A 115,343-nucleotide genomic window follows, 5' to 3' on the forward strand; every position below is an offset into this window, starting at 1 on the left:
GGTTTGATACCAAGTATCAAACCGCCCTACACATATTTGGTTTGTCGAAACAATGTTCAGTTTTCAAAGGTCTACCAGCCATCTGCTCTCGCAGACAACTCAATTATCATATCATTTAATCAATATGATGTCAACAAGAAATTTGATTTAACAACGTTTCTCGTTGATGTGTTGTCGAAACGCGACAACTTAATTAATATAACATTTTGTCATCATCGCTGTCAACAACTAATTTCAATCTTTCGAATTGGTCTAGTTGGTGAATCGCCGTGACAACGTATATAACTATACCAACCACAGCCCACCACGTCAACTAAAATCAGCGAAAAATGTAAACTATTTTCAAAGACGAATGGCAACTATGAAAACAAGAAAAAACGGCCGAGTTAACCGGTCGTTTGGCCAGGGCACGCCTGGAGATAGTTCGTTTCACAACTCACTTCATTTTCAACGCTGGGACCACGCCGACTAAAAAGACGGCTGCAACCACACCATTGACCACCGCACAAATCAAAAACAGTAGTGAAAACGATGTAAATTGCGCAATGACCATCCCGCCGATCACTGGGCCCAACGCTTTCCCTAATGAGGAAAAGGCATTGACCAATCCCTGATAGCGGCCCTCATTTCCTACCGTATACAAATTGATCAGGGCCGGGACTCCCGGAACGTAGACCGCCTCCCCTACCGTAAGCAAGGTCATCGCGGCAAATAAGACGCCCACACCAGAAGCACTAGTTAATAGAAGAAACGAGCCACCAATTGCCACCAAGCCGCCTAGAATTTGCCAAGGTAACACCTTGCTACGACTGACTTTAGCCATCAACGCTTGGACGACAATTAGGAGGATCCCGTTGTACACCCATAGGTAACTGTATAACTTGATGCCCAGCCCCTCATTTTGAATGTAAACCGACACGTTACTCATCCATTGGGCATAGGTGATCCACATGAAAGCCAGGCTCAATAGAATAATAATCAAGCTGACCCGTGAGAGCTTTCCCCGAACATCTGGCACGGCCGTCGCGGACGAACTCGCCGCTCGTGCCGTTTGTCCAGCCGACTGCCGTTCGAAACTGCCAGCACGCCACCCCCACAGAATGGCCGCCAGAACATAGCAGCTCAGTAGCAACGCAAAGATCGGTTTCAGACTATTATGGTAGAGAACACCAATACTAGCCGTTCCCACAACCAACCCGACGTTAATGAATATGTATAGTAGATTAAATAAGCGACCGTCCAAATGACTCAGCTGGGCGGTCATCGCCGTGATCAGTGTCAGCATGCCCCCGGTCAGCAGGCCGAAGACAATCAGGACTAGCGGATAGGCAATGATGCCATTCCAAAAGAAACCAACGACCGCATCACCAATCAATCCGAGTAGCATGCCGACCCCCACGGCCCGAGCGGAGTAATGATCCGTCAGCACGCCGCCGAGATACCCCCCTAACACGTTACACCCGGAGTATGCCGCCAGGATGATCCCGCTTTGCACCAGATTTAAATGCAGGTCGCCATGGAGGTAGATCGTCGTGAGTGGCCACATGACACTATAGGCGGTATTCACCAAAAACCCTAATAGAAGTAACGGCCACATTTTTCGCATCAATTTTAACATGACTCTATATACTGCCCCCTCTTATCTGACTAGTTGTGCTAAGTCTATCATGTTTCCCCGGGGCCTCGAAAGGGTGGATGGGAAATCTATCTGCCCATTTTAGCCGAAATTAGTAAAATCGAAATCGCCGCCATTTTGTAAGCGTCTTCATTCAATCAATCCCCCTTTATGGCTTGCTAATTACGCCAAAATCAACTAAATTTAAGGGAGGTCTGGATTCATTGAACTTTTGAATCAATACTTAATAGGAGGACACAACATGGGTAACAGCAAGAACAATAATGCCACGCCGACCGATCTGAATGATCAAATGCAGGTTCGTCGGGACAAAATGAACAATCTACAAGAACAGGGCATCGCGCCTTTCGGTCACCGCTTCGACAGAACTGACGACAGTAAGTCGCTCAAGGAAAAATACGACAAGTACGACAAAGAAGAGTTGATGGAAGACAAACATTACGTTGCTGTTGCGGGTCGGATTACCGGTAAGCGTGGTAGCGGCAAGGCCGGCTTCATCGATTTACTCGATAGAACTGGTGTCGTCCAAGGCTACGCGCGTCAAGACGAACTGGGCGAAGACAAGTACGCCCTTTACAAGACGCTCGACTTAGGGGACTTCATTGGTGCCAAGGGTTACGTCATCAAGACGAACACCGGTGCCTTGACCCTGCGTTTCACTGACTTCGAATTCTTATCTAAGGCTTTACGGCCATTACCAGACAAGTACCATGGTCTGACGAACCCTGAAACTATCTATCGTCAACGGTACCTGGACTTGATTGCCAACCAAGATAGCTTTGACCGTTTCATCAAGGTGACGCAGATCAAGAAGGCTATCCGCGAATACTTGGACAGCGAAGGCTACTTGGAAGTTGATACCCCTGTCTTACAGACGGAGGCCGGTGGGGCCGAAGCACGGCCATTTGTCACCCACTCCAACGCCTTTGACATTCCGTTATACCTGCGGATCGCCACGGAACTTTACCTGAAGCGCCTGATCGTCGGCGGGATGGAAAAGGTCTACGAATTGGGCAAGGACTTCCGGAACGAAGGGACCGACTTACGGCACAACCCTGAATTCAACATGGTCGAAGTCTATACCGCTTACGCTGACTACACGGACGTGATGGACTTAACTGAAAACATCTTCCGTTTCGTAGCCAACAAGGTTAACGGTTCTGGCCAAGTTTCCTACCAAGGCAAGACCATCGACCTGGATTCCGAATTCAAACGGGTCCACATGGTTGACGCCGTTAAGGATGCTACTGGCATCGACTTCTGGCAACCAATGTCTGACGACGACGCTAAGAAATTAGCTGCAGAAAACGGCATTCACTGCGAACCTTACTGGAAGGTCGGCCACATCATCAACGCCTTCTTCGAAGAAAAGGTTCAAGATAACCTGGTTAACCCAACGTTTATCTACGGCCACCCCGTTGAAATTTCACCATTAGCAAAGAAGAACCCGAAGGACCCTCGTTTCACCGACCGGTTCGAACTTTACATCGATGGTAACGAATACGGTAACGCCTTTACTGAATTAAACGACCCAATCGACCAAAAGCAACGTTTCGAAAGCCAAGACGCAGAACGCGCCGCTGGTAACGAAGAAGCTCACGGGATCGACAATGATTACATTGAGGCCATGGAATATGGGATGCCGCCTACTGGTGGTCTGGGTATCGGGATCGACCGGATGACGATGTTGCTGACCGATGCAGCTTCCATCCGCGACGTGATGCTGTTCCCAACCATGCGGCCCAACGATTAATCACGAAAAGGGGCAATTGAATGAGAGCAAACCAGCTGATTGCGTTGCTGCAGGAGCATAACCTGTTCCTGAGCACCACGCTAAATTCAGACGACGTCGACTTTGCATCGTTAGCGTACGATTCTCGCAAGGTCAGCGCCAACGGCCTCTTCGTCTGCAAGGGCTTCAATTTCTCAGTCGACTACTTACAGTCGGCCATCAGCAACGGGGCCATTGCCTACTTGGCTGAAAAGGACTACGGCGTTGACGTGCCGGTCATCTTAGTGACTGACGTGCGTAAGGCGTTGTCCTTAGCTGCCCAATTGTACTTTGGCTTCCCGCAAAACGACTTATTTGTGATTGGCTACACCGGCACGAAGGGCAAGACGACGTCGACGTACCTGACGACGAACATTCTGAGTCGCACCTACCCGCAGCAAGTGGCGATGTTCTCGACCATTAATCACATCATCGGCCCCAAGCCGGAGGACCAATACCGCGCCCATTTGACGACGGCAGAATCCTTTGACCTCTTCCATGAAATGCGCCAGGCGGTCAACAACGGCCAAAAGGTGCTGGTCATGGAAGTGGCTTCGCAGGCTTACCTGCTGGACCGGGTGTACGGCTTGACGTTTGACGTTGGAATCTTCCTCAACATCTCGCCCGACCACATTGGGGTCAATGAACACCCGAACTTCGCCAACTACCTCTTCTGCAAAATGCAGTTGATGCTCAACTCACGGGCTTGTATCGTGGACGCGGACATGGACCATTTTGAAGACGTCTACGCGGCGGCGAAGGTTTCAACGGCACCGGAAAACATCTTCACTTACGGTTTCAATCAGGATGCAGCAACGCTCTCGATCACCAGCAGTGAAGCGACGTTGACGGATAGCCAATTTGGCTTGACGGTCCATTCGGAAGATGACCGGTTAGCTGAACTGGCAACGTCCTACAGCGTTTCCGTGCCCGGCGACTTCAACCAGAGCAATGCGACGGCGGCCATTCTGGCTAGTCGCTTGGCTGGCGCGTCCGTGGCGGACATGCAGGCCGGGCTGGCAAACACCAGCATTCCCGGTCGGATGGAATCGATGACCACTAAGCATCATGGGACGATCTACATCGATTACGCTCACGACTGGGGCAGCATGAACGCCCTGTTGAGCTTCCTCCACACCCAATTTCCGGATCACCACATTACGGCGGTGCTCGGTAGCACTGGGGATAAAGGGGAAGACCGGCGTGAAGGCTTCGCCAAGGCGTTGAACGATTACGCTGATACGGCATTCCTGACGACGGACGATCCGGGTCACGAAGACCCGATCGCCATCGCAAAGGAAATTGACAGTCACATTGACCACGACAAGGTCAGCGTGACCATCATTCCCCGGCGTGAGGATGCCATCCAACACGCCATTGCCAGTGCCACCAACGACGATTTGGTCGTTCTGGCCGGCAAGGGTGAAGATGCTTATCAAAAAATCAACGGGGTCGACACCCCCTACCCGTCCGATCCAGTCGTGGCCCAAGAGGTCATCGACGGTTTGGCGGATGAAAATTAAAATTAGTGCTTAAAAAGCGTTACGTGTGGGAGTTGATCCCGTACGTAACGCTTTTTTAGTGTAATTTTGGCTGAACTCAATAATCATGTTAAAACAAATACGCTAGTGTCAGTTGCCAGATATGACACGCCGACTTATAGTGTGGACTCCCAATGATAAACTCAGCTCGTTTACCATTGGAAAGTTCAATCGAAGCCGGAGGAGGCCAGGGATGCAGCCAGCCGTGGTAATCCTGTTAGCTGGCCGTTGGCTAGCTAACAGGATGGGCGACTTTGAAGACACGTGTTTTTCGTGGCTTCAAAGCGAGTCGGAGGACCGCCCCTCAGTCCGGAGCGTCCCCACAGCAGGCGGAATCCCTGGCAGCCGTAGTGCGACCAGCTCAGGCCACGTTATTTTTAACGCCGACGCCGTTTCCGCCGCTTCTTTTGGCTGTATTTGATCTGCTTGATGTGTTTCTTGTGTGTCAACTGACGGTCGGCCGTGAAGAGTTCGCGGCTTTCCGTTGGGTGGGCGCGTAGATAGTCTTGCGTGAAGGCGTCGACGGCATCGTGGTCGTCAGCATCGACATTGGCCCGTTGCATGGCCGTGGTCAGGTCTTCAAAGAAGTTCTCCAGCTTAGGGTCATACATGGTCACCAACGCGGTGTGATGTGACCCGACCCAGTCTTGTAGTTCGGTCGCGTGCGTCAACTTGCTTTGAGCAGCCAAGTAGTCGAACAAGGTGGTCAGCGCGAACGGAACCAGATTGAAGAGAGCCGGTACGCGGTCTGCCTCATCCAGCAAATGGGTGAAGGGCCCAAACATGATTTCATTTAATGTTTTAACGTCCCAATCACTCGGTTGGAGATGCTTGCCGGTAATCATCAGTTCGGCCGTCGTGTGGACGATCGTGATGAAGTGCTGGAGATCAGTTTGACTGAGATTGGCCACATCCGGCTGCGCCACCATGGCTTCCACCCAGTCCTCGACGAGTGCGACAACGCCTTCGTAGGCCTGTTGTTCGCCGGCCGCGTCGCCATGCTTTTCGACCAATTCTGGCCGCGCTGCCTTTAATGCGGCTTCTAAATCGGCAAGGTTAGCCAACTTTTGGGCCTTAAAATAGGCCGCCAAAACGGGAACGACCGCCACAAAGTACAGGTGTGGTTGGTCGACCATGGTTGGCAAGGCCGCCAGAGTGCCGGCGACTTGCTGCGGCGTCCAGCTCCCCTTTGCTAATTTGACCGTTTCACGGACGCGTTGCACATCGTCAAGGATGGCCGCCGCATATTTTTGTTGATTAGCTGACAACCGGGCCAACCGCTGCGGCGTTAAAAATTCCGCCGGGGTCATTGGTTCAGCCGTTGAATCTGTTCGTTCCATAACTCGATTCCCCTATTCTTTAACCTATCCTCCATTATAATAGAAGATTCGCAGAATGGAAAATCTGGTTTGGAAATACCGGCGATAACTCTTCCGACCAAAAAGGAACCCACCATTTTTTAATGATGCGTTCCCTTCGACTTACTGGCCGCCAGATATGGACTGGAACTGTGCGAAATCTCCGACGGTCAGAGTGCAACCCATTCAGCGCTACCAGTCTTTCAATTTCTAGCTCCCAGCACCACTAGTCGTTACCGACTTCAATGCCGCTTGCTTCGCCTCATCATCCAGCTCACTCGACTGGTTGATCATCGCTTCGACGCTACCCGCCTGTGCGAGTTGCTTCTTATACCGCCAGGTCACAAAGGTAAATCCGGCAATAATCGTCATGATCGGATTGATGTAGGTATAGAATGCCATTGGAATGTACTGCAAGGCGTCGACATTTAACGTTCCCGAGAAGAAGATTCCGCTGACTCCCCAGGGAACTAAGGCGTTAATATCGGCCCCACCGGTCGCCAAGGTTCGCGACAAGTATTTTCGATCTAATCCCAATCGATCGTAAGATGACTTGAACGTTGTCCCCGGTAAAATGATCGAGAGGTATTGTTCCCCGACCATCAGGTTGACCCCCATCCCACTGAGTTCGGTGAAGAGAATCAATTTGCCCGGCTTGTTCACGTACGGCTTGATGCTGTCGATCAACGTGTGGACCACGCCAAATTTGATCAACAAGCCGCCCAACGCTAGGGCCACGATAATCAACGAGACCGATCCCAGCATGTTATTGATGCCCCCGCCGCTCATTAACTCGTTTACGGTGGTCGAAGGCGTCTTGGCAATATTGCCCATCATCAAGAGATTGCTGATCTTGGTCACCCCGTAGGACGGATCACGGACAATGACTAGCAGTAATGCCGTGATGGAGCCCAACAGAAGCGACGGAATCGCTGGTACCTGGCGCCAAGCCAACAACAGTAACACCAGAATCGGCAATAGCGACCAGCCCGAAACCGCAAAGGACTGCTCCAGGCTGCTTGAGATCGATTGAATCTGGCTCAAGTTAGCCGTTTTGGCCGTGCTTCCCATGACAAAATACAAGCCTAGCGCAATGATTGCCGAGGGCACAATTGTTCCTGCCATGGTTAAGAGGTGCCGGTAAAGATTAACCTTGGTTAACCCCGTCGTCAAATTGGACGTATCCGATAACGGTGATAAGTTGTTTCCCAACAGTGCGCCGGAAACGATGGCCCCACCCGTTAACGCATCGGAAAACCCCAGAATGTGGCCGATGCCCATAAAGGCGATGCCCATCGTGGACACCGTGGTAAATGAACTGCCCACCGTGATGCCGACCAAGCCACAGATAATGAAGACCGTCGGCAGGAAGAATTTCACGGAGAGAATCTTGAAGCCAATGACCATGATTGTGGCGATGGTTCCGGACGCTAACCAACTGGAAACCAATAAGCCAATCATCAGAAATATTAATATAGGAATAATGCCGGGTTTAATCCCTTCAGTAATCCCATCGAATATCTGCTCCCAAGAAACCTTGCGAAAATGGCCGTAAAACATGAGCAACGTAAACACAAACAAAATTGGAATCTGGGGCGACATCTTCATCCCAATTATCATGGTCCCCAGAATAAGAAACATGATCACCATAATAATTAAGGACTCTATGAGTGAGAAATGATTGTCCGTTTTCTTTTTTTCTTCCATAATAGAACACCCCTTTAAGCCAAAAAGGGCTTACCAACAAGTAAGCCCTTTTCACCGAGTCAAAGATTTTATTTGTCGAGTGCTAAATCTGTGTTTACCTGGTCGATCCATTCGGCGTTCTTATTCTTATCAATAATCAGCGGAATGACGAAGAGGACAGCGGTAATGATGACCACGAAGATTGCCTGCATGGTATTACTTGCAACCAAGGTTGCGGCGATGATGACCACGATACCAAAGAGTAACAGGAAGGCCACGAAGTAAGCCATCGCATTCCCCGTTTTCCCTAAGCGGTATGGGCGTTCGATGTCCGGTTGCGTTTGCCGTAAGCGAATGATCGCAATCGCAATCAAGATGTAGACGATTGCGTAGATCACCGTGGTGGCGTTGGTCAGCGTTAAGAAGACCCCGTTCACATTCTTCATGAAGCCGTAAAGTAAGGCGAAGAGTGAGATGCAGATGCTTTGCGTTAAGACCACGTTGCGGGATACCCCGAACTTGTTGGTCTTGTGGTAGCCAAAGCTAGCAGGTAATTGGCCAGCCCGTGCAACTTGCGTCATGGTCTTCGAAGGACCGGTAACCCAAGCGGACAGCTGAATCAGCACACCGATAACGACCATGAAACTAAAGATGTTGGCAATAATTGAAGGCCAACCTAAGATTTGGCACCACAGAACGATTGGTTGAGTGATGTTTGACAATTGAATTTTGCCATTTGGCACCACGTTAGCGACCAGGATGGAATTCATGATGTTCATCAGAACTAATCCGATCAAGGCAACAAAGATTCCCCGCGTGTAGGTCTTCTTGGCGTCATGCAGCCGTGGAATGAAGACAGAGGACATTTCCAACCCAGTGTAAACGAAGGAAATGGCGGCGAAGTATTGTAACGATTGCAGGTTGTCTAGACTTGGCATTAATTTGCCCCAAGTGAAGGTCCCCAGGTAACCGTTCGGGTTGATCCCGGTCTTGACCATGGCGGCAACCCCCATGATCAACATGATGACGATTGGAATGTAAACACCGAGCCAAACCCCGATGTTTCCCCCAACTTTTGCCATATCGAACCGCAAGTTCAGGACGGTAATGATCCAGTAAAAGCCTAAGATATTAGCGAGAATGAACCAGTGGTTATTCCCTAAAGCGACGTTCCCAAAGACGTTCCCCCACAGCGGACCAATCGTTGAGGCCACCATGACCATTCCTGGGAAGATTTGTACCCAGAGTAGCCAGGCGGTCACAAATCCCCATTTTTCCCCTAATGCTGACTTGACCCATAACTGCGGCCCACCTTCAGCTTGCATCATGGTTCCCAATTCACCGGAAATCAGGGCAACTGGTAAAGCGAAGAAGACGACGGCAAAGACCATGTAGGTGATTTGCGTCCAACCAGTTGCGGCAACTGAAGGAATCGAACGTACTGTGGCACACAGGGCCATCGTCATCCCAATAAATGTGCCGAGACTAAGTTTTTTAGCCTGATTATCCATGTTCGCGCTTCCCTTCAAGTAGAAATAAGATACTTATAATAGCAGTAGGCCATTACCCCGAATGACCTACGGTGAAACGATATCAGTATGTGTTAAGCGTTTTGATTCTGTTTTGCGGTTTCGTAGACCTTTTCAAGATCAGCTTGAATGGCCTTCTTGATTTCAGGTGCGAAGTAATCGAAGTTTTCTTTCCGGTTCATGTAAGGCGTCATAACTGAGGCCCGGATGATCGTTACCTTTTCGGCGCGGCGCCATTCTGCTTCGCTAAAGCCTAAGCTTTCAACGAATTGCAGTGGACTGTCACCGTAGTCAGGAATGGCAAAGTCGGTATGAGAGACAATGTATTCCTTGCCGTAAAGGGAGCCCTTAACATACGAAGCTTGTTCGTAGAAGGCATGGTTCAACTGGTTCATTTCAACCAAGTTATCGTTACCGTCTTCCTTCAGCACGTAATCAACCATGTTGAAGTCAGGGGAAACCAGTGGGTGAACGGAAATCTTCTTGCCTGCAACTTCAAACTTCAAGTCCTTCAGGAAGTCGTAGTAACGGTGAGCACCTTCAATGGAGGCTCCTTCAAGTTTCCCGTAGCCAGTCACGTTCAGTGGTAAGGTGTGGTGGGCAGCCCAAACGGAAGCGGCGGTAGCACCGGCCTTGGAACCTTCGAGAATGTAAGCCCCCAGCAAGGCAGGAATGTCAGCACCCTTTTCGAAGACGTAGGTCGCGAAGTAAGAAATCGTGTCACGCATCCGAATGTCTTGGATAACGATCCCACCAGCAGAGTAAGGCACATAGCCCATCTTGTGAGGGTCGATGGTGATTGATTCTGCTTCATCAAAGGCCTTATACGCTGAGTAAACTTCTGGTTTGATCAATTCTTTATCTTCAGTGAAGACGTGGTTTTCGGCGTGAACCCGTTGTAAGTCCTTGTATGGAATGAACTTGTCATTTTCATCAAGGAACAGTGCCCGAGCGTAGCCACCGTAAGCGGCGTCGACGTGGAGGTAGAAGTAGATACCTTCTTCTTTGTACAGTTTCTTCCGCAGTTCAACCATCTTGTCGATACCATCAACGGCACCTTCTTCGGTTGAGCCAGCTACCCCAACGACCCCAAGAATTGGTGTCTTTTCAGCAGCAAATTTACGGATGATGTCTTCCAAAGCGTCGATGTCCATCCGGTAGTTACTGTCGATTGGCACAGGAACCACTTGGTCAAGGCCAATCCCGATAATGTCGGCGGCCTTCATCCAGGAGTAGTGCTTGGTTTGTGGGACTAACCATTTGCCCAAGCGTTGCAGGTTCTTCCCGCTACGAGCGGAACGCTTCTTCACTTCGTCGATCTCGGTCCCGGCATTTTCAAGCAGGTCCATGATGTCCTTGGTTGGCATGTTCAGTAATTCCCAGTCTGACTTGCCGGCTACCAATTCGGGATTAACTTCTTGCATCGCGAATGGTAATGACTTGATGTTCCGGGCGTACCAGAGACCTTCCAAGTTTGCCAATGAGCCGTCGGCAACGATGTGGCCCCAACCGTAGTCATAACCCATCATGCGGGCAAATTCTTGACCAACTTCTTCTTCCATTTGAGAAGTTGCTGGTGAAGATTCGTAGGCAACGTTGTTTCCGTTCCATAACATAGCGTAGTTGTAAGCCAACAGCGCTGGCATTAAGGTTTCGGAGTTCATGTGGCCCCAGTAGCGACCGGCTGAATGCCAAGGAACTGATTCCGTCCGGATCCGTTCTGACAATTGGTTCAGCACCGTCTTCATGTGGTTGACCGTCTTTTCAAACTCTGGTGATGATTGATCATCGGGCCCAATCATGTTGGGATCTGATGGTATGTAATTTTTCCGCCAGCCTAAATGTTCATCGACCAACTTGTTCAGCATATCCTTGTATAACTGACCGTTTTCCGCCTTATCCCCGATAAACAAAGCGTTCAAGTCTAAATCCTTAAGTGAGTTCGTATTCTTTTCCATGTCACTTACCTCCTACAGGTTTATTTATCCTTGCTCACCCAAGAGAATACGCTTTCATTTGTACCCTGTAAAGGGTCTTTTGTTAAAATTAGAACAAGCAGATGGCCGTTTATCGGTTTATGAGCACCTGCACAGAATAAAAAGCGGGTCCGATATGCACTATCGGACCCGCTAACGGGTATCACATTAGAAAAAATTAATTTTAGTCTAATTTTCTACTTTGGCGAGGAAGTAGTTCTTCTTCCCCCGGCGGATAACCATGAACTTACCGGAGAAGTTGTCTTTAGGATCGAGTTCGGCATCAGTATCCGTCACACGTTCACCGTTAACGGTGATGGCGCCGTTCTCAATGTCTTCGCGTGCCTGCCGCCGTGAGGGTTCGATGGCCGTCGTGTCGGTCAGCAACGTGACAATGTTTTCTGGCTTGGCGCTGATTGAGACGTTCGGTACCTTTTCAAAGGCTTCTTGAACTTCTGCCAGGGTCAGCTTTTGAATGTCACCGGAGAACAGAATTTCGGAAATGTTTTGAGCGGACTCCAAAGCCTCTTCGCCGTGAACAAACCGGGTCACTTCTTCGGCCAACCGCCGTTGCGCTAGCCGCTTGGCGGGTTCGTTCTCAACGCTGTCCTCTAAGCCGTTGATTTCGTCTTGGCTCAAGAACGTAAAGAACTTGAGGTAGCGAATCACGTCACGATCATCCTGGTTTAACCAGAATTGGTAGAACTCGTAAGGCGAGGTCTTTTCGGGATCGAGCCAGATGGCGCCACCGGCCGTCTTCCCAAACTTGGTCCCGTCGGCCTTAAGCATCAGCGGAATGGTCAGCCCATAAACTTCTTCATCGGAACCCTTGATCTTGTGAATCAAATCAATCCCGGCGGTAATGTTGCCCCATTGGTCGGCCCCACCAATTTGCAGTTGAATGTTGTGCTCGTTGTGGAGCGTCAAGAAGTCAACGGATTGGAGGATTTGGTACGTAAATTCCGTAAAGGAAATCCCCGTATCCAGTCGACTAGCGACGATATCCTTAGCCAACATCGAGTTGATGTTCACTAATTTCCCGTAATCTCTCAAGAAATCTAAGAGGGAAATCTTGGATAACCAATCGTAGTTGTTGACCATGGTCACGTTGGAATCCCCACCGAACAGGCGATGCATCTGCCGCGATAACGCCTGCACGTTGTGTTGAACCTTATCCATGGTTTGAAGTTGCCGTTCGGTCTTCCGCCCACTGGGGTCACCGATACTCCCCGTGGCGCCACCGATCAGGATGTATGGATGATGACCAGCTAGTTCAAAGCGTTTCATCATCATAAATGGAATCAAATGCCCGATATGCATACTATCCCCGGTCGGGTCGACCCCACAGTACAACGAAATTTTCTTTTCCGTTGTTAACTTTTTCAAGCCTTCAGCATCCGTCTGCTGGTTGATCGCACCACGCCAAGTTAACTCATCAATAATATTCATTAGCTTGTTCCCCTTTCACTGTACCCAATTTTTTTGACAGGTCGTTCGTGATGAAAATGAATTCGACCTAAACAACCAAAAGATAGCTAACCATGAAAGCGTTGTCAAGTGAAGGGGAGCGGATAAGTCGCCTTATTCAGCGAATTCTGGTGTGGTGAAATAACTTCATCTCATTAGAGGTCCCGAATATTAGGGTCCCTGCGGATACTTGCAAATTGTTTTGCTTCGATCTCGGTTTCACCCGTCACGACTTCCATTCCTTTTCGGGTAACGACTAACTGCTTCCCAAATTTACGAATGGTCCCTACTGGAAAACGTTCGGGACTCTTCCGGTAAACTTGGCGAACATAATCATCCGCCTTCATCCAGCGCTTGGCTGCTTCCATTGACGACATAATGTCGCGATCCCTTAAATCAATCATACTAATTCCTCCAACTAAATCTTTAATATTGACTAGTATATTCTATAATAATGTCCTATGTAAATTCTAATTAACTATTACAAAAAACGCCATATGGGGTAATTTCCATATGACGCCGCTTTGAAGCTATATAATTATAACCACTATCTTTCGCGGAAGTCACTATCCCCACCCCCTCTAATTACGGTTACTAGTTGGACGGCTAAGTGCCACACACCAATAACGATTGCGAGCAGGGACCCCACAATTATTAATAACGGCGTGAGCCCCATACTGGACCACTGGAACATCACTAAAGTTATAATTAATGGTGTAGTAATTAATAACGTAACGGCGAGACTAATCCATTTTACGCGAGTTGGATGCTCTTCCGTTTCATCAAGTGTTGCATCGTGCGTGTTTTGCATATTCATTCCTCCTGACTTATTTTTCCGCATAATTATTCTTTTCCTAATGCGTTAATTTTTCTAATTCACCAATTCGATGACCACAGTTCGTACACTCTAACGTCGCTTCTCCTGAAACCTTCTTAAACACAATATCCCCACACTCTGGGCAATGTAACCGGTCATCCATTAATCCTGCATTCGTATTCTTCATCATCAAATACCTCCGAAAAATTTTATTAGCATCAAAAAAGGCGTCTCTTCTATATCAAAATAGAAGGGACGCCTTAGCGCGGTACCACCCAGCTTCAGAGACTTTCAGCCTCTACACTTTAATCCCTGATAACGTAGGGATACCCCGAAGAAACAACTTCCGTATTTCGTTAAACCTACCCTGCATGGCTTGCACCGACCGCCAATTCTCTGAGCTCCCAGATAGATCACTACTTCGTTTGAAAGATTTCTTATTCGTTTTTTGATGTTGGCTACACTTTAGCATGAATAAAAATGAATTGCAACCCTTAAGATAAATATTTTTATAATTAATCGCAGAATGACAAGTATTAATTAGTAAGCTGAACGGTGTAAATACTAATAACAGCAATAGCGAGACTATTTTCTCATAATTTACCCGGTACCAGGCGAAAAGTTTTAAGAAAATTCAAATCTGCTGGCAATTGCAGGTCAATTTCAAGACAAATCCCGCAAAGTCGGTTATATTAGAGATTCGGACATTATCGGAAAAGGAGAAACTAATAGCATGGCAGAAGAAGTTGTAATTGTTAGCGCGGTCCGGACCCCTATCGGCAAATTTGGCAAGAATTTCCGGTCCGTTTCCGCCGTTCAACTGGGGACCCTCGCTGCGAAGGCCGCCATTGAGCGAAGTGGCCTCGTCCCCGCCATGATTCAACAAACCATCTTTGGCACGGTGCTACAAGCCGGTCAGGGCCAAAACGTTGCTCGCCAAATCGAGCTCAACGCCGGTATCCCCGTCACAAGTACTGCAATGACCGTCAATCAGGTCTGTGGTTCCAGCTTAAAAGCCATTCGCCTCGGTCAAAGCGCTATCCTATTAGGTGACGCTGATGCTGTCTTGGTCGGTGGTACGGAAAGCATGAGTCAGGCTCCCTATTTGAGCCCACAGTCACGTTTTGGCCATAAGTTTGGTGATATGACGCTGGTCGATAGTCTGGCCAAGGACGGCTTGGTAGACGCGTTTAACGACATCCCCATGGGCATCACCGCCGAAAACGTCGCGACGAAATACCACGTTAGCCGTGAGGAACAAGACGCTTTTGCTCTTCGCTCACAACAAAACGCCACGCAGGCCCAGTTGGAACACCGATTTGACGCGGAAATCGTCCCGGTTCCGGTTGGTGACCAGCTGATCACGACAGATGAAGCCGTCCGGACAACAACCTCAGCCGAACAATTGGCAGCGCTCAAGCCCTCATTTAAGCCTGATGGTACGGTCACGGCTGGAAATGCTGCCGGCCTCAACGATGGTGCCGCGGCTATGATCCTCATGCGCAAATCGACGGCTATTGCTGCCAACATCCCATATCTAGCAACGCTTACGGGCTACCAAGAGGCGGGCATTGACCCCGCTATCATGGGCTACGCGCCCGTCTACGCCATTCAAAAGATGCTTGACCGCACGCAGACAACCCTTGCGGACATTGATCGCTTTGAAATTAATGAAGCCTTTGCCGCCCAATCTGTTGCAATTACCCGCGACCTAAAAATACCGACACAGAAATTGAACGTTAACGGCGGTGGTATTGCCCTTGGTCATCCGCTGGGGGCCTCCGGAACGCGGATCGTGGTAACGTTACTGCACGAACTAATGCGCAGTGGTGGTCATCGCGGCCTCGCCACAATGTGCATCGGTGGTGGCATGGGCATTGCGCTCATGCTTGAACGCGATTAGTCCGCAACTACCGGGTCATCTGGTATAATGGCGATAACTAATCTGTGCAAAAGGAAGCGTACGCCATGCTAATGCAAGACTTCGACGTTAAAATCAAACTGATCATTCTAGTCGTTGTTGGCTTTATTGCCTTGGCCAGCACCCTTGGCTATCTGTTTCACCGCGACCACCACTACAGCCGTTACTTTACGGGCGTACTGGTCGTCATGGCCGTCCAGTTATTTATTCTGACTTCGCTATTGTTAATTCATCAGTAAGGGAAAAGCGATTGACTCGTTATGGGCCAATCGCTTTTTAATTTGCACTAGTTATCTAAGTTTTGAATCGGTTGTGTAGGTACCGCGACCAAATCTCCGGTGGCCAATAGATACAGATATTGAGCAATAATCGGTTGCCCCGTCATCTGTTTTAAGGCTGTTGCGTAGAGATTAACCTGACCGCCGTATCGCTCCAGCAGTTTCGCTTCACTCTTGGCAACATCGCGTGGATTCACGTGATCGGTCTTATAGTCGAATAATATCACACCTGCTGGCGTCAGCAGGTACCCATCGACAATCCCATGGACGAGAACTTGCGATGCCATTTCCTTAAAGTCTCGGAACAGGCTCCGGGCTGGCATCAAAAGCGAGAATGGCACTTCGCGATGAAGTTGGTCCGGCGCTGCCAAGATTTTCTGCCCTAAGTCGCTCGCAAAGAACCGTAAGATCAAATCCGGTTGGATGCGTTGCGCAACCTCAGCTGATAAAACTTGGTCTGTAACCAGCTGGTCAATAAGCATCTGCACACTGGTTTCTGTTGGTGCCGACGTAACGTCTAACTGCTGTAAAACCAAGTGGGTGGCGCTCCCGATTTCTGTTGGCAGGGGTTCGCGCACCGTTTGGAGAAATTCTGGCCGCGCAAAGTCATGCGTAACAAAACGTCGGCCAGCCTGGCCCCGTTCAGTTGGTTGGTATTCCCCAATCGTTGCGTTGTCTGGGTCTTCAAATAATCGCTTGGCTTCGGATACAGACTGGTAAGCGGTCGTTTCCGTTGCTGCTTGGTGGGGGTATTGAAAGTCCATAATGGCCTTGATTTGCTCACCAGAAACCGCCTTATCATCTGCCTTTTCTGCTATCTGACTCGTCTCTTGCAACCAATCAGCTGCCGCCTCACCAACGGACTGCATCGGTTCAATGTCTGCCGCTGTTGCAAAGGAAACCTTGAACTGGGCCGGATCACCAGCTAAACCGGAAAAGGCACTAGTTTCCGTGCGTAACTCCGAGTCAAAATGTGAATCACGAATCAAACACATCCCAATCCAATCCAAATAGTTAGCTAGCGTGTTCTTTTCTCGCAAAGTGGCATTCAGCACCAGTTCAGGACTTTGATAAGCCTGTTCCCAAGCGCTGAGCGCCTCTTCTTGATTCTTATGTGACCCCACGATATAGAGGCGCGACTCGGCACGCGTCAAAGCCACATATAGTTTACGCATTTCCTCAGCTAAGCTGGCCCGTGAAATAGCTTGCGCCGTCACCAGCTTCTGTAGGCTTGGCGCCTTAATCCGGCTTTCAGTATCCAAGTAGTCAATGCCGATGCCGGTTTTTCCACTCATAACGTAATTTCCTTGCTGATCCTGTCGGTTAAATTGGCGTGAGGCATCCATGATGAAGACGACCGGGAATTCCAGTCCCTTGCTCCCATGAATGGTCATCACGGATACCGCATTTTCGGCTGTTTGAACTGGCGCGCCGGCCAAATCGGCATCGCGCTGCTGTAAGCGCTCGACGAAACGAACAAATTGGAAGAGCCCTTTAAAGCTACTCTTTTCATAGCTTTGTGCCCGTTCATAGAGCGCATGTAAATTTGCTTGTCGTTGTTCGCCGGCTGGCATTCCCCCGACATAATCCAGGAACCCCGTCTCTTGATAAATATGCCAGATCAGCGTAACCAGTTCATTTTGCTGCGCGATATCTCGAAACATCTGCAGTTGTTCTAAGAAATGACTGATTTTTTCATAGACGCGCTGCTGCATGGCACTACTGGTCCCAACTGCGAAGGTTTGCTGGAAATGTAAGAGGGCTTGGTAATAATCCCCCGTTTTCTGATTGATTCGCAACAGCGCCAACTCATTTTCGTTCAGACCCACAATGGGGGACCGCAGGACAGCTGCCAGTGGAATATCTTGATAGGGGTTATCAATGATCCGTAGTAGCGCCATCATAATCTGGATCTCGGTTGTTTTAAAATAGTTCTGCGCATCGTTGACGACCACGGGAATCCCCATGCGCCGCAGCTCATCAGTAATAATTAGATTATTTGTTCGCGTCGGCGTCAACAACGTGATGTCCCGATAATCCATGGGCCGCGTCAGCTTCTTTTCTCGGTCATAAATGGGCGTCTTAGCTGCAATCAATTCCTGAATCTTTTTCCCGGTCATCAGGACCTCGCCTTGATGCTTGTCATCCACTTGGAAGGTCTCGTCCATTGGTTCCCCATCTCGGGATTCCTCAGTGCCCTCTGTCAAATAGACCAAGAGTTCCGCCGTACTTTCGACATTCTCTGGGTAATAGGTTGCTCCAAATTTTAGCTGTGCGGCCCCCGTATAGGCAATCTCACCTAATTCACGATCCATTAGCTGCTTAAAAATGAGATTGGTAAAATCATCGACATTTTTCATCGATCGGAAATTTTCGGCTAAGGTGATGAGCTGACCAGCACTTTCATCGGCCGCATAATGGTCCGTCTTTCCCATAAACAGTGTGGGATCTGCCTGGCGGAACCGGTAGATCGATTGCTTCACATCCCCCACCATAAAAAGATTTCCTTGCGGGGCAGGTTCAGCGATCGCCGTTAAAATGGCCTCTTGTAAGCCGTTTGTATCCTGATACTCGTCGATCATAATTTCAGCGTACTGATCGCGCAGTTGCGCCGCAACATGGCGTGATTGATCTGTATCACTGGTTAAAATTTTCAGTGCCGCATGCTCAATATCTGCAAAGTCCAACACATGGCGTCGTTGCTTTTCGGCACGATAGGCTTTTCTAAATGCCGTGACAACCCTTGCCAATTCGCCAACCAGTTCTCCTGATTTTGCAATCGTAGTCATGGCTTGTTCCTCACTCTGAATCAGGTAAGTCTTCTTCAAGACGTCTAACTGCTTACGTGCTGGGTCATAGTAAGTCGTCTTGAGCTCATTGTAGACCGGAAAATCTTCGTTCGTCTTACGAATGCTTGGCATACGGCCCCACGTAAAGTCTTGAACGGCAGCTCGTAAATCATTCCAGCTCCCATTAGCAACTAAGTCTAAAACCGTCTTAAGACTAGCCAAAACGTTTTGCAGATGCGCTGCTTGCTTCTCTAAGTTATTTTGAGTTGCTAACTGTTCCGCGCTAGTTAAGTCCGCTTGAATCTGCTGCAATTGTGCCGTGAATAGTGGCGCCAATTTTTGCCGATAAAACGTTGTTTGCGTCAGCCGGTCACTATCTAACTGATACGGTTGCGGCAAGGCTGCCAACCATGCGGCCGGGTCAGGCGTTGCGTTGGCAAAAGTATAGGTTTGTTGAACTAGATCAGCCAGCCCATCATCGCTACGATCGCCCGAAAAATTTTCCGTCAATCGTGCAAATAAACCACTGTCATCATCGGCATAGAGCTGTTCACGCAAATCCGACCAAACCTCATCTCGAAGCAAACCATTCTCAGTCTCATCGGCTAGCAAGCGAAACACGGGGTCAAGGTCAATCACGTAATAGTAATGCTGTAAAATGCGGAGACAAAACGCATCGAGTGTACTGATATCAGCCACGGGAAGTTGATTCAATTGGCGTAAATAAAACGCTTGTTGGTCACTATTCCCTTGATTAGCCGCTAATTCTTGACGCAAGGCGGTTTGAATCCGGTCGCGCATTTCGGCAGCCGCCGCTTTGGTAAAGGTCACGATTAAAATTTCATCGATTCCCATTCCCGACTTCAAGTGCTCAATTACCCGCTGGACCAGCACCCGCGTCTTCCCAGATCCCGCTGACGCAGAAACTAATAGGTTATTCCCAGTCTGGTGAATTGCCTGGTCTTGGCTAGGTGTAAAACTAAATTTTGCGCTCATCGGCTGCCTCCTTTTCCTGTTCGGCCTTGATTCGGGCCATGACATCGTCTTTCTTTAAAGCCGGGAGTTCCCGGTAATTATTTTCCTTTAGCAACGGATCAAACTGCATGATCGACTTGTATGGTGAAAATTGTAACGCCGTCCGATTTTGCTCCCTAAATGGTGCTAAATCAACATGCCCGTCGAAAATTTGCGTCGCTGCTCGCTTAATCAAGCGTTCCGTATGTTCGAGTAGCAAATCCAGTTCTGCCGGCTTGACCAGCATCTTACTGTAAGACGTAATCGTTCCTTTGACAGTCCGTCGTAACCCCCGGAATAACAGTGAGCTGCCGCTATAATTATCCGTGGCAAACAGGGAATCTAAATTGGTCAACAAATCCGGATCATCTAGTAATAACCCCTGATACTGTTCCGCTTTAAGCAAGGCCTCTAACGGGTCATCGCCTAGAACATCTGCTGCCTTTAGAATTGGATTTTGCAAATGAAGGTAGACGGCCCCCGCCAATTCGGCATTGACCGGCGTCTCATTGGCCAGTAATTCTGGCAAATTCTTCTTAACCGCGTCCAAATACGTCAGCATCTGCATCGCCTGACCATAATAGGCATCTTGATAACTAAACTTGTGCTCCGAACTCTTATAATCAACGATTCCCAGGTAGGTTTTATCCTGAAGCTGCATTGCATCTAACCGGTCGATTCGGCCACGAACGGTCACCTTTCGTTTCTTTTCCAGATCGAAGGATAAGGCTTCTAAACCACGTTCATCCCCCAGTCCAAACTGTACCTCGGTCCGCTTAGGCCGCAATTTCGTCCGTTTACTCTGCTCACGTAACGTCTTAGCCATCTGCCGCATCGTCTTGATCAATTGCTGGCGAATGTAGACCATTCGATTTGAACTTTCTAAGATGGCAAACTGCGGATTAGCTGTGGTATCCAAGACCTTTGCAATCACTTCGTCTGTCATCTCTCGTAACTGTTGGTCATCCAAATCTGCTAGGTTTAGCTTTTGATCGTTAACGATCTTCATGAGACCATCCATCGTCGCATGGAAGAATTCCCCAGTACTAGCCGGTGAGAGCTCGAAAACGTCACGTTCCTGCAGCTTCAAGCCGTATTTGAGGAAATAGGCATAGGGATTGGCGTAGTATTCCTCTAATTTAGAAATAGAAGTACTGATCTTATTGCCATACAGTTGCGTCACAATATCTGGTGTCAACTGCTCTGGCACATTGCGATAACTCAGACTACCCAGTAGTTTTGTCGTCAGTTCACCATAGTTGATGTCCGCTCTTAATAAACGCAGAACGTAAAGCCAAGCCGGTGATAATGGCTGTTCGCGAATCTGGCTATCATGACTGGCCTGTACCAGGTGGCGCAGCGTTGTCCGCCGGGTCCCCACAAAGGGTAAAATATCCGTTTGTTGAGCATCTGGCGCAGCTTCGGCTAACGTGACGGGTAACTTAAAGTAGTCGCGAATCCGGGCAACGTACGGCGAAATCTGCAAGCCACCGTCACCATCACTCGTTGCCGGATAGCTAAAGATCAACTGATCGCTTCCACTTAGAAATGCTAGATAGTTCAAATAAGGTTCACCAGCAAGCTGTGTCGCCGCATCATCACGCAAGTAACTGTTGGCATCGGTCGCCTGTAATTGTTCGCTTAAATCCTGACGATCGTTATCCGCGAGTAATGTTGTCGGCACCTGATCATCAGGCATACTGTCGGCTGTAGCGCCCATTAAGAACGTTATCTTCCGGTTATTCGCCTGCACGATTCCACTTTCAGAAATCATAACTTGATCAAGTGTTGATGGAATTTGGCTAAACTTTGCGCCAGCAAACCCTGCCTGTAGCAACGATTGAAAATCAGTCTGATTAAACGGCTGGTCGCCTAAAATACTATGGCACTCATCGAGCATCTGACAGAAGGTTGCCCAAGTCTGTTCAGGTTGCCCCGCACGAAATAAGTCCCCGGCCGCAATAGCTTGGTCCCGCCAGGCCATCAAGCGTTGACTCACACCGTGATTTTCTAGAAACTGATACAGCGTAGCCGCCGCCTCAGTATACGTTTTAGCCGCCTTCAATCTGGTAAAGAACGGTGGCAATGTGTCCTTCACAAAATGACGAATAACGTTGATCTGTGCGGTCACTTGTTCGTCATGTGTCGTCTGAACACTATCGTCCCCCGTTGAAAAACGAGTGTACAGCCAATCCTTATCCTGCGTCCAGCGATACTGACCTTCATAGCCATTCTTCAAGACTAGATTTTCGGTTAGTGCTAACGCTCGCCGATAAACGTTTAGATCCAATGGCTCCCCATCATCCCCCACCGGCAAAAGTAATTCAGACTTCAACACCCGAAAAACATCGGCATATCGATAATTCTTTCGCTGCACATCAAACAACGCATTGAGTAATTCGACAAAGGGATGATCGGCCATCTGCACATCAGCATCATCAAAATAAGGAATCTCCTGCGCCTTAAAAATGGGATCAATCACTGTCTGATAAGCATCTAAATGGCGTGCTAAAACTAAGAAATCCTGGTAACGGTACTGGCCACTTGCCACGAGCTGTCGAATTTGGGTCGCCACATGAGAAACTTCCACATAGCGGTTAGCGGCTTGAACGATTTTGACATTCTCCAACACCGCTACGGCGGGCTTGGGTTGAGGAGACAAGGTGTTCGTCTCCTGCCAGAAATGGTCGAGTGCTAGTAAATCCGGTGAAACGCGACGAGTTGCCGCCTGCTGATCAATCAAGACAGGAACATTATCTGCCCGCGCTTCAACGTAAAGTTGATGGTACAACTTAGCTGACTGGAAAAAGAGGGTCGTCGTATCTGGTAACTCCTGCGGATAGCCCTTATCTAAGTTCAGCGCCACTTCAACACTAGCCGAACGCTGAATCAGAACCGCAACTAGCTTACGTTCCTGAGCACTCAACTGTGAAAATCCTTCCAGATAAAAATGGGCGTGGCTTAACTCAACCTTAGTTGCCAAATAGTCGGCTAACTGATTCAGTAAATCGGTATTTTCAACGTATTTCCCCAGCATTTGGGTCTCAAATGCTTCATACAAAATCATCAGATCATGCAGCTTAGCTTGTAAATCGGCATTGGTCGTCGTCAGGTTATCTACGGCGGTCAGGAGGTCGGCAGCCGTGACCTGCCCCACTTTCAATTCGGCTAACTGTGTCGTCAATTGCGTGATAAATCCAGGCCGATCGACCTCACCACGAAAAATCGTCAGCTCATCCGCATGGCTTTGAATGATTTGATAGATCAACATATTCAAGCCAGCCGTTGAAATGCGGGGTAGCTGATAAACGGGTTCGTTTTTCATGAAGAACCAGGCTAATCGCGTAAAAGAAAAGACCTGAACTTGTGTCTGTGCGAATAGTGGTTGCTCTGGTGCTAACCGTTCCTTCAATGCTGTCAGTACATCCACTTCGGTCTCGAATTTAATATGGTTGGGAACCAAATAGTAATATTGATCCGTGGGTATTGCCGTAACTTGTTCTGCCATCGCTGTCACCATAGGCGTTCTGTGGTCCATTCCCGCACTACCCAAAACAAATTGTAAACTCATCAGCCGACCTCCTATTTTTCCTAAAATTCGCTATGTAAGCAGCATTTCAATTTCGGATTACTGCCGTCTAAGGTAATTATATTCTAGCATACTCAATGCCAAAAGCGAACAAATGTTTGCCATAAATTTTCTCATATTTAATAACATTATTCGCATATTTCCTACAAAGCGTGCTACACTTAAAATTAAAATATGGTGAGAAAGTGGGCAGGCTTTTATGAAAGATACTGAACAGGTTCAAATTCTACAGGAACTAGTCGAAATCAACTCTGTTAATGGTAATGAAGCGGCTGTAGCTACTTATATTCAAAAACTTTTTGCCAATCACGGCATCACATCTAAAATCATCCCTTATACGGATGGTCGTAGTAACATTGTCGCTGAAATCGGTGATGCCACCAGCGATAAAGTTCTGGCATTGGCCGGTCATCTGGACACTGTGGCAACGGGCGATGTCGCTGACTGGCAATTCGATCCCTTTTCCGCGCACGTTGAAAATAATCGGCTATACGGTCGTGGCGCTGCCGATATGAAGAGTGGTTTGGCCGGTATGGTCATCACCTTTATTAACTTAGCCGATCAAAAAGTTAAGCTTAACGGGCGACTGCGTTTCATTGGAACGGTTGGTGAAGAAAATGGCGCCATGGGCTCACGTTTGCTCACTGAACAAGGGATTGCTGACGACCTGGATGGGATCATCATCGGCGAGCCGACCGGTGGTAATCTCGTTTACGCACACAACGGGTCTCTGAACTATCATGTTTATTCGCAGGGTCGCGGTGCCCATAGTTCGATGCCTGAAAAAGGAATCAATGCCATCACGAATCTAATCAAATACGTCACAGCCGAAGCAACCGAGTTTGCGGACGCGCCCGTTAGCCCTGAACTTGGGCCCCTGGTCCACAGCGTAACCGTTTTCAACGGTGGGGAACAGGTCAACAGTATTCCTGCCAAGGCTGAACTCCAAGGTAACATCCGGCCAATTCCTGAATTCGATAACGAAGCCGTCATCAAACGACTGAACGAAACGGTCGACAAGCTTAATCAAGAAGCCGATGTTAACCTGACACTGCACGTCGACTACAGTTTTAAACCCGTCATTAGTGCCACTGACTCCGGTTTGGTCAAATTAACCAAGCAAATCGCTGACGATGAATTCGGTCATCCCGTTGAATTGCAAGTCATCCACGGTGCAACCGATGCTTCCGAATACACCAAGTCGGCCAATCAATTTCCAGTGGTCGTCTATGGTGCTGGGGAATGGAACGACGCACATTCACTCAATGAATCCGTTGACCTCGACCTGTTCGCTCACGTTCAACACGTTTATGAACGCTTGACGAAAGAATTCTTAGCCTAAATGTAGTGTCATCAAAAATGAGATCAAAAACTCCGAAGCAGGAATTTTTGACCTCATTTTAGTTTGCAACTCAATCTTTATTTCAAACTATGATCGTTGCCTCACCGTGAATTTTAATTTTGATGTCGTCGCCAATCAATCAAACCTAGCACTGCCGCTAAACCGGCTAATAGTATCCCCCAAACAGTAGTAAACGATGTGGCTTCATCCGTTTGCGGCAAAGTTACTACCGTTGTCGCCGGTGACTTACCATTGACAGGCGACTTTAATTTTTGACCATCTGTAGTAGCCCAAGCCGCCTGACCCTTAGCTATTTTAGCCGCTGATTGCTTAGTCATTTCACGGGCCACTACCTTGGGTTGCTTGGCTACTAACACTGGTTGCTTCAGTTTGTTGTTGTCAGCGACCGGAGTTTTCTGCCCGTCACCGCTATTACCTGGTTTCTCTGGTGACACTGGCGTAACTGGAGTCACTGGTTCGACGGGATTCACTGGCGCGACTGTTTTTTGATAAACGAAAGTTCTCTCCACAGTTGTTCCACTAAAAGTTCCTGTGAGTATCTTTTCGCCCTGAACTGTATATCCAGAAATTGTTGGTGCTGTTAATGTATATGCGGTTCCTGTGGTCCCTACCTGCTGTGTATCCGGTAAGATTGAATGCCCATCAGCATCCACGTAATGGCTAATGACCAACCCATTTTTCGACGGTGACGTCTCTAATTGATGATAGACAAACGTCACTTCCTGCGTGGTCCCATTAAATTTTCCAGTCGCATTTATCGGCTGTGCCGTGAGCATGTAGCCCGCGATACTTGGCGCCGTTAAATGATAGTCCATGCCAGTCGCTTGACTTTGCAATGTATCTTCCATTAAGTATTTACCTGACTCATCAACATAATGGGCAATGACTAACCCATGATCTGCCGTTGTATTTTTCAGCTGATGATAAATGAGCGTGATGTCCGTACCAGCCGTTATATACTGACCCGTTACATCAGGTGTAGCTTTAACTAGGACATAGCCAATCTGCCGAGTTGGTACCTGATACGTCGTCCCAACTGTGCCTACCATCGTCCGCTCATCAGCAATTTTAACACCGGCTTCATTCAAATAATGAATATTCACTTGGCCCAGATGATTAGGATTCGTTTGACCAAATTGATGATAAACAAATGTCGCTTCAGTTGGCGTAAGCACATATTTTCCCGTAACGTTTGTTGGTGTCCCAACTAAAATTGCGTCAGGAATCGATGGTGCCACTAACGTATAGTCCGTGCCCACTTCACCAAATTGATCACCATTCGGCGCAATCTGCTGCCCGCTCTCATTGACGTAATGAACAATCACATGGCCGGTCGCTGACGAAATTACTAAGGTGCCTGGCATTAACTTAACGTCATAATTTTCATTCACTGCTGTCTCGCTCAAAACGGGGGTAACGGTATAAGACCCCACTTCGGTTTGCGACATGGCGTCTAGCTTATACGCCAACTTTTCCGAGTTCACTTCTCCCGTAACCGTCGCCGTAGCTTGGTGCGCTTGGCCATCATACACCGCTTGCTGATTATTAACGGTAATAGTTGCTGGTGCCTTCGTAATTGTGTAAGTCCCATCCTCAACGTTAATATCAGCAAGGGTCGGATTAGCAGCGGCTAACTTTGCCTGGCCAGCTGCGCTCAACGTCACACCATAGGTTCCGGCATTGCGTAAGCCTGTGGTGGTCCGTGAAGTCGGTTGAACGGGAGCCCACATCAAATCTCCGGCTTGCCACCCATTTGCTGGCGCCACTACTTTGCCGTAAACATTAATTTTATAATTAGCTAGGTCTGCTGCCGAAAGCGCCTGCCCATCGTAGACTTTCGTTCCGTCTCCCGTGATCGCCACGGCGTTATTTTCTTGCCAGACATAAGTCTCAGCGGGCCCAACAACGCTGCCATCTGCGGACTCTGATCGCTTGTACATCCCTCTAAGCTGGACATACGAGTAGGAAGCCCCATTAGGTGAATCCACCGTTCCCGTGCCAACAGCTTGCCACTTGCCTGTATACAGCTTAGGGTCGAACCCTTTCATGCTAGAAATTTCAGGCAAAAAGGCATCATCGTCTATTGCACCATAGTAAGTTCCCATCAACGCAGATTGCGGTCCCATAGTAAAGGACCGTAAGTTCGTTCCACCCAAATAATCTATAAAGTACATCTGACCATTCTCATTCATATGAAATCCCGACAAATCTAAGGATGTCAATGCCGCATCCCCTGCAACTAAACGCATCATATGAAAGAATACTTTGCCGTTCGTCTGCCAACAACTAAAGTCTAATTTCTTTACGGAGGACATCCCCGCAAACATATCATCCATGATCAGGACCTGAGAAACATCCCAATGGCTAATGTCCAAGGCGGTCAATGAAGAATCTCCTGAAAAAGTTGCCTCCATGTCACTTACATCGCTGGTGTTCCAGCGGCTGACATCAAGAGTCTCTAACGCTGAGCAGTTGGCAAATGTATGACGAATAGCGTGCACATGGCGAACATCCCAATGACTGACATCCAAAAATTTCAGTTTATTTTGGCCCGCAAACATATACGCAATATCACCACCAAAAGGGCTGTTACCAACATTACTCGTGTTCCAGTGGCTGACATCTAGCGCTTGTAATGATCCAACATCCGTCTTTTCAGTCGTTGAGTTAATAATCGTTTGATTAAACATATAACTCATATTTTTGACCTGACTCGTATCCCAGTGAGAAACATCCAACGTGGTCAGCGACTTGGCCAAATTAAACATATTCTGCATGTCGTCCACTTGACTGGTATTCCATTTGGAAACATCCACTGTAACTAAGCTTTTAGCCGATTCAAACATTCCAAACATATCGGTTACTTTGCTCGTATCCCAGTTCCCAGTATCAACTTCGACCAAGCTATCATCGTCCCCAAACAGCCGCATAAAGTTTGTCGCCTGACTGACATCAAATCGATCTGCGTGCTCAACGTTCACTAAATTATGCAGGCCATAAAATAGATACGAAGAGTTCTTACTAGCCACAACTTTATCATCAAACGAGATGTTCTTGATCTTATCCGCATAAGTCATCCATGGCGTCCGATTTCCATTCGATAGAGTATCTGTAAACGTTCCCGCACCAAAATGTAGGACGCCTGCTTCATCAATATTCCATGCGCTGGTCCCAAAGATACCAGCCATATCCGATGGCGTGGCGGCTGCCGGAATAGCTGAACGACTCAAAGAGACTTGGCACGACTGCATTAGCTGTGCCGAATTTGTGACCTTTCCCCCAGAAACTTGTGGTTTTAGAGCTGAATTTGGCTGCTTCGGTTCAACTGGAGTAAGTGACTCATTAGTCACCTCTGCTGGTGCTTTTTTCGAATCTGCTTTCTCCGTCTCTGTCTTTGTAGGTTCTACAGACACGCCATTTTCTCCTGAAGCCTTTTCCGAAACTACCTTCGGCTCCTGATTTACTGATGGCGTCTCTTGTGCTACTGAATCAGGCCCCTTTTGAGTTTTAGTCGCTGTTGTTTCACTAAGATTATTCTGGTTTCTGGCTTCCGACGATGTGTTTTCGGGCGCGGATATCTGCTGTTCTGAAGTTACAGATTCTTTATTCTGTGCCGACTCATTTGTTGCTGCTGTAGACGTTTCGGCCGGTGCCGTGATGTTTGGTGTTGATGACTTTATTTCAGGGCTTACATCCGCGTGCGCCTTTATCGTTAATCCCAAGCTCCCTAAGCTTAAGCTGGCTAAAGTAACCCCCATGTATACCCAATGACAACCGGATTTATTACCTACCATTCGTTTCATGATACTCCTCCTCAAGAATTCAAAAAGCAAGTTATGTAAGTCATATACGATTTTTAGTATACACGGATTTTTCTCTTATGGTTATAGCCTTCGACGATTAATTGAAAGAACTTTTCTACTCACAAATTTCAACTGCATCAGAGTAAAAATAGCACATAAAAAGACTGGCGTATTTTACCCCAGCCTTTGCATTACTTTATCAATTTTTCGATATTCAGCGCATTCAAACTACTTTCCAGCCGTCCGATAATCACCAGCACCGAAGTATTGTAACCCCGGCAACGCCTGGTAATTCAACAACTGACTGACCGTAACTAATTTATAGCCCTTAGCCTTCAATCGCTTAATAATTGTTGGCACGGCCGCGACTGACTGTGCGTGGATGTCATGCATCAGCACAATGTCGCCGCCATGCGTATCTTTCATAACCTCACTAATATCTTTAGTCGTATTCAAGTAAGACCAATCACGTGAATCCACTGACCAACGAATGATTGGCTGTTCGATTGCGCGGCCCTCGGCTGCCGTGATATTCCCGTACGGCGGGCGTACATACTGTGGCAACGTCCCGGTTGCTTGGAAGATAGCCCGGTTCGTTCGCGTAATCTGGCTGACCGTCTGTGCCGTACCAATTGTGTTAAAGTCCGGATGATTCCATGAATGGTTGCCTAACTCATTTCCACCAGCCAACACGGCTCGAGAAATTTTTGGATAGCGACTGACACTCTGACCAACCTCAAAGAACGTTGCGTGGACTTTGTACTTTTTCAGTGTCTTCAGTAACTTCGGCGTCAATGTCGGATCCGGCCCATCATCGAACGTCAACGCCACCATCTTATTCGTCTTTACACTAGTTGTTCGATTAGCCTTAGGCAAGTAACGATTTAATATCTTTCCTTGCAGCTGTGTGTATGGAATCGTAATCTGCTTGACCTTGAAGCTGTTTGCCAATAAATTCATCCGCAGCCCGGTAGCTGTCAAGGTCGCCTTTTTCGTCATGTGCTTAGGTAATTTTACCTTGTAGACCGCCGCAACCTTGCTGCTCTTCGACTTGGTCTGCTTTAAGATTTGCTCACGCGCAGCCTGCCGAATAGCAGCCAATCGATTCGTATTCTTATTGGTCAATTGCCCAAATGTGACCGTTTTATTGGTCGCCTTAGCTTGCGCGGACACACCACCAACCATTAGGATTCCCATCATAACAGCTAAACCAATTAATAACAGATGTTTCTTTTTCATAAAAGTCCCTCCTCAAAAAACTCCCCTAACGATTATCCTTAGTTTATCAGTATCTCTGAGCTAACGGTTGCCAAACGGCCCATGCTACTATAATTATTTAAATTTAATGGCTGATTCTAGCTACCCCGAGTTGACCTAAACGACGTATTCCTGAATTTTACCCCCTTGCATTTTCTAAGGCCTTCCCGTAAGCTGTCCTTAATCGCAAAAAGCAAACAAGTGTTCTTACCCCATGTAAAAAAAGATGCTTACCGCAGCAAGCACCTAATCAGTTCCATCATCTGGCGGATTAACTGCCTGCTGATTTTCCTTTAAAACTTCATTTGTATAATGTTCGAGATCCTTCAAGACTTCGGCATCATCGTTCTGCTGCTGTGCTGCCATGTTCTCTGCAACGGCCCAACGTGCCAATGTATCCGTGATTGGGACGATATCTTGAATGATTTCCATCTCTGAATCTGTTTCATGCTGCTCTTGGATTGCCCGAAAACTTTCAATGTCCGTAATTAAACGTAAAACTTTTCCAGATTCCTTTTCAGTTGATTGGAAAATAACGAAGTGGGCGCGTTGATTGGCTTCACCCATCCGCTCCCGGATTGCTTGTAGTTGTTGATCGTCTATTTCTAATGCCAATGCCTTCACCTCACTGCGTCTATTCTAACAAACAATTCCCTCAGCTACGCAACATTTCGTCAGGTTTTGCGAAAGATTTAGCAAACAGCTAGTGATTGGTAATCTGCACCACCATTTTTCAGTAAATCGACTGCTACTTGGGCCACGGTTGCTTGCGAAACAGTTCCGGCTGGCACGGGCTCCCCCTCTTTAATAATCTGGGGATCTTGAGCTACTTCTGTCGTTAGCGTCACCGGCCGTAAAATGGTATATGGAAACTCGGCCTCATCGACTAATTTAGCCGCATATCGTTGTTGATTCAAATACTCTTTAACGTCAGTAATTCCCGGATAGACGAGTTCTCCAGTAACTTCATGGTCTACCCCCGCCGTACTCAACATCACAAAACGAGTCAGCCTTAACTGATTATGGTACTGTGCATCAAATAATGCTTCAAAATCAAGATCAACATCCATCCCTTCCAGTGCAGAGAAAATAATCGGTGCATCCTGTAGGGCATCCACGTATGTCGCCTCCTTGGTCAGGTCACCGCTAAACTCTACAACGGAACTTGCCAAAGCAGCAGGTAAGTCATCCGTAGCCTCGTGTAAAACACGGACAGTGCCTGCCTGTTGGTCGACAAGTTGCTGGGCCACTAGTTGTCCTAGTGATGTCGCTCCCAAGATTAAATAGGTTGTCATGATCTTCGCTCCTTTTTCTTTGCTTCCCAGTTTACCAGAAACCACGACTGACCGGTACTTTCTGGACAAACTCGTTTGGGATTAACATTAAATTCGGTATAATAAATGTGTATTTGAATTCGGTTTCATATAATTAGGAGGGTACTCAATGTCACATGAAATGGTAACAATTGGCAAGACGGACGTGCAGACTACACCACTCGGTCTTGGAACCAACGCTGTCGGCGGTTATAACCTCTTCCCTAATTTAAAGGATGAGGATGGCTTAAATCTAGTCAAATCAGGGCTCAATCATGGCATTCAATTGCTAGATACCGCCTTTGTTTACGGTCTCGGCCACTCTGAAGAGTTAGTTGGTCAAGCCATGCATGACTTCAATCGCCATAGCTTTACGCTCGCTACTAAAGGTGCACAAGACTTCTCAACTGGTGAACAGGTGATTTCCAACGACCCTGATTTTTTGACACAACAGGTTGAAGCCAGCCTGAAACGATTAAATACCGATTATCTTGACATTTACTACATTCATTTTCCAGACAAACAAACGCCAAAAGCAGAAGCCGTTGGCGCCCTTCAACGCTTGCGCGAACAGGGTAAGATCCGGGCAATTGGTCTGTCCAACTTTAGCTTGGATCAAGTCAAGGAAGCCAACGCAGATGGCTATGTCGACGTTGTAGAAGACGAATTCAGCCTCCTACACCGAGACCACGAAACCGACCTAATGCCTTACTTGAAAGATCATCAGATTAGCTTTGTACCGTACTTCCCATTGGCTTCTGGCTTATTAACTGGTAAGTATGACCAGACCGTCTCCTTCCCAGCCGATGATATCCGTAGTCAAATCAGTGACTTCCAAGAACCACGCTATAGCCTTGCCTTAAAGGCAATCGACCAGGTTCGGCCAATTGCCACAGCTCATCAAGCAACTGTCGCTCAAACTATTCTGGCTTGGTACATGCAAAACCCATTAGTCAGCGTTGTCATTCCTGGTGCTAAACGTGCCAGTCAAGTTGAAGCCAATTCCCAATCCCTGGAGGTCACACTGAGTTCTGCTGAATATCAGACCATCGACAATGCCTTTGCCGGCTTTAAAACTAGTTCTAATGGTAAGTCGCTTGCTGATCCCGACTAAGTTCCGTTCATTTTCAAATCAGCTTAAAGCTCGAGCATGGCCCGAGCTTTTTTGCACCAAAAAACGCCCACCGTTAAGCGGACGTTCAACTAGAACTGCTAACCATCTGTAGTCATTCTAGAAAGTTATTTTCTATTCTGCAGCATCTTCTTGTGCCTGTGCCTGCCGTTCAGCAAGTTCTTCGGTCACAATTGGTTCGTGACGTTCCCACTTACGGTAAACGACCATAATAATCAAACTAATCGCGTAAATAATAACTGGAATCCAGATAAACGTAAAACTAATGGAACTCATGCTGGCAGCCGATTGCGTTGCCTTGGCTGCTGAGAAGCCAAACGCCGCCATGATCTTTGCGGCAATGAAGGAACCGAAACCGGATCCCATCTGAATACAGAAGGAAGCTCCCATCGCCGTTAGTAACCCGTTGGCTCGAACACCACTCTTCCACTCACCAAAGTCGACCGTATCTCCGACCATGGCGAAGAACATGGTACAAGCGGATCCGGAACCAATACAAGCCAGGATCCAACCGATTAAAGCAGAGGTGACGTTGCCACCAGCTAAGCCCATCCAAATTTGACCGACCATTGTCATCGCCAGCATGAAGACCGTTGTGCCCCATTTATGCATAAACTTAACGAAGAATGGTACCGAAGCCATCCCGATGATTTGAATGATCGAGAACCCATTGAAGAATGAAATTAGGCCCTTATCATCTAAATTATACTGGAAATAATAAGGTAAGGCCGCGTTTCTAGCGGAATAGGCCGTCCAGTAAATCAGGTTCGCCGCCACAATTAAAATCCATGGCCAGTTTCCCTTGGTTGCCTTTAGACTTTCCTTGATCGTAACGATCTCATCATTTTCAATGTTCTTCTCCCGCATATCCAAGAACCCAATCATCAGGAGAATAAAACCAATCACGGCATAAATTCCGACGGCAATCGACCAGCCACGTTGCTCGTTCCCGTGACCTACGGCGCTTGCCAAGGGCATGATGAACGTCACGGCAAAGAAATTCCCAACGTTCCCTAAAACCAGCCGGATCGAGTTGGCGGACATCCGGTCATCCGAGTTAGAGGTTAGATTCGGCAGTACTGACGTAATTGGCGTCGACATGGCCGTGTAAGCTAATTCGGCCAAAATATACATCCCACCAGAATAGACAATTTTAGCTGTCCCACTGATATCTGGCGTCGTAAACAGCAACCAAATGAAGATTGTAAATGGCAATGCCATCCATAAGAACCATGGCCGACTCTTCCCATATTTACTGTGCGTGTGGTCAACCAAGACCCCCATCACAGGAGCCCCAATGGCATCGATAAACCGTCCCAACAGTAGTAGCGAACCCGCTGTACCCACGCCTAAACCAAAGACGTTGGTGAAGAAGTACAGCATATATGACCCGACGATACAGTAAAGTAAGTTACCAGCCATATCCGTAAAACCATACGTAATCTTACGGTGGAATGGTAGCCGGTCATTTTTAAGTAGGGCTTGGGCCGCCGCGACATTATGATCCGATTGTCCCGCGTTCGAACTCATCACTTAACTCCTCGCTTTCTATTTTGTCCGTTGCTTACCATCACGCGATAAGCTAGCGTAAATTAATAGTAATAAAACGGCGACACCGGTGATTGTCCACAGATTGTTTTCGATATGCTGGTCCGCAACTTGCCATGCAATATAAATTAGAATCAATTGTAAGCCCCAAGAGATCAGGGACTGACCCGCAAACATCTTAGAAAGTATTTTCACGATCATCGCCTCCTACATAATTACTTGGTAATTGCTGTGAATGCCGGTGCTAAATCGGCTTGGGCCGTCTGTCGAACGAATACTGGCAGCTGGTCTAGCGGTGTTTTAACCGTAATCCGTTGGCCACCCGTATAGGATTCATTCGTATAAACGTTGACCCAGGTCGTTCCCGCTGGCAAGTAGACATCCCGTTGCTTGGACCCTTCAAATAAGACTGGAGCAACCAAGATATCTGAGCCAAACATGTACTGATTTTCAACATCCCAAGCAGCCTTATCTGCACTGAAATCATAGAATAGTGGGCGAATAACCGGCGTGCCTTTCTCATGAGCAGCCTTCATTTGAACCCGAATATAGTCTTTGAGATTTTCACGTAGGTTCAGGTATTTCCGCATGATACCGTAGACTTTGTCCCCATAGGCCCAAGGTTCAGTGGCGCCACCAGAAGGCATCTTGCCGCCGCCAACATCACTCAAGGGTTCAGTATGTGGTTCTCTGTCACCGTGCATCCGCATAACAGGACAGAACGTGGCAAACTCAAACCACCGGGTAACTAGCTCACGGAAACTCTCATTATCATCTACGCCACCATGGAAGCCACCGATATCCGTAGTCCACCATGGAATCCCAGCAATTGCCATGTTCAGCCCAATTGCTAGTTGGTTCCGCAAAGATTGGAAACTAGAATCAATGTCACCAGACCAGACGAGGGCCCCGTACTTTTGGCTACCAGCCCAAGCACACCGAACCAGGTTAATCACTTGCTTGTTACCTTCCTCTGTTTGTCCATCGTAAATTGCTTTGGAGTAGGCCACGGGGTAGGTATTACCGATTTGGAGATTGGTTCCATTGTGGTAACGATAGTTGTCGAAATCGTAGACCGTGTATTCAGGTTCGGCTTCGTCCAGCCAGAACAGGTCGACCCCTTTATCGGCATAGTTCTTCTTCAATAGCTGCCACAGATATGTCTGTGCATCAGGATTCGTGAAATCAACAAACCCATTATTTCCTAAGAAATCCATCGTAATTGGTACGCCGCGTTCGGTCTGAACCAAGTAGCCCTGTTCTTTCATTTCTTGATAGTGTGAACTCGTCTGATCAACCGTTGGCCATACGGAAACCATGAGCTTGATTCCCATTTCATGTAGCTCTTTAATCATTTTTTCTGGATCTGGCCAGTAGGTCTTATCAAATGTATATTCGCCGGATTTTGGCCAATGGAAGTAGTCAATAACAATGACACTAATTGGCAAGTTGCGGTCCTTAAACTCATGGGCAGCCGCTAATAACTCTTCTTGTGTCCGGTAACGCAGTTTGCATTGCCAATACCCCATCGCATAGTCGGGCATCATGGGCACTTTCCCCGTAACAGCCGCGTATTGTTCCTCGATGGCACTTGGCGTATCGCCACAGGTTATCCAGTAGTCCATTTCCTTGGTCGATAGGGCATGCCATTCCGTCAAATTCTTAGCGAAACTAACATCACCAATCGCCGGGTTATTCCACAACATACCGTAGCCTTTACTTGAAAGGACAAATGGCACACTAGCCTGCGAATTCCGATGAGCCAATTCCAACTTAGCATTCTTCAGATTCAAGAAATCTTGTTGGTACTGCCCCATTCCAAATAACTTTTCATCAGCGACCGCATCAAAGCGGACCTTCAACTCGAAATCACCGCCCGGAATGGCTTTAAACTCTCTGGAATCAATATTCAAGGCGCTGTTAAAATGGTTGACCTTTTCATCATTTTCGCCCGCGGACATATCATCGATTCGATTCCGTTGATAGCCCTTTAAGAGCAACTCGCCCTTTTGGTTATAGAAATTAAGGTTCTTGAAGGCATCAATTTTCGCCGTCAATTTTCCATTAGTGATCTGTCCCGTATGGTGACCTTCATCGACCGTCACCACGGCGTTGCCTGTGGCTACTTTTTCTGTGAGGGCATTATTTCTACCGGTATATTCGGCGTACTTGCTACTACGAACCCGGAGACTGTTTTCGCCCCAAGCCTGAACCTCGAGTAGTTCACTCGCGTTACGTAAGTATAGGCGGTTATTATCTTCATAAATCATCGTCATAACTCCTTTCAAGTGGTTTCCATCAATCAGAACATTTTGTATACCATTGAAAACAAATCAATTAGCACGCTATGTAACCGGTAAGCGTTTACAATTACGATGATAGTGCTTTACTGCTGATTCAAAAACTAATAAAATGACAACAAGGGTATACAAATCAAAACTGGAGGTGCACTTAAAGATGAATAAGGTGTACAAATTTTCATTAGTGGAACCCGTTCACTTTTTTAAGGCCGGTCAGTACTTCGCTGAGGCGGGGTGGCGGCATAAAAACATCATCAATGATGGCGATTATGAGCTCTTTATCATGCTTAAGGGCGCAGCTTATATTCAGATTGGTCATACCCAATACACGCTAAATGACCACGATTGTCTCCTAATTCCACCGCACATCCGGCATATCGGCTTTCAAGGCTCACCCGCTGACACGGTCTATTACTGGATGCACTTTTTTCCCAGCAGCCCCGTCACGACCAGCTACGTGACCGATGAAATTCATCATCCTACTAACCCGGCGGCCGTGAATTTGCCCCAACAGTTCAACGTCAAAAACTTTGGTCGGCTAACTCTACTAATTCGGCAAATGTTAGATAGCGATAACGACGAGACTGCCGCGCCACTCGCAACCAACTTCTTTATCTCAAGCATTCTGATTGAGCTCTCTCACCAATTCATGACGGCAATCAACCAAGAGCAGGGCTACACGTCACGGTTCGAAATGATCAAGAACTGGATTCGTATCCACAGTCACGAAAAATTAACAGTCGAACGGGTGGCCACCGAATTCAAGATGACCCCGGTCTATTTGACGAAGCTCTTTCGCGAGTACGAAAAAATGACCACGATTCACTTCATAAATTTAACGAAAATCAAGCAGGCCGAGGAACTCCTATTAACAACGGACTTATCGGTCAAAGAGATTGCCTACGAACTTAGCTTTGAAAACGAAAAATACTTTTTACGCGTCTTCAAACAAGTTTCTTCACTGACACCAACCACGTACCGTGATGCCTATGCCAAAACTTATTTGAACAATGTCGAAGTCGATCCCACAATTCCCCTCCCCGAGGATCGGGATAACCAGCAACCGCCTGTGGACTAAACCGAATAAACACGTTATGTCGCACTAGCTTTTTAAAGTCGAGAATTATCTCGGCTTTTTTATTAACGACGAAAGCGATTACTTTCGCGTAATCTTCCCGGTTTAGCCATTTATTAGTAAATCGCGAACTTTATTTTTATAATTTTATTTGTATTTCGTGATTGAATTCATTTTTCAAACATGTTAAGCTCTATAAGTATTGTTTTAACGAATAAACACGAACTATGTCGGTAAATGTTCGTGTTTTAATAAATAATGGTTGAGGAGCGCACACAATGCAAAAAATTGCGAACTATTTTCATTTTGAAGAACTAGGAACGACCTATAAAACGGAGATTTTAGCCGGGCTGACCACGTTCGTCTCCATGGCATACATTCTGTTCGTGAACCCCCAAGTATTGGGTGCTTCTGGCATTAGCCAGGGAGCCGTCTTCACCGCTACAGCATTTGCATCGGCCTTCGGTTGTTTCCTAATGGGTATCCTGGCCAACTACCCCATCGCCATCTCTGCGAGTCTCGGAATCAACGCCTTCTTCGCCTATTCCGTCGTTATCGGCATGAAGGTTCCTTGGCAGACCGCACTGGCCGGTGTCTTTGTCGCTTCGATTCTCTTCATGATTTTAACGGCTTTCAAGCTACGGGAAATGGTCGTTGATGCGATTCCACGAGATCTCAAAATGGCGATCAGCGCCGGGATTGGTTTGTTTATTGCCTTTATTGGTCTGAGTCAAGGTGGCTTAGTCACCGCCGACAAATCTACCATCGTTAGCCTAGGATCCTTGCAGGTTGGGAGCACGTGGCTGACCATCTTTGGCCTACTTGTGACCATTATCCTAATGAGTGCCCGGATTCCCGGGGCCATCTTTATCGGGATGGTCGCCAACTCTATTTTGGGCTTGATCACCGGTTTGATTCCAATGCCCGCACATATCATCTCAGCCGTTCCTAGTATTAGTTCAACGTTTATGGTTGGTTTAACCCATGTTGGTGACATCAACACCCTACAATTGGCAGTCGTCGTTTTAACCTTCCTATTGGTCACCTTCTTTGATACGACCGGTACCTTGGTTGGGTTGGCCGAACAAGCCGGTTTGGTCAAAAACAACAAGCTGCCACGAATCGGTAAAGCCTTAATGGCCGACTCCAGCACAATGGTCGTAGGTTCCTTACTTGGGACCTCACCAATGGGTGCCTTCGTTGAATCCTCAGCTGGTATCGCCGTGGGTGGTCGGACTGGCTTTACCGCCATTGTGACCGGTATCTTGTTTATCTTTGGCGCTTTCTTCTCCCCATTGCTCGCCGTTGTGACCAACCAAGTCACTGCACCCGCACTGATCATCGTGGGTGTCTTGATGGCCCAATCTCTCAAGAACATTCACTGGGAAAAATTCGAAGTCGCCGCACCAGCCTTCTTGATTGTCGTTGGCATGCCCCTGACCTACAGTATTTCCGATGGGATTGCTTTAGGCTTCATCACCTACCCGCTGACCATGTTGGCTGCCAAACGTGGCAAGGAAGTTGGGCCGATGATGTACGGTTTAGCCGTCGTCTTCATCCTCTTCCTGTGGATCTTGAATGCCGCTTAATCTTTTAAACAAAAAAACTCCTCACCACATCGTTATTGATGGCGTGAGGAGTTTTTTTATTATCCATGCGATGATAGCGCCAACCAAACACCTTAGTCAGCAACCATGCCACCGCGGTAATCTCCTTCCTTTATAACCCGGGTTAATTCATCTCCCATCGTTCTTTGCGAGGATATCAGACATCCCAAAAGGAGCAGCGAACCGTTATCTCAACGACTCGCTGCTCCTTTTTTAATTTCAATTCAACTTAACCCGGGTTATAACCAGGTTCCTAAGGCAAACAACAGTGGATAAGCAATGAAGAATAGTGATGCACTCTTCACCGTTGTCATAAACGTCTTTTGTTTGTCCTGAACCGCGAAGAACGGCCGCATACCCCGCCACATGATTGGCAACAAGATTACTGACAATGCCGTCCATGACGGCGCTATGCCCAGAACCACATTAACCAGTGGCCAGCAACTCCCAATCATCAGGAACGCTTGAATCAATTTGACCGACCCAGCTTGGCCCAAGTAATACGCCAGCGTATAGCGGTGATTAGCAATGTCTTCCTCGCGGTCAGCCGTATCATTGGCCATCTGTAACGTGAAGAAAATCAGCGTTAGCGGCAAACACAACAAGAAGGTCGTCCCAACGATTTCCCATGTTAGCGGCCGCTGACCGTAAATCGACACGTAGACGCAGGTCAACTGAATCAGAAAAGCAATCGCTAAGGCCACAATTGCTGCCGAGAACGGCGTTGCGTTAATTGGCCGTGGCCCAGCCGTATAGAAGATACCGATCGCATAACCGATTGCGCCAAAGACTGCCACTGGCCAGCCCGTCCGTAAGACTAAAATAATGCCCGGAATGGCAGCTAATGCGTACAACCCCCACGCTAAACCAGCCACCCCACCGACTGGCAAGGATAGTCGGCCAACCGGATTCGTTTGCAAGGCGTACCCTTCACGGTCGTGGGCGTGCTGGTAATCATAGTAGTTATCCGCCACATTGACCGCCAAATCAAAAATAAAGACGACCAATAAACACAGTCCCACATTCAACCAGTTCACCGTACCCGCATAGTACTGGGCGATGGCGGCGCCCAAGACAAACCACATCACGTTCAGCGGCGCCGTATAGATTTCCGTCAATTCATAAAAGACCGGCCATGTCAGCCAACGTTGTTGTTCCATCATGATCTCTCCCCAAAATTGTTTTGTGCAGGTCTAGTGTAGCAAACTTCCCCATAACGAATGGCTTTAACGACCTTGAAATTTTCTCATTCTTACGTAACCGAATTGGTTCTAGATGTAATCATTTTAGCGCTTTATTTGTCCTACTCTACTGCTATCATAGAATTATTCAGCAAGTGCCACGAATCAGCAACACCTATTCTTTCAAAGGAGTCCGCTCAACATGCGAAAAAATGATAATCGTTTCCGAGAACAACTCAAAAGTTCCTTCGAGTCAACGCAGCTATTTTTCGCTGTCTGCGTAATTGTCTCCTTTATCGTCAAGGGGAGTATAGATCTTTTCACCACGGGACACTACTTTTTTCTCAACTATCTCTGGTTTACCCTTAGCGGCTGTGCCCTCTACTTTATTGGTGACGTTATTTTGATGGGCGGCTACAACCATTTCAAACAGAAAAATCGACACAATAAAGGGCTGTGACCACCGTCGCAACCCTTTTTGCTTGCCTTCAAATAAATCAATGCTTTCGCCAGCGTGCCAAGCCTGCACTTCCCAGCAGGCCAAGCACACCAAAACCAGTTAACCAGCTTCCCACTAGGAGTCCCGGGGTCTGATACGTCAGTTGGATTCGATGCTTTCCGGTCACTAATTTAGCGCCTACAAAGCCATCGTTTACCACTTGCGTCTTAACCGCTCGGCCATCGACCTTTAGCCGCCACCCCGTTGAATACGGAATAGACGTGGTCAACACGCTCGGTTGTGTCGTCGTCAACGTCCCCGTCACCCGATTATCGCTCACGCGTGCTCGTTGCAGGCCGCGACTTTGGACCGCATGAACCTGCCGATCGTAGGCTTTATTAAATGGCATCGCAATCAGTTTGGCCGACTTAAAACTAATTTGGTGCGTCGCGTTAAACGTCACACTGACCGTATCGCGTTCCTGTGCCGAATAACCCAGGTTCAGCAGCGCACTCGACTTCGGTTCGTAATCAGACAAGTTATCGACTCCAAATTGGGAGAACGTCTTGGTCTGGTTACGCGTCTTGACCGTCAGCCAGTAATCGCCCAAATCCGGGTTCAGCACCGCCGACCGCCACGTGTTCAGCTTCGTCAGTGACGACAGCGGCGTGCCCCCCAGCACACTATTATTGGCCTGCGCCGTCTGTTTATCCTGTGTTGTCAGTCGCTGAGCCTTAATGCCATCAAGTTTCAAATACAATTCCGTTCCCTGCGCCTGTCGTGGCCGTTTCAGCGTCAATGTATAGCTAATGGGATTGCCCAATGCATCGCTCGTCAGCTGACGTAACCCCTGCTGATTGGCCCGCGTCGTCTGCTTCACGATTCGTTGGTTCGTCGCGAGCACCCGTTGTAATGCGGCCTTATTGCGGTCTAACGCCACCATTGGGCCATACTGCCGAACATCTTGGTCACTGATCAGACCATTCTTATCGACCGTCAGCTTAGGCGCCTTGACCGTACTGCCGTAATTTTCCACTTGCTTCTGCGACAGCCCCTTTTGTTGCCCGGTCACTACCTGTTGCAGCCGATACTGGATGACTTTATTGGTGCTGTCGACCACCGGAATCGTATCGGCCGTTACCGTGTAAGGCACCGTGCGTTTCGGCGACTGGTAGCTCGCCCGCTTAACATCAGTTGGTGTCGTGGTGACGGCCATTTGAGTCAGGCTCCGCTCGCGGTCAACGGCACCCAACTGCCGCCAAGTTGCCCGCGACATCGCCGTTGGTTGCGTATAGACCAACGGAAAGTTCAGCGTCGTCGTCAACACCTGCGTCCCCGTGCCATTGGACAACCCGTAGACTGGTTCTTCCGGATACACCCGTTTCCCGGCACGATAACCATACGGTAGGGCCGCGTGATTAGTGACCTGATCTTCACGCGCAAAAATTGTTTTAACTCCCAACAGATTGTCCATTGCGGTGCGGTTGTCAGCTTGACCTAGCGGCGCATTCATCGCTACCTGTGCGTTTTGCAGGTCCCGATTAAACTGGCCCACGTAACCATTTTGCACCGAAAAGTAAGACATGATGCCGTTCAAGCCGTGACTCATGGTCATGTTGTTGCCGACCGTTCGCAGGAGGTTAAAATTGTAGGCCGTATTGACTCGTGAAAAGGTCGCCTGGTGTTGGACCGCCGTTTGCGCGCCGTCAAAGTAGTCTTGAATGTAGCGTGTCGCGTCACCTTGGCGCAGCTGATCGGTGGCTTGCGACCCCATATTCGGATCGTAATATCCCCACGCGTTGTTAACCAGGTTGGCGCCCACGACCACACTAAGAAGCGTTAACGTCGTACGGACCGTCCACTGGGCGCTACCGAGAATCACCACCGTCGTTGCTAAGAACACGCCGTACGTGACCAAATCACGCTCCGGATTGCTGAAAATAAACCCATTGCAGGCGTAAACGACCAACAAGAGGCCAATGGCACTACCCGCTAACCAGTAGCGGTCGCGCTTAGTTAACCCTTTTAAATGGTCACCCAATACCATCGTGGCCAGGCCAAATGGCACCGCTGCCAGCAACAACCACCGGTTAGATGGCGTCGACAACACGTTGAAAAACGCCGCGACCGCCGGGAACAACAACCCAACTGCCATCAGCATTAGTGTCGCTGCCAACGGCCGATTTTCCCGCCAATGTCGTAGCACGTAAACGCAACCGAAGAACGTGACGCCGCTCATGCCAAAGACGGCCCAGTAAGTGGGTTCGCTCCCGGTCGTCAGCACGGCATTCGCTAATTTTAAATAATAGCTGCCCGGATACAACCACAGGCCATTGGCGAAAATGGTGCCGACCCGCGTTGACTTCAACATCATCAGTAACGATGGCAGCAGTAGGACACCGGATACCAAGATACCGCTGACCGCCGCCAGCAGGAATCGGCGTAGCGCAACGGGCCATTTAATCGCCAATCGACCTTGTTGCTGCAGGCTCCAGAACCGAATCGCCGCGTAAATCAGACTGCCTAATCCTAATATGTAAGCAAAGTAAAAGTTACTCAGAATCGCCAGACCGGTCACCCAGCCCAGCAGTTGCCACCCGTGGCCGCGCAAGATTCGGTCAATTCCTACTAATAATAAGGGAAACCAAATCATCGGTAGCAAGAAGAACGGGTGATGCACGCCAATCATCAGCGAATAGCCGGTAAAAGCGTACGTCACGGCGCCCAGTAGCTGGCTTCCCGGACGAAAAGCATAGCGGTGCGCCAACGCCAAAAACGCCAGTCCCGTCGCGTACAGCCGCAGAACGATAAAGACGCCATACCCAGTCTCCATCATCCGGACTGGGAACAGCGCGAGGACGTAGGCAAACGGGTCCCCCAACACGTAGTAGGCAAGTGTGGTCAACTTGTCGGCCCCCAAGCCAAATGTCCACGACCAGCCCGTGACCCCAGCCAGACCGGACTTAGCCAGTAACCGATGCAGCTCCAACATCACCGGATAGTGTTGCGTGACCCCATCCATATTCCAAATCAGCGTTCGATTCGCCAGGCCAAACACGCCAAAGCTCAACGCTGCGATCACCGCAAAGGCTAGGGTATATAACATCCATAACGGCCAGCGGCGGTGTGCGATTTCCATGATTATTTCCCCCATTAGTGACGCGCAATTGGTCTTGAGACCATCTGTTACTCAATTTACCGGGCGACAAGGGTTGTGTCAATGATTCTAGCCAGACTATACGTAAAAATAATGTTCCACGTGAAACATAGTTGTTTTTGTGGACATTAAAAGCGAGGGTCGTCGTGATTGGCGACCCTCGCTTCGTTTACTTTTTATGGGCAACGTTGCTGAAACGTGTTATCCAGGGCAGCCTGCTCCGCTTAACCCCACTAGGCTACGAATCCAAGCCCAGGATTCCTAACCTAGTGACGTTAATGCTCGCTGGCTAACCGCCCTGGTTAACACTCTTTTCTCTAAAATGCGCCTCCACCCGATCCGCCACCAAAACCGCCAGAACTGCCGCCGGAGAATCCACCGGAACTACCAGAACTGGAACTGGCTGCCGTGGACGTTTGAATGGCGCTGGAGATGCTGTCATTAAGTGCGCTGCCAATCGATCCACTAAAGTCGGTTGAATAGAAAATTGGGTAGAAGACCACAAAACTATCGTTCAATGCATCCGCACTGAAGTCGACCGCCAGCTTATTGGCGACCTTTTGGGCCAGACCAAACGCCGCGGCGTAAGGCAGGATCTGTTCCCAAAGAATCAGGTCCCCTACTTCGGCCGTGTTGAAGTGACCGATATCCTTGAGCATTCGCCGGAAACCACCGACTTCATTGACTTGAATCAGGCCAGCTTCGTTGTTGCGGTCGGCATGTTGGTAAAATCGTACCGTGTAGACCCACAACGCAACCATTGCCAGTAGACCCACGATGGTCGTGGCTACGCTCACTGTCCGATTCAACGTCCACCCGACCCCAATCGCAATACTGGTCAGTGCCGTCAGTCCCACGGTTCCGAGCATCGTTCGTTGCCGCAATTTTACATTATCCGCATCCTGATACGGTTCAGCTAGTTCATCGACCTGCCCCTGCCACGTATGGAACCATTTGCTCAATCGGCCCTTCTTGTCCCGCTTCCCGTACTTCTTCAGGTCAAGCAGGGTAAAGCTATCATCCTTGGCGACCTTCATAAAGCATTTTTGGAGGAAGTAGTTGGAAACGGTCGGCACGAGCTTGGTCAACTTCAACGTCTGATGACGCCCGTCCTTGACCGGTTCCATCGCAATTTCATGATTACTGACGGCCAGGAGGATTTCACCAGACAGGGCATCGGTATTGGGCGATTTAAAATCGACCAGCGATTCCGCCAATGCCGGTGGCACGCTGGGCACATCAAAGAAGTGATTGGCCGGGATAGGATGCGGGTAACGATTGGCTGGATGCCGCCACAGCCACCACCAGAAACCTAAGCCCAAGATAACAATAACGCCGACAAACGCGAGGAAGCCGCCATAAGCTCGCTGTTTCTTCTGTTTCCGCTCAGCATTGGCCTGTTCCGCTAGATTAGCCTCTTGCTTTTGGACAGCCGCCTTACGTTTTTCATCTTTGACGTTTGGATTTGCCGCCGTCACACTGGTTGGAAATAACAGGTGACTTTCAACAAACGATCCGGACGGGTTCTCAGCGAGAGTCATCGTCACGCGGCCCTGCGTCTTATCGACTTTTGTATAGCCGGACAAAGAGCCGTGGGTCCATGCCTGAAGCTGCTTCACCTGTGTTGCCGGCAATTGGATGACCACCTTGACGTTCTCCAAATCAACGTCCCAGTTAGACCCAATCACCCGCCAATTTAATTCGGCCGTGTCCCGATAATTGGTGATGACCCCTTGTAAATGGTAGTGGTAAACGACCTTCAGCTTGTCCCCATCACTTGCACCGTGATAGAGCTTTACCTTCGCATTCTGCCCGGCATAATTGACTTGATACGTATTGTCCGTGTGGGCAGTCGACTGCCGTGCCGTGGTCAATTTTCCGCCGTTAAAGGCCGTTGCCACGCTGGTCAATTTGCCACCCTTGATGCCGCGCAGGTCCTGATTGTTATAAACGCCATGATAGTCATCGTCAAACCTGTAAGTCATGGTCTGCGTGACGTTGGCATCCCCATTCTTTAGCACTGTGACGTGCACCTGATACGGATCGATCGTATAGTCCGCAGCGGCCACTACGGGCTGGCTAAGCGCGACGGTCATCATCAGCGTCAGTAGGCTTAGAAGACCTAATAACATCCCTCTATGCTTCATTCCGAATCCCCTACTTCCCCGTAATTTACATTCAGTGTATCACAGCGCGAAGCCCGGCCCAAGATGAAGTTGACGGCGCTAACTGACTAATGATGGGGTGAAACGATTGTCGAAGCTTTCGATTGCTTTTGCCTGGTGGCTTCTCTAGTATAGAGACTACCCCCAGAAAGTGTCGCCAGACAACCGATTCATTTTTTCACTCAAACCCGTGTGCCAACCAAAAATTTGACCAAACCAAAAGGACCCCCATCTCTGGAGGTCCTCACACATACATACTAGTCTGCCGTTAGCGTCGGTGCAGCTGACCGACCGGAGATTTCCGGCCTCAATCCGGCCACGCTGCTGGGCCAATCACCTTTAGCGCCACCATCATACACCCGGCGGTGGGGTGTGCCAATCATTTTGCACACGATAGTTAAACGCTAGCTAATCGACAATTTCACTACTTAATCTGGTAATTCTTGGTAGTCGAAGTGGTCAAACGTTGCAACTTGTTCGTAACCGGCGTAGTCGACCGCTGCAAGGCCAACGAAGGCGCCAGTGAAGAAGCCACCGGATGTTTGAAGAACGTAGTCATCGGACAAGATGGCTGCATCCAGTTCTACTGGGACAGTTTCCCAAGTCTTGCCATCAAAGGAGTACTGGTAAGTGTAAGATTCCTTACGTGCCTTAACCTTGAACCAAACGTATTCCGTACCTTCTGGAATCTGAATGGCGTTATCCTTTAAGAATGACGTGTAGTTATTGTTATCGTTTTGAGCAACTTCAATCACACGGCCCTTCTTTTCATCGTTGGTGATGAAGATCCAGGAATAGTGCTTGTCGTTGTAGAAGTTAGCCAGTCCAGCCATTTGTTGGTAACTGAATGGATCGAACTTAACTTTAGTTTCAGCATCAAAGTTGAATGCTTGCCAACGCCGTGCGACAAAGGAAACGTCGAACGTGCTGGATAAGGATTGTTGACCCACTAACTTCAACTCGCCGTTGCCAACTGTCCCCAATTTCTTGGTAAATGGTTGCCGTAACGTGTTCCAGTTCATGTCGAGTTCTGGCTTGTCGAATTCGTCATGTTGTGAGTGATCCTTAGGTGCGTCAGTCAAAATGGCGTCCTTTGGTGCTTCAACTTCAACTTGGCCACCATGACCGCCAACAACCCGTGGCCAGCCTTCGTCATCCCATTCAACCTTCTGAATGGAAGTTTCACGGCCAAGGGTGCTCCAGCCGCGAGGGTCGTGGCTAGATTCGTTAGCATGATTCCATGGACGAGAAACAAGTGAGGCGTAGTACCATTCGCCACCTGGCGTGTCAGTCAAAGCACCATGACCTTGCTTTTGTAAGTAGAAGTCTGGCGTGTCTAAGTTGGTGATGAATGGGCCGTCTGGTTCGCTTTCGAATGACAATTCGTCGAGCGTCTTGGAACGGGCAACGACTTCTTGGTGGGTAAAGACAGTCCCACCTTCAGCGGCGAACAGGTAATAGTACCCGTTGATTTGATACAGATGTGGACCTTCAACCAATTTAACATCATCACCGTTGTAAATGTTCCGTGCGGTTTCTGGCTTCAGTTTCATAGTGTCCGTATCGAATTCAGTCAACGTAATCCCATCGAATGGGTGGTGGTATTCACGGTGATCCCAGGTCTGTTGAACCAGGTACTTACGACCGTTCTTGTCATGGAACAGGGAAGCATCGAAGCCGACCCCGTTAACCTTGATTGGGTCAGTCCATGGGCCGTGGATATCGGTAGCCGTCGTCAAGTAGTTCGTCATGTCCTTAAATGGACCGTCGGTAATCTTAACATCGGTGTAGATCAACCAGAATTTGCCGTCAGCATAGCTCAGGTCTGGTGCCCAAATCCCACCAGAAGCAGGGTTACCCTTCATATCTAAGAGCGTGGTCGTTGACAGTGGTGATGGCAAGAGGTTCCAGTGAACCATATCCTTTGATTCGTGAAGCCGAACGCCAGGGAACCATTCAAACGTTGAATTGGCGATGTAGTACGTGTCGCCCACCCGAATCATGCTAGGATCAGCGTTAAAACCAGGTAAAACTGGATTTTGAATCTTCATGAGAGAATCTTCCTTTCGTGTGTGTTCAACAAATTTTTTTAACCGTGATTAGTCTTGTGCTGCACGACGATCTGCTTCGAGTTCTTCGTTCATCTTCTTAACATCTTCGTCAGTTAAGGTGTAACGACTCATAACCCACATCGCAACTAAGGCCATGATGATAGGTAACCAGATCATTGACCACTGGATACCACTTAAGGCAGCAGCGCTTTGCGTCGTCTTAGTCCCATCAAACTTGAAGAAGGCGTTGATGTAACCAGGGATAATCCCACCAAGAGCCAACCCAATCTTGAAGAACAGACCCATGATGGCGTTGATGATCCCGGCAACCCGCTTCTTGGACTTGTATTCGCCGTAAGAAACAACTTCTGGAACCAATGACCACATGTAACCAGTAGCAGCAGTAATCCCCCATTGTTGTAAGAAACGACCAGTGTAACCAAGGGCAGTGCTGTCTTTAAAGGCAGGCATGGACCATGCCCAGATAACTAAGGTCCCAATAATGAAGAGCGTTAAGAAAGCATAGAAGAATTGACGTTTCCCAATCTTTTTACGGATGATAGGCCATAAGAAGACCAAGAAGATCCCAGGAATTGACCCAATCAAGTTGATTGAAGCCATCCATTCGGAGTGACCAATGTTGTATTGCATGTAGAATGGCCATACAGTGTTCCCGAAGAACATGAAGGTAAAGCCAATCAGGAAGAAGAAACCAAGAACTTGTAATGGCTTGTTTTGCTTAAATTCAATCCACAAGTCAGAGTACTTAACGGAATCGGATTCCTTTTGCGTAGGCAAAACCCGTTCCTTAATCCCAAAGTAAGTGCACATTAACATGATGAATCCAATAATCATGTAGATGGCCATAACCAAGAAGTAAGCTTTTCCGGCCTTAGGAGACGTGTAATCCCCTAAGTTCATGTGGATACCGAAGAAACCAATGTCCTTAGATTGTGGATTTGGTGAAGCCATTTGAACAAATAATGGCAAGAAGGTGTAAACCAGTAAGTTACCAATGTTAGCTTCCGTCATCCGGACCGTCGTTAACGTTGAAATTTCATCGTTATCCCGTGTTAAGGAAGCATTCAAAGCCCCATAAGGAATATTAACGAATGAGTAGATCAATGCGGTAGCTAAGTAAGCGATAAAGGCGTAGAAGACATTGCCTCGAACAGCATCAATTGGCAAGAAGAGTAATGCGGCCATGATTGTCAGTGGAATCCCACCATAAATCAAGTAAGGCCGGTATTTACCAGACTTGAACCCGTGCTTATCGACGAAGGCACCAACCCATGGATCCCAGAAAACGTTGACCCAACGGACGATTAAGAAGATTGTGGCACCAACCGCTGCGGAAATACCATAAACGGTGGTTAAGTAGAATAAGAGCATGGAGCCAACTGTACCAAAGATTAAGTTTTGCGCTAAATCTCCGGCACCATAACTAATACGCTCACGCCAGGAAAGCTTCGCAAATTCATCATTTGCTGTGTTTGCTTTCGGGGCAGCCTCTGTATTTTCGGCCATATGTGAGAACCCCTTTCGAATGAAAAATTTATGTGGAAGTTCTAAAACGAGAAGTGATTGCGACGTGCTGATCAAGCAACGTCCGTTTTGTTAAGTTAGCTAACTACACCCCGAATTGTAATCGCTTTCAGAAAGCTTGGCTATCTTCTTTCATGACTGTTTTTAGTTAATTTCTGACCTAGAAGGTGAAGAGATGCACCGCCAAATCAACGTTTATAAGGCGAAATTATCCTTTTCTAACCAAAAATAGTCAAAATGTTTGTTAATTCGCCACTAAGCTTGACGGCAAAATTTGTGCATCCTACTGTTGACAGTCATTCCGGCTTTCAGTCATCTTTGAACTACTCTCACAATTTAAACCCAACTTCAGGGTGGGTAAAATATTATAAACGCGCTCGAAATGCGACTTTTTGTGAATAAAAAAGCATGGCAGTCTACTCACTACCATGTCAAATTGACACTATTCAAAATAACCACTCTCTTTGAGCGTCCGTACACGACGTTTTTGCTTCATTTGTCGTTGATAACGACTCGGCGTGATACCCGCCCACTTTTTAAACTGTTTTGTAAAGTTCGATGTGCTGCTAGCCCCCATCAAATATGAAATATCCTCAATCGAATATTCTGGGGAACCCAAAAGGCGCTTTGCCTTATTGTATTTTTGACTTTCAATGTAGTGTAACGGCGTCACGCCATAGACCTTTTTAAACGTTCGGTGACCATAACCACTACTAATTCCAACCTTTTGACAGATATCCTCAAATGAAAATAACGGAATCTCTTTCTGTTCAACGTTCTTCTTGATCAACGTTGCAATCAGTCGACTAGTCTTAGCTTCGCTTTCACTATACTTAGTCCCTTTTTGTTGCGCATAGCTCGAAAGATTCTCAGTTAACGCCAGTAGAAAGTCCAAAAAAGCCCGCTGAATTTTCAAGCTAGCTTGTTCCTTGGTCAATTCATTATCTGCACTACAAGCCACAATTTCTTCTGCCGCTTTGACTGCCGCCTGTGCAATCGGTTCTTCGGCAGGAATCACAGCATTCACCACGTTACCTAACAGTTCCGACTTCAACTCCAGGCTCTCAATGTTAAAGTGAAAACAGATGTACGTCATCGTTTCTTCATCACTGGAGTTCTTATTCGTATGCAACGTTCCCGGTGAAATAATCATTGCGTCCCCGGCCCCATAGTCATACGTGCCAACGCCTTTTATTTCGGTCGTTTGCCGGCCATCGACCAGACACATCAGCTCAAAGGCTTGATGCTTTTGCTCGAAGAACTGCCAGCCCCCCGGAACGGTCCGACGGTGCCCACCAAATAAGTACAGGCTTGAATCTACGACCGGTATCGGAACAAATGGTTTCATAGTACAAGACCTCCCCGAATTAGAATTCGATACAACACCCACTTTAAAATGAAAACGGTTTACTACTCCGTTGGCCTTATTATAACGGTGTTAGTTGCCTATCGCAACCAACTTGCACTTTTTTTCGTCACAATCACGAGATATCGCTAAAAAAAGCCCTCTGCACACTCGCACAGAAGGCCCTACCCGTTACAATATCGGTGATAACAAACGTGATGCTGTTTGCTTGAATTTCAAATAAGTCGATTGCTTTTTAAACTTCTCTGGCGTGATCAATTCGCTGTGCCGCATGTCAGCTTCGTAGATTTCCTCGAGCTGTGTGGCAATCTCTGAATCGTAAATGAATGCGTTGATTTCGAAGTTAAGTTTGAAGCTCCGGTAATCCATGTTGGCCGAACCCACGGAGGCAATCTTACCATCCACGACCATCGTCTTGGCATGGATGAAACCATTATGATAGAAGTAAATCTTAACCCCATCGTCCGCCAACTGCCGCGCATAGTACTGCGTCGCCCGGTAAACGAAAGCGTGATCCGGCTTGTCTGGAATCATGATTCGCACGTCGATTCCCGCCATGGCTGCGATCCGCAGGGAGTCCAAAACACTATCGTCTGGAATCAGATAGGGGGTCTGAATCCACAAACGCTTTTCGGCGGTCTGAATCAGACGCATGTATCCCATCTTAATCTGCTGTAGGTCAGAATCCGGCCCACTCGACACAATCTGCAGGCTGGTTTCCCCTTTAACCTTGGTCAACGGGAAGTAGCGATGCTCGATCTGGTCATCCTTAAATGGATGATCACGATCGGTGGCATTCCAGTCCAGCATGAACCGGGCCTGCAACGAAAAGACCCCGGACCCCACGATCCGTAAATGGGTGTCACGCCAGTAACCGAATTTTTCCTTACGGCCCAGGTATTGATCCCCGATGTTAAAGCCACCAACGTAGCCAATCTGACCGTCAATCGTCACAATCTTTCTGTGATCACGGAAGTTCAGTCGAAAGTCAATGATCGCCGAACGCGTCCCCAGGAAGGGTTCCACGTGGCCGCCGACATCCATCAACGGTTTGAAGAACTTTTTCCACGTTCCCATGGATCCCCATGGATCATAGATGACTCGCACTTCGACACCCGTTCGCGCCTTTTTTACCAGCAGATCCAAGATGTCATTTCCTATCTGGTCGTTATAAAAGGTGTAGAATTCAATATGAATACTGGAGTGAGCCCGTTCAATGTCTTCCATCATTAAGTGAAACAGGTCATGACCGTCCGTAATAATCCGGACCCGGTTTTTCCGGGCGAGGAAAGCGTGGTCCGTTTCCATAAACATATTGACCATGTTGATGACCGAGTGACTGATCTGATCGGCTGGCATGATCTGCGTCCCAATCTCTTCGCGTTGCTGCGATAAGCGCTCATCGAGTTGAACCGCGACTTGACGTTGCAAACGAAACATCCGGCCCTTCGGCAACTTTCGGCCGATGAAGGCGTAGGCAATAAACCCAACGATTGGTAAGAGTACCAGCACCAGCATCCACGCCCACGTCGCCGCGATATCGCGTTTCTCCCGGAAAACCGTCACGAAGGCTAATGCCGAGTTGACCACCACAATGATTTCTAGGATGAGCATGTAATTCACATTCACGTGTAAACCCTCCTCTATTCTCTGTGATTTCATGATACGCTAAATCATTCAAATGTCTTTACTTTTCTTTAAACTTTTCGTCAGAAATAGTAATTTTTCGATAGGAGGTCCATGCTATGCATCCGGATTTTATCTCATTGATTGGCGGCCTACATGGGACTAGTCCCATTCGCGTCTTCCACTGGATTTTTCGCGACAGCCCCGCGGTCGGCATCATCATCTTAGCCGGCGTCGTGCTCTACGCCATCTACCGTTACATGAACCGGCGTTAGCTCTTCCCGGCCACGTACGCTGAATCTCGCTTGCTTGACCGTTACAAAATTAGTAAAAAAATCCGAACCATCAGTCATTTGCGATGGTCCGGATTTTAATTCACCCTAAAAACTAGCCGCTGGGTTACCCAGTTGACTGGCTCCGGTGCTGTAATTGATCTTAATACCAGCTTGAATATTAAAAATATAGACGTTATAGGAAATGCCAGCACTCCCGACCGACTTGGCCTGCATATGAACGCCCCGGGCAACGAGCTCGTTGCCACGAAAGACTGGCTGAACTTGGTAACGCACGTAATCGCTTGGATGGCTCTTCAAATAACTGGCCACCGGATTCTCATAGGCGGTCATGCCTGGATCGTTTAACGACCGCGTCCCGGTCATCAAGTTCTTTAGATTGTTATTTTGGCCTGTCAACTGGTAGCCAATCAAATGGCTCCGATTGTACAGGTAGCCCCGCTTGCCATTGACCGTGTAGGGCTTGTTTTTCCAGCCAGTCGGGTTGACGTATAACGGTTCCCGTTTAGCCGTTGGCATCGTGCTCTTGCTCAACAAGGCATTGGCGGTCGTGACCCGGTTTAAACTGTCCAAATTGGCGTAGGTTGCCCAGGCTCCCCGTTTGGTCGACAATTCGGCCGTCGTAAAGGTTGGCTTGTTGTGGTTAACAGCAACAATCTGGGTCCCCGTATATTTTTGTTCGGCCAAAGCCTTGGTCGCGACCGACTGTTTCGGCGCGGACGTCGTATTAGATGACGACTCGCTTCCAGCCACCTGACCGACCAAACTCGAAGCGGTCTCCGTGACCTTTTTGGCGGTGGGATTTCCCTGACTGCTCAACCCGCCAATAATTCCGACTACTAATAGAAGTAACGCCCCATAAATAGAAATCTGGTTCCGTCCACGACGGCGACGACGCTTGTTCATAAAATCCCTCTCCCTCAAAAATCTCTCTCGTCATAGTCTACCAGAAAAACATACGTTCGTCTCTACTTTTGCGTTATTAATTACAATATTTTATTATTAATAATTAATAATCAATATTGTTGTTACCGGAACTTAACGCTTTTTTAACCCACCAACCCCCTTTTCGGCCCCGCAACCATGCTATACTACAGTTAGAGGAAGCAGGCGGTTTGTGTGTTGACCACAAAACTGTTATCATTTTTGATGAGGTGATTTAGACATGAAGAAATCCCGTATCGTTGCCGTCGCTCTGAGCCTACTGGCAGTCTTTGCCATCGGTTTAGCCGGCTGCAGTAAGAGTAGCAAGTCGGGGAGTAACCAACAAGCTAGTTTTAAAAACAAGACCACGAAGAAGGCCGATGTGAAGTCCACATTGACCAAGTCCACGCAGCTTTGGTACGTGGCTGGTGCCGTTAATTCTAAGAGTAATTCTGGACTGGAAGCCTACCGTTTCAATTCCGACGGTAAGGTCACCGTCTATAACGTCGACAAGTTCTACAAATCCTACAGTGCTGCTGACAAGGCCAACGCCCTTAACAAGGTCGGCACGCTGAACACGACATTTAAGACCAAAGGTGACAACACCATCATCAACTTCAAGGGGAAGTTATCCGACATCCCAATGACGCAGAAGTTCACCGTCAAGGACACCCTGACCGGTAAGAACAATGCCTCGAAATTGAAGGTCGCTGGCTACCACATTGCTCGCGACGTCGATCAAGACGTTACCAAGGCCGTGCTGGTCAAAGTTGCCAACTAAAAACACAACGGAAAGCGGTGCCTGCGGGTGCCGTTTTTCTATTGGAGGTAAACTATGCAAAAATTCATCCCCTGGCTGCTGGGAATCCTAATCGTTGGCGGCGTGCTGGTCTATCAACAGCTCCGCCATCTCAGTGGTTTCGTGATGTTAGAGACGATTGTCCTGGGGGTCGCCGCCATTTTAGCCATCCTCCACATCGTCAGCTTCTTTCATCATAAATAAGAAGCGAGTGAACCAGCTGACAGCGCTACCACTTTGGGTTATGATAGGGCCAAAGGAGCGTGATTGATGATGTGTACACATAAGTTCATGCTGGATGACGAACCCGAAGTATTCAAGGAACAACGCGAAAAATTTACCAACCTAGTCGGTGACAACCCCTGGTTGTTGCCAGCCCTCGTCTCACTTGAAATAATCCCCGCAACGGTTATGATTCATGGCTTTTGGAAGAATCGTCAGTTAAAGAAACAACTCCAAATTGAACGGGAACGAACGAAACAGCTCGTGCTGGAACATCCACTTCCCGGCCGTCGAAATGGCAAGCCCACGTTACTAGCTGGCCCGCACCATCACGGTATTCATCATTAAACAGCTAACATTTAGAGGACTGCGACACACTTGCCGCGGTCCCCTTTTTATTTCTATCCACAAAAAAACCGTCCCTGGTTAGAGGACGGTCGGACCACTTACTTGGTTAGGGCAAATGGCTTTCATTTTACTTGGTTAATAAAATGAAGAAAGGTTGGTTAATAGGTTTTTGGTATACGGCTATCCTAACTGGTAAATGTGAAGAAATTGTGAAGAATATTCATGTGATAATGATGCGACTGATTAGAATTAGCTAATCGGTTGGTCAAAAAGCGTATTTTCAAGGTCCATTAGGGGGTTGGATTACTTTTTTCTAATCATTTACAGTATATATATCGTAATTTCACAATTAGGTTTGGCTTCAGAAAACGTTTGCTATTGTATTTCTAATCATATGCATAAATCTTATCGTATGCGTTCGCTACCTCTTTTCCTCAATAAATCCAACTATTTCTCAAAAAAAGAAGCGATCCTTTGCGACCGCTTCCCGCATTCAATTTAAATCGTTAACAAATCCAATGGTGACTGTAAAATATAAGTCGGCTGTTCCGCCTTAACCGCCACCGGATCAGCGGCGCCCCACATGGCTGCGGCCGTTGCCACACCGGCATTCTTCCCCATTTGCATATCGTAAATGGCATCACCGATCATCACACTGTCTGCAGCTACCAAATCAAACCGGTCTAGCAGGTTCAAGATGCCGTCCGGTGCCGGCTTGTAGTGGGCCACCGAGTCCGAGCCACTGATGGCCTCAAACGTGTCGCCCAGCCCAATCTGCTCCAGATTCCGTTGCAATGGCACCGAATGCTTGCTGGAGACCACAAAGATATGGTCACTCTTGGCTTTCAGTTCGGTCAGTGCCTCGCCCATCCCGGCGAAGAGCGTAATTCCGTTCGTTTCGGCTAAATGGTACTGTTCACGGAAGACCGTATACAAGTCCTGTAACTCAGCCTCGCTCATTGGTCGATCGGCCATCTTAGCAAAGGAAACTTCAATTGGGACGCCCATGTAGCTCACCACGGCCGCTCGTGATGGTACGGTCAAGCCCTGGAGTTTATACGCCGCTTGGGTCGACGCAACCGCCACATTACGGGTGTCAGCTAAGGTACTATCAAAATCGAACAAGAAATTACGCATTAAATCACCTCATTAGGATTAGTCACCTTTATCTTCCCCATTTTACGCGCCTGCACCCCCATCTGACCAGCATCTTTTGAAAGGTCAGCCAATCCAGCACGTCCGTTTAGTGGTTCTCTTCTCCAACTAATCAGCCTTTTTGAAACGACCAGCAACTTATAGTATGTTGAAACTGAAGTGGGGTGTTTCACGTGAAACAATGGGGAGATAAGTACACGGCGGAGCTTGGTGCACAAGCGACGGGAAAAACGCACCAGCACCTGTGTTGGATAATGCTAGGCGTCCTCGTCGTTAGTATCCTGCTAATGGCCCTCAACCAATCCGGACTAGCTTCAGTTTGTATGGCTTGGACTTCTTTTTCTTAGCCGACTACTGGACCGTCAGTCTGGCCCACCGCCACCTATTTTTCATCTGGAGCATCCTGTTAGGGGCTCTGGCAGCGGCCGTGGTCAGTGTGCTCGGCCTCTTTATCCTGAGCGTTATCTTCCATCAATAAACACACAAAGGACCTGCGACATCACCTGCTGCAGGTCCTTTTTCAACTCAATTAAGCTAATGAATCCCAAGCTGGTAATGCTTGTGGCGTCGTGTTCAACAGCGCTTGCTGGTCCGCTGTCAGGAATTCCTTGCGAACGACGACTTCGTAGACAAAATCATTCATCCAGTCGTCGGTCATCACAAAGTAGCCCTTCTCGCCATTCTTTTCGCCCCAACTGTTTTCAACTTTCCAGCGGGTAGGGTCGCCCTTGACCAAGTCGACCCCGGTCAACGTCATGGCGTGAGAGACCTCGGCTTCACCGGTGGCCAGACGTTGGGCCTTCGTCAAGCTCAGGTCGACACCAAACAGGTCGGCCGTCTTGAACAGGTTGCTGTCGAGGAAGCCCCGTTCGCGACTCATCTGTTGCAAGACATCATTGCCAAACCAAACGGCATCCCCGGCCTGTAATTGCGCAATGGCAGCCGTTTTCAGCACGTCCATCGGTTCGTTCAAGAAGGTAATGTGCTTGCCGCCGACAATGTTGTCCTGACTTGGCAAACTGTATAACTTATCAAATGGCTTTTCGGGTGAATTACTCAACACGACGTAATCATCGAGGTCGACATCAAAGTACTTATCGAAGAAGCCCTTTGGTGTCAGGCCGGCATCTAAATGATAGCCCTTGTCGTCGTCCTTATATTCCAGGTCAAACGTGGTTGGCGGCTCGCCAAATGAGTAGGCCGCCATCCGGTAAACTTCCTTCATATCCGCCGCGCGTTCGGCCGCAATATCGGCATCACTGGCACCATCGGCGACCAATTGCCGCAGAGCCAAGGCGTCCTTGCGTAGCTTCAGGTTCAATGCGGCACCAAAGCCAGTCGTGTCATTGGTGTTAAAAGATTCTGGCATCGCACTCACTGGAACGACCCCGTACTTTTGAATCAACGCCGCACCCATGGCCCATTGACCACCGTCGCCATCGGGATAGCTCAAGTAGGCGGAAACTTCCCGGTCGTCTAACGGCTTCGTTGCCGTTGCTAAAACGCGTTCATAGAAAATATTGGCACGTTCGACCTTATCCCAGAAGAACAAATAACTCTGAGAAAGTTCGAAATCCTTCACGTTGTATTTCGCTGCGAATTGGTGCCGCACAACGTTTAACGTGGAGAAGAGCCAGCAACGACCAGAATGTTTCTGGTTGGAGACCTTACCCGTATCGAGTTCAACGGAGAAGGTCCGGTTCAAACGAACCGCCGCCTGTGGGTCTTCAGCAGCGTTGAGGACCCCGTTTTTAATCACGGCCCGGGCGACAACGTCGTGGGCGGGTTGTTTTTGTAAATCAGCACGTAAATCCGCGGTCTCAGCGGCGGTTAATTCATGTTCAGTCTTGGTTTCTGGCATAAAATGACTCCTCTCTCCTGGATTTCCATGAGAAGACTCATGAAAATCTCATAATCAAAGTTGAATTCATTTTAGCGCTTTTAAAGGGGAATGGCAATTTATTTTAAAGAGTGTGACTAAAGGCGGTTAGCTGGCGAGCATTAACGTGGCTAAGTGAATGACCCCGAACTTGGGTCATTTGCTTAGCTGGGTTAAGCGGAACCAGCTGCCTTTAGTCACACGTTTCAACCAACAGAAAAAAGGCCTCACCTCAACACCCCGCTTACGACTCCGGTGCCAAGCCTTTCTCAAGAAACGCGATCATCATCGGTCCCGCCGACTCGATCTCTTCATTCGCCAAAATACCACGGGCCAACTGACTCAGCATGGTCCCAATCATGAACTGGGCAATGCGGTCATCCGGCCAATCGATCAGTTCACCGCTAACCTTCAGTCGATCCAAGACGGGATATAAATTCTTAGATAGTAACGGCGCCACCTGGGGGACCAATTGCTCGCGCACGTCACTTCTGACCAATAATTCCGTCAACAGGACCTGCAACACATGCCGATTTTCCTGAGCGAAACGCAACCGATCCTGAATGACCGCCGCAATCAAGTCATGACGCGTAATATAGTCGCGCTTCACGATATTAGTCGCAAAGTCCTCAATCAGATTCGGGAGAACTTCCGACACAAACGGGGCCAAGACCGCCGCCAACAGTTCATCCTTGGTCTTATAGCGCCGATACACGGTGCCCTCGGCAACTTCGGCCCGCGCGGCGATCTGCTTGGTCGTGGTGTTCGAGAATCCCTGTTCGGCAAATAGTGCTAGGCTGGCCGCGAGCACCCGCTGTTGCTTCGGCGGGACATCCCCCCGCGTCGCCATCACGTTCTGAAAAGCATCTTGAATCGTCATTTCTTTTGTCACGTTAAGCCCTCCGTTACCGTCTTCTTGGCTATCAGCCATTTTCTTTTATTAACTGTCACACTGCAGCGAATCGTCAACCCTTGTCGCTTCCAACCCACCCGTTTTGGTGAGTAATCACTCACTAAATAGTCTAACATAAAACGGGCTAACTATGCAGTTAACCCGTCACGCTTTACTGATTAATTTAATTTTGGCGATTCATTTTCCACGGCCCGTAATGCCAGCTGGCGGACCAACGCCATCAACTCATCGTGCTGTTCTGCCGGCACATCTGCCAACAGATTATCCGCTACTTCCTGCCGCAATTTCACAATTTTTGGATAGAGTTCCTCGCCCCGCTTGGTCAAGGACAACTCATAGACCCGCTTATCGGCCTTGGACTGCCGCTTGCGGACGTATCCCAAGTTAACCAACTGATTAATGGCCCGCGTCACGTTACTCGGGTTGAGATAGGTTAAGTTAATTAACTTATCCTGAGTCAACCGCGGCCGTTCGTGAATCCGTAAAATGTAATAATACATGCTGGCGTTGAGCCGGTACGGTTGGAGGCGCCGGTCGAGAGCAATTCGCGTATAACGGTTCGCAATGGAGAGCCATTTTAAAATATCTGGATCATTACTACTGGTGACCATAAGCCGCCTCCTTCCTAAATTTACGTGCGCAAGCATATACTATTTTTCACTAAAAGTCAAGGTAACCGCCAGCCACACAGCGGCGACAAAAAAGGTAGCCAGCGTCCGCTGAACTACCTTCACTTTACACATTATTTACGCTTAATAAGCCATATTATTGATGTTGGCGCGCCGCGTCTTCGATGACGTCCAGAATGGCACCTTCACAACCCCGACGATTTTATCCTTGTCGACAAAGCCCCAGTAACGGCTATCGTTGGACACGCTCCGGTGGTCACCCAACACGAAGTACTTGCCCTTGGGCACGACCGTAACCTTACCATTCCCCCAACCGTTACTCTTTTCCAAGCTAGCCAGCGTCCAATTACCAGTCCCGGACGTCCGTTCGCTCTGGCTAATGAAGCTCTGCTTGACTTTCTTATTGTTCACATAGATATAACCATTCTTACTAGCAACCGTATCACCCGGCAATCCGATGACCCGCTTAACATAGTTGGTGTTGGTCTTGGCAGCGGGATCTTCACCATGGGCATCGAACACGATAACACTGAGATGCTTGACCTTAGACTGCTTGAACGCCACAACTTTTTCGTCATTTTGCAGGTTCGGTTCCATCGATGGTCCGTCGACCCGCACCCGGGTAAAGACGAAGGCCTTAATGGCAAAAGCGATGGCCAACCCAATGACGATGGGGATGACCCAACTCATGACTTCCTTTAGTACTTTCATAATGAGCGAGACTCCTTATTTTTCAGAGATAAAATAATTTACACTTATCATACACCCCGAGCGGACGGCGGAAAACACTTTCTGCTTGGGGTCGCTTACAATCTTACCATTTACCGGCCCAAAGTCCCACGATTTCCTAGAATTTAATGATACTGAAACTTTTTTGACAAACTCACTGCCGCAACCGCCCGAATCCTAGCTTGCAAATTCGCCGGTTTGCGGCAATAATGGAGAAATACCTCTACACGCTGACTAAATAGACGTCAAATGGTCGCACCGTTTTCTAGCCCATATCTGCTAGACGATAAGGCGATGGACCACCCAACACACACTGTACATATAACTCTAGAAAGGGGCTAACTTATGAATCCTACTCTCACCAAGCGCCGGCTAGCCTGGCTGACGCTACTCTTGGGGACGGTAAGTGCGACGGGACCGCTCGCTATCGACCTGTACCTGCCCGCACTCCCCCAAATGAAAACGCAATTTGCGACCACCGCCTCACTGATGCAACTGAGCATCACGGCCTGTCTGATCGGCCTGGCGTTGGGGCAACTGATTGCCGGTCCACTATCGGACCAATACGGACGACGGAAACCTTTAATTATTGGTTTTATTCTCTTTGGCCTCGTTTCCTTAGCCATGGCCTTCATTCACTCCGTCGCCCTCCTCATTATCCTACGTTTTGTTCAGGGCTTGGCGGGCGCCACTGGCCAGGTTCTGGCCCGCGCCGTGGCCCGCGACCTCTTTTCCGGCGAACGGCTGACTCACTTCTACGCGCTGCTCAACACGGTCAATGGGGTCTTCCCAATCATCGCACCGATCATTGGGGGCTTCATGATCCGCTACGTTGACTGGCAGGCCATCTTCATCCTGCTGGCCGTGATCGGCATCGTCATCGCTGCTGCGGTCGCCGTGGGCTTACACGAGTCCCTACCGATCGACCAACGGCAAACAGGGGGCTTCAGCGCCTCGTTAGTCGCCATGGGCAAGCTGACGGTCCAACCCAGCTTCTGGCCGCTGATTCTAGCAACGGGACTGGTTTACGGGGCCCTGTTCAGTTACATTTCGGCATCGACTTTCGTCTTTCAAACGGGCTTCGGCATGGCACCCCAGACCTTTAGCCTGCTGTATGCCTTCAACGGTCTGGGCATCGTGGTCGGGAGCAACCTACCTGGCCGACTGGCGGGTCATTACACGAACCGCCAACAGGTCACCGGCCTCTTGCTCATTGCCGCGATGACCAGTGCTGTCCTGCTGGTGTCACTACTATTTCCCGCCAACGTTTGGTTGGTTGCTGGCTTGGTCTTGGTCCTCGTGGTCCTCATTGGGGCGTTGTTGACGCTGACTGTGACGATCATCATGGATCAGGCCACCCACAACGCCGGCAGCGCATCGGCCGTCATTGGCTTGTCGCAAGACGCCTGCGGGGGAATCGTTTCCCCGTTAGTTGGGGTCACCGGTAGCTCATATGCTGCCATGAGCGTGATGCTGCTGGTCTGCAACCTAGGCGCGTTTGGCTTAGTCAAATACCAAGGCCACCATATTAAATCGTAAACGAAAACGCGTTTCTCCGTTGATTGGGGAGACGCGTTTTTTTACGGTTTACGCCTGTCGCGCCCATTGTGTGAGCTGGGTGGCGACGTTTCTTAAAATTTTAATCCCTAACTGATAGTCCGGCTCGGACCCCATCATGCGAAACGCCAGCGTCCATGTGTCGTGGTAAATGCTAACGGTCAGTTGAAAGTTCGGCATCGGCCGGTACGCGCCCGCAAAGTAGATCTGGGTGACCGCGATGCCCTTGAAGTCCAGTCGTGTATGATCGATGTGCCCAAAGTTGGCGAAGGAAATGGCCGCATTGGTGTGTCGTTTACGCACGAGCCGACGGACCAACTCCGGTGGCAAGGCCCGACTCATCCGGCTGAGTTCGACCAAGGGTGGCAGGTAAGCCAGCGCCTCGCGCAACTGACTAATGGTCGTCTGCGTGCGCTGAACCACGTCTTGGAAGTCCTCCCCCTCAAGCACGGTGATGGGGATCGGCATCTCGCTGGTCAGATTGGCGACCTGCACGATGTTGGTTGCGGCGACCGGGCCGTGTAACCGTAAATCGACCTGGTAGGGAATCACCAATTGCCGTTCACCGGTCAACGTAAAGAGTGCGCACGCGTAAGCCGCTAACAGGACCGCATTCATGGTCACGCCCTGTTCCATAGCCTTCTGCCGCAACCGGCGACTCTCGACTTGCGGGATGGTCGCCTCGCCACGATGATGGTGAATATCCCCATTGAACTGGGGCATGGCCTCGTTGGACCGCAGGGGTTCCGTCAATGGGCCACTTTTTTGAGCGCGTAAATGGGCCAAGATTTTGCGGACACTGCGCTCATTCGTAAAGTTAGTTAAGTCTTGCCCCGCATAGGCTGCGGCCAAAAGATAGAGGTAGTGTTTAAAGCCTTCACCATCCGTCAGCAAGCGACTCATTGACAGCCGCAACTGGTCGTAATCGTCCATGTGAATGACTTGAATTTTCAACTGCGGCCCCACAAGCACGTCAAGCTGGGCACGGCCGGGGTCATGACTCACGGTATATTCTTCGATCACGTGAGCGCCAGTCGCAGGAGCCTCCTCAAAGCGATTCCACCGGAAGTTATAGCGGCTGAAAATCTGCGGAACAACCGTCTGCGTGGTGCGAACAGCGGCCTGTAACTGGGTCACGTCAATGGGGTGCGTCAAACTCAGCGTACACTCGAGTAGCGGATAAGTTTGCGCTGCATCCAGCGTCGGCATTAAGTCTAACGGTTCGCCATGAAAATTCATGCTAACACCCCTCCTTGATTGATTAGCCACAGTATAACAAAGAGTGGGGGCATTTCTCTATTCCGGCGCAACGACATTGCTAAAAATTAATAGTCTCGTAATCTGCGGGGCCATTCCCCAGCAAAATGAGTGGTAACTCCGGTCGGGTCTGTTAGAATGGAAGAAACGAATCTAAATTCATGAGGTGAATCCTTTGGTAAATCAAACACCCGTATCCTGTAATGCCACACTAATCGTGACCAGCCACCGCGTCTTCCAACCCGACCTAAACGAGCATGAGTCCGTCTTTGGTGGAAAGATTTTGTCGTTGGTAGATGACAGCGCTTCCGTTGCTGCCGTTCGGCTGACTCACAAGACCGTCGTCACGGCATCCTTTGACCACGTCAGCTTTCTAGAACCGTTCCACCTGGATGACTCCATGTTCCTTGAAGCCTACGTTTCGGGGACCGGGACTCGGTCACTGGAAGTCTTCGTCAAAATCATTGGCGAAAACCTGACCACTGGTGAACGCTTCGTGGGCTACACCTGCTTCATCACCTACGTCATCGAGGACCGCCGCGCAACGACTCCCCTGCCACCCGTTAAGCCGGTGACCGACGAACAACGTTACATCGTTTCCGGTTACGAAAAACGTAATGCTCAGCGGAAACAACGCCGGGCCGAACAGGCCGAACTCAACGATCACGTGGTGGTCGACTCGCCTTGGCCCATTTAAAAAGTTCCACGTGAAACAAAACGACTGCCTCGCTACGGAAATTAGTAGCTGAGACAGTCGCCTTTTTAGGTTAATTTGTTTCACGTGAAACAGTTGCCCATTCGCTAGCCAACACCCCATACGCGTACAGGTCGAGCCACTGGCCGTCTTGAAAAACAGCCTCACGGTTCACGCCCTCGCGAACGAAACCGACCGTCTCGTAAGCATGAATAGCGGCTTCGTTGTTGGCATTGACCTCTAAAGTCACCTTATGTAAACCTAACTCGTTAAACGCAAACGACAGAATCGTGTTCAGCGTATCCTCGCCATACCCCTGACCCCGGTCACTCGCCACCGGCAACGCAATGCCCAGCGTTGCCCGGCGGTTTTTGAAGTAAACGTCGTCAAGCATGACCCAGCCCAATAACCCATCATCGGCGTTGGCCCGTACCATGAAGAAGAAGTGTTCGTTGCTGTCCGGCTCGGCGGCCAGCTCGCTATATTCCGCAGCCGTCCAAGGATGAAAGGCATCCGCTGACAAGTTTCGCAATAGCCCTGGTTCCCACTGCGTATCCTGTAGCCACTCGGCATCCCCGTCCCGCATTTCCGTTAAGTGAACCCAATTTCCTTGTACGACATCCTTCATCTTTAGCGACCCCCTCACGATATTGCTCTAACTGTACCACAAGTCACCCAGCCGCCAAAATAGTTGGTGCCCACCACTAAATCAACTATAATGGTCCCAAACAAAAGGAGGACGAGAATTTATGAAAATTACTGTTATTGGTGCCACCGGTATGGCCGGATCAGCTGTTGTAGAAGAGGCTTTACACCGCGGCCATCAAGTCACTGCCCTAGCACGTTCAGCTGAAAAGTTGATGGCATTACCTGAGGACTTCAATTTAACCACCAAGGTGCAAGACGCCTTTGCCTTGACTGCTGCGGACCTGGCCGATGCCGACGTGGTCGTTGATGCCTTCGCAACAGCGCCAGATAAGGCCTACTTACACGTTGACCTTGCCACCAAACTGGTCAGCCTATTACGGGACACCGATCATCCCCGTCTCGTCTTCATCCTCGGCGCTGGTAGTCTCCAGACCGGCGACGATAAGCATTTATTCGTCAACGATATTGCCAAGGACCCCAACGCAGCCGGTTTCATTAGTATTCCCCAGAATCAACTCAAGGAGCTCAACTTCTTACGCGATGTCGACAACGTCAACTGGGTCGGCGTGTCTCCTGCTGCGAATTTCCATCCCGGAGAAGCCGTTCCCGCCTTGTTAGGCGTCGATGAGTTACTGGTCAACGCACAAAAGGAATCGGGAACCTCTGCTGGTACTATGGCCGTCACCATCCTCGATGAAATTGAAAAGCCTCAGCATCACCAAACGCGTTTCACGGTCGCCGACAAATAACGTCAGTCACCAACCGAAGTCAAAACTTTCTAGCGTCGCCCGTTCCCTCGGGCGGCGTTTTTTGTTATGATTACCCGTGGCTAAATGCCATACCTTCTCTATAGAAAGTTGCGATTATATTGAAAACTCGATTAAACTGGCGAGAGATGCTGTTCATCGGCATGATGCTCTTCGGCCTCTTCTTCGGCGCTGGTAACCTGATTTTCCCTGTCTTCTTAGGACAACAAGCCGGTCACCATGTCGGTGCAGCCATCGTTGGTCTGCTCATAACTGGTATTGGGTTGCCCCTGTTGGGGGTCGCCGGTATCGGTCTGACGCGCAGTGAGGGGGTCTTTGACCTCGCCAGTAAGGTCAACCGGCCCTTTGCCTACATGTTTACGATCCTACTGTATCTGACCGTGGGCCCCTTCTTCGCCGTGCCCCGACTGGCCACGACCTCGTTTCAGATTGGGCTCGCTCCCTTTATCCCACAGGCCCATCAAGCTCTGACCCTCGCCCTCTTCTCCGTGCTCTTCTTTGCCGTTTCATGGTGGTTAGCGCGAAATCCGGGCAAGCTGATGACTTACATTGGTAAATGGTTGACCCCATTGTTTCTGATTCTCTTGGGGCTCCTGATGCTTGCCGCCTTCATCAAACCCATGGGCGGCTTTGCGACAACTGCTCACGGCGCCTACGCCAGCAGTCCCCTGCTCCGCGGCTTTACTGAAGGTTACAACACGCTAGATGCCCTGGCCTCCCTGGCCTTTGGCATCGTCGTGATTGACAGTATTCGCGCCCTTGGTGTCACTGATCCCGGTCAAATCGCCAAGGATATCATCAAGGCCGGGACCATCAGTGTTCTTTTGATGGGGCTGATTTACACGCTGCTGGCCTTGATGGGCACGATGAGCTTAGGCCAATTTAACCTCGCTGCTAACGGGGGGATTACCCTAGCGCAGATTGCTAACTATTACTTTGGTGCCTTTGGGAACGCCTTGCTCGCACTGATTGTGATTATTGCCTGCTTAAAAACATCGATTGGATTAATCTCCGCATTCGGTGATACCCTGCACGAAATGTTTCCCAAATTATCCTACCCAGTGCTGACCATCTTCGCCAGTGTCGTGCCGTGCCTGATCGCCAACGTTGGTCTTACGAAAATGATCACCTACTCCACGCCAGTCCTGATGTTCCTGTACCCCTTGGCTATCGTACTGATCATCCTCGCCGTCTTGTCGCCATTACTAGGGACGAGCCGCTGGTTGTGGGGTCTCAGCATACTCTTCACCATCATTCCCGCCATCTTCTCTGGCGTGGCGGCACTCCCGCTGGCCCTGCAACATGCCGGCTGGATTCAAGGTATTTTGGCTCTGAACAGCCATCTGCCACTCGCCAGTCTAGGGTTCAGTTGGGTCGTTCCCGCACTGATCGGCGTCGTTTTAGGCAAAGTCGTTGCTGCGGTTAAAGGAGCATAACTCACTTTCTGGGCAATTAATTCCCCGTTGACTTGAAATATCTGGTATGATGGTTGTAATTAAAATCTCATATTCTCATATTTCGAACGAAACGAGGTGTTTAGGATGACTCAAGACCGTTACCCAGTAACCCCCGCCAAGATCGGCGTAAGTCTATTGACGTTGGTGTTACTCTTTGCCATGTTGTTTATTCAACAGCCCGTCATTGTTGCCTTTCTCTGCTTTAGTTCGTTAATCACGGCGATGCTGCATTTCAATGTTTTTGAAAGCACCGCTGACACCCATCCCCTCAATAAAATCGACCTCGCAATCCAAGTCACTTATCTGATTCTTTCCATTGCCCGGGCCTTTATTATCGGGAGTCACCCTTAACAATATTCAAAATACCAAGCGAGCTGCCAACCATCGTTGTCGGGCCGCTTTTTTCTTGCTGAAATTTCAGCGGATTTGCGCTAAACTAAGGAAAATTCAATGACAAAGGATGGACTCCTGTGAAAAAATATGCAATTTTTGACTTAGACGATACCTTACTCGACTTTACGCGCGGTGAAATAGAGGGAATCACTGCCATCCTTAAAAAGTACGGCGCCCCTGATATTCGACGAGGCTTTGACACCTACGTTCACTTCAACCGCGACATTTGGCAGCGTATCGAACAGGGTGCCCCGCGACAACCGCTCCTCAACCAGCGATTTGCACTGACCTTTAAGGCACTGGACATCGCGGTCGATGGTGTCGCCTTAGAAGCTGAATACAACGACATGCTCAATCACAATTTTTACACGCTTCCCGGTGCTCGTGACCTGTTAACGCAGCTCAAATCGGCCGGGGTCCACCTCTTAGTCGGCACGAATGGCACCAAACACACGCAGCTCAATCGCTTAGACGGCTCGGGAATCGGCGCTTACTTTGACGCCGTCTATATCTCTCAAGACGTTGGTTTCAATAAGCCTGACCCGCGCTTCTTTGCCCCGATTTTCGCGCAACACCCCGATCTGACCGCCGCCAATACCCTCATGGTAGGTGACCGCCTGCAGTCAGACGTACTGGGCGCTAACAACGTTCAACTGCCCAGTATCTGGTACAATCCTCAGCACACAGCTAATCCCGTCGCCTACCAGCCAACCTTTGAAGCCGCCGACTTTACGACCGTAGCCCGCTTGATTCTGAAATAACCGCTTAGCCCCACTCCACCTCGGTCGTGGGCTGGCTCTCGGCTACTATTAGCGGTGATTGCTGTAGAAAGGCTAGCTCACGCAAGGCTTCCCACTCGCTTTTGGGTACCAATACCGCCGCCTGTGCGTCATTGGCGTCCGTTGGCGTGATCACAATGGTTTCTTTTAATTGGTGGACCGCCGTCAAGAGTTCCATCAGGTCGGTTTGCGCTGTTTCCGGTGAATAGTGTTTCATCATTAAATTTCCTCCTAAGGTCGCAAAACTCGCCCGTTAGCGTTGAAAATGACGTTAACGGGCGAGTTCTTTGTCGCGTTTTATTTTGTCTGTTGGCTGGTTCCGGCGCCACCTTCATTATCGGCTTCACCGCTGGCCCAAACCTTCGTTGCGTAGACGGCGTTAAACAGTAACGCCGCTTGTAAGGCGACTTGGGACAGATTGGCCCCAAGCGACCCGATCTTTGTGACTCCCATCAGTGTTTGCACGGTCAACGTCCCCCAATAGATGACGTTGGCAATGTTGACGACGATCCACAATGACCAGTTTTCCTTGAATTTCAGAATATACAGCAATTGGGCAATCAAGCTGACCACGAAGTTGATGGAATCAAAGTAAGGTAACTGCCCATGGAGCATCGCCAGCACGACCCAGCCAATGATCCAGGCCACAAATGCGCCAACAAAGATCATGTTCCGCGTCTGCTTAGCAAATGAGTGGGTCGCCTCATCACGCCCCCACATCACCCAGCCGATCGGTTGTGAGACGACGTAGATGATATCCATCGCAAACGAGCCGTATGCGTGGCTGATCCATGCAATATACGTCATCGCCAAACACTGAACCAGACCGAAAATAAAGGAGATTTTCCGTCCCTTCATCCCGTAGATCAGGCACAGCACGCCCATAACTCCGGAGATCATTCCAATTAAACTATCCGGCACGACCGCGTAAACGGCAACCTGCAAAATCAATAAGAGCGACACATAGATGACCTCAAACTTTTTCCAATTCGTGAACAGCTGGTTGAACCACCAGCCGTGTGACTGCGTATTTGTCATGTTAATCCCCCTAATTTTCAGCGACTAGTGTATCAAGAGTTGCGAGTAAGACAATCAACAACAAAACCTGGCTCAGCGTCAGTAGCTTTACTTGAATTTGTCGTAATAAACGGTCGGGTTCTGGAAACGGATGTTGGCGCTGCCACAATACACGGGCCACCAAGACTGCCGCGTTCACCATCACCAGTAAGACTAAGACCCGCTCGTCTAGCCAAGCCACTTGCCACGAACCTAAGCCCATGTAAAGTAAACTCAGAACTAGAAAGCTGTGCGCTAAATACCGCCACCGGTTCCGCATCGCGCTGATCTGCGACGGTAATTGCCGCACTAATCGCCAGTGCCAGCCGTAAAAAATTACCGTCAGTACCAGCCCAACAATCTGTAATCCCGTCAGCACGTGTTTCCTCCCCTCAAGCCAGCAGAACATAGCATGAGTTTACCGTTGCCACCACTTAGCTGGCTAGATATTCAGCCCCATCCGTTCGGTGACCTTCTTTATGTAAAAAAATGACTGAGTTTCGCCATGGTCAAAACTCTTCAGCATCCAAGTGGTTAGAGCTGATAATTATCTCACTACAGCTTCCAACTTTACCAACGCTCCGTGTCATTCACGCAAAGAACGTGTAAAGTTTATGTATTCTAGTTATTAATTTAATAATAACTAATCACTTTTTATTATTAATAACTAAATTACTGTAAACAAAAAGAGCTGCGATAAATTCTCACAGCTCTTTTGACATCCCCAAATCTAGTTCACTTTGGCAATCTTACCCTGTTCGATATAAACGCTCAGAATGGCGATATCAGCGGGATTGACCCCACTGATCCGGCTAGCCTGCGCTAACGTTTCGGGTTGAATCTTCTTTAATTTTTGGTGAGCTTCGGTTGCGAGACCGTCGATGGCATCGTAGTCGATCTTAGCGGGGATAGCCTTGGCCTCCATCCGCTTCAACTTGGCCACGTTGTCCTCGGCCTTCTTGATGTAGCCCGCATACTTCAGTGACACTTCGATTTCCTCAATGATGTGCCGGTCCAAAGGCTGTTCTGGTGCCGGAATGAACTGTAGCAACGTTTGGTAATCGACGTACGGCCGCCGTAAGAAGACTGCGGCTAACACGCCATCTTGAAGTGGCTTGTCGCCGTGACTCTCAATAAAGGCGTTGATGGCGTCATTGGGCTTGATACGAATGCTGTTCAACCGTTCGATTTCGGCCTTCAAAGCTGCCTTTTTAGCCAAGAAGTCGGCGTAGCGTTCGTCGCTGATCAGACCTAATTCATGACCCTTCGCCGTCAAACGCAGGTCGGCGTTATCGTGCCGCAAAATCAATCGGTATTCTGCCCGACTCGTCAGCAGACGGTAAGGCTCTTTGGTTCCCTTGGTCACCAAGTCATCGACCATGACACCAATGTAGGCGTCGGAACGCTTCAACGTAAAGCCTGGCTTACCCAGTGCCCGCAACCCGGCATTGATCCCGGCTAACAGACCCTGACCAGCAGCTTCTTCGTAACCGGAAGTCCCGTTCGTTTGACCCGCAGTAAACAGGTTCTTTAACGGCTTCGTTTCCAACGTTGGCCGCAATTGGTAAGGGGAAACAACATCGTATTCGATGGCGTAACCTGGCCGCATCATTTGCGCGTCTTCTAGCCCCTTGATGGAGTGAAGAATCTTCTGTTGAACTTCTTCTGGCATCGAGGTTGAAAGGCCTTGGACGTACCATTCATCAGTGTTTCGGCCTTCTGGTTCCAAGAAGAGTTGGTGCCGTGGCTTGTCAGCGAACCGCACGATTTTATCTTCAATGGACGGGCAGTAACGAGGGCCGACCCCTTCGATAACACCCGTAAACATTGGGGCGCGGTCGAGGTTGGCCTTGATGATCTCATGCGTCTTTTGGTTCGTGTACGTCAACCAGCAAGACAGCTGATTCTTGATGTCGATGTAGGCACTGTCTGGCGTTGTGAAGCTAAAGTGGTTCGGCTCCTTGTCCCCAGGCTGTTCCTCGGTCTCATCGTAGTGAATCGTGTTGCCGTCGACCCGTGGTGGCGTCCCAGTCTTGAACCGTTCGAGGTCAAAACCGTACTTCGGCAGGTTAGCCGTCAATTTGTTGGCGGGTTGGGAGTTGTTCGGACCAGACGAATACATCAGTTCCCCGATGATGATCTTGCCGCGAGCAGCGGTCCCAGCCGCAATAACCACAGCCTTGGCGCTGTAACGCGCACCGGTGTTGGTGATGACCCCTTTGCAGGCGCCGTCTTCTACGATCAAATCGTCCACAATTCCCTGACGCAGGGTCAAGTTAGGCTCGCGTTCGATGGTGTGCTTCATTTCGGCATGGTAGGCGTGCTTGTCGGCTTGAGCGCGTAAGGCACGGACGGCCGGTCCCTTACCGGTGTTCAGCATCCGCATCTGCACGTAAGTCTTATCGATATTGCGGCCCATTTCGCCACCTAATGCATCGATTTCACGAACGACGATACCCTTTGCGGGGCCACCGACAGACGGGTTACATGGCATAAAGGCCACCATGTCCAAGTTGATCGTCATTAATAAGGTTTTGTTTCCCATCCGGGCGGCAGCTAATGCGGCTTCACTACCAGCATGGCCGGCTCCCACGACGATAACGTCGTAGTCCTGACCGGGATATTCAATTACTTCAGTCATTGGTTCTTTCCCTCCATGCTTAACTGCCACTGACGGCGGCTAAACGGTCTCTTTTGATTTTATTTTTAAATAGAATAGATTTAGGTTATTTCCCTAAACAGAACTGGCTAAACAACTGGTCGAGCAGTTCGTCTTGGTAGCTATCCCCGGTGATTTCACCGAGTAGGTCCCAGGCGCGCGTCATGTCGATCTGCACTAGGTCGACCGGCATCCCCGCAGCGATTCCACTCTGAACGTCCGTCAAGGCATCGCTGGCTTGATGGAGCAGGCCAATGTGCCGGGCGTTCGTGACCATCACGTTGTTTTGATTGGACTCGATGCCTTCATCGAAGAACAGGTGGGCGATGGTGCCTTCCAGCTGATCCATCCCCGTGCTCTGCAGAATCGACGTTTCAATGATCGGGCTATTCCCAGCAGCGGCCTTCACCGCGTCCAGATCCAGCTTCATTGGCAGGTCCGTCTTGTTCAAAATGAGGATTCGTTGCGTGTCGGCTGTGGCCTTCAGTAACGCCTTGTCTTCAGCGGTCAATGCTTCACTGGCATTCAAGACCAGCATCACCAAATCAGCGGTGTTGATGGCCTTCCGCGAGCGTTCGACCCCAATCTTTTCGACCTTATCCGTGGTATCGCGAATACCGGCCGTGTCGATCAGCTTCAATGGCACCCCTTTGACGTTCACGTATTCCTCGATCACATCACGCGTGGTCCCAGCAACGTCGGTCACGATGGCCTTGTCTTCATGCAGCAGGTGGTTGAGCAAACTACTCTTCCCCACGTTCGGCCGGCCAACAATGGCGGTGGCGAGGCCTTCACGCAAGACCTTCCCTTGCTTAGCGGTCGCGAGCAGCACTTTGATCTGCTTTTGGACCTCTTGGGCCTTCTCCAGCAACATCTTGGTCGTCATCGTTTCCACGTCGTCGTACTCGGGGTAGTCGATGTTGACTTCCACTTGGGCTAGCGCATCCAAGATGTCTTGCCGCAAGTTTCTAATCAAATGAGACAAATTTCCGTCTAATTGGTCTAAAGCAACCTTCATAGACTTGTCCGTTTTCGCCCGAATCAGATCCATCACGGATTCCGCCTGGGTCAAATCGATTCGCCCATTGAGAAAGGCCCGCTTGGTGTACTCGCCGGGTTCAGCCAACCGCGCGCCGTAACTCAAGCACAGCTGTAAGATCCGGTTCGTGGCCACGATACCACCGTGACAGTTGATCTCGATAATGTCTTCCTTGGTGTACGTCTTGGGTGCCCGCATCACGGTCGCCATGACCTCATCGACTTCTTCACCGTTCTCCGGGTCGATAATGTGGCCGTAGTGAATCGTGTGGGTGGCCGCTTTGGTCAAGTCAGCCCCCTTAAACAGCTTTTCTGCAACGTCAAAGACCTCTTCACCGCTCAACCGAATGATGGAGATGCCCCCCTCACCAGGTGGGGTCGAAATTGCCGCAATCGTATCAAATTCTGTGGTCGTGACTGCCATGAGCCATCCTCCTTGTTCTTTTCAATGTTGGTTCTTACCTCAAGTTTAGCGACCCATCGCCTAATAATGACTATCAACAGGCCTGGTGTATCATTTAACGCCATAAAAAAAAGCACCTACTCCACGCCACCTAACTGTGCGCGGATAAAGTACTTTCACTACTTTATCATAAACTTGATAAGAATGATTGTCTTCACTATAAGGGCAATCGGTCGTTTTGTCAAACGGAAACTATGACGGTTCGATCACAACGGCGCGGTGTGGCTCTTTGCCGGCCGAGTACGTCGTCACGTGGCGGTTCTTCGCCAGGACCGCGTGAATCTGTTTCCGTTCAAATGACGGCATCGGGTCTAAATAGATCGGCTTCCCGGTCGCCACCACTTCCCGCGCGGTACTTTCGGCCAGACGCATCAAGGTTGCCGCCCGCCGTTCCCGGTAGCCCGCCACGTCCAGTTCCAAATCAACGTGGGCAGCGCCATGATGGTTCAAGAACAGTTGACCCAGGCTCTGTAACGCATTGATTGTCCGACCATGTTTCCCGATCAGCAGGCCTTCCTTATCCGTGGTAAATTCTAGGCGGACTTGGCGATGAGCCGTGTTCTCAACGTCTAGCGTCGCGTCAATGCCCAGTTGTTCCACGATGTTTGCCAGGTAATCCTGAACGGCGTCGACGGCCGCCTCGCGTTGCTCACGGCGCTCCTCAAGGGTCACCGTTGGTTCGGCTGGTTGGTCCTCGGTTGGTGTGGCTGCCACCGGTGCCGGTTGTGCTTTGGCTGGTCGCGCTGGCTTGACGGCGGCACTACTCGTCTTGGCGGCGACTGGCTGCTTAGCCGCTTCACTGGCTGCTGCAACGGGTTTCAAGACCACGTCGACCATCGCATCGCGCCGGCCGATACCAAACAAACCCTTACGTGGCGCCGTGACCACCTTCGTCATCACCTGGTCACGACGGCTGTTCAATGCGGCTAGTCCCGCTTCGATCGCCGCTGCTTCCGTTTTCCCCGTAAAGATCGTCATCGTTTATTCCTCCCGTGTCTATTCGCTAAATTTTAGTATACCATAACGACCGTCAGGCACTGCGCAATCCGTCTAAAATTACAGAAATCTCTACCGTCGCTTTCGCTAGAAAATCAGCATCAAAAATTAACGGTCACTCTTAAGAATCCCTTAAAATCAGGGATTCCATCCACCAATTCGGTCAAAAATTTCGTTAGTAACCATGTAGGCGGCTACGACAACCGAAAAAGTCATTTTGATTTTAGCAAAGTAACCATTGAACCGGTAAGGAGGTGTTATCCGTTCTACAATTCTTGCGTCAAAACTCGTTCTTTGACAACAAAAAAACCGCTCGGAAATAACCGAACGGCGAGAAATGCATTTTTTAGATGTTATTTACGTTTGCTTTGCTTAGCACGCCGCATTGCTTTTTTCACAGTGCGTTCGTGTTCGGCTTTGACCTTTTCCTTTTGATCGCGTTCCGCTTGAATCTTCCACGGATTTTGAATCAATAGGGTTTGGCCCACTTGGAAGACGTAAGAAACCGTCCAGTACAACGACAGTGATGAGGCGACGTTCATGGCGGTAAAGAAGACCACCACGGGCATCCCGACGATCATCATCGTGTTCATGGAGTTAGTCTCTGGCGCGGACTTCGTCGTTAACCACGAACTCAAGAACGTGGCTAAGGCTGCCAAAATCGGCAAAATGAAGTACGGGTCCTTGTGACCAAGTTGCAGCCACAGGAACGTCCCAGACCGCAGAACGGCTGTCCGCCAAATGGCTTGATACAGTGCCCAGATAATGGGCAATTGAACCAAGGCTGGTAAACAACCCATCATTGGATTGATGCCGGCTTCAGAGTACAGCTTTTGCTGTTCTGACTGAAGTTTGGCCATCGTTTCTCTGTCTTTAGACGAATACTTTTTCTGTAATGCTTTTAATTGGGGTTGAACCTCTTGGGTCTTCCGCATGCTACGCGTTTGGAAGATCATCAGTGGTAGCAGGATGATCCGGATAATGATCGTAAAGATGATGATCCCGATCCCGTAACTATTACCGAAGAAATGAGCCAACCAGATAATCGCCCGCGAGAAGTTTAGAACGATCAGGCCGTCCCAGATCCCGGTACTTTGATTCGTAATTGGCTTATTGCTACAAGCGGAAAGGATGAACACTAAACCCACAATGCCCAGCATCAGTAGGGTGCGTTTGTACTTTTTCACGTTTTTCACGTTTATTCCTCGCTATAGCTGGAATCCAGCAGTTTAGCCAGCTTCAGTACGTGCACCAGGCTGCGTTTCGCGTCGGGCATGGCAATGCCATCCGCACGGGGCCGAGCAATGACGAGAAAGTCTACATCTTGTTTCAGATAAGGCTTTAACTCGAGCAAACTCTGCCGAATGCGGCGCTTCACCCAGTTACGGTGAACGGCGTTACCAATCTTTTTCCCAACAGAAATGCCGACCCGGAAGTGCGGCTGATCTGGTTTTTCCATTGAATACACCACGAATTGCCGATTAGCGACTGAATTCCTGGTTTCAAAGACCTGCTGAAATTCCGCTTCTTTCTTAATGCGGTAAGATTTTCGCATGGTGCATCTCCAAAATTCTCAACTATTTTTCAGTCCGCGGGGAATTGGTGTCCCAGTCACTCCGCAGATAAAATAAAAAGACCACTGAACCATCAGCGGCCTATGCAGACAATACTTTACGTCCCTTTTGACGGCGACGTGCTAATACTTGACGGCCATTGCTAGTGCTCATGCGCTTGCGGAAGCCGTGGACACGTGAACGGTGACGTTTCTTTGGTTGGAAAGTACGTTTCATGGTAAGTTCTCCTCTCTTAACGATGACTATTTATTTTTCATCTGACAGTGCCAGACAAACACTAAATGCATTTCCTGAATATACTATCATAAAAAACGTCAAATTGAAACAGCAACTTTAAATTTCCAAGAAAAAGTTGTCCCCGGATAAATTTGTTTCATGCACTTAGCCTGTGGATAACTTGCGGATTTCAAAAAAGTTATTTGCGACTTGCTAACTGGGTTATCCACTGTTCCACAGGCTGTTTACTTTTAAAAATTAAGCTTTGTTAATTATGTGGATAACTTGTGAAACACTTGATACTATCACTTTTGTAGTCCACCATGTCCTGTGCATAACTAGTTATTCAAAAAGTTATGCACCGTTCTTGACCACCCTGTGGATAACTCTTTCCACTTCCTGTGAAACAATTATGCACACCCAACAATAGCCTGTGGAAAACTTTTTTCCTTCATGCTACACTGAATGTACGTTTTCTTTTTGGGGGTCATACTCCCAATGGATAAATGAGTTTGTAAACTAAAAATAGGGGGATACCTCAGTGCCAGAAATGTCAGATTTGTGGGCTGGCATCCAAAAGTTGTTTAAGGACAATTACGCACCAACGACCTACTCAACTTGGATCGAAACAGCCAAGCCGATTTCTTTAATCGGCAACAAATTAACTTTGGAACTTCCATCACCCCTGCATCGTGATTACTGGAATAACCAACATTTGGACCAGCAATTGATAGAATACGCATACCAAACCACTCACGAAGATATTCAACCCGAACTCATTTTAGAGGGTGAACGCCAGCAACAAGCGACGCTCAAAGCCAAATCTGGCACCCTAGACGGCGCGATCATGAATGAACCGACGCCAACTTTTATGAAGGAAACGGCCTTGAATCCCCGCTACACGTTTGACACTTTCGTCATCGGTAAAGGTAACCAAATGGCCCATGCTGCGGCCTTGGTTGTCTCTGAAGAACCTGGTAAAATGTACAATCCCCTCTTCTTCTACGGTGGCGTCGGTCTGGGTAAGACCCACTTGATGCATGCGATCGGCAATAAAATGCTTGAAGCGCATCCGGACACCAAGATCAAGTACGTCACCAGCGAGGCCTTCACGAATGACTTTATTAATGCGATTCAAACTCGGACGCAGGAGCAGTTCCGTCAGGAGTACCGTAACGTTGATCTGCTGCTAGTCGATGATATTCAATTCTTCGCTAATAAGGAAGGAACGCAAGAAGAGTTCTTCCATACATTTAATGCCCTCTACGCCGCCGAAAAACAAATCGTGCTGACGTCTGACCGGCTACCAAATGAGATTCCTAAGCTCCAAGACCGCCTAGTTTCGCGGTTTGTTTGGGGTCTTTCGGTCGATATCACGCCGCCAGACTTGGAGACGCGAATCGCCATTCTTAGAAACAAAGCCGATGCCGACCAGATCGACATCCCCGACGACACTTTAAGTTACATCGCCGGGCAGATTGACTCTAACGTCCGTGAACTCGAAGGGGCCTTGGCTCGTGTTCAGGCTTATCATCAACTGATGCATCAGCCGATCACGACCGACCTCGCCGCCGAAGCGCTCAAGAGCTTGAATCTCCTTAACGCCAGCGATGCCGTGACGATTCCGGTGATTCAAAACCGGGTTGCTGACTATTTCCACGTGTCTCTCAAGGACCTCAAGGGAAAGAAACGCAAGAAAATGATCGTCATGCCCCGGCAAATCGCCATGTACCTCTCGCGCGAACTGACGGAGGCGTCATTGCCCCGTATCGGAAACGAATTTGGCGGTAAAGACCATACGACCGTCATTCACGCCTACGATAAAATCGCTGCTTCGCTCAAGACGGACCCCGAACTCCAAAAGGATATCGAGAATCTCCGCAATGAGCTCCACCAATAAGCAAAGAATCGTCCGGGTCTCTACGTTAAACCGAGACGGGCTCGCGGCGATCTTTTTGTGACTAACTGGCGTATGATAAAATTAAGCCGTGTCAGCAGGAGCCACCATTTTTCCGTGGGTGCATACCCAACGAGGAAATGACGGGTGTGGATAAAAAAGGAAAAGGTCAAAAGTTATCCACAAGTTATCCACAGGTGGAAAAGCTAGTAACACAAGGCCTTCTCTAAAGTTATCCACAGAATACACCGCTCTACTACGGCTACTATCTTTTTCTTTTAATTAAGTAAATAGCGCACCACACAAAGGAGTGTTCAAAATATGAAATTCACCATCAACCGGCAAGCGTTCACTGCAGAACTCAATAACGTTTCCCGGGCAATCTCATCCAAGACAACGATTCCGATACTGACAGGGTTAAAGATCGTTGCCAGCGATGCGGGCTTACTGCTAACAGGTTCCAATGCCGACATTTCAATTGAATCGTTGATCAGAGCTGACGATCCAGATGTTGGCTTAAGCATTGATGAACCCGGTTCAATCGTACTAACCGCCCGTTTCTTCGGTGAAATCGTTAAGAAGTTGCCTGAAAAGGAACTGACCGTTACCGTTAAGGACGGTTTCCAAACCGAAATCACGTCTGGCGCCGCGTCCTTTAACATCAATGGTCAAGACGCCAACAACTATCCGCATTTACCAGAGATCGACGCCGCGGATTCCGTTGTGCTGTCCGGGGCCGTCTTCAAGGAACTGATCAGCCAAACGGTTATCGCCGTTTCCAACCAAGAGAGTCGCCCAATCTTAACTGGGGTCCACTTTGTCTTGGCCGACAACCAATTTTTGGCGGTCGCCACGGATAGTCACCGGTTGAGCCAACGGCAAATTGAACTGCCAACACCAAGTAACGCAACGTTTGATGTGATCATCCCCGGGAAGAGTTTGACTGAATTATCCCGGATGATCGGTGATGACGATAGCGACGTGAAGATGCAGTTCTCCGAAAACCAAGTCCTGTTCTTACTTGGCGACACGTCGTTCTACTCCCGCTTGCTAGAAGGGAACTACCCTGATACGTTCCGGTTGATCCCTAAGGAAGCCTCAACCACGGTTGAATTCGAAGCACCAGAATTACTGGCGGCTGTCGAACGGGCCTCACTGTTGTCTCACGAATCCCGGAACAACGTAGTTAAGCTGACGTTGACGCCAGCCGATAATCAGGTCACCATCTTCAGTAACTCACCCGATGTCGGAAACGTTGAAGAAGACTTGGCCCCCAAGGATCTGACCGGTGATGACCTCGAAATTTCGTTTAACCCCGATTACATGAAGGATGCGTTGCGGTCATTTGGTCAAGCGACGATTCGCGTGGCCTTTACTTCCGCATTGCGGCCCTTCACGTTGGTCCCAACGGAAGACACGAGCAACTTTATCCAGCTGATCACGCCAGTCCGGACGTTCTAGACTGGTTTTTAACTGAAATTAAAGACGTATTCCGCGATTTTCTTGCGCGGCATGCGTCTTTTTTTTACGGAGAAATTAAAGCGCGGCTGTGGATAACTTCGCGGGCGATCACTGGTCACCACGAGGCGTGGCTAACTATCCGATCCGCAGAAACCACGTTCCGTTATTTTTAGACGAGCCTCAGTTGGCAGGCGTTCCTTAAAATGTTTATCAAAATCATAAACACAGTTCTGATTGGCTGAAAAATAGGGCGATCGAGCCGGTCATTCTCGCTATAAATAAAATACTAAAGCCCACCGTCTTCATTTCTTCCAGCACTCGTGAAAACCGTGTAAAACTTGGGTCGAAATCCGTTACTTGCGTGCGCACATGCCGGCTGATTTTTAGCGAAATTGGGTGGTTGCTGATTTTGCGGCCAAAAATAGCCGTTTTTCGTTTGAACGGCGCTCATTTTAATTCTGAGCAAATCTATAGCATTTTCACCAAAAATATCAAGAATGGGTCAAATCGGCTGAGAGCGCAAAAATAAGGTAACTAATCTGTACCTTTGCCGTAAAAAGCGGTATAATATAAGAGAAGAAAATTAAGGGGTGAAATTGTGAAAAAAGAAGTTTTCATTGACACGCCCTACATCACTTTGGGCCAGATGCTCAAGGAAGAATCCGTTATTAGTACTGGCGGTCAAGCCAAGTGGTATTTGCGGGAAAACACCGTGAACGTCAACGACGAACCAGATGATCGACGGGGCCGTAAGCTGTATCCAGACGATACGGTCGATGTTCCTGATGCAGGCTCATTTGTTATACGCTCAAAGCAGGGTGAATAATGTATTTGCAAGAGTTGCAGCTGCAGCATTTTCGTAATTACCAAGATGCCGATCTTCAGTTAGGTCAAGGCATCAACGTCTTATTGGGTGAAAATGCGCAGGGCAAGACCAATTTACTAGAGGCAATCTACGTGCTGGCGTTAACCCGCAGTCACCGAACCGCCAATGACCATGATTTGGTCAATTGGCAGGCCAAAACGGCCAAGGTGAGTGGCCGCGTGGTTAAATCTGCCGGCACGGTGCCGTTAGAGCTCACTTTTTCGCGGCAGGGGAAACGGGCCAAGGTCAATCACTTGGAACAAGCGCGGCTTTCCCAGTACGTGGGTCAGCTAAACGTGATCTTGTTTGCACCGGAAGATCTCGCCATCGTCAAAGGCGCTCCCGCTGTGCGGCGGCGCTTTATGGATATGGAGTTCGGGCAAATGAATCCCCGTTACCTTTACAACCTCAGTCAGTACCGGACCTTATTGAAGCAACGGAACCACTACTTGAAGGATTTACAACACAAACAAAAAAAGGACCTCCTTTTTTTGTCTGTCCTGTCCGATCAGTTAGCGGCTTACGGGGCGGAAATTATCATGGCCCGGCTGACGATGTTACGTAAGCTCGAGCACTGGGCCCAGACGATTCACGCTGAGATTTCACAGCAGCGCGAGGAGTTGACGTTCCACTACGCGACGCAGGTCCCTGACGACCAGTTGACGGACGCCAAGACCATTTGCGATGCGTTAACGGCCCTCTACACCAGGCAGCGCGACAAGGAACTCTATCAGGGAACGACTCTGATTGGCCCGCACCGCGACGACCTGCATTTTCAGGTCAACGGCAAGAATGTCCAGACGTTTGGGTCGCAGGGCCAGCAACGGACTACGGCGTTGAGCGTCAAGCTTGCCGAGATCGACCTGATGAAAGAAGAGACCGGTGAATATCCGGTCTTATTACTTGATGACGTACTTTCCGAACTGGATGACGCCCGCCAGACACATTTGTTGACGGCGATTCAGGACAAAGTACAAACGTTTATTACCACCACCAGCTTGAGCGGGATCACTCGCCAGCTGATCAAGGACCCAACCATTTTTCACGTGGAGAACGGGGCCGTGGTGGCCGATGAATCGCCTGCAACGGGGGATTCGGCAACAAAGGAGGATTAGGCAGTGGCTGATTACGAACACGAAACCAAAGCAGAACAAGCCCGGGAATACGATGCCAGCCAAATTCAAGTCTTGGAAGGCTTGGAAGCGGTCCGGAAGCGTCCAGGGATGTACATTGGCACGACCAGTTCCCAAGGTCTGCACCATTTGGTCTGGGAAATTGTCGATAACGGGATCGATGAAGCCTTAGCGGGCTTTGCCGACGTTATTCACGTGACGGTCGAAAAGGACAACAGTATCACCGTGACCGATAACGGGCGGGGGATTCCTGTGGATATTCAGAAGAAGACGGGGAAACCCGCTTTGGAAACGGTCTACACGATCCTGCATGCCGGTGGTAAATTTGGCGGCGGCGGGTACAAGGTCTCCGGTGGTCTCCACGGGGTGGGGGCGTCCGTTGTTAACGCCCTGTCGACCCATTTGGAGGTTCAAGTCATTCGGGATGGCAAACGTTATGCCATTGGCTTTGAACGCGGCCACGTGAAGACACCGATGTACGTTGCCGAAGAGGGCCTTGATCCAGAACGCCATGGGACCATCGTTCACTTCCTGCCGGATCCAGATATCTTCCGGGAAACGACGACGTTTGATATTAAGACGTTGACCACCCGGATCCGCGAGCTGGCTTTCTTGAACAAGGGTCTGCGAATCACGATTCGTGACGAACGACCAGAAACGCCAACGGAAGAGGATTTCCTGTATGAAGGCGGGATTCGCCACTATGTTGACTACTTAAACGAAAATAAAACGACACTGTTCGAACCACCGATCTACGTTGAAGGCCAAGAAAATGGCATCACCGTTGAAGTGGCCCTACAGTATACCGATGATTATCACAACAACCTGTTGACCTTTACCAACAACATCCATACCTACGAAGGTGGGACGCATGAGGAAGGGTTCAAACGGGCCTTGACGCGGGTCGTCAACGACTATGCGCGCCAAAACAAGCTGATGAAGGACAACGAACCTAACCTGACCGGGGATGACGTTCGTGAAGGCTTAACCGCCGTGGTCTCCGTCAAGCATCCGGACCCTCAGTTTGAAGGTCAAACCAAGACCAAGTTAGGGAACTCCGATGCCCGGACGGCCGTGGACCACACGTTTGCCGACCACTTCATGCGTTACCTGATGGAGCACCCCGATATTGCCCGCAAGGTTGTGGACAAAGGGACGTTGGCTTCCAAAGCGCGGGTCGCTGCAAAGCGGGCGCGGGAAGTTACGCGGAAGAAGAGCGGACTTGAAATCAGTAACCTGCCTGGGAAATTGGCCGATAACACGTCCAAGGACCCCGAAATCTCCGAATTGTTCATTGTCGAAGGGGATTCCGCCGGTGGGTCGGCTAAGCAAGGCCGGTCGCGGCTGACACAAGCCATCCTGCCTATTCGGGGGAAAATTTTAAACGTGGAAAAGGCCTCAATGGACCGGATCTTAGCCAACGAAGAAATTCGTTCGCTGTTTACGGCCATGGGGACCGGGTTTGGTGACGATTTCGACGTTGCCAAGGCCAACTACCATAAGCTGATCATTATGACCGATGCCGATGTCGATGGCGCCCACATTCGGACGCTGTTATTGACGCTGATCTACCGTTACATGCGGCCATTACTGGATGCTGGGTTCGTTTATATCGCCTGTCCACCGCTCTATCGGGTTCGCCAAGGGAAGTTCCAACGTTACTTGGATACCGATGATGAGTTGAAGGAAATTTTAGGCAAATTAGCTCCTGCACCCAAGCCACAAATTCAACGGTACAAAGGGTTAGGAGAAATGGACGCGGAACAACTTTGGGAAACGACCATGGATCCTGAAAACCGGCGGCTCTTACGGGTCGACGCACAAGACGCCATCAATGCAGATCAAGTCTTCAGCATGTTGATGGGGGATAAAGTTGCGCCCCGCCGGCAATTTATCGAGGATAACGCGACCTTTGCTGACCTTGATGTTTAACGTGTAACGGGAAGAACGGAGGGTAAAAAATTTGGCTGATCAAGATTATTTAAGTCGAATCACCGACGTTGACCTTTCACAAACGATGCGCACATCCTTCCTGGATTACGCGATGAGTGTGATTGTTCAGCGGGCGTTACCGGATGTGCGGGATGGTTTGAAGCCAGTCCACCGCCGGATTTTGTACGATATGCATGAACTCGGGATCACCCCCGACAAGCCATTCCGGAAATCAGCCAGAGTGGTCGGGGATGTCTTGGGTAAGTACCATCCACATGGGGATTCCGCCGTATACGAATCCATGGTGCGAATGGCGCAAGACTTCTCGTACCGCTACATGTTAGTGGATGGTCACGGGAACTTCGGCTCCGTCGATGGTGACGGTGCCGCTGCCATGCGGTATACCGAAGCACGCCTGAGCAAAGTTGCGATGGAAATGTTGCGGGATATCAACAAGGACACGATTGATTTTCAAGATAACTATGATGGGTCCGAAAGAGAACCCGTTGTCTTGCCATCACGGTTCCCCAACCTGTTAGTTAACGGGGCTTCCGGGATCGCCGTGGGGATGGCAACGAACATTCCGCCGCATAACCTGACGGAAGTGATCAGTGCCCTGCACATTTTGATGAAGAACCCCGATGCCAGCTTAGCCGACTTGATGGAGGCTGTGCCGGGTCCCGATTTCCCTACTGGGGGGATCGTGATGGGTAAGGCCGCTATTCGGCGGGCTTACGAGACCGGTAAAGGGACCATTACCTTGCGGGCGAAGGTCGACATCGAAGAAGAAAAGAATGGGAAGCAACGCATTGTGGCCACGGAAATTCCATACATGGTCAACAAGGCGAAATTGATCGAACGAATCGCCGAACTGGCCCGGGACAAACGAATCGAAGGCATCACCGATGTTAACGATGAGTCTGACCGGACAGGGATGCGGATCGTGGTCGATGTTCGTCGCGATGCGAGTGCCGAAGTTATTTTAAATAACCTATACAAGATGACCTTGCTGCAGACCTCATTTGGGATCAACATGCTGGCCATTGTAAACGGCGCGCCCAAAGTGTTGGGATTGAAGCCAATTCTGCAGTACTACTTGGAATTCCAGATGGAAGTTATCCGTCGGCGGACCGCGTTTGAACTGAAGAAGGCCGAAGCCCGGGCCCACATCCTGGAAGGGTTGCGGATCGCACTGGACCACATCGACGCCATCATCACCATTATTCGGCAGTCCGAGACCGCTGAAGTGGCGAAAAATGAGTTGATGACGCGTTACAGTCTGTCAGACAAACAATCACAAGCCATCTTGGACATGCGGTTGGTTCGTCTGACCGGTTTGGAACGCGAAAAGGTCGAAAAAGAATACAACGATGTCATGGCGAACATCAAGGATTACAAGGAGATCTTGGCATCCAAGGAACGTCAACAAGACATCATCTACCAAGAACTCTTGGAAATCCAAAACAAGTTTGGCGACAAGCGGCGGACCGAATTGATGGTCGGCGAAGTGCTGAGCTTGGAAGACGAAGACTTGATCGCTGAAGAAGACGTCGTGGTCTCTTTGACGCACAACGGCTACATCAAGCGCTTGCCAACGTCTGAGTTCAAGGCGCAGAACCGTGGGGGTAAAGGGGTTCAAGGCATGGGCGTGCACGATGATGATTTCATCGAACACCTCGTGGCGACCTCGACTCACGATATGTTGTTGTTCTTCACCAACACCGGGAAAGTTTACCGGATGAAGGGCTACGAGATTCCTGAATACGGTCGGACGGCCAAGGGGATTCCAGTGATCAACTTACTGGGAATCAACAATAACGAGCACGTTCAGGCCGTTATCAACGTGGCCAATCCGGGCGAGAACGCCAACCGGGACCTATTTTTCACCACGGTCCAAGGGACGGTCAAACGGACGCCAGTTGATGAATTTGCCAACATTCGGAGTAATGGTCTGAAGGCCATCAATCTGAAGGAAGACGATGAACTGATCGACGTGGACATTATCAATGCCCAAGCGAACATGATCATCGGGACGCACTTGGGCTACGCCGTCAGCTTTGCGGCTGAAGACGTACGTTCCATGGGTCGTTCCGCAACCGGGGTCCGTGGGATTCGCTTGCGTGAGGGTGACTATGTCATTGGCGCCAGTGTTCTCAAGCCAGACAGCCACGTGTTTGTCATTTCCGAAAAGGGTTATGGGAAGCAAACGGCTGCCAGCGAGTACCCAATCAAGGGTCGTGGCGGTAAAGGGATCAAGACCGTCAACGTGAGTGAGAAGAACGGGCCTTTGGCTGGTTTGACCACGCTCGATGGCGACGAAGACATCATGTTGGTCACCAACAAGGGTGTCATGATTCGCTTTAGCGGCGCCGACGTTTCCGAGACCGGGCGGGCAACCTTAGGGGTCCACTTGATTCGGTTAAACGACGATACCGCCGTGGCTACGATGGCCAAGGTGGCGAAGGAAGACGAAACGGACGATGAGACCGCACCAGCTGACGGGAATGCCCCGGTAGCTAGCGACGATGCCACCGCCGAATCGGCTCCAGTTGTACCAGACGATACCGATGCTGCTAGTGATAGCGACGACGATACCGCCGAAGATTAACAGATAATGGGTGAAACGGGTGGCTACCAGCGATGGTGGCACCCGTTTTTTTGCGTTGTTTGGGGGATTGTAAGCTGAGTTAAGCCGCTTGCATGAAGAAACTAATATTAATTTAATTGTAAATGGTTTATCCCGTTTACTTGAATGATTAACTCTGCTATCTTAGGGATTAACTAACAATCTGGGGATAGTAGGGGGTAAATCAACGTGACAAATGCAGACTTTTCGGCGATGGTGAGTTGCTTAGGCCACAATTTACAACGCGAGCGGCAACGAAAGGGACTTAGTCCGGCCGAATTGGCAACGGGCCTGTGTTCAGTTGACCAGTTACGGACGATTGAGGACGGCCAGACGATCCCGACACCTGAGCTGCTGACGGGCCTCTGTCGGCGCTTAAAGCTCCCCCTGCAGCAACTGACCCAGACTGGGTACGTCATGCGCCGTCAGCTGGTCTTTAGCCGTCGGGTGGAGACGTTGGTACGGCGCCAACAACCCGTTAAGCTGATGGCATATTTAGACAACCATGACCGATTAGCCACGTTGCGGACGGACCGGGATCTGCAGGTTTATTATTATTACTACGGGTGCAGTGTGTTTCAAGCGACCGGGGATGCCGGGCGAGCGAGTCGGTATTTTCAAACGGCCTTGTCATTGATGACGCCACAACGGCCACAGCAGTATCAGTCCCTGGAACTGGTCACGCTGGCGACACAAAATTACGTTGAGGCGTTGGCCGGTCGCGCTGATGATGCCGGATTTACTTTGGCGGTGAAAATGATCCGTGAGAATCGCGTGCTGGATGTGCACGACGCGCTGGGGACCATCTATTATCTATACGCGGCGATCTTGTTTCGACGAGGACAAGCCAATGTGGCCGGTCAGATCTTGCAAGAGGGGGTCGCTTGGGCGGCTCAACACCAGAGCTCGGCGCGGTTGGCAGATAATTTTGCCTTGTTGGCGACTTATGCGGTGGTTGTGCAAGCTGTGTCGGTTTGAAATTAATTTAAAAAATTGCGCCAATAAAAAAATATTCGCGGTCGTTTTGCGGAGTTAACTATATAGCGTAGGCAATACCCCGTCGGTCGGCCCCGATTTGCTTAAGTTTTAGATATATGCTATACTACTAGCTTGTGAGTATCTGGCTTACGCTAGTGTCTCTCCTTGCTTCCGCATTGCAGCGGGGGCCTGAAGTCCATAAGGAGGTGTAACATTCATGGAAACTACTAAATACGAAATCACCTACATCATTCGTCCAGACCTTGACGATGCCGCTAAGACCGCACTGGTTGAACGCTTCGACAAGTTACTGACTGACAACGGTGCAGAAATGATCAACTCGAAAGACTGGTCAAAGCGTCGGTTCGCATACGAAATTGGTGGCTTTAACGAAGGTATCTACCACGTTATCACGGTAAATGCTTCTGATGATGCTGCTTTAAACGAATTCGACCGTTTAGCTAAGATCAACGACAGCATCTTACGTCACATGATCGTTAAGCGCGAAGACTAATTTAACTTTAATTTTGAGAGGAGTTATTCAGCAATGATCAACCGAGTAGTACTTACTGGCCGACTGACACGGGATGTTGACTTACGCTACACCCAAGGCGGTGCTGCTGTTGCCACATTTACGCTGGCCGTTGATCGGCGGTTCACCAACAAAACTGGTGAACGAGAAGCTGATTTCGTGAGTTGCGTCATCTGGCGCAAGTCTGCGGAAAACTTTGCGAACTTCTTCCACAAGGGTTCCCTTGTCGGAATTGAAGGCCGCATCCAGACCCGGAATTACGAAAATCAACAAGGCCAACGTGTTTACGTGACCGAAGTTGTTGTCGAGGACTTTTCATTCCTCGAACCACGTTCTCGCAACGCGAACAACAATGAGGGCGGTAACTACAATGGCGGCTCCATGAATAATAATGCTCCTCAAGGTCAGAATCAGAATGCCAATCCGTTTACGAGTGGCAACCCGACGGCAACCCCGTCAGCGCCTACGCAAAACACGAATCCTAATCCGGCCGGCAACCAAGGAAACGCTGGGAACAATAACTCAGCCGATCCATTTGCCAATACTGGTGATTCAATTGACATTTCCGATGATGATTTACCGTTCTAATTTCTAAAACACGAGGAGGGAAATATCCTATGGCAGGACAACGTCGTGGCGGCCGTCGCCGTCGTAAGGTTGACTTTATTGCAGCCAACCACATCGAATACATTGATTACAAAGACACTGACTTATTACGTCGGTTTATCTCCGAACGAGGCAAGATCTTACCTCGTCGGGTTACTGGCACGAGTGCCAAGAACCAACGTAAGTTAACCATCGCTATCAAGCGTTCACGGATTATGGGCTTAATGCCTTTCGTCAGTGAAGAAGGTTAATTCTAAATTCACGGGAACCAACTACAGAAATGTGGTTGGTTCTTTTTTTTGCCTATCTGCCGGAAAGCTTGCTATGGTTAGCCCCCGTGGCGGTCATCGCTGTGAATGGTTTTTATGTGATTATATTTACAAGATTGTTTAGTAGCGGGGGTCCGGCGAAGCCCGTATACTGAGGGCACGATATTAATCGAAGGCCAAGATTAGATCGCCGGCTCGAGCTCAGGTGCGACTGTCCCTGATTTTTTCGTTTGGTAAATAGAGTGTGCGCAGAAAGTTTTTGTCCGTCATGGTTAGCCACGTTCCGTTAAGTTTTAGCAATCGCAACTAATTAATGGCTGAGCTCTTGAGCCACCGCATTACTTGGTTGCTTGGTTGTTGGCACTTACTTTACCAGGCTAGTCTAACTAAGTCATTGCATGAATCTTTTTATTGAAAGCGATTACAATGAAGCCATTCTTAATTAATGGAGGTATTTCCGATGATTACAGCATTCGCAAGTCCATCTACTTATGTTCAAGGCGACCAACTGCTCAAGCAAGCGGCACGCTACATTGCACCATTTGGCGATCATGGGTTACTGCTGGCAGACGACATTGTGTGGGGCCTGATTGGCGAGGAATTCTACAAAGACCTAACCGCGGACGGCTTGAAAATCGAGCACATCCATTTCAACGGTGAAAGTTCACCCGAAGAAATCGATCGCATCAAGGCTATCGGTGAAGAAAAGGATGCCAAATTCGTCATTGCGCTGGGTGGCGGGAAGACCAACGACACCACCAAGGCCGTTGGTGACCGACTCCACGTGCCGGTGGTTATCGTGCCAACGTTGGCGTCCAACGACTCGCCATGTACCCGACTGAGTGTGATCTACTCGGCCAACGGGGAATTCCTGAAGTACCAGTTCTATGACAAGAACCCTGACTTGGTCTTAGTCGACTCCTCCGTCATTGCCGGCGCACCAGTACGTTTCCTGATTGACGGGATCGCCGACGCGTTATCAACGAACGTGGAGGCGCAGACCGTTGCACGGGCGCGGGCCACAACGTTATTGCCGTTACAGACTGACCAGACCGCGGCTGGAATCGCCTTAGCCGAAAAATGTGAAGAGCTGCTGTTCACCTACACGGACCAAGCCGTTGCCGCGGCTGCCGACCACGTGGTGACCCCAGCACTCGCCCATATCATTGAAGCCAACATCCTGCTGAGTGGGGTCGGGGCCGAAAGTTCCGGGTTGGCTGCTGCTCATAGTTTCCAAAATGGACTGACGGCACTGTCCGGCGATGTGCACCGCATGTCTCACGGGCAAAAGGTTTCGTTTGGGACCTTGGTTAACTTGATCTTGGAGGGGGCGAGCGACGAACGCTTTGCCCGCTACCTGAATTTCGAAGCCAAATTGGGCCTGCCAACCACCTTAGCCGACCTGCATCTGGCCGACGCCACGGACGAGGACTTACTGAAGGTTGCCACGTTGACCACCCAAGAGGGCGAAACCATCCACAACATGGGCTTCCCAGTAACGCCACGCGATGTGGTCGCAGCCATCAAAGCAGCAGATAGTCTGTCACGACGGATTCAAGGCTTAGATTAAATTAAATCACGCGTAAAGGAGCGCTTCGACCGGTGATGGTCGGAGCGCTCTTCTTTTTTAGTATGATTACTGAATATGTGGAGATGAGAACCATATGTATTTACGTTATAATTAATTTGCTCAGATAGTTAGTAAAACCTAGATGAAAACAACTGTAACGTAGAATTAAGTAGCTGTGAAAATTAATAATTAAGTATATGGGAGTGATCATATGGAAAATTTAAAGAAAACCGAAGTACGCAAGGTTATTAACGTAGGTCACTCGGTTGGAATTACAATTCCAGCCAGCATGGCCAGAGCTTTCAAACTAGCTAAAGGTTCCCGAGTTGATGTGGTTGAGACTAAAGAGGGACTGACTATTAAGCCCCACGCAGAGGACGCGGAACTAACACCTGAGTTTGTTTCGGCTATGAATGATGCGTATGGCCAGTATCGTGACGCATTAGAATCGCTCAGGAAGAGTGACGAGTAATGGTTTATCTTTCGGCTAAACAATTAGTGGCAGTGAACTTAAAAGCGTTAAGTGGCACTGGTGAGAGTACGATCATTCGAAATGCTGAAGGATTATCTTCCATCGAAACTTTACATAAACAGGGATTCTTTGACAAGGAAGCTTATCCTTCGATCCAGAAGAAAATTGGAATCGTGTTCATCAAGATTATCAACTTGCACCCGTTTGAGGATGGCAATAAGCGTACGGCGGTACTGGCCGCGACTATTATGGCCAAGCTGAATGGTTATGCGTTAACCTTTACCAATAAGGAAATTGAATCTTTGGCGTTGCGGGTAGCGGCAACTGATGATATTGAGCTGGATTACGAGCAAGTGTACAGCCAATTCAAGGTACACTTAACTAAAATTAGTAAATCAAATTAGGAATCCGTTTGGAACAGTTGAAAAATGAAAGGAGCGCTTCGGCCGGTGTGTGTCGGAGCGCTCCTTTTTCGTTAGTTCAAATAATGTTCCACGTGAAACATCGACCAGCTTACCATTTCCGATGCGGCCATTGCCAATGATGCGTCAGGGCCCAGCGTGCGGCTTCTTCGGCAATGCTCAGTGAAATGATGAGACTGAAAACACTGGCAACGATCATGAATGACCCACTCCCCAGTAGGAGATCAATGAGATAGTTTAACGCGTAGAACGTGACGCTGAATGCCGTGACGAAAGTAATTAGCCAGACAATAATTTTTTTGAAGTTCACAAGCTTCTCCCCCATAGACATGATCCTCAGTTTACAGGGCCAGTGACAGTAGCGTCAAGGAAAGGTCTGCTTACATAATTTTATTTATTAACGGTGGGAAAATTGCTACACTGGAGCTAATCAAAAGTTGAGGAGATGTTTTACCATGCAATCCCGTTTGATTCCCAGTTTTTCGTTCACCAGTGCTAAGGAAGCCTTGGCGTACTATCAAGATGTGTTTGGGGCCAGCGATGTTTATCGTTTCAGTCCATCGGCGGAACAGGCGCAACAGTTCGGCCTACCCGCGGATGCTGACCTCGAGAGCATGACCATTCACGCTGGATTTAGCATCTTGGGCATGAGTTTCCAGTGTGCCGATGCCTTTCGCGGTGCGCCGACACCGTCAAATCAGGTCGATATGATTCTAGATATCAATGGCGATGACCCGGCAAGCGTTCAGGCGGCCGAGGACTTTTACGATCACTTACAGGCGTCCGGGAAGGTCACCATCGACATGCCGTTTGCGTCACAGTTCTGGGGCGGTAAGATGGGGCATTTCACTGACCAGTACGGGATTGCTTGGATGCTGCACGTGATGCCATGGAGCCAGATCAAAGATCCGACTGCGAAATAGCTGAAATTTAGCCTGACCAATTTAGATAACTAAGAAAGCCACACCGAGTTGTCAAACTTGATGTGGCTACTTTGGTTATCAAATGATACAATTAATCTAATCGTATTTTAATCATATTCTAATCAGAAGGAAGAGGAACAACTTGGGTAAATTTTTAGCCTTCGCCAAACGGCAGACGGGCGGCCTGTTACTGCTGATCCCGGTGGCGGCATTTATCGAAATCTCCGTGGCGACGCTGTTACAACTCATCACGGATACGGCCAGTGGGAAGGGGCGGTTGAGTTACGGTCACCTGCTGTTGCTGGTCGCCGGCTATGTGGTGGTCGACGCGGCCTTTTATTTTTGGAGTTCTTACGCGAAGGCTAAATGGCAAAATACCATCAGTACCGGCGTGCGGTCGAGCTTGTTGCAGACGTATCTGACCACAACTGACCTGGCCGTCCCCGCCGCGAGTGGTCAGGACAGCCGCTTCAATCAACTGACCAACAACTTAACGATTTTTCAGGACGACTACTTACGGTCGACCGTCAACATCTATGCCGAGCTGTGTCAGTTCGTGATCGCCATTGGCATGTCGCTATTTATCCAACCGCTGCTGTGTTTGGTGGTGGTGGCATTGTGTTTACCGGGGTTATTGATTCCCTTGCTGAACCAACACCTGCTCAAAACGTCCAAGAATCGCGTGATCAAGGCCTCGGCCGCTTACACACAGACCCTTCAAAATATTCTCGGCGGCTTGCGGACGATTCAGCTGTTCAACGTCAATGGCCTGATGCGCCAGCTCTTTGACCAGTCGAATCAAACGTGGCTTCAGGCACAAAATAACGACCAGCGAAATCGCAAGGTCATCAGCGGGTTGGCCCAGTTTCTCGACAACTTCCTGTATCTGGGGACTTGGGTCGGCGGGATTTACTTCGTCATGCACGGCCACATTTCGTTAGGCCAGTTGGTGGCATTCTCGCAGCTGATGATTTTTATTGCCGAGCCGTTACAGATGGCCTCGGATCTAATCACGGATTTTGTCGGTGGCAATCAGGTCGCAAAAAAAATCCGGCCAAGCCTGTACGCGCCGCAAAATGGGACCAAGCAACCGGTCAATCGCTTGCGAACGTTAACTTTTCAGAATGTCAGTGTGACTCGTGACCAGCAGGACGTGTTAAAGGATGTCTCGCTGAAATTGGTCGCTAATCGGCACTATTTGATCGTCGGCAAAACGGGTAGTGGGAAATCAACGTTGCTCAACTTGCCGCTACGTAATCAGTCTGGTTATCAGGGGGCGTTGCTCGTTAACGACCAGGCACAGGCTGACGTGGACTTGCCGAGTTTACGGACGCGGGTGGGCGTGGCCGAACAGGATGGTTACATTTTTACTGGCACGCTGGGAGAGAACCTGAGTCTCTTTCGGACAGAATTCACGACCGAACAGTTGTATACGGCTTTGAAACGAGCCCAGTTACCGAAATATGCGACGGCTGAAGGGTTGGCAAAGTCGTTGACGGCCACAGGCGGCCAGCTTTCGGGTGGTGAGGTCAAACGTCTCTTGATTGCGCGGACCCTGCTCCAACCGGTCGATTTTCGCTTATTCGATGAACCGGCAAGTGGGCTGGACCCGCAGACGGCAACGGCGATCGAAGAGCTGTTGATGACGATTGTTGGCGGTTGGGCGACGATTACCCACCGGTATAACGCAGAGTTGTTCGCGTTTGCTGACGAAATCATTGTGGTTGATGCTGGCCGAATTGTGGCCCGAGGTGTCGCTGGGGATAGTGCGATTCAAGCGCAGCTGAAGCGATTGAATTTGACGAGTGATTAAGGATTGGACGATCTGTCTGATCCTTTTTAATTTGGTGATGAAATTGTCGCTGGAGATGCTATTTTAATGGGTCGTTCTGGTTACACAAGCTTAATCTCTAGATGAGGGGAAAGTCCGGTATACTGGGACCATCGTTACTGAAAAGGATGATTTGAAATGACTTTAAACCGAATAGATGATTACATCCAAGAAAGAAAAAAGGCGAGTGCAGAATTCACACGTGCCTACGATCAAGCAGGGGTTGATTTGGAGATTGCAGTAGCTGTTAAGCAATTACGGGAAAGTTTGGGACTATCTCAACGAGAGTTTGCAGGTTTAGTTGGTAAGCCGCAGTCAATGATTGCCCGAATCGAGACGGGGGCAGTGACGGCGACAAACAAAACACTCGCAGATATTGCTGCTAAAACATATCACCAACTTCGAATTCAGTTTGTCCAAGCACCCTAGCAAGTCTTCGTGCCCAATAATTGTCAATTACAGTTTGGGAGGCGACCGAATCAACCACGAATTCCAATGACAGTTTTTAGGCGTTTCGTGTCAAAATAGAGTTAAATGAAGCAGATGACACTTTTGGGGGAGGCGGAGTAGCCTTGAGAAAGTACGATGACGATGATGTCGCTCGGCGGATGGCGGCGGACCCAGAGTTAGCCCGAGAATATCAACAGGTGAAGGCTGATCTGTAAATTGCCGTGGCCGTGCGCAAATTGCGGGAGAACTTGGGGTTAACGCGCCGGGACTTTGCCCAATTGGTTGGCAAACCTGTGTTGCTAATTGCTCAGATTGAAGAGGGAACGGCCAGCGCGAGCATGGAACAACTGATCGATATCGCTGGGAAAACCAATCATGAATTGATGATCAAATATTTATAGAAGGACTGAAGAAGAGCCGTGACGGTTGCCACAGCTCTTTTGACGCTCTAAGTGAATGTTGCCAAAATACAGCCCTATAGTTAAATCATCAAAAGCCGGCATTAGGCGGGTCACGACAACAGAATCAGCTTTAGAGTCAAAACACGAGCAAGCTATTTAGAGCCCCCCGGTTAGTTACATAAGCTTAATAGTTTCGATGGAAGAAGTCAGGTATACTAGAGGTAAATTTAGGGGGTTTCACAATGAAAAAAGTAGCACAGGGGTTATTGATGATCGGAGTGGCGCTTGGTGGATTGGGTGTCTTGGCGACTAGCCAACCAGCCCAAGCGAAGAGCTATGCTAAGGTGACGAAATATGGGTACAACTACAAAGAGTCGTCCACGTATTTCTATTTTACGGGCAAAAACGCCCTGTACACCAAGCCGGGGACAATCAAGGGCGCTAAATTAGTGAAGAGTAAACAGCAACTGTTGACGCTGAACGCGGCCAAAACTGGTGAAAAGACCTTTATGTGGCGGCGTACGGCAACGACCAATCGCGGTGCGGTGTACTACAAGGTCGAAACCTTCGACCGCAGCATCAAAGGTTGGATCTATGCGGGTAAGAAAAAGCAGCATAGTCTGGGAATGATCTACTACAAGCACACGGAGAAGGACCCAGCCGGTGGCGTCCAATTCTTTTCCTCGTTAGCAGATAGTGCGTTAACGACCGAAGAGAAGAGCCACTTCTATCGCTTAACAACGCCGGGGACCGTAGACGATGGGACGCAACTCTTCTATTCGATTCCGGACTGGGCCGGTTTTGACGGCAAGTCGCAACCTAACAAGAAGAGCACCGTGGCGAATAAGAACGATGTCTTTGTCATTGATAATGCCAAGACCCGTGTTCGTGAAGGGGACCGGTGGGTCGTGGCGTACGATGTTAATCGTCCAGGCGTCGGTGGTTACATCAAAGAAAGCGGCCTGACAGCAATTTCAACGCCTAAGGCTAGCGAAGGGGTGACGGTTAATTATCGTGATTCCCGCACCAATAAATTACTCAACTCGTTTATTCTGCCGGTCTTAACCGGGGACAAGACGACCTCTATTGTGACGATTAATGATTTCCAAATCCCAGCAGGCTATGTAAGCAGTACGGAAAGCATGACCTCAAAGATTAAACTCGGCTTTGACAAGCAATCGACGAAAAATGTCAAAGCGGGCAGTCAGTTAAACTATTACGTGATTAATTAAAGTGAGACAACACGCGTCTGTAGAAATTATGGGGATGCGCCAATAGAAAGCGAGGCCGGGATTGGTTTATAATCCCGGCCTCACTGTGTCCTTATATTATTTTGCATACCGCTGAATCACGGCGACTAACGTTTCGGCGGCGTTCGGCAGACCAACGTGGTCGTTGTAGTAGCTGGCGAAACGGTCATCGTCCAAGTACATCTGGGCTAAGCCTTGGTGGGCCGCCGCTGAGTAATTGTTCCACGTGAAACATAGCCATTGCCGATGGAGTTGGTAGACTTCCTCTGCGGTCGGACTGGCCAGGTCACCACTCGTTGCCACCGTTTTTAGGGCAGTAAACAAGTACTGTTCCGTTTCCTGCATGGCTTGGTAGTCGGTTTCGCTTAGCTTGCCAAAGCGTTGTTGGCTGGCATTAACGGGCTCTTGGCCGTACAACTGGCGGGCTTCCTCGCCAAATTCACGGTCGTTGTCGGTGAGTTGTTGCCGTTTGAAGGCGGCGAATTTTTCTGAATCGGTCATCTGGGGACCTCCTTTGCGGGCCGCTAGCGTGCGGTCCAACGTGTTCAGCAAGGCGGTCAGGTGATCGCGTTTCGTGGTCAACGCCGCGCGCTGTTGCGTTAACGCTGCCGTTTGCTCGGTCGCTGACTGCTTGAGTAATGATTGGATTTCCGTCAAGCTAAAGCCGAACGCTTGGAAATAGCGAATCAGCTGCAACCGGTCGACCGCCGCGGCTGAGTATTCCCGGTAGCCGTTATCCGGATTGCGGCTGGCGGGCAATAGCCCAATTTGATCGTAGTAGCGTAACGTTCGCGGACTGACACCGGCGAGTTGCGCGAGTGCTTGAATGCTGTAGGCCACGGGGACCACCTCCTGTCTTGCTTAGAATCTACTATATAGGTTGCCGTAGCGTCAAGGTCAAGCGGAAAGTCGGCGAAAATTTACCCACCCCTAAATCTCCAGTCAGCCCCGTCATGGCGGGCTTCTATCCGGGAGACAAGTTTTGTGATTGCCACGGAGTGTGATAAAATAAGGGTATTATTTGTAAGTTGCGGTCGGTGGTTTTTCCCGGTCCGCACAAATTTTCCAGACGAATCAGATGAGGAGAAAAATGAATAAATTATTTTCGCGAGCTAACGTGCCTGAATTCTTACAGAACCGGCGCTTGCGGGGCATTGCTGCGATGACGGCATTACTCGCCATCTTGGGAATCGTCCTGTCATTTTTGCTCAATTGGATCTTCGGCATCGTGATTTTGATCCTAGTGGGCATTGCGACGCTAGTGACGTTTAATACCATGGCCGAGATCGGGTCCGACACGACGCAGTATATTTCCGACCTGTCGTTTCGGATTCAGCAGGGTGAGCAAGAGGCGCTGATCCGCATGCCACCTGGTGTGATGATTCTGGGCGACAACAACCAGATTGAGTGGGTCAATCCTTATCTCCAGAAATATTTTGGGGACCAGGACGTCTTGAACCGGACCATCGCGACGGTCGACCCGGACTTGGCGAAGTTGATCGATAGCGCCGAGCCCAAGACCATGACGACGGTTCGCTGGCAAGACTACCGCTTTACGCTGTACGTTCAACCGGACTTTCACGCCATTTACCTCTATGACATCACGCACTACGAGTTGATTCAAGAGCAGTATGACGACGAAAAAATCGCGATTGGCCAAGTCTTTTTGGATAACTACGATGAAATTACGCAGTCGATGACCGACCAGGATATTTCGAACCTGCGAAATTACGTCACCAACGAGTTGTCGGCTTGGGTGCAACAGTTTGACATGTACTTGAAGCAACTGGACGATGACCACTACTTCATTCTGGCCTACGCCAAGTCGCTGGCCGCCATTGAAGCCGATAAATTTAAGATCCTGGATACCATTCGGGAGAGCACGTCGAAGCAAAACTTCCCGTTGACCCTGAGTATCGGGATTGCTTACGGCGACCCCAACTTGAACAAGTTGGCCGACCAAGCGCAAAGCAACCTGGACCTCGCCCTGGGACGGGGTGGGGACCAAGTTGTCGTGAAGGCCGCCGACCAGGAAGCCCGCTACTATGGCGGGAAGACCAACCCGATGGAAAAACGGACGCGGGTACGGGCCCGGATGATTTCACAAGCTCTGCAAGAGCTGATGAACGAGTCCGACCAAATCTTCGTTCAGGGACATTCACAACCCGACATGGATTCACTGGGAGCTTGCCTAGGGATTCGCCGGATTGCGCAAATGAACCAGAAAACCTGTTGGATTGTATTGGATAAGGAAACGGTCCACTCCGATGTCCAACGGCTGCTGGACAATCTGAAGGCTTATCCGGAAATTGATGCCGCCATCATTTCGCCGGAAGAGGCGTTGGAAAAGGCCACCGACCAGAGCATGTTGCTGATGGTCGACCATTCCAAACCGTCGATCTCGATTTCCGCTGAACTTTACCACCGCATGGAAAACCGCGTGATGATTATTGACCATCACCGGCGTGGCGAAGAGTTCCCTGAAAATCCACTGTTGGTCTACATCGAACCTTACGCCAGCTCGACGTGTGAGCTGATTACCGAAATGTTTGAGTACCAGTCACAGGAGAGCGAACCCATCAACAAGCTGGAAGCTACGGCGATGCTGACCGGGATCTTCGTTGACACCAAACACTTCTCGTTGCGGACGGGGACGCGGACGTTTGACGCCGCCAGTTATCTGCGGTCTGCCGGCGCCGATGCCGTTAAAATGCAGCAGTACATGAAGGAAAATGTCGACAGTTATCTGCAACGCAATCATTTGATTGAAATGGTCGAGTTTGTTAATGAAGACATGGCTATCGTTGCCGGGGAAGAGGACCAGACGTATGATCCCGTCACCGCGGCCCAAGCGGCTGATGACCTGCTCAACATGTCCGGTGTCGACGCCTCGTTTGTCATCACGCGCAGAGCGGATGGCCGCGTGGGCATTTCCGCCCGGTCGTTGGGTGAGATCAACGTGCAGCTGACCATGGAAGACATGGGCGGTGGTGGCCATTTGTCCAACGCCGCGACCCAAATCGCCGACAAGACGGTGACCGAGGTCAAGCAGCAGTTGCTCGACATTTTGAACAAGTCGGATGAGCCGGAACCGGTGACGACTTAGGGGTGGAATGGCCAAGTCATTTCAAACTAAAAATGTGATATGACAAATTGATTGTGGGTTGAATGAATGTTAGCCGAGAGGGCGGTCAAAATAGGCTCAGCCGTGGCACTGCTTTAGCTGAGCGACTTGCTCGGCTTAGGCAGAACCGAGTTTTGAGACCTGAACTAGGGGCTCAAAATCGTGTTCACAGCGTTCCAGCCTATTTTGACCGCCCGGCAAGGCGAAACGGGAACATCAATTTAACCCCACAACGATTAATTGCTTCTTACCAATAGGTAGCGTAGGATTAATTTAGAAATGAAATTAGAGGAGTGACCGCCATGAAAGTCATTTTTATCAAGGATGTTCGCGGAAAAGGTAAGCGCGGGGAAATCAAAAATGTTCCCGATGGCTATGCCCAAAACTTTCTGATCAAGCGGGGGCTGGCTAAGGAAGCCAACCAATCCGCCATGAGTCAGTTATCCGCAGAACGCAAAGCCGAACAACGGCGTGAAGCCGAAGATTTGGCCGAAGCACAAGAATTGCAAAAGCGCTTGGAAGACAAGAAAACGGTTGTTGAAATCGTGGCTAAGGCTGGGGAAGACGACCGGTTATTCGGGTCCATTCCTAGCAAGCAAATTGTTCAGGCCTTAGACAAGCAGTTCAATTTGAAGATCGACAAGCGCAAGGTCGACCTCCCAGAACCCATCCGGACGTTAGGTTTCACCAACGTGCCGGTTAAATTACACAGCGATGTGATCGCCAAGATTCGGGTTCACGTGGTCGCTAAGCAAAAGTAAAGTTAACTTGAAGGTCGTCCGTTCTGGGCGACTTTTTTCGTTCTCACGATGGCGTGAGTCGAATGATTCCCCAGCACTCGAAAGTAGTGTATGATTCAGTGTAATAGTTGAGCTTACGTGAGGGGGTGTCGGTGAAATGTCTAAGCAGGATAATACAGCATTAGCACGTTTTATAACGTCGCTAGGCAGTCTAAACGATTACGGCAGTACCGTTGCCCAGACAAAACAAGCGTTGGATTTGAACTCGCCACAACCGCTGAATCAGGGTGGGGAGGACGTTGCGATTTTTCAAGACGCGCTGCAAGGGATTGCGGCGGTGAAGCAGGTGGGATTCTCTGTCGAGGGCATTATTGCCATCAACCGGGCGTTCACCACGCCATCGGTTGAGCAACCAATGCTACCAGGACACCTGCGGAACGGGGGTTACAATGAAGATGATCGCATTGCCATCACGATTGATTCGCGGGCGCGGGTGAGCTATTTCCCACCGGAAGTCGTGACGCGGGCGGATCTGCAGACAATCGTGGCGGCATTTCAGGTGTCCACGCGGGATGAGACGGCAGCTTGGCACGTTTTCGCTGATTTGGCCAAATTACAGCCGTTTCAGGATGGTAATAAACGGACCGCACTGATTGCGGCCAACGCGGCGGCTAACACGTGGACTCTCGAAAATTATTTGGTATTACCGTTTAATGATCTTGACCGCGTTGATTTCACGACGGCCTTGATGCGCTACTATTTGGCAACGGATAAAACGGCGGCCCAACAGGCTTTTTACCGGATGATGGCGGTCTTACCATCGAATCGTGAACAGCAACTCCACCGGCCGATTTCGCCCACGGAAGACGCGCGGCCGCAGCGGGTTCACCTGAAACCCATGCTGCGTAAGGGTTAGATATTGCCATTTCCCTACTATGAATTTACATGGTAAAATGTAGCTCTAGACGTGGAATATGAACTCAGAATTTATCGCCGTCAGCGACTCGTTGGCGGCGACGTTATCGTTGAAGCCAGTAAGCAACAAGTTAAGAGGTAATCGGTTAAGCATGGATAATAATGTACTGACAGACCACACACCACCACAGAACCTCGATGCCGAAAAGGCCGTCCTCGGGGCGATCTTTTTGAGTACCGATGCCTTGGTGGATGCGCTGGAATATCTGGAGCCGGAGGACTTTTACCGCCGGGAACACCAGATTATTTTCCAAGCGATGATTGATTTGAACGACCGCGACGAGGCCATTGATGTGGTCACGATTACGGACCGGTTGACGGCGAAAAACGAGTTGGAAGACGTGGGTGGCATCACTTACATCGCTGACTTGGCTGGCGCCGTGCCCACCGCGGCCAACGCGACCTACTACGCGAAAATCGTGCAGGAAAAGGCCATTTTACGGCGGCTGATTCAAACGGCCACGAACATTGTCACGCAAGGGTATCAACAGGACGAAGACGTTTCTGACATGCTCGACAACGCCGAACGCGACATCATGAGCGTCGCTGAGACCCGGAACCAGTCTGGATTTAAGCCAATTCGCGACGTGTTGAATTCATCCTTTGAGGAAATCAACAAGTTGTCCGAACAGGGTGACGTCATCACCGGGCTGTCGACGGGTTATGCCGAGTTGGATAAAATGACGACCGGACTGCACGACGACGAATTGATGATTCTCGCCGCCCGGCCAGCCGTTGGGAAAACTGCCTTTGCCCTGAACATTGCGCAAAACGTGGGGACCAAGACGGACAAGACCGTCGCTATTTTTAGTTTGGAAATGAGTGCCGAATCGTTGGTCAACCGGATGCTGTGTGCGGAAGGGTCGATCGACGCCAATCACTTGCGGACGGGGCAACTGTCCGAAGAAGAATGGCAAAACCTGATCGTTGCTATGGGGAGTCTGGCCAAGGCCAGCATTTACATTGACGACACCGCCGGGAACAAGATTACCGAAATCCGGGCAAAATGTCGACGACTCGCTAAGGAAAAGGGCAACTTGGGCTTGATCGTGATCGATTATCTGCAACTGATCGAAGGGACCAACCACGAAAGCCGGCAACAAGAAGTCTCCGATATTTCGCGGCAGTTAAAGAAGCTCGCCAAGGAATTGCACGTGCCCGTTATTGCGCTGTCTCAACTCTCACGGGGCGTTGAACAGCGACAGGATAAGCGGCCAGTGTTGTCCGATATCCGTGAATCCGGGTCGATCGAACAAGATGCCGATATCGTCTCCTTCCTGTACCGGGACGATTACTACGAGCGTGAGGGCGATGAAGATGGCGGTGGCGACAACAGCGGTGATCCCCGTGATGAGGGCGACCAAGATGTCGGCGAAGTCGAAGTCATTATTGAGAAGAACCGGTCGGGTCCCCGGGGAACGGTCAAACTGCTCTTTGTGAAATCATTTAATAAATTCTCGTCCGTGGCGTATACGCCGGATCAAAATTAGGAGTTTTCCTGGAAGAGGTTGCATAAGCACGTTCTGACGCTGAAAAAAGCGCGAAAATTTATCCGGATGAATTTAACATAAATCAAATTACGGGGCAACATCATTCTAATTAACGTTATAATTAGAGGATAAATAGTGTTTATGCGCAAAATTCATAGGAGTGTGCCAGAAAGTTCACACTTTCATCATATTTTCCGATTAGTATATGGAATATAGAAGTTGACCAATCGGTTGCTTCTACCAAAGATTAACAATCTTTTTTCATGTACTCCTCCTCCCCTGGAATAATGAAAAAATAGTTAACGTCATTCTTATATAATGACGTTACCCCTACTCCGATGACCATCGCTTTCCCCGAGCGGTGGTTTTTTTGTGCAAAAAATGGGTCTGGGACAAAAGTCCCAGACCCATTTTGCGCTCCGAACGTATATTGCGGAAACGTGCGACAAAAGGCAGTCAACTCCGCTTAACCCCGATAGACAAACAATCCAAAACCGGGATTATTCGTCTATCGACGTTAATGCTCATTGACTGACCGCCTTTTGTCCCACTCTCATTTTGGGAGTCAGCTTAAAGCTGGTTCCAATCGATGTCATCAATATTGGTCCAGCCCGAGTTGTCTTGCTCGCGTTGTTCAATGACGACTAAGGTTCCCGACATAAGAAGATATTGCGTTTCGTCCATTACTGATGCTCCTAACTCATCCAGAACAATTCGTATGTTTCACATGAAACATTCTAAACTATTTTCTTCAAATTCAAACGTAATGCGTCAAAGCTAGCCGGCAGCGTGCGCATTTCAGCCACGTCGTTCGGCCCATCCGCCGTGACCGTTGCCACGCCGCGGAAGTCCATTTTTAACCACTCGCAGGAGTAGCGAATGGCGTTAGCAATGCCCGCCGCCTTGATCTCCGGCTGGTCGGCCCCGACCACCAGCAAGTAGACGCGCTTGCCTTGAAAGGGGAAGCCGTTGGTGTAGCTGTCGAACCAACGGTCCATGAACACCTTCAGCGGGGCGGCCATGTCATACCAATAGACTGGCGTGGCTAGCACGATATCACTGGCCACGGCCACTTTGGTCATCAGCGTTTCGTAGTCGTCGGTGGAATCGGCTTGCGGGCGATCGGTGTCGCGGTTGTCCTGAACGAAATTCAGGTGGTGGTCCATTAAGTGAATCGTCGTGTGGGGAATGCCGGTCAGTAGGCGTTCGCCTAGCGTTGCGGTATTGCCCTGTTTGCGGGCGCTAGCATTGAATAGTAAGACGGTCATAGTCAGGTCTCCTCCTTAGAGTCAGTTTAGGGAAAGCCACCGGCAAATGCAATTGACAACCCTCGTGTGGCGTCGTATAGTATGCGGGGTCGTGGTCAGTGACGTTCGACATGGCCGAACCCCCGACTTAAACGGGAGGTATTTCAGATGAAAACAGTTGTTATTACTGGCGCCACGTCCGGCATGGGCCTCAGCGCCGTCAAGCTTTTTAGCCACCGGGGTTGGCAGGTCGTCTTGGCCGATTTGGACGCCGCCAAGGGGACGCAAACGGTCACGGACCTCACTCAGGCCGGGTACCAGCACCTCTTCTTTCACGCGACCGATGTCAGTCAGGCCGCTTCGGTTCAGGCCTTAGCCACGGCAATGAGTGACCACGGCTGGACCATCGATAGCGTCATCAACAACGCCGGTATCTTTGTGCCCGGTGAGCTCCACGATGTTGAGGAAAGCGCGTGGGACCGCATCATGGCGGTCGATGTGAAGGCCATCTACCTGACCAGTCGCGCGTTCGTTCCCGGCATGATTGCCCAGGGCCACGGGACCATTGTCAACACCGGGTCCATTTCCGGGCTGCGCGGCGACTACAACATGGCCGCTTACAACGCGGCGAAAGGGGCCGTGGTCAACCTCGTGCGGGCCATGGCGCTGGACTATGGGAAATACAACATTCGCGTGAACAACGTTGATCCGAGTGCGACCAAGACGCCGATGTTTATGGCCAATCCGCCGGAGGTCGTCGCGCAATTTGAACAGGCCAATCCGCTCAAACGAATCGCCAACCCAGATGACATTGCCCGCGTCATGTACTTTCTGGCAAGTGACGAGTCCGACCCCATCAACGGGGAAAATTTGCCGGTCTCGGGCGGTCTGGAACAACATTCCGGCCAACCGGTCCAATAGACCAGGTGAGTTGCGGTAACGGAGGGCGAGTCGTTGTTCCCCTGACCCTATAAGCCTATAATTTAGGCAGTGTCAGGAGGGAGCGGAACGAGCCGTGAACAAGACGATTAATTATCTGTTTTTCGTGTGGGGCCTCTGTGCCTTCGCCGTATTGCGCTTTTTGGGGAACTTTCCCAATGGCAGTTGGGTGAAAATTGGGGTGTGGGCGGTTCTAGGCCTTTTCGCCGTGATTCTTGCCGTCGTGGATTATAAATATAAACATAGATAAGAGGGTCTACCAGTAAAATGGTCGGCCCTTTTTGGTTACAAGCGAGTTTTCAACTGGGCGACCAAGGTCAGTAACGCTGACTCGCCGTTCGCCAAGGTTGTTGCATCCCCCGGCGCCACAACGCTTAAGCTCGACAGCAACTCCCCCCGGTGGTCGCATAACCCCACGGCCACACAACCGATGTGGTCGGCCTGTTCCCCGTGATCGTACGCTACATTTCGGGCTATGATCTCTGGCAGTTCGGTTTGGAACCGTTGGGCCGCGGTGGTTGGGACCGTGGCTAAATAATTATCCTGAAAGGCCGTTGGGGTGGCACTCAGTAGGAGTTTACCAGCGGCCGTGGTGGCTAGTGGGTCATCCGCCCCCGGGGCCGCCGACACGTGCTGGGGATGCGGCGCTTCAATTTTAGCGAGGTAGTGGGCGACGTTGCCGCGGCGAACGGCCACGTGGACGGCAATGTTCAGGTCGGTGGCGAGGCGTGTCAGTTCGGGCCGCAACAGAATCAGCAGTTGATCGGTCGGTAACGGGTCGGCCAATGCCAGCGCCGCATGCCCCAAGGAATAGGCCGTCGTTTGAGGATTCTTGTAGAGCAACTCATCGGCGGTCAGTGTCGCCAGGATTCCGAATAAAGTCGTTTTAGGCAACTGAAAGACGGCCTGCAGCGTTTTTAGTGACGTCTCCGGGTGACCGGCGATATACTGGCAGATGGCGGTGGCCCGTTGGACGGATTGAATCAGTTTGGTCATAAGTTCCTCCTAAGTGGGGCTAGTGTTCCCGGAAGTCCCGTGCTAGAATTGATAAAGTCTAATTGAATTTTAATCTTAGATGGCTAAGGGTTGAACCTTTTTTTGTGAATACTGGCTGTATGTGATTCGGCAATGATATAGGGACCAAAAAACAGGTAACACCGATCAAACATAACTGTCATACATATTTTTTGTCGGTCGATGATTTTATGGACGGTGTAAGATGCAGCTTACCAGGTAGCGTAAACCTACTTGTGCGCTGGTATTTGTCACTTGTCATGAAAGAGCCCAGTCAGAGCCGGAGGAGGCCAGGAATGGAGCCAGCCGTGGTAATAGTGGTAGCTGGAAGCTACCACTATGGGCGACTTTTAAGACGGATGACCTTCCCGGCTTAAAAGCGAGCGAGAAGACTGGTGTTCTTCCAGTCTGAAGCGTCCCCACAGCAGGCGTAATCCCTGGAATCCGCAGTGCGGCCAGTTCACACAAGCTATCTTTCAACGTTTAGTTACATAATCACAAGGAGGCGAGTCGGGTTGCAAGAGATCCGTTTACGCTGGCTACTGCTGGGCGCCCTGTTCAGCAGTATCGGCATGAGTTTTATTTGGCCGTTAACGACGATTTACCTCCACAATCGGTTGGGAGCGTCGCTGACGACGGTTGGGGTGATCCTACTCCTGTACTCCCTAGCAAATGTGTTGGGGAGCGTCCTGGGTGGTCGGTTATTTGACCGACTGAACCCGTACTATCTGACGATCGGCGGCGTGTGCGTGTCGCTGGTCACCTTGGCGGCCTTGATGGTCAACCACAGCTGGCCGGCATTTCCCATCGCGCTAGTCTTCCTCGGGTTTGCCTCGGGGTGGACGCTGACGATGGTCAACTCGCTGGGGACCACGATTCACAGCCGCGATGGCCGGTACATCTTCAACATGCTCTATTTTGCGCAAAACTTAGGGGTCGTCTTGGGGACGGCGCTGGTCGGTTTCGTGTACGCGACGAGTGTGACGCTACTCTTCGGCATCGCGTTTAGCCTGTTCGTGTTCTTCTTCATCGTGGTCGTTGTCTGTTACAAGGCCCCAGCCGTGATGAACCGCCAGGCCAGCACGCAGGAGAAGACGGCCGTGCACATCGCGTTGCCCAACCGCCGCATCATGGGGACCTTCTTCGTGTCGCTGGTGGTCATCTGGATCATGTACGAGCAGTGGGTCTCCAACCTCTCCGTTTACATGACGGGGATGGGGATTCCAATGAAGGAATACAGCCTGCTGTGGACGCTAAATGCGGGCCTGATCGTTGTTTTCCAGGCCGGGTTAAACTGGCTCGGCAACTACTTCAGCAATCTTTACCTACAGGTGTACGCCGGCATCTTCTTCGTGGCGTTGTCATTTGTCACGCTGATCTTCGCCAAGGACTACCTGCATTTCGTCATCGCCATGATTATTTTAACCATGGGCGAGGCCACGGCCTTTCCCGCGATTCCCGCAATCGTTAACAGTTTAACGCCCAGCGTGGTCAAAGGGAAGTACCAGGGGATGGCCAACGCGTGGGCGTCGATGGGGCGGGCGTTTGGGCCGCTCTTTGGCGGGATCGTCATCGATAACTCTTCCTATACGTTGCTCTTCATCATTGCGGCGGTCGCGAACCTATTGATCTTAGGACTGAACGGGCTGGTCATTTCCACGAACCGGCGGCACGTCGAAACTTTCAAATAATTTTGCTTGCGTTTGGGTGTATAATTGGTTTAGAGTAACAACTAGGATTTTAGGGAAATCGGGGAGAAGCAAAATGAAAAAGAGAGCACGGGGAATCAGCGGTCTGCTGATCGGCCTGGTTGCTGGGGGACTCTTGTTCGCTCAGACACCGCGCAATCAGTCGACCGTGACGGATTCCGTCGTTCAGCCAACGTCTGGTCAAACGATGGTCAAGTTATCCAGTCAAACGGGGAAGGGTCACGTTCAGATCAAGACGCAGAAAACGACGAGTCAAGCGGGCAAGACAGTTAGTCGCCAGACCACGACGACGGCGGCCACCCAGCAACAGCAGCAACGTTGCGTGAATAAATAAAAAAGTTTTAGTTGATTTTTGGACGTTTAAACACGGCATATACAGTTGAGTTAACCTACGGCGACGCGGGTTAGCTCTTTTTTTGCCAATTTTTCCACAAAATATACATAAAAATGAATGTTTATAAAACTATTGACATCAAAAGTGAATGATGATAAATTAAATATCAATCAAACAGACGTTATCAAGAAGAGTAACTTCACCACAACAGCCAAGCGAGTTCGGGACGATGGGAGCCGAACATGAACGGGGAAGCGAAGCGCATCTTGTAGTCGTGCCGGTGAATGCAGTAGCCGCCACTGGGTCGTGCCCATTACCGCACGGTGAGTTGGTCAGCGCCAACTCCACGAGAGATAAAACAAGGTGGTACCGCGAGCGAGTCGCCCTTGTTGACCTGAGGGGGTCAACGAGGACGGCTGGCTTTTTTTTATTCAGACAAAACGAATGAGGGGTAATTAAAATGAAAAAATTATTGGGATTAGGATTTGGGTTATTAGCGGTTGCGGCCTTAGCAGGTTGTGGCACCACGGAAGCCCATAGCAGCGCGGACAAAGCCTTGAACGTCACGATGATTGGGAATCCCGCCACCGCTGACCCCGCCATTTCCGGGGACAGTAACAGTTCCAGCATGATCGGCCAGACTGAAGAAGGGCTGTATACGTTGAATAAGAGCGGCAAGGTCGTCGCCGGGGTGGCCGAAAAGGTCGTCAAGCCAACCAAGAATGGCACCGTTTATACCTTTAAGATCAAGCAGAATGCGAAATGGCAAAACGGTGATCCCGTGACCGCGCAAGACTTCGTGACCAGCATGGACTGGCAGGTCAACCCGCAATCCAAGTCACAGGTCGCTAACAAGTTACAGTACGTGAAAAACTACGCTGCCATTCAGGCTGGCAAGCAGGATCCCTCGACATTTGGCGTGAAGGCTTTGGACAAGAGCACCTTGCAGATCACCCTGTCGAAGCCGCAACCTTGGTTGCCAGATATCTTAGCCACGGCCGTTTATCCGATGAAGACGGACCTCTTTAAGAAGTATGGCAACAAGTACGGGACCTCCTCCGAAAAGACCATGTCCGAAGGGGCTTACAAGCTGGTCGATTGGAGCGGCGCCAATGATAGCTGGTCTTACGTGAAGAACGACCACTACTGGAACGCCAAGAACGTCAAAATCAAGAAAATCAACGTGCAGGTCGTCAAGGACCCGGGGACGTCATCCAACCTCTTCAAGTCCGGTAAGGTCCAAGAAACCACGCTGTCTGGTCAATACATCAAGCAAAACGCCAACAATCCTGAAATGACGACGACGCTGAACAGCTCGATGCGGTTCCTGGAATTTAACGACAAACGGACCGTGACGCACAACACCAAGGTACGGCAAGCCTTCTCCTACGTGGTCGACAGAAACGCGCTGACGAAGAACGTCTTGCAGGATGGCTCCGCGGCCGCTAAGAGTTTGATTCCTTCCGGCGACGGCAATGACCCTAAGACCGGCGAAGACTTCTCCAAGGAAGTCGGCAACTTGGTCAGCTACGATCCAAGCAAGGCCACGAAGTTGTGGAACGAAGCCAAGAAGGAACTCGGCATCAAGAAGGCCAGTCTGGAACTCCTGACGGCCGATACCGACGAACAGAAGCACACGGCCCAATACCTCCAGCAACAGGCCCAGAAATACATGCCAGGCCTGACGTTGACCATTAAGTCGATGCCATTAGCCCAACAGATCGCCAAGGGTGCCGCCGAAAACTTCGACATCGATTTGGACGGCTGGACCACGGACTTCCGGGACCCAGCAGACTTCTTACAAATGGCAGACGGCACGAGCTCGGTCAACTTCACCAAGTGGAACAACGCCCACTTCACGGACCTGATGAACGAGGTCAGCGACACAGCCAGCCACACCACGGCACAACGGTGGGCCCTCATGAAGGAAGCAGACACCTACGTGACGAAGCAAGCCGGATTAGTCCCACTGTATCAACAAGCCAAGGCCCACTTAGTGTCTAAGTCCGTTGGTGGATTGAAATATACCATGATGAGTGATGCGCAGTATAAGTATGCTTATTGGAAATAGAGTGCGGAGCGGGGCGCCTAGGTCCTGAGCATTAGTGGGAATAACTCTTCTGTTCGGCTGTGCCGGACAAAAGAGTTATTGTTACTAAGCGCAGGGACCTGCCCCGCGGAGCACGTTTCGGAAGCCGCCAGACTCGGGATATAACATGCGGCTTCCAGGCTTAACGGTCTAAGATAGTATCACTTCAAAGCATCAGCCTGAACCAAGACTAGTTTACCCAAACCAATCTAACAGCTCACCTCATTTCCAAGATATCCCAGTCCCAATAGGCCTATACCAAAGATTCCACCTAACATTTTCACAAAGTTTACCCCTTCAGTGAGCGTCCGCCCTGAGAGACGCCACTCACCAAGTAAAATGAAACTAACCCCTCTAGAAAAAGTCGTCGCGACAATCAGGTCGTAGCGGCTTTTTTGCTAGGTCAGCTATCTGGCCAGTTGTGCGTGTGAACCAACTTGGCTGGGCAAAACTATTTCAGAAATATGGTCTATAATCATGGTAATTAAGGGTAAAGTTATGTTACCCTAAAACATAGAGGGTTGGGGAACCCCCTGAATTGTTGCTTGGTCACGGGAAAATTGGCCAGTAACGAGTAGCGTCAGAACACACGGTGAGACTATCGAGGAGGATGGTGTCATGCATTTACATGAGGTGTTTTTGGAGAAGGTTCATCAGACGGTTGACCTGTTAGAGGTCTTTATCTGTTTGTTGGTACCAGTATTCCTGGTCAAGGCCGCTGTGGATTTCTTCGTCCAGGGGCAGCTGTTTTGGCGGGACTACGGGGTATTATTTGTACAATCAGTAGGCGGTTTTATCGTGGCGTTCGTGCTGGTTGATTTGGTAGAAGTGATTCATGATTATCGGTCACGGTAAGTACATAAGCGACGGTGGATGACGGACTCACAATGAGTGCACTGGTCGCAAATAAAAAACGCACGGCAGAAACCATCGGAGGTTCTGCCGTGCGTTTTGTTGTGAGTTGAGTTGAATCGGGTTTTATGGTGGCTTGAAGGTTAATAAATGTCGTAGCCTAAATGGGACCTAACCTTTGAGGCGAGCTTATAACCAACATAATTAGGTATAGCCAATAATTGCCATAAACCTGTTACGTAAGCCGGGAGGTCGGGAGATATGGGCTCAGGCGCGTCGTTCTACTTAGTTGGCGTTTCTTGCCAGCTTAGTAGAAGACCAACCTTTAAGACTCGGGTCTTTCGAGGCTTCAAGTTGTGTCCGAACCGATCCAGCCCATATCTCCCGACCGGTAAGGCGAAATTTCGCTACCGTTGCCAGTACAACGACTTAATGCAGGGCGCTTTCCTTATACATGGCGTGATCAGAGACGTGCTCAAAGAGGTGAGCAGCGTGGTCCGTTTCAATGAATAGGCCTTGCCCGTCGTTGATGGCATAGTAGTGGCCGGCCGGATCCTTGGCTAGCATGACCAGAACTTCCTCACCCTTATGTAAAATTTCACTGTCGGCCACGGCCATACTGGTGGTGCCGGCTTGGGTGAAGGTGATGGTCTTACCGATCTTTCCCTTAAAGGCGTGGTCGACGGTCAGTGTTTGGGTCGTGTAATAGTTCTTCGGGGCCTTATGATGGCTGACGCTCTTGACGACTTCCCCTTCGACGATGACGGGGGCAGCCTTCTTGAGAGCGGTAAGACCACTCTGACCGTTGTAGTCGGTATTGTGGTCCACGACCATCTCGGGCTTCGCGGCGGCCGTCAAGGTGGTTAATTTGGCCGTCAGTGGCGTCTTGTAGACAGCCTTGACCCCACGGGTGTCGCACGCGGCGATGGTGTGGCGGCGGTTGGTCGGGTTCATCACGCTAACAGAACCAACCGCGTTATGGTTGAGCCCCAGCGCATGCCCCATTTCATGGGTAGCGACGTTGATACGCTGCTTTTTGGTGTACTTATATTTATTTAAAATGGCGCGGTTGAGGTACATGCCGGCCCCGGTCTGCGCGCCGTTCTGGTCAAAGGACTTGCCGACGTAAGCAATGCCGGTCGCACTGGCCCAGATACCGCTGGTCTTGCTGACGGTCGTGGTGTAGGACTTGGTGGCGGCGCTCTTCTTTTGCGTCCAGGTAAAGGCCTTCGATTTGGTCCAGGCTTGACGGGCGCTGGTCCAGACGCTGCGGTAGTAGGTGCTGGTGGACTTCATATAGTAGGGTGCCCGATTAGTGGCATAGCGATATTTGGTCGCGGGGGTGGTCGACTTAGTGGCGGCGCTGGCGGGGATGCTACCACCGAGAGCTAAGCCGATGATAAGCCAGATAACTGTTTTCCTCATAAAATGAAACTCCTTTTAATATAATTGCCAAATAAATGGTTAAGCTAACGTATTATTTTAAAAGTAGGCCTCAAAGGGTAGGCCTGTCCAGTAGTTTGTTCGCTGAGTTAACAAATAAGTTAAAAAAATACCGTCACACCTAAAATTGGCATGACGGCAAAAGGTTAATTTTGATGGGAGACCCGGAAGTTGTGGTGTAGTCCGGGCATGATGTGCTTGTCGGCGGCCGCGATGATGACGCCGTTAAAGAAAATCGAGTAGAGCGTTCCCACGTTGACTGAGTACATTTGGTGGGTGTTGATGACACAGATGGCAATCATGATGATTGCGGGGATGAAATCAACGTATTGTGACGCCGTGGCGCGGCCACCGAGGTACATGAATCGGAGAATGTTAGACGTATCATCGTTAGGATGCATAACCAGATTTGCTCGCTGGTAAATGGAGATTGAGCTGGCAAAGATGGTGACGCCAATGATACTGATCAGCATTCGCCAACCGAGCGGCAGGTCGGGAATTCCCAATTTAGCGAAGAGATCGACAAACAGGTCAATAAAATAACTAAAACAGGAAATAAAGGCGACCTCACCAATGAAACGGGGAAGGTCAATCTGCCGAATTAGAATCTGGTTCAGTAAGGCGCTGCACACGCCAATAATCAGGAGAATAACCCCGACATTACCATGAATCCAATAAGCAATGTTGACGGCCGCGGCGGTCCAAATCCCACTACCAGCATTGGTTGAAACGCTCAGTGCATTGCCAAAAGCGTTTAACACCAGGCCAATCAAGAGGGCCACAACCCGATAAGACATGCGATTCTTCGTTTGTTGCTGTTGCAAAACCAATCACCCCTACGGAATTTTCCGGTTGCGCTATTGTTTCATTAGGATTGGGGGTGTCGATGATGGTTAGGATGATATGGCAGCCTCGGAAACGTATTCGTCAAGGTAGTCCCTTGATGAACACACGTAATGAATAAACATAGACGCAGCGGATATTTATTAATTTACTATACAAAAAAATCAGCAACCACGAAGTTAACTTCGTGAAAGCTGATTAGTAAGTGATGGGCAGTCAGGGGATCGAACCCTGGACCCACGGATTAAGAGTCCGTTGCTCTGCCAGCTGAGCTAACTGCCCATGTGATTAAGTTGTCGTATGTCTTCCATATCAACGAGAACTATCATATCATGCAGATGGGGGGTGCGCAACCCCTTTTTAGAAAAAAGTTGATTTTTATTCAAAAATATTGAGTATTTTATCAAACGTAGCGGCGGGAAACCCGCGGAATACCGGGAAATTGCCGCTATATTTTTGGTGATGAAAAAAATTTAAAAAAATCTCGTCTTTCTGTTTTTCGGGGTCTTAGCTAACGGACAGTAGGGACTTTAGCCGGCCAAAAAAGTTAAAATTATTTTCTAACGCGCAAAATTTCGCGCAAATTGCAAGAACAAGTTAGTCACTAGGACCAAATACTAATACCAAGGGAATCTCAGGGCTTGGAGCTGGGTGTGATCATTGGGCTGAGCTTAGCCGCAGGCGGCAGCGAAGCACTCGGCAGGTGACCGGTAGTCGAGTTGGCGACGAGGCATGTTGTTCAGCTTGTCAGCGGTCTTAGCGACATCAGCTGGACTAACGGCATCAAGCGACTCGCCCTTAGGAAAGTCGCGGCGAACCATGCGGTTGTGGACTTCATTAGTACCACGTTCACTGGAGGTATACGGATGCGTAAAGTAGACCGGTGCGACTGATGACATCACTTGAGAAAGGGTCGCAAACTTTGGGCCGTTGTCCGCAGTCATTGACTTGATGATATCTCCGTATTCAGCGATGATTGCTTTCATGATGTAGGCCACGGAATCGGCGTCACGGCCATCAATCAGTCGGATAATCTGAAAGCGGGTTTGACGCTCAATCAGGGTCATAATGACGTTCTCTTGGCCGTCACGCTTACCAACAATGGTATCAACCTCAAAGTGGCCAAACTCTTCACGTGTCGCCACTTCAGCGGGCCGTTCTTCAATGCTTAATCCCAGCAGACGGCTGTTTTTATGAACGGCGTGCTTGGGAAGTCGGCGACTCATCTTCTCAGCGAGATCCAAGTTACAGACCTCTAAGAGTTGTTCGTCGATGTACTTATACAGCGTTTTGGTGCAGACCATCTCGTCAGAACGAAAGAGTCCCAACGCTTTGGCTCGACCCACAGCAGCATCTGGTTCCCAGCCATCAGTTTTAAAGTGCTCAACAAAGAACGCTAAGAAGGCTAGAACCTGATGGAACTTACAAGGACGATGACAGGCCTTACGCTTCTCGTGATACCGCTGTTCAGCCAAGTCCGCCACGTAGATCTCGTAGAACTTTTCCTTACCGTTAACCAGCTGTTTATTGGTCACTAAGCCTCGCTTGATCTCGTTGTTTATAGTCTGTGCACTGACACCAATCAGTTCAGCAATCTTACGGCGAGAATACCCGTCGTGATTGAAGTAGACCTCAATGTTTCCGCGCTCTTTCAAAGTTAGGTGGTGACCCTTGGGACGATTCATGGTAAGCTGTTCTTGCATCAAGACGAATCCCTCTTTCATTGTTTGTGTGAGAACTCCAATGATACCTGAGATTTACGTCTTGGTGTATTTATTTTGTCCTAAATTCTAAGTGGCTAACTTGATTATAAAATTCGCCGCGCAAAATTTCGCTGAAATTCGGTGAATTATTCCCCGGTTATGGAGTTAACCACCGCTGAACGCAGAAATTATTTCTTAATTCTAGCTAAACGAACAACTAATTCAAAATTAATCAAATCAACTATTCAAGCAACAAATTAAAAGCCGACACCAACTGCTCAATAGTTACCGCAGTTCGCTTGCTGCCGAAAGTCGAGAAAAAAACAGGGGTGATTGCAAACTCATTCTGAATACGCACCTACCCCCCCCGGAGAAAATCTGACTAAGTTTTCACGCGTTACCAGCCCAAATGAGTCATCCACATTGCAAATATTAAGAACCGCATCTTATTTCCCGGGAAATAGTTCGTTAAGGGAAGCTTAAATCCCTAGTAGAACGGGACTGAAACGCGCCTCATGATGTGTTATAATTCAGGTAGCGTTCTTTTCCCGGCACTGGAAAGTTATCAGGTCGGGCAACGCGACCTTTAAAAACCACCGGGTCAGCAACAAAGACTGACCCATTATTCCTTGACTTTAAACGAAGAAACATAACCGTACATTAATCGTAGTGGCCCCATTGACGGTGGTAGTATGACACCCAACGGCCGGCCTGCCGGTAATCCTGCAATTATCGGACCCATCTGTATTTCCCTTTAAGGAGGAAATTTTTACTATGCCTAAGAAAATTCTCGTTGTTGATGATGAAAAGCCGATTACTGATATCATGAAGTTTAACCTTGAAAAAGAGGGCTATGAAGTTGACGTGGCCTACGACGGAGAAGCCGCCATTCAACAGGTCGAAGAGGGGAACCCCGACCTAGTGATCCTTGATTTGATGTTGCCAAAAGTTGACGGACTGGAAGTTGCCCGTGAGATCCGTAAGAAGCATGACATGCCCATCATCATGGTGACCGCTAAGGATTCTGAATTGGACAAGGTCCTCGGCCTCGAATTGGGTGCCGACGACTACGTGACCAAGCCATTCTCTAACCGGGAACTGGTTGCGCGGGTCAAGGCCAACTTACGGCGGCAAAATACCGCAGCGCACGCCCAACCCGAAGAACCTGAGAACCAAGACATTGAGATCGGTGATCTGACGATTCATCCAGAAGCCTATTCTGTGTCCAAACGCGGGGCCAACATTGAGTTGACCCACCGGGAGTTTGAGCTACTGCACTACCTGGCCCAACATATTGGCCAAGTCATGACCCGTGAACACCTGTTACAGACGGTGTGGGGCTACGACTACTTTGGTGACGTGCGGACCGTGGATGTGACCGTTCGGCGGCTCAGAGAAAAGATTGAAGATGCGCCGAGTCACCCAACGTGGTTAGTGACGCGGCGGGGTGTCGGTTACTACTTACGGAACCCGGATTC

At 49.5% G+C, this 115,343-nt stretch carries 96 protein-coding genes and 1 tRNA gene (1 of these 97 running past the window's edge); 48 read left to right on the top strand and 49 right to left on the bottom strand.

Translation table 11 applies throughout. The features are described 5' to 3' along the window. Window positions 1–436: 436 nt before the first annotated feature. Complete coding sequence (locus JUF10_RS06880; protein ID WP_203641486.1) at window positions 437–1,618, bottom strand: MFS transporter; 1,182 nt, start codon at window positions 1,616–1,618, stop codon at window positions 437–439. A gap of 259 nt (window positions 1,619–1,877) precedes the next feature. On the opposite strand from JUF10_RS06880, the gene lysS reads away from it, so the two are divergent. Beyond that, window positions 1,878–3,389, top strand: coding sequence for a lysine--tRNA ligase (gene lysS, locus JUF10_RS06885; protein ID WP_203641487.1), 1,512 nt, complete (start codon window positions 1,878–1,880; stop codon window positions 3,387–3,389). A gap of 20 nt (window positions 3,390–3,409) precedes the next feature. Continuing rightward, a complete protein-coding gene (locus tag JUF10_RS06890) occupies window positions 3,410–4,930 on the top strand; it encodes a UDP-N-acetylmuramoyl-L-alanyl-D-glutamate--2,6-diaminopimelate ligase (RefSeq protein WP_203641488.1) in 1,521 nt (506 codons plus the stop codon). 395 nt (window positions 4,931–5,325) lie between these two features. Here the strand turns inward: JUF10_RS06890 and JUF10_RS06895 are convergent, their stop codons facing one another. The 7 genes from JUF10_RS06895 to JUF10_RS06925 form a co-directional block, all read right to left on the bottom strand. Then, window positions 5,326–6,288, bottom strand: coding sequence for a hypothetical protein (locus JUF10_RS06895; protein ID WP_203641489.1), 963 nt, complete (start codon window positions 6,286–6,288; stop codon window positions 5,326–5,328). 228 nt (window positions 6,289–6,516) lie between these two features. Further along, a complete protein-coding gene (locus tag JUF10_RS06900) occupies window positions 6,517–8,013 on the bottom strand; it encodes a Na+/H+ antiporter NhaC family protein (RefSeq protein WP_203641490.1) in 1,497 nt (498 codons plus the stop codon). A 68-nt stretch (window positions 8,014–8,081) separates the two neighbouring features. Continuing rightward, complete coding sequence (gene tyrP, locus JUF10_RS06905; RefSeq protein ID WP_203641491.1) at window positions 8,082–9,503, bottom strand: tyrosine-tyramine antiporter; 1,422 nt, start codon at window positions 9,501–9,503, stop codon at window positions 8,082–8,084. 92 nt (window positions 9,504–9,595) lie between these two features. Further along, the gene (gene tdc, locus JUF10_RS06910) at window positions 9,596–11,479 is read right to left on the bottom strand and encodes a tyrosine decarboxylase (protein WP_203641492.1); all 1,884 of its coding nucleotides are present in this window, start codon (window positions 11,477–11,479) and stop codon (window positions 9,596–9,598) included. Window positions 11,480–11,686: 207 nt separating this feature from the next. Beyond that, window positions 11,687–12,946: a tyrosine--tRNA ligase gene (gene tyrS / locus JUF10_RS06915; RefSeq protein ID WP_203641493.1), complete on the bottom strand. Its 1,260-nt coding sequence runs from the start codon at window positions 12,944–12,946 to the stop codon at window positions 11,687–11,689. A 173-nt stretch (window positions 12,947–13,119) separates the two neighbouring features. Next, entirely contained in the window at window positions 13,120–13,368 is a 249-nt protein-coding gene (locus JUF10_RS06920) for a helix-turn-helix domain-containing protein (protein WP_203641494.1), read from the bottom strand. A 143-nt stretch (window positions 13,369–13,511) separates the two neighbouring features. Next, entirely contained in the window at window positions 13,512–13,775 is a 264-nt protein-coding gene (locus JUF10_RS06925; protein WP_203641495.1) for a hypothetical protein, read from the bottom strand. A 739-nt stretch (window positions 13,776–14,514) separates the two neighbouring features. Between JUF10_RS06925 and JUF10_RS06930 the strand changes: the two genes are divergently transcribed. Together JUF10_RS06930 and JUF10_RS06935 are read left to right on the top strand one after the other, a co-directional pair. Next, window positions 14,515–15,684, top strand: a complete 1,170-nt coding sequence (locus JUF10_RS06930; RefSeq protein WP_203641496.1) for an acetyl-CoA C-acetyltransferase — start codon at window positions 14,515–14,517, stop codon at window positions 15,682–15,684. A 65-nt stretch (window positions 15,685–15,749) separates the two neighbouring features. After that, window positions 15,750–15,941, top strand: a complete 192-nt coding sequence (locus tag JUF10_RS06935; RefSeq protein ID WP_203641497.1) for a hypothetical protein — start codon at window positions 15,750–15,752, stop codon at window positions 15,939–15,941. A 47-nt stretch (window positions 15,942–15,988) separates the two neighbouring features. On the opposite strand, the gene addA is transcribed toward JUF10_RS06935, so the two are convergent. Beyond that, a complete protein-coding gene (gene addA, locus JUF10_RS06940; protein ID WP_203641498.1) occupies window positions 15,989–19,765 on the bottom strand; it encodes a helicase-exonuclease AddAB subunit AddA in 3,777 nt (1,258 codons plus the stop codon). Further along, window positions 19,749–23,354: a PD-(D/E)XK nuclease family protein gene (locus JUF10_RS06945; RefSeq protein WP_203641499.1), complete on the bottom strand. Its 3,606-nt coding sequence runs from the start codon at window positions 23,352–23,354 to the stop codon at window positions 19,749–19,751. Before JUF10_RS06945 ends, addA begins: the two co-directional genes overlap by 17 nt. Window positions 23,355–23,571: 217 nt before the next feature. On the opposite strand from JUF10_RS06945, the gene JUF10_RS06950 reads away from it, so the two are divergent. Beyond that, on the top strand, window positions 23,572–24,714 hold the full coding sequence (locus JUF10_RS06950) for an ArgE/DapE family deacylase (protein ID WP_203641500.1): 1,143 nt from the start codon (window positions 23,572–23,574) through the stop codon (window positions 24,712–24,714). A 113-nt stretch (window positions 24,715–24,827) separates the two neighbouring features. On the opposite strand, the gene JUF10_RS06955 is transcribed toward JUF10_RS06950, so the two are convergent. From JUF10_RS06955 to JUF10_RS06970, 4 genes are all read right to left on the bottom strand, one after another. After that, a complete protein-coding gene (locus tag JUF10_RS06955; RefSeq protein ID WP_203641501.1) occupies window positions 24,828–28,538 on the bottom strand; it encodes a BspA family leucine-rich repeat surface protein in 3,711 nt (1,236 codons plus the stop codon). Between the two features lie 228 nt (window positions 28,539–28,766). Further along, a complete protein-coding gene (locus JUF10_RS06960) occupies window positions 28,767–29,777 on the bottom strand; it encodes a polysaccharide deacetylase family protein (protein ID WP_203641502.1) in 1,011 nt (336 codons plus the stop codon). A 264-nt stretch (window positions 29,778–30,041) separates the two neighbouring features. After that, a complete protein-coding gene (locus JUF10_RS06965; RefSeq protein ID WP_236008180.1) occupies window positions 30,042–30,419 on the bottom strand; it encodes a hypothetical protein in 378 nt (125 codons plus the stop codon). A gap of 68 nt (window positions 30,420–30,487) precedes the next feature. After that, on the bottom strand, window positions 30,488–31,090 hold the full coding sequence (locus JUF10_RS06970; protein WP_203641504.1) for an SDR family oxidoreductase: 603 nt from the start codon (window positions 31,088–31,090) through the stop codon (window positions 30,488–30,490). A gap of 148 nt (window positions 31,091–31,238) precedes the next feature. On the opposite strand from JUF10_RS06970, the gene JUF10_RS06975 reads away from it, so the two are divergent. Then, complete coding sequence (locus JUF10_RS06975) at window positions 31,239–32,222, top strand: aldo/keto reductase (RefSeq protein ID WP_203641505.1); 984 nt, start codon at window positions 31,239–31,241, stop codon at window positions 32,220–32,222. A 132-nt stretch (window positions 32,223–32,354) separates the two neighbouring features. Here JUF10_RS06975 and JUF10_RS06980 read toward each other — a convergent pair whose 3' ends face one another. Genes JUF10_RS06980 through JUF10_RS06990 form a run of 3 tightly spaced genes read right to left on the bottom strand, consistent with a single transcriptional unit; the run spans window position 32,355 to window position 36,058 of the window. Further along, window positions 32,355–33,770, bottom strand: coding sequence for an MFS transporter (locus tag JUF10_RS06980; RefSeq protein WP_203641506.1), 1,416 nt, complete (start codon window positions 33,768–33,770; stop codon window positions 32,355–32,357). Between the two features lie 18 nt (window positions 33,771–33,788). Then, window positions 33,789–33,983, bottom strand: a complete 195-nt coding sequence (locus JUF10_RS06985; protein ID WP_203641507.1) for a hypothetical protein — start codon at window positions 33,981–33,983, stop codon at window positions 33,789–33,791. A 20-nt stretch (window positions 33,984–34,003) separates the two neighbouring features. Continuing rightward, window positions 34,004–36,058, bottom strand: coding sequence for a glycoside hydrolase family 31 protein (locus tag JUF10_RS06990; protein WP_203641508.1), 2,055 nt, complete (start codon window positions 36,056–36,058; stop codon window positions 34,004–34,006). A gap of 187 nt (window positions 36,059–36,245) precedes the next feature. Here JUF10_RS06990 and JUF10_RS06995 point away from each other — a divergent pair, with 187 nt between their 5' ends. Next, a complete protein-coding gene (locus JUF10_RS06995) occupies window positions 36,246–37,166 on the top strand; it encodes a helix-turn-helix domain-containing protein (protein ID WP_236008181.1) in 921 nt (306 codons plus the stop codon). Window positions 37,167–37,441: 275 nt separating this feature from the next. Continuing rightward, entirely contained in the window at window positions 37,442–38,752 is a 1,311-nt protein-coding gene (locus JUF10_RS07000; RefSeq protein WP_203641510.1) for an NCS2 family permease, read from the top strand. A 257-nt stretch (window positions 38,753–39,009) separates the two neighbouring features. Here JUF10_RS07000 and JUF10_RS07005 read toward each other — a convergent pair whose 3' ends face one another. Continuing rightward, window positions 39,010–39,930 (bottom strand): prenyltransferase, encoded by a 921-nt coding sequence (locus JUF10_RS07005; protein ID WP_203641511.1) that lies wholly within the window; start codon window positions 39,928–39,930, stop codon window positions 39,010–39,012. A 223-nt stretch (window positions 39,931–40,153) separates the two neighbouring features. On the opposite strand from JUF10_RS07005, the gene JUF10_RS07010 reads away from it, so the two are divergent. Next, a complete protein-coding gene (locus JUF10_RS07010) occupies window positions 40,154–40,411 on the top strand; it encodes a hypothetical protein (protein WP_203641512.1) in 258 nt (85 codons plus the stop codon). A 37-nt stretch (window positions 40,412–40,448) separates the two neighbouring features. Here the strand turns inward: JUF10_RS07010 and JUF10_RS07015 are convergent, their stop codons facing one another. From JUF10_RS07015 to cls, 6 genes are all read right to left on the bottom strand, one after another. After that, window positions 40,449–43,529 carry a YfhO family protein gene (locus JUF10_RS07015; protein WP_203641513.1) on the bottom strand — a complete coding sequence of 1,027 codons (3,081 nt, stop codon included), beginning with the start codon at window positions 43,527–43,529 and terminating at the stop codon, window positions 40,449–40,451. A gap of 335 nt (window positions 43,530–43,864) precedes the next feature. After that, window positions 43,865–45,694 carry a DUF2207 domain-containing protein gene (locus JUF10_RS07020; protein WP_203641514.1) on the bottom strand — a complete coding sequence of 610 codons (1,830 nt, stop codon included), beginning with the start codon at window positions 45,692–45,694 and terminating at the stop codon, window positions 43,865–43,867. Between the two features lie 446 nt (window positions 45,695–46,140). Continuing rightward, window positions 46,141–47,763, bottom strand: a complete 1,623-nt coding sequence (locus JUF10_RS07025) for a glycoside hydrolase family 43 protein (RefSeq protein ID WP_203641515.1) — start codon at window positions 47,761–47,763, stop codon at window positions 46,141–46,143. Window positions 47,764–47,811: 48 nt separating this feature from the next. Continuing rightward, window positions 47,812–49,290 carry an MFS transporter gene (locus JUF10_RS07030; protein WP_203641516.1) on the bottom strand — a complete coding sequence of 493 codons (1,479 nt, stop codon included), beginning with the start codon at window positions 49,288–49,290 and terminating at the stop codon, window positions 47,812–47,814. Window positions 49,291–49,750: 460 nt separating this feature from the next. Beyond that, window positions 49,751–50,656: a helix-turn-helix domain-containing protein gene (locus JUF10_RS07035; protein ID WP_203641517.1), complete on the bottom strand. Its 906-nt coding sequence runs from the start codon at window positions 50,654–50,656 to the stop codon at window positions 49,751–49,753. A gap of 189 nt (window positions 50,657–50,845) precedes the next feature. Further along, the gene (gene cls, locus JUF10_RS07040; RefSeq protein ID WP_373301298.1) at window positions 50,846–52,303 is read right to left on the bottom strand and encodes a cardiolipin synthase; all 1,458 of its coding nucleotides are present in this window, start codon (window positions 52,301–52,303) and stop codon (window positions 50,846–50,848) included. Window positions 52,304–52,419: 116 nt separating this feature from the next. On the opposite strand from cls, the gene JUF10_RS07045 reads away from it, so the two are divergent. Further along, complete coding sequence (locus JUF10_RS07045) at window positions 52,420–52,575, top strand: hypothetical protein (protein WP_203641518.1); 156 nt, start codon at window positions 52,420–52,422, stop codon at window positions 52,573–52,575. 105 nt (window positions 52,576–52,680) lie between these two features. Here the strand turns inward: JUF10_RS07045 and JUF10_RS07050 are convergent, their stop codons facing one another. After that, on the bottom strand, window positions 52,681–53,499 hold the full coding sequence (locus tag JUF10_RS07050; protein ID WP_203641519.1) for a DNA/RNA non-specific endonuclease: 819 nt from the start codon (window positions 53,497–53,499) through the stop codon (window positions 52,681–52,683). A 259-nt stretch (window positions 53,500–53,758) separates the two neighbouring features. Between JUF10_RS07050 and JUF10_RS07055 the strand changes: the two genes are divergently transcribed. The 3 genes from JUF10_RS07055 (at window position 53,759) to JUF10_RS07065 (ending at window position 54,886) form a co-directional block, all read left to right on the top strand. Further along, window positions 53,759–54,298: a hypothetical protein gene (locus tag JUF10_RS07055; protein ID WP_203641520.1), complete on the top strand. Its 540-nt coding sequence runs from the start codon at window positions 53,759–53,761 to the stop codon at window positions 54,296–54,298. 54 nt (window positions 54,299–54,352) lie between these two features. Further along, the gene (locus JUF10_RS07060; RefSeq protein ID WP_203641521.1) at window positions 54,353–54,520 is read left to right on the top strand and encodes a hypothetical protein; all 168 of its coding nucleotides are present in this window, start codon (window positions 54,353–54,355) and stop codon (window positions 54,518–54,520) included. A 66-nt stretch (window positions 54,521–54,586) separates the two neighbouring features. Continuing rightward, the gene (locus tag JUF10_RS07065) at window positions 54,587–54,886 is read left to right on the top strand and encodes a transposase (protein ID WP_203641522.1); all 300 of its coding nucleotides are present in this window, start codon (window positions 54,587–54,589) and stop codon (window positions 54,884–54,886) included. A gap of 498 nt (window positions 54,887–55,384) precedes the next feature. Here JUF10_RS07065 and JUF10_RS07070 read toward each other — a convergent pair whose 3' ends face one another. Next, window positions 55,385–56,023, bottom strand: coding sequence for an HAD family hydrolase (locus tag JUF10_RS07070; protein ID WP_203641523.1), 639 nt, complete (start codon window positions 56,021–56,023; stop codon window positions 55,385–55,387). Window positions 56,024–56,360: 337 nt separating this feature from the next. Between JUF10_RS07070 and JUF10_RS07075 the strand changes: the two genes are divergently transcribed. Then, a complete protein-coding gene (locus JUF10_RS07075; protein WP_203641524.1) occupies window positions 56,361–56,519 on the top strand; it encodes a hypothetical protein in 159 nt (52 codons plus the stop codon). A 51-nt stretch (window positions 56,520–56,570) separates the two neighbouring features. Here JUF10_RS07075 and JUF10_RS07080 read toward each other — a convergent pair whose 3' ends face one another. From JUF10_RS07080 to lepB, 4 genes are all read right to left on the bottom strand, one after another. Next, a complete protein-coding gene (locus JUF10_RS07080) occupies window positions 56,571–57,902 on the bottom strand; it encodes a C1 family peptidase (RefSeq protein WP_203641525.1) in 1,332 nt (443 codons plus the stop codon). A gap of 262 nt (window positions 57,903–58,164) precedes the next feature. Next, the gene (locus JUF10_RS07085) at window positions 58,165–58,812 is read right to left on the bottom strand and encodes a TetR/AcrR family transcriptional regulator (RefSeq protein WP_203641526.1); all 648 of its coding nucleotides are present in this window, start codon (window positions 58,810–58,812) and stop codon (window positions 58,165–58,167) included. Window positions 58,813–58,991: 179 nt separating this feature from the next. Beyond that, window positions 58,992–59,444, bottom strand: coding sequence for a MarR family winged helix-turn-helix transcriptional regulator (locus tag JUF10_RS07090; protein ID WP_203641527.1), 453 nt, complete (start codon window positions 59,442–59,444; stop codon window positions 58,992–58,994). A 141-nt stretch (window positions 59,445–59,585) separates the two neighbouring features. Further along, entirely contained in the window at window positions 59,586–60,173 is a 588-nt protein-coding gene (gene lepB / locus JUF10_RS07095) for a signal peptidase I (RefSeq protein ID WP_203641528.1), read from the bottom strand. A gap of 363 nt (window positions 60,174–60,536) precedes the next feature. Here lepB and JUF10_RS07100 point away from each other — a divergent pair, with 363 nt between their 5' ends. Next, the gene (locus JUF10_RS07100; protein WP_203641529.1) at window positions 60,537–61,730 is read left to right on the top strand and encodes a multidrug effflux MFS transporter; all 1,194 of its coding nucleotides are present in this window, start codon (window positions 60,537–60,539) and stop codon (window positions 61,728–61,730) included. Window positions 61,731–61,778: 48 nt separating this feature from the next. Here JUF10_RS07100 and JUF10_RS07105 read toward each other — a convergent pair whose 3' ends face one another. After that, window positions 61,779–62,987: a condensation domain-containing protein gene (locus JUF10_RS07105; protein WP_203641530.1), complete on the bottom strand. Its 1,209-nt coding sequence runs from the start codon at window positions 62,985–62,987 to the stop codon at window positions 61,779–61,781. A 193-nt stretch (window positions 62,988–63,180) separates the two neighbouring features. On the opposite strand from JUF10_RS07105, the gene JUF10_RS07110 reads away from it, so the two are divergent. After that, the gene (locus tag JUF10_RS07110; protein ID WP_203641531.1) at window positions 63,181–63,702 is read left to right on the top strand and encodes an acyl-CoA thioesterase; all 522 of its coding nucleotides are present in this window, start codon (window positions 63,181–63,183) and stop codon (window positions 63,700–63,702) included. 70 nt (window positions 63,703–63,772) lie between these two features. Here the strand turns inward: JUF10_RS07110 and JUF10_RS07115 are convergent, their stop codons facing one another. Continuing rightward, window positions 63,773–64,327, bottom strand: a complete 555-nt coding sequence (locus JUF10_RS07115) for a GNAT family N-acetyltransferase (protein WP_203641532.1) — start codon at window positions 64,325–64,327, stop codon at window positions 63,773–63,775. A 121-nt stretch (window positions 64,328–64,448) separates the two neighbouring features. On the opposite strand from JUF10_RS07115, the gene JUF10_RS07120 reads away from it, so the two are divergent. From JUF10_RS07120 to JUF10_RS07135, 4 genes are all read left to right on the top strand, one after another. Beyond that, window positions 64,449–65,096 carry an NAD(P)-dependent oxidoreductase gene (locus tag JUF10_RS07120; RefSeq protein WP_203641533.1) on the top strand — a complete coding sequence of 216 codons (648 nt, stop codon included), beginning with the start codon at window positions 64,449–64,451 and terminating at the stop codon, window positions 65,094–65,096. 119 nt (window positions 65,097–65,215) lie between these two features. After that, window positions 65,216–66,550 (top strand): branched-chain amino acid transport system II carrier protein, encoded by a 1,335-nt coding sequence (brnQ, locus tag JUF10_RS07125; RefSeq protein WP_203641534.1) that lies wholly within the window; start codon window positions 65,216–65,218, stop codon window positions 66,548–66,550. A gap of 105 nt (window positions 66,551–66,655) precedes the next feature. Beyond that, a complete protein-coding gene (locus tag JUF10_RS07130; protein ID WP_203641535.1) occupies window positions 66,656–66,922 on the top strand; it encodes a hypothetical protein in 267 nt (88 codons plus the stop codon). Window positions 66,923–67,041: 119 nt separating this feature from the next. Next, entirely contained in the window at window positions 67,042–67,725 is a 684-nt protein-coding gene (locus JUF10_RS07135; protein ID WP_203641536.1) for an HAD family hydrolase, read from the top strand. A 4-nt stretch (window positions 67,726–67,729) separates the two neighbouring features. Here the strand turns inward: JUF10_RS07135 and JUF10_RS07140 are convergent, their stop codons facing one another. The 9 genes from JUF10_RS07140 to rpmH all read right to left on the bottom strand — a co-directional run bounded on the left by JUF10_RS07140 (window position 67,730) and on the right by rpmH (window position 75,745). After that, on the bottom strand, window positions 67,730–67,963 hold the full coding sequence (locus tag JUF10_RS07140; RefSeq protein WP_236008182.1) for a type II toxin-antitoxin system Phd/YefM family antitoxin: 234 nt from the start codon (window positions 67,961–67,963) through the stop codon (window positions 67,730–67,732). Window positions 67,964–68,040: 77 nt separating this feature from the next. Further along, complete coding sequence (pnuC, locus tag JUF10_RS07145) at window positions 68,041–68,781, bottom strand: nicotinamide riboside transporter PnuC (RefSeq protein ID WP_203641537.1); 741 nt, start codon at window positions 68,779–68,781, stop codon at window positions 68,041–68,043. A gap of 10 nt (window positions 68,782–68,791) precedes the next feature. Continuing rightward, on the bottom strand, window positions 68,792–69,178 hold the full coding sequence (locus JUF10_RS07150; RefSeq protein WP_203641538.1) for a hypothetical protein: 387 nt from the start codon (window positions 69,176–69,178) through the stop codon (window positions 68,792–68,794). A 351-nt stretch (window positions 69,179–69,529) separates the two neighbouring features. Beyond that, window positions 69,530–71,440: a tRNA uridine-5-carboxymethylaminomethyl(34) synthesis enzyme MnmG gene (gene mnmG / locus JUF10_RS07155; RefSeq protein WP_203641539.1), complete on the bottom strand. Its 1,911-nt coding sequence runs from the start codon at window positions 71,438–71,440 to the stop codon at window positions 69,530–69,532. An 85-nt stretch (window positions 71,441–71,525) separates the two neighbouring features. Further along, on the bottom strand, window positions 71,526–72,920 hold the full coding sequence (gene mnmE, locus JUF10_RS07160; protein WP_203641540.1) for a tRNA uridine-5-carboxymethylaminomethyl(34) synthesis GTPase MnmE: 1,395 nt from the start codon (window positions 72,918–72,920) through the stop codon (window positions 71,526–71,528). A 231-nt stretch (window positions 72,921–73,151) separates the two neighbouring features. Beyond that, a complete protein-coding gene (gene jag / locus JUF10_RS07165) occupies window positions 73,152–73,937 on the bottom strand; it encodes an RNA-binding cell elongation regulator Jag/EloR (RefSeq protein ID WP_203641541.1) in 786 nt (261 codons plus the stop codon). Between the two features lie 371 nt (window positions 73,938–74,308). Next, a complete protein-coding gene (gene yidC / locus JUF10_RS07170) occupies window positions 74,309–75,142 on the bottom strand; it encodes a membrane protein insertase YidC (RefSeq protein WP_203641598.1) in 834 nt (277 codons plus the stop codon). 11 nt (window positions 75,143–75,153) lie between these two features. After that, entirely contained in the window at window positions 75,154–75,510 is a 357-nt protein-coding gene (gene rnpA, locus JUF10_RS07175; RefSeq protein ID WP_048733717.1) for a ribonuclease P protein component, read from the bottom strand. 100 nt (window positions 75,511–75,610) lie between these two features. Further along, window positions 75,611–75,745 carry a 50S ribosomal protein L34 gene (gene rpmH, locus JUF10_RS07180; protein WP_081624573.1) on the bottom strand — a complete coding sequence of 45 codons (135 nt, stop codon included), beginning with the start codon at window positions 75,743–75,745 and terminating at the stop codon, window positions 75,611–75,613. A 541-nt stretch (window positions 75,746–76,286) separates the two neighbouring features. Here rpmH and dnaA point away from each other — a divergent pair. The 13 genes from dnaA (at window position 76,287) to JUF10_RS07245 (ending at window position 90,490) form a co-directional block, all read left to right on the top strand. After that, entirely contained in the window at window positions 76,287–77,645 is a 1,359-nt protein-coding gene (gene dnaA, locus JUF10_RS07185; RefSeq protein ID WP_203641542.1) for a chromosomal replication initiator protein DnaA, read from the top strand. 318 nt (window positions 77,646–77,963) lie between these two features. Beyond that, window positions 77,964–79,103, top strand: coding sequence for a DNA polymerase III subunit beta (dnaN, locus tag JUF10_RS07190; protein WP_203641543.1), 1,140 nt, complete (start codon window positions 77,964–77,966; stop codon window positions 79,101–79,103). Between the two features lie 598 nt (window positions 79,104–79,701). Next, window positions 79,702–79,929 (top strand): S4 domain-containing protein YaaA, encoded by a 228-nt coding sequence (yaaA, locus tag JUF10_RS07195; RefSeq protein ID WP_048733711.1) that lies wholly within the window; start codon window positions 79,702–79,704, stop codon window positions 79,927–79,929. Beyond that, window positions 79,929–81,083, top strand: coding sequence for a DNA replication/repair protein RecF (recF, locus tag JUF10_RS07200; RefSeq protein WP_203641544.1), 1,155 nt, complete (start codon window positions 79,929–79,931; stop codon window positions 81,081–81,083). The genes yaaA and recF overlap by 1 nt, the downstream gene beginning before the upstream one ends. A 3-nt stretch (window positions 81,084–81,086) precedes the next feature. Beyond that, window positions 81,087–83,033: a DNA topoisomerase (ATP-hydrolyzing) subunit B gene (gyrB, locus tag JUF10_RS07205; protein ID WP_203641545.1), complete on the top strand. Its 1,947-nt coding sequence runs from the start codon at window positions 81,087–81,089 to the stop codon at window positions 83,031–83,033. Between the two features lie 85 nt (window positions 83,034–83,118). Continuing rightward, window positions 83,119–85,641, top strand: coding sequence for a DNA gyrase subunit A (gene gyrA, locus JUF10_RS07210; protein ID WP_373301303.1), 2,523 nt, complete (start codon window positions 83,119–83,121; stop codon window positions 85,639–85,641). A gap of 207 nt (window positions 85,642–85,848) precedes the next feature. Then, window positions 85,849–86,637: a helix-turn-helix domain-containing protein gene (locus JUF10_RS07215; RefSeq protein WP_203641547.1), complete on the top strand. Its 789-nt coding sequence runs from the start codon at window positions 85,849–85,851 to the stop codon at window positions 86,635–86,637. 217 nt (window positions 86,638–86,854) lie between these two features. Further along, a complete protein-coding gene (gene rpsF / locus JUF10_RS07220; protein WP_048733698.1) occupies window positions 86,855–87,151 on the top strand; it encodes a 30S ribosomal protein S6 in 297 nt (98 codons plus the stop codon). 33 nt (window positions 87,152–87,184) lie between these two features. Continuing rightward, the gene (gene ssb / locus JUF10_RS07225; RefSeq protein ID WP_048733697.1) at window positions 87,185–87,757 is read left to right on the top strand and encodes a single-stranded DNA-binding protein; all 573 of its coding nucleotides are present in this window, start codon (window positions 87,185–87,187) and stop codon (window positions 87,755–87,757) included. A gap of 29 nt (window positions 87,758–87,786) precedes the next feature. Then, window positions 87,787–88,026, top strand: a complete 240-nt coding sequence (gene rpsR / locus JUF10_RS07230; protein WP_048733694.1) for a 30S ribosomal protein S18 — start codon at window positions 87,787–87,789, stop codon at window positions 88,024–88,026. A 478-nt stretch (window positions 88,027–88,504) separates the two neighbouring features. Further along, window positions 88,505–89,614: a glycerol dehydrogenase gene (locus JUF10_RS07235; protein WP_203641548.1), complete on the top strand. Its 1,110-nt coding sequence runs from the start codon at window positions 88,505–88,507 to the stop codon at window positions 89,612–89,614. A 211-nt stretch (window positions 89,615–89,825) separates the two neighbouring features. Next, a complete protein-coding gene (locus JUF10_RS07240; protein ID WP_203641549.1) occupies window positions 89,826–90,086 on the top strand; it encodes an AbrB/MazE/SpoVT family DNA-binding domain-containing protein in 261 nt (86 codons plus the stop codon). Then, complete coding sequence (locus JUF10_RS07245) at window positions 90,086–90,490, top strand: type II toxin-antitoxin system death-on-curing family toxin (RefSeq protein ID WP_203641550.1); 405 nt, start codon at window positions 90,086–90,088, stop codon at window positions 90,488–90,490. Before JUF10_RS07240 ends, JUF10_RS07245 begins: the two co-directional genes overlap by 1 nt. Before the next feature lie 109 nt (window positions 90,491–90,599). Here the strand turns inward: JUF10_RS07245 and JUF10_RS07250 are convergent, their stop codons facing one another. Further along, on the bottom strand, window positions 90,600–90,818 hold the full coding sequence (locus JUF10_RS07250; RefSeq protein WP_203641551.1) for a hypothetical protein: 219 nt from the start codon (window positions 90,816–90,818) through the stop codon (window positions 90,600–90,602). A 145-nt stretch (window positions 90,819–90,963) separates the two neighbouring features. Here JUF10_RS07250 and JUF10_RS07255 point away from each other — a divergent pair, with 145 nt between their 5' ends. The 5 genes from JUF10_RS07255 to JUF10_RS07275 all read left to right on the top strand — a co-directional run bounded on the left by JUF10_RS07255 (window position 90,964) and on the right by JUF10_RS07275 (window position 95,345). Further along, a complete protein-coding gene (locus JUF10_RS07255) occupies window positions 90,964–91,431 on the top strand; it encodes a VOC family protein (protein ID WP_203641552.1) in 468 nt (155 codons plus the stop codon). Between the two features lie 142 nt (window positions 91,432–91,573). Next, complete coding sequence (locus tag JUF10_RS07260) at window positions 91,574–93,244, top strand: ATP-binding cassette domain-containing protein (protein WP_203641553.1); 1,671 nt, start codon at window positions 91,574–91,576, stop codon at window positions 93,242–93,244. Between the two features lie 156 nt (window positions 93,245–93,400). Then, window positions 93,401–93,691 (top strand): helix-turn-helix domain-containing protein, encoded by a 291-nt coding sequence (locus JUF10_RS07265; RefSeq protein WP_203641554.1) that lies wholly within the window; start codon window positions 93,401–93,403, stop codon window positions 93,689–93,691. 248 nt (window positions 93,692–93,939) lie between these two features. Beyond that, complete coding sequence (locus JUF10_RS07270; protein WP_268911963.1) at window positions 93,940–94,113, top strand: helix-turn-helix domain-containing protein; 174 nt, start codon at window positions 93,940–93,942, stop codon at window positions 94,111–94,113. A 242-nt stretch (window positions 94,114–94,355) separates the two neighbouring features. Next, window positions 94,356–95,345 carry a hypothetical protein gene (locus JUF10_RS07275; RefSeq protein ID WP_203641556.1) on the top strand — a complete coding sequence of 330 codons (990 nt, stop codon included), beginning with the start codon at window positions 94,356–94,358 and terminating at the stop codon, window positions 95,343–95,345. Window positions 95,346–95,441: 96 nt separating this feature from the next. Here JUF10_RS07275 and JUF10_RS07280 read toward each other — a convergent pair whose 3' ends face one another. Beyond that, on the bottom strand, window positions 95,442–96,203 hold the full coding sequence (locus JUF10_RS07280) for a MerR family transcriptional regulator (protein WP_203641557.1): 762 nt from the start codon (window positions 96,201–96,203) through the stop codon (window positions 95,442–95,444). Between the two features lie 250 nt (window positions 96,204–96,453). Here JUF10_RS07280 and JUF10_RS07285 point away from each other — a divergent pair, with 250 nt between their 5' ends. From JUF10_RS07285 to dnaB, 4 genes are all read left to right on the top strand, one after another. Further along, the gene (locus JUF10_RS07285; protein ID WP_203641558.1) at window positions 96,454–98,469 is read left to right on the top strand and encodes a DHH family phosphoesterase; all 2,016 of its coding nucleotides are present in this window, start codon (window positions 96,454–96,456) and stop codon (window positions 98,467–98,469) included. Window positions 98,470–98,789: 320 nt separating this feature from the next. Next, on the top strand, window positions 98,790–99,248 hold the full coding sequence (gene rplI, locus JUF10_RS07290) for a 50S ribosomal protein L9 (RefSeq protein WP_203641559.1): 459 nt from the start codon (window positions 98,790–98,792) through the stop codon (window positions 99,246–99,248). Between the two features lie 136 nt (window positions 99,249–99,384). Then, window positions 99,385–100,143 (top strand): Fic family protein, encoded by a 759-nt coding sequence (locus tag JUF10_RS07295; protein ID WP_203641560.1) that lies wholly within the window; start codon window positions 99,385–99,387, stop codon window positions 100,141–100,143. A 151-nt stretch (window positions 100,144–100,294) separates the two neighbouring features. Further along, window positions 100,295–101,692, top strand: a complete 1,398-nt coding sequence (dnaB, locus tag JUF10_RS07300; RefSeq protein ID WP_203641599.1) for a replicative DNA helicase — start codon at window positions 100,295–100,297, stop codon at window positions 101,690–101,692. Window positions 101,693–102,429: 737 nt separating this feature from the next. Here the strand turns inward: dnaB and JUF10_RS07305 are convergent. Next, entirely contained in the window at window positions 102,430–102,960 is a 531-nt protein-coding gene (locus JUF10_RS07305; RefSeq protein WP_203641561.1) for a flavodoxin family protein, read from the bottom strand. Between the two features lie 147 nt (window positions 102,961–103,107). Between JUF10_RS07305 and JUF10_RS07310 the strand changes: the two genes are divergently transcribed. After that, window positions 103,108–103,860 carry an SDR family NAD(P)-dependent oxidoreductase gene (locus tag JUF10_RS07310; RefSeq protein ID WP_203641562.1) on the top strand — a complete coding sequence of 251 codons (753 nt, stop codon included), beginning with the start codon at window positions 103,108–103,110 and terminating at the stop codon, window positions 103,858–103,860. Window positions 103,861–104,163: 303 nt separating this feature from the next. Here JUF10_RS07310 and JUF10_RS07315 read toward each other — a convergent pair whose 3' ends face one another. Beyond that, window positions 104,164–104,874: an IclR family transcriptional regulator gene (locus tag JUF10_RS07315; RefSeq protein WP_203641563.1), complete on the bottom strand. Its 711-nt coding sequence runs from the start codon at window positions 104,872–104,874 to the stop codon at window positions 104,164–104,166. 533 nt (window positions 104,875–105,407) lie between these two features. Here JUF10_RS07315 and JUF10_RS07320 point away from each other — a divergent pair. The 4 genes from JUF10_RS07320 (at window position 105,408) to JUF10_RS07335 (ending at window position 109,879) form a co-directional block, all read left to right on the top strand. Then, window positions 105,408–106,583 carry an MFS transporter gene (locus tag JUF10_RS07320; protein ID WP_203641564.1) on the top strand — a complete coding sequence of 392 codons (1,176 nt, stop codon included), beginning with the start codon at window positions 105,408–105,410 and terminating at the stop codon, window positions 106,581–106,583. A 73-nt stretch (window positions 106,584–106,656) separates the two neighbouring features. After that, entirely contained in the window at window positions 106,657–106,935 is a 279-nt protein-coding gene (locus JUF10_RS07325; protein WP_203641565.1) for a hypothetical protein, read from the top strand. Between the two features lie 460 nt (window positions 106,936–107,395). Continuing rightward, window positions 107,396–109,006, top strand: a complete 1,611-nt coding sequence (locus tag JUF10_RS07330; protein WP_203641566.1) for a peptide ABC transporter substrate-binding protein — start codon at window positions 107,396–107,398, stop codon at window positions 109,004–109,006. A gap of 636 nt (window positions 109,007–109,642) precedes the next feature. Then, the gene (locus tag JUF10_RS07335) at window positions 109,643–109,879 is read left to right on the top strand and encodes a hypothetical protein (RefSeq protein ID WP_203641567.1); all 237 of its coding nucleotides are present in this window, start codon (window positions 109,643–109,645) and stop codon (window positions 109,877–109,879) included. A 426-nt stretch (window positions 109,880–110,305) separates the two neighbouring features. On the opposite strand, the gene JUF10_RS07340 is transcribed toward JUF10_RS07335, so the two are convergent. The 4 genes from JUF10_RS07340 to JUF10_RS07355 form a co-directional block, all read right to left on the bottom strand. Continuing rightward, on the bottom strand, window positions 110,306–111,301 hold the full coding sequence (locus JUF10_RS07340) for a matrixin family metalloprotease (RefSeq protein ID WP_236008183.1): 996 nt from the start codon (window positions 111,299–111,301) through the stop codon (window positions 110,306–110,308). A gap of 164 nt (window positions 111,302–111,465) precedes the next feature. Next, window positions 111,466–112,143, bottom strand: coding sequence for a DUF6198 family protein (locus tag JUF10_RS07345; RefSeq protein WP_236008184.1), 678 nt, complete (start codon window positions 112,141–112,143; stop codon window positions 111,466–111,468). A gap of 228 nt (window positions 112,144–112,371) precedes the next feature. Next, a tRNA-Lys gene (locus JUF10_RS07350) sits at window positions 112,372–112,444 on the bottom strand. 389 nt (window positions 112,445–112,833) lie between these two features. Further along, window positions 112,834–113,886, bottom strand: a complete 1,053-nt coding sequence (locus JUF10_RS07355) for an IS30 family transposase (RefSeq protein WP_203641568.1) — start codon at window positions 113,884–113,886, stop codon at window positions 112,834–112,836. Window positions 113,887–114,639: 753 nt separating this feature from the next. Here JUF10_RS07355 and yycF point away from each other — a divergent pair. Beyond that, window positions 114,640–115,343 carry the 5' portion of a response regulator YycF gene (yycF, locus tag JUF10_RS07360; RefSeq protein WP_048733642.1) on the top strand. 13 nt of this gene lie beyond the right edge of the window, so 704 of the gene's 717 nt are visible here — the first part of the coding sequence; the start codon lies at window positions 114,640–114,642; its stop codon lies beyond the right edge, outside the window.

The sequence above is a fragment of the Levilactobacillus andaensis genome (genome assembly GCF_016861695.1).
Taxonomy (GTDB): domain Bacteria; phylum Bacillota; class Bacilli; order Lactobacillales; family Lactobacillaceae; genus Levilactobacillus; species Levilactobacillus andaensis.

Bases quoted from the DNA above. Each gene is read 5' to 3' on its own strand.
- JUF10_RS07120 (WP_203641533.1), top strand. From the start codon at position 64,449: ATGAAAATTACTGTTATTGGTGCCACCGGTATGGCCGGATCAGCTGTT.
- JUF10_RS07310 (WP_203641562.1), top strand. From the start codon at position 103,108: ATGAAAACAGTTGTTATTACTGGCGCCACGTCCGGCATGGGCCTCAGC.
- addA (WP_203641498.1), bottom strand. From the start codon at position 19,765: ATGAGCGCAAAATTTAGTTTTACACCTAGCCAAGACCAGGCAATTCAC.
- pnuC (WP_203641537.1), bottom strand. From the start codon at position 68,781: ATGACAAATACGCAGTCACACGGCTGGTGGTTCAACCAGCTGTTCACG.
- JUF10_RS07330 (WP_203641566.1), top strand. From the start codon at position 107,396: ATGAAAAAATTATTGGGATTAGGATTTGGGTTATTAGCGGTTGCGGCC.
- JUF10_RS07005 (WP_203641511.1), bottom strand. From the start codon at position 39,930: ATGGAACAACAACGTTGGCTGACATGGCCGGTCTTTTATGAATTGACG.
- tyrP (WP_203641491.1), bottom strand. From the start codon at position 9,503: ATGGATAATCAGGCTAAAAAACTTAGTCTCGGCACATTTATTGGGATG.
- JUF10_RS07020 (WP_203641514.1), bottom strand. From the start codon at position 45,694: ATGAAGCATAGAGGGATGTTATTAGGTCTTCTAAGCCTACTGACGCTG.
- JUF10_RS07055 (WP_203641520.1), top strand. From the start codon at position 53,759: ATGAAGAAATCCCGTATCGTTGCCGTCGCTCTGAGCCTACTGGCAGTC.
- JUF10_RS07240 (WP_203641549.1), top strand. From the start codon at position 89,826: ATGGAAAATTTAAAGAAAACCGAAGTACGCAAGGTTATTAACGTAGGT.
- rplI (WP_203641559.1), top strand. From the start codon at position 98,790: ATGAAAGTCATTTTTATCAAGGATGTTCGCGGAAAAGGTAAGCGCGGG.
- JUF10_RS07090 (WP_203641527.1), bottom strand. From the start codon at position 59,444: ATGGTCACCAGTAGTAATGATCCAGATATTTTAAAATGGCTCTCCATT.
- rpmH (WP_081624573.1), bottom strand. From the start codon at position 75,745: ATGAAACGTACTTTCCAACCAAAGAAACGTCACCGTTCACGTGTCCAC.
- JUF10_RS06900 (WP_203641490.1), bottom strand. From the start codon at position 8,013: ATGGAAGAAAAAAAGAAAACGGACAATCATTTCTCACTCATAGAGTCC.
- JUF10_RS07105 (WP_203641530.1), bottom strand. From the start codon at position 62,987: ATGAATTTTCATGGCGAACCGTTAGACTTAATGCCGACGCTGGATGCA.
- JUF10_RS07355 (WP_203641568.1), bottom strand. From the start codon at position 113,886: ATGAAAGAGGGATTCGTCTTGATGCAAGAACAGCTTACCATGAATCGT.
- JUF10_RS07255 (WP_203641552.1), top strand. From the start codon at position 90,964: ATGCAATCCCGTTTGATTCCCAGTTTTTCGTTCACCAGTGCTAAGGAA.
- tdc (WP_203641492.1), bottom strand. From the start codon at position 11,479: ATGGAAAAGAATACGAACTCACTTAAGGATTTAGACTTGAACGCTTTG.
- JUF10_RS07115 (WP_203641532.1), bottom strand. From the start codon at position 64,327: ATGAAGGATGTCGTACAAGGAAATTGGGTTCACTTAACGGAAATGCGG.
- JUF10_RS06930 (WP_203641496.1), top strand. From the start codon at position 14,515: ATGGCAGAAGAAGTTGTAATTGTTAGCGCGGTCCGGACCCCTATCGGC.
- JUF10_RS07275 (WP_203641556.1), top strand. From the start codon at position 94,356: ATGAAAAAAGTAGCACAGGGGTTATTGATGATCGGAGTGGCGCTTGGT.
- JUF10_RS07140 (WP_236008182.1), bottom strand. From the start codon at position 67,963: ATGATGAAACACTATTCACCGGAAACAGCGCAAACCGACCTGATGGAA.
- JUF10_RS06980 (WP_203641506.1), bottom strand. From the start codon at position 33,770: ATGAGTTCGAACGCGGGACAATCGGATCATAATGTCGCGGCGGCCCAA.
- rpsF (WP_048733698.1), top strand. From the start codon at position 86,855: ATGGAAACTACTAAATACGAAATCACCTACATCATTCGTCCAGACCTT.
- JUF10_RS07315 (WP_203641563.1), bottom strand. From the start codon at position 104,874: ATGACCAAACTGATTCAATCCGTCCAACGGGCCACCGCCATCTGCCAG.
- lepB (WP_203641528.1), bottom strand. From the start codon at position 60,173: ATGAAAGTACTAAAGGAAGTCATGAGTTGGGTCATCCCCATCGTCATT.
- JUF10_RS07010 (WP_203641512.1), top strand. From the start codon at position 40,154: ATGCGAAAAAATGATAATCGTTTCCGAGAACAACTCAAAAGTTCCTTC.
- JUF10_RS07285 (WP_203641558.1), top strand. From the start codon at position 96,454: ATGAATAAATTATTTTCGCGAGCTAACGTGCCTGAATTCTTACAGAAC.
- JUF10_RS06890 (WP_203641488.1), top strand. From the start codon at position 3,410: ATGAGAGCAAACCAGCTGATTGCGTTGCTGCAGGAGCATAACCTGTTC.
- gyrA (WP_373301303.1), top strand. From the start codon at position 83,119: ATGCGCACATCCTTCCTGGATTACGCGATGAGTGTGATTGTTCAGCGG.
- JUF10_RS07000 (WP_203641510.1), top strand. From the start codon at position 37,442: ATGCAAAAAATTGCGAACTATTTTCATTTTGAAGAACTAGGAACGACC.
- JUF10_RS07025 (WP_203641515.1), bottom strand. From the start codon at position 47,763: ATGAAGATTCAAAATCCAGTTTTACCTGGTTTTAACGCTGATCCTAGC.
- JUF10_RS06990 (WP_203641508.1), bottom strand. From the start codon at position 36,058: ATGATTTATGAAGATAATAACCGCCTATACTTACGTAACGCGAGTGAA.
- JUF10_RS07335 (WP_203641567.1), top strand. From the start codon at position 109,643: ATGCATTTACATGAGGTGTTTTTGGAGAAGGTTCATCAGACGGTTGAC.
- mnmG (WP_203641539.1), bottom strand. From the start codon at position 71,440: ATGACTGAAGTAATTGAATATCCCGGTCAGGACTACGACGTTATCGTC.
- lysS (WP_203641487.1), top strand. From the start codon at position 1,878: ATGGGTAACAGCAAGAACAATAATGCCACGCCGACCGATCTGAATGAT.
- JUF10_RS07015 (WP_203641513.1), bottom strand. From the start codon at position 43,529: ATGGAAATCGCACACCGCCGCTGGCCGTTATGGATGTTATATACCCTA.
- JUF10_RS07035 (WP_203641517.1), bottom strand. From the start codon at position 50,656: ATGAAACCATTTGTTCCGATACCGGTCGTAGATTCAAGCCTGTACTTA.
- JUF10_RS07305 (WP_203641561.1), bottom strand. From the start codon at position 102,960: ATGACCGTCTTACTATTCAATGCTAGCGCCCGCAAACAGGGCAATACC.
- JUF10_RS06880 (WP_203641486.1), bottom strand. From the start codon at position 1,618: ATGTTAAAATTGATGCGAAAAATGTGGCCGTTACTTCTATTAGGGTTT.
- JUF10_RS07340 (WP_236008183.1), bottom strand. From the start codon at position 111,301: ATGAGGAAAACAGTTATCTGGCTTATCATCGGCTTAGCTCTCGGTGGT.
- JUF10_RS06970 (WP_203641504.1), bottom strand. From the start codon at position 31,090: ATGACAACCTATTTAATCTTGGGAGCGACATCACTAGGACAACTAGTG.
- recF (WP_203641544.1), top strand. From the start codon at position 79,929: ATGTATTTGCAAGAGTTGCAGCTGCAGCATTTTCGTAATTACCAAGAT.
- JUF10_RS07070 (WP_203641523.1), bottom strand. From the start codon at position 56,023: ATGCGTAATTTCTTGTTCGATTTTGATAGTACCTTAGCTGACACCCGT.
- JUF10_RS06935 (WP_203641497.1), top strand. From the start codon at position 15,750: ATGCTAATGCAAGACTTCGACGTTAAAATCAAACTGATCATTCTAGTC.
- JUF10_RS07060 (WP_203641521.1), top strand. From the start codon at position 54,353: ATGCAAAAATTCATCCCCTGGCTGCTGGGAATCCTAATCGTTGGCGGC.
- mnmE (WP_203641540.1), bottom strand. From the start codon at position 72,920: ATGGCAGTCACGACCACAGAATTTGATACGATTGCGGCAATTTCGACC.
- JUF10_RS07245 (WP_203641550.1), top strand. From the start codon at position 90,086: ATGGTTTATCTTTCGGCTAAACAATTAGTGGCAGTGAACTTAAAAGCG.
- dnaB (WP_203641599.1), top strand. From the start codon at position 100,295: ATGGATAATAATGTACTGACAGACCACACACCACCACAGAACCTCGAT.
- JUF10_RS07065 (WP_203641522.1), top strand. From the start codon at position 54,587: ATGATGTGTACACATAAGTTCATGCTGGATGACGAACCCGAAGTATTC.
- JUF10_RS07100 (WP_203641529.1), top strand. From the start codon at position 60,537: ATGAATCCTACTCTCACCAAGCGCCGGCTAGCCTGGCTGACGCTACTC.
- JUF10_RS06925 (WP_203641495.1), bottom strand. From the start codon at position 13,775: ATGCAAAACACGCACGATGCAACACTTGATGAAACGGAAGAGCATCCA.
- JUF10_RS07265 (WP_203641554.1), top strand. From the start codon at position 93,401: ATGACTTTAAACCGAATAGATGATTACATCCAAGAAAGAAAAAAGGCG.
- JUF10_RS06950 (WP_203641500.1), top strand. From the start codon at position 23,572: ATGAAAGATACTGAACAGGTTCAAATTCTACAGGAACTAGTCGAAATC.
- JUF10_RS07050 (WP_203641519.1), bottom strand. From the start codon at position 53,499: ATGAACAAGCGTCGTCGCCGTCGTGGACGGAACCAGATTTCTATTTAT.
- JUF10_RS06945 (WP_203641499.1), bottom strand. From the start codon at position 23,354: ATGAGTTTACAATTTGTTTTGGGTAGTGCGGGAATGGACCACAGAACG.
- JUF10_RS07295 (WP_203641560.1), top strand. From the start codon at position 99,385: ATGTCTAAGCAGGATAATACAGCATTAGCACGTTTTATAACGTCGCTA.
- JUF10_RS06895 (WP_203641489.1), bottom strand. From the start codon at position 6,288: ATGGAACGAACAGATTCAACGGCTGAACCAATGACCCCGGCGGAATTT.
- JUF10_RS06920 (WP_203641494.1), bottom strand. From the start codon at position 13,368: ATGATTGATTTAAGGGATCGCGACATTATGTCGTCAATGGAAGCAGCC.
- JUF10_RS06955 (WP_203641501.1), bottom strand. From the start codon at position 28,538: ATGAAACGAATGGTAGGTAATAAATCCGGTTGTCATTGGGTATACATG.
- JUF10_RS06975 (WP_203641505.1), top strand. From the start codon at position 31,239: ATGTCACATGAAATGGTAACAATTGGCAAGACGGACGTGCAGACTACA.
- JUF10_RS06995 (WP_236008181.1), top strand. From the start codon at position 36,246: ATGAATAAGGTGTACAAATTTTCATTAGTGGAACCCGTTCACTTTTTT.
- JUF10_RS07030 (WP_203641516.1), bottom strand. From the start codon at position 49,290: ATGGCCGAAAATACAGAGGCTGCCCCGAAAGCAAACACAGCAAATGAT.
- JUF10_RS07130 (WP_203641535.1), top strand. From the start codon at position 66,656: ATGACTCAAGACCGTTACCCAGTAACCCCCGCCAAGATCGGCGTAAGT.
- JUF10_RS07325 (WP_203641565.1), top strand. From the start codon at position 106,657: ATGAAAAAGAGAGCACGGGGAATCAGCGGTCTGCTGATCGGCCTGGTT.
- ssb (WP_048733697.1), top strand. From the start codon at position 87,185: ATGATCAACCGAGTAGTACTTACTGGCCGACTGACACGGGATGTTGAC.
- JUF10_RS06960 (WP_203641502.1), bottom strand. From the start codon at position 29,777: ATGAAAAAGAAACATCTGTTATTAATTGGTTTAGCTGTTATGATGGGA.
- rnpA (WP_048733717.1), bottom strand. From the start codon at position 75,510: ATGCGAAAATCTTACCGCATTAAGAAAGAAGCGGAATTTCAGCAGGTC.
- JUF10_RS07045 (WP_203641518.1), top strand. From the start codon at position 52,420: ATGCATCCGGATTTTATCTCATTGATTGGCGGCCTACATGGGACTAGT.
- rpsR (WP_048733694.1), top strand. From the start codon at position 87,787: ATGGCAGGACAACGTCGTGGCGGCCGTCGCCGTCGTAAGGTTGACTTT.
- JUF10_RS07235 (WP_203641548.1), top strand. From the start codon at position 88,505: ATGATTACAGCATTCGCAAGTCCATCTACTTATGTTCAAGGCGACCAA.
- dnaN (WP_203641543.1), top strand. From the start codon at position 77,964: ATGAAATTCACCATCAACCGGCAAGCGTTCACTGCAGAACTCAATAAC.
- JUF10_RS07080 (WP_203641525.1), bottom strand. From the start codon at position 57,902: ATGCCAGAAACCAAGACTGAACATGAATTAACCGCCGCTGAGACCGCG.
- tyrS (WP_203641493.1), bottom strand. From the start codon at position 12,946: ATGAATATTATTGATGAGTTAACTTGGCGTGGTGCGATCAACCAGCAG.
- jag (WP_203641541.1), bottom strand. From the start codon at position 73,937: ATGACGATCTTTACGGGGAAAACGGAAGCAGCGGCGATCGAAGCGGGA.